This is a genomic window from Cupriavidus sp. L7L (assembly GCF_004353535.1).
In the GTDB taxonomy this organism is placed as follows: domain Bacteria; phylum Pseudomonadota; class Gammaproteobacteria; order Burkholderiales; family Burkholderiaceae; genus Cupriavidus; species Cupriavidus oxalaticus_A.
In genome coordinates, this window is record NZ_SMNY01000022.1 from 113876 (window position 1) to 229218 (window position 115343).

Genomic DNA, 115343 nt, shown 5'->3' on the forward strand with positions numbered 1-115343 from the left:
ATCCCGGGTCGATCAGGGGATGAGGGAAGTGGCCGTCATACGGTCAGGCAGGTCTCGGCCTTCCAGCCGTAGAGCCATTCCAGAGAGTCGTAGAAGCGCTCCGGCGAACGGCTCTTCCACAGGGAATTGCGCACCAGGCGCTCGATGCCGGACGCGTGGCACAGCCGGCCGAACTCGCGGGTCGACAGGACGACGCGCGCGGTACGGGTGATGCGTGCGTCCTGGTACACGGAAAAGGCGCGCGGCAGGTCGCCGTCGCACGCGCGTACCGCGGCCCCGAGCGTGACGGCGTCCTCGACGGCCATGCATGCGCCCTGCGCCAGGTATTGCAGCAGCGGATGCGCGGCGTCGCCGAGCAGCGTGATGCGGCCGTGCGTCCATTGACCGATGGGTTCGCGGTCTGCGGTGGCCCAGCGGCGCCAGGTCGGCGGCAGGGAGAGCAGGCTCAGCGGACGGGCATCGATGCCCTGGAAGTACGAAAGCACCTCCTCCTGGCTGCCCTCGCTGACGCCCCAGGTCTCCTGCTGGCGGCTGTGGAACGTCACCACGAGGTTGTACTGCTCGCCGGCGCGGACCGGGTAATGCACGACGTGGCAGTTCGGCCCGACCCAGAGCACCGGTGCGTTCCATTGCATGTCGCGCGGAAAATGCCCGGCATCGATCACCGCGCGGTACACCACGTGCCCCGATACGCGCGGCGGGTCGCCGACCAGTTGCTGGCGGATGGCGGACTTCACGCCGTCGGCGCCGACCAGGGCACAGCCGTGGTAGCTGTTGCCCTGTTCGTCGAATGCGGTAACGCCGTCCGCCGACTGCCGGACCTCGATGATGCGCGTTGCGGTGACGAACTCGATCCGGTCGGTCTCGCGCACACCCTCGAGCAGCGAATTGTGGACGTCGGCACGGTGCGTGACCGCGTACGGATTGCCAAAGCGCTTGCGGAAGGCTTCGCCGACCGGGATGTCGGCAACGGTCTTCCCGTCGATCGCATCGATCATCAGCATGTGATCGGTGTAGACCGCATGGCTGCGCGTGCGCTCGCCCACGCCAAGCGCGTCAAAGGCGGCGAAGGCATTGGGGCCGAACTGCACGCCCGCGCCGATTTCGCCGATGACGCTGGCCTGCTCCAGCACCTTGACATGGCAGCCCTCGCGCGCCAGCGCGAGCGCCGCCGCAAGCCCGCCGATGCCGCCACCGACGACGAGCACGGGGGATGACTGAGTAGTAATACGCATGACACTCCTTATTTCTGCGGGCGGCATCGGCCACGAAAAGCCGTGACAGGCGCCCCATGCAACGGCTATGAATGAATCAGGTGGCTAGTGGCCGTCCAGTGCGGCGGGCAGCGCGGCGTTCTGCACCGACGCGTCCCCCTGTGCCCTCGGCGCGGCGCGCACCACCCGCAGCACGAGAATCGCGGCAGCGGCAATGGCGGCAGGAACGGCGCTGCACACGAAGATGGCCTTGATGCCGAACCCGCTCGCGAGCAAGGCGCCGACGACGAGCGGCCCGCTAACCTGGCCCATGCGGCCCAGCGCCATGGCCCAGCCCACGCCGGTGGCGCGCATCCCGCTCGGGTAGCTCAGCACGGCCAGGCCCAGCAGCCCTGAACTGCCGGCGCCCAGGAAGATGCCGGACAGCGTGGCCGCGAGCGCCAGCGCGGGCAGCGACCCGGTGGCGTATCCGAGCACGGACACGCTGAGCGCACCGAGCAGGAACAGCGGCGGCAGCGTCAGGTACGGACCGAAGCGGTCCACCAGGCGGCCACCCGCGGCGGTACCAGCCACGCTACCGAGATTGATCAGGGCGACCACGAGCGCGGCATCGTGCTCGCCGACGCCCTCGCCGCGCAGCAGCGCAGGCGTCCACAGCACCAGCACTATCAACAGCACAAAGCACATGAAGAAACCGGTCCAGAGCAGCAGCGTGGCAACGAGCCGCCCTCCCGACAGCAGTTCCCGGAATGGCAGGCCACGCACGCGTTCCTCGGCATCGACATAGGTGACCTGGCGATCGGACGCTGACGGCTGGCCCGCGATGCGCGCGACGATGGCGCGTACCGCCTCCTGGCCGTCCTTGTGGCGCAGCAGGAACGGGAGCGATTCAGGCAGGCCCACGATGACCAGCAGCGCCAGCCCCAGCGGCAGCGCGCCGCCGAGATAGAACAGCGCGGGCCAGCCGTAGTGCGGCACGATGTACGAGCTGGCGAGCGCGCCCACGGCACCACCGAGCGGAAAGCCGGCATAGAGCACGCCGGTCATCATGCCGCGCATGGGCCGCGGCGTGTATTCGGCAGACAGCGCCAGCAGGTTCGGAATCGCGCCGCCAAGGCCGAGGCCGGCGAGGAACCGCACCAGCAGCAGTTCCGGCAGCGTGGACGCATGCGGCGTCAGCAGCGAAAACACCGAGAAGACCACGATCGCCGCCGCCAGCAGCCAGCGGCGGCCAAAGCGGTCCGCCAGCGGGCCCAGCAGGAAGGCGCCAAGCATGGCGCCCAGCAGGCCCGCGGAGAAGACCTGCCCGAACAGTGCGATGGCAATGTCGAGCGAGGAAGACATGGCCTTCGCCGCAAAGCCGATCGCCTGGGTATCGAAACCATCCATCAGCACGATAAGGAAGCAGACGATGAAGATGCGAAGCCGATAGGCACCTAGAGGCCGTGCGTCGATGACCGACGCAATGCTGGTTGGGGGCGTGTACATGGGTCTCCTTGTTTGCGCGGTCTGTTGTTTGATTGAGGCCTGACCCGGTCAGGCCCGATCCGGCCGGCCGTTGCGCCGCGCTGCGGGCAAACCGGATGACGGAAGTCTCGTTCCTCGCCTATCATTCGGCAATCAAATGAACGGAATGACGGTCATGAACGAAATGGATAATTTCGATATGAACCTGCTGCGCGTGTTCGATGCGCTGTGGCGGCATGGTCACCTGGGCCGCGCGGCCGAGGAGATCGGCGTGAGCCAGCCGGCCATGTCGCACGCGTTGCAGCGGATGCGCGACCAGCTCGGCGATCCGCTGTTCCTGAAGGTCCGCACCGGCATGCAGCCGTCGCCGCGCGCCGTAGTGCTGGCACCCGTGGTGCAGGGCGTGTTATCCGAGGTGCGGGAGCATCTGCTGACGGCGCCGCGCTTCGATCCCGCGCAGGCGCGGCGGACCTTCACGCTGGCGCTGTCCGACGTCGGCGAAGCGGCATTCCTGCCGCGCCTGCTGGCCCGGCTCATGAAAGAGGCGCCGCATGTGGACGTGCGCACGGTATCGGCGCGGCACACGGACATCATGGATCAGCTCGAACGCGGCAGGATCGACCTGGCCATCGGCTACTATCCGGACCTCGGCGGCTCGGATGTATTCCAGCAGCGCCTGTTCCGGCACGGGTTCGTGTGCCTGGCGCGCAAGAATCACCCGGTGGCACGCGGACGCATGACCGCGGAACAGTTCCGTGAACTGCCGCATGCGGTGATCCAGAGCGAAAGCCGCAGCCAGGAGCTGGTCGAGTCGTATCTGCGCCAGCATGGCATCGCGCGGCGCGAGATGCTGCGTTCCCCGCATTTCCTCAGCATTCCGCTCGTGGTCGCATCGACCGACCTGGTCGTCACGGTGCCGCTGCCGGTGGGCGAGCTGTTCGCGCGCATCGCCGATGTACAGGTCCTCGAGCCACCGTTCCCGATTCCCGCCTTTGATCTCAGGCAGCATTGGCACCGCTGTCAGCATGACGACCCGGGCAATCGCTGGCTGCGCTCGGTCACCCAGGAACTGTTCGGCGAATCTCCTGGCGAGTAGCGCGCGCGCCCGTGCATCGCATCCATTAAAGGCAACGAGGGCGATCATCGGATCGCCCTCGTTCATGATTGCCAGCGCGTTCGTCGCGAATGCCGATCGACAGACAGTCCTCCAGGAGAATCAGGAACGCGCCGCATGGCAACGTGCCAGCGCCGTGCGCAGCAGGACGACAACCAGCGACCAGCACAGCAACGCCTCGTGGTTGTGGACGGCTTCGCTGGTGCGCGTTGTGGCGGCGGATGTGATGGGTTGCATATTTACTGCAAAAGCCGCGTGGTCCAATGCACGGAAGCTCTTCATCGCTTCAGGAGCGTTTTCGTCCAGCTTCCTCAAACGAGGCAAGATCCTTCATATCGAGCATGGAAAACTCCATCAAGGTTGGGATTGGAGTACGTATGATAGGAAGGGCAAGGTTCCGCCTGGTCTTAATTTGGTTTCAATTCGTCCAATGATGGCATCCGCCCCTTCTGCACATCGTGTGCTCGAACATTTCCTTGCCACACTGGACATCGGTGTCACGCACATCACACGGTGCGACATCCGCGACGGGTGGAGCGTGCGCTTCGAAGCGTGTGAAACAGCCAGCCTCCACTACTGCCTGGACGGCCGCGGCACGCTCGACGCAGGCAATGGCCACCGCGTCGCGTTGCAGCCGCACAGTTTCGTCCTGATGCCTCCCGGCGTCTCCTACCGGCTCGAATGCGTGTCCGAGTCGCCGGCTATGTCAGTGGATCGGGCAAGGCTTGGCTCATGGTCCGCGCGCGAAACGGCGCCGACGCTGAAGGTGGGCGAAGCGGCAGCGGGGATCGAGTTGGCGTGCGGGGAGTTGCGCTTTGCGACGGACACCGCCGATCCCTTCAGGATGCTGCGGCATCCGATCGTGACGCGCTTCGATGGCCCAGCGGGGCTGAGAGACCAGTTCGTCATGCTGCTGGCGGAATCCGCGCAGCCCGGACTGGGATCGAGGGTGCTGATCGAGGCATTGCTCAAGCAATGCCTGGTCATGCTGCTGCGGCGTCAGATGGAAAGCGATAACGCGCAGCTGTCGTGGACGGCGGCCGTTGCCGATCCCCGGCTGCTGCTCGCGCTGGAAAAGCTCTTTGAACAACCCGAAGCACCACTGTCGGTGCAGCGATTGGCCGATCTGGCGGGAATGAGCCGTTCAGCGTTCGCTTCGCACTTCGAACGGGCGTTCGGCCAGACGCCGATGGCCATGCTGCGAACGGTGCGGCTGCACAAGGCCGCGGAATTGCTGGCGACCACGACGCTGCAGATTTCCCAGGTGGCGCACGCCGTGGGTTTCTCCAGTCGCAGCAATTTCTCGCAGGCGTTCCACAAACAGCATGGTGTGGACCCAAGCGGATTCCGGCAGCGAACGGCGCCTCGTCGGCGCGTGGGTGGCGACTGATTCCGGTTGCGGATTCAACCGATCGCGGCGTGCTGTGCAAGTACTGTCGCCGGCTGTGCCAGCGACTACTCTGTACTTACGCACGGACCGGCATCGGCTCTTGCGTCGACGAAACTCCTCCTCCAAAAAGGAAGAACAACAATCATGCGTCCCCCCCTGAGACATGCGTCCGTCGCCGCGTCCGCCCTGGCACTCTGCGTGACGGCTTTTGCACAAGGCGCACCGGACCCCATCCGCCCCCCGGCAATCCTTCCACTCGAATCCGAGCAGGCGCCCAGGCTGGTCCCGTATCCGCCGCTGGCCGAACCGTTGGCCCGCGGTGTCGTCATCGTGCAGTTCCGGACCGAACACTTCCGTGTCATGCCGGTGTTCGGCAAGACCGCCACACAGGTATCGCCGCGCATCGGGCATCTTCATGTGACGGTCGACGACTCGCACATTACCTGGGCCCACACCAACGAGGATCCCGTCATCGTAGTGGGGCTGCCCCCCGGGGCCCACAAGCTTCGGCTCGAACTGGCCGATCCCAGCCACAAGATCCTGGCCACGGAGACCATTGCCTTCACCTTGCCTGACCCGAAGGCGCCGGCGGCGCACAAGCATTGATCTCTGATTGTTGCTTCTGGAAGCCCTAGATCGGGTACTGTGGCGCTTCGCCCTGAATGGTCATCCATTGCCACTGGGTAAATTCCTCCCAGTTGGCCGCTCCGCCGATGCTGGTACCGTTGCCAGACGCGCCGACGCCGCCGACCGGGTTGATGACCTCGTCGTTGACGGTCTGGTCATTGATATGCAGCATGCCGGTGCGCAGGCGCTCTCCCATGCGTAATGCCCGGCCGACATTACTGGAGACGATGCCCATCGACAGCCCATACTCGGTACGGTTGGCCAGCGCAATCGCATCTTCATCCGTGTCGAACGGCACCACCACGGCCACCGGCCCGAATATCTCTTCGCTGAAGGCAGGACTATCCGGTGTCACGTCGCTGAGCACGGTCGGCTCGAAGAACAGGTCGCGATACCCGCCGCCGGTTGCGATGCGGGCACCGGAACGCTGTGCGTCGCTGACGATCCTGGCAACGTTGTCGCGCTGGCTTTCATTGATCAGCGGCCCTAGCGCGACGTCGCCTTCAGCGGGATCCCCGACGGTCAGGCTCGCGGCCTTGGCCGCCAGCTTCCCGACGAACCGGTCGTGGATGGCACGCTGCACCAGCACGCGCCCGGTGGCCATGCAGACCTGGCCCTGGTGCAGGAAGGTGCCCCATGCGGTGTTTGCAACCGCGAGATCGAGATCGGCATCATCGAGGACGATCAGCGAATTCTTGCCGCCCAGCTCCAGCGAGACTTTCTTCAGGTGCCGGCCCGCGGCCTCCCCGACCTTGCGGCCCGCGGCCGTGGAACCAGTGAACTGAATCATCGCCACATTTGGATCGGCCGTCAGCGCCGCACCGGCGGCACCATCGCCCGGCAGCACGTGCAGCGCGCCAGCCGGCAGGCCGGCGAGTTCAAACAGCCGCGCGACCACGAAGCCGCCGGACACCGCCGTGCGCGGATCGGGCTTGAGCACCACCGCGTTACCCAGCGCCAGCGCCGGCGCAACGGCCCGCATCGCCAGGTAGAGCGGGAAATTGAACGGCGAGATGACGCCAACTACGCCAAGCGGCCGCCGGCGTGCCAGCGACAGCCGCCCGGGCACCGAAGGCAATACCTCTCCGGCGGAGCGCGATGGCAGCCCTGCGGCTTCCTGCAGAACCTTGATGGTGATCGTGGTCTCAAACGCCGCCTTCGCTCGCGTGGAGCCGCCTTCGCGCACGATCCAGCCGACGATCTCGTCGAAATGTGTCTCGGCAACTCGCACAGCCCTGCGCAGCACACCTGCGCGTTCTTCATAGTGCAGGCTGGCCCAGCCCGGCTGCGCCTTCGCCGCGGCCTCGGCCGAACTGGCAATCGTCGAGATATCGGCCATGCCAATACGGCCCAGTTCCCGGCCCGTAGCGGGCTCGATCACGCCGGTCGCGAAGCTGCCAGCCTGCCAGCGCCCGGTAAAGAGCTGGCCGGTCCAGATGTTCTTGTCGAGCAAGCCGGGGGAATGCGTGAGGTTCATCAAAGCTCCAGTTCCTGTGGTGTAGGGATCAAGAGCAAGTATAGACATAAACAACGACTAAAACAGTCTCTGTTTAGTCACGCATCGCTGGCAGGTCAGATGTGACGAATTTGAAAAAGCCGGCGAAAAAAGCCCCTCGAGCGATGAGGAGCCTCAAGGCAATGCCGGTGACCTGAACGCGCGGACCTCAGGCGTTCTTGCGTGAACCCCCGCGCGTGGGCGCAGTCCTTTCGCCCCGCCGGTTGGCCGCACGATCCGACAGCCAGTTGACAACCTGCACCCCGTAGCTGGCCGGCGTCTTGTCATTGACGCGCTGAGAAAGGTCGGCCAGGGTATGCCGTTTCAGTTCCGCTCGCATCGCCTTCTCCGCCGCCTGCATGACGGCGTGAATCGAACAAACGCCACGTGTCGCCCAACCCGGTGCGTCATCATTGAAGACGGCACAGCGGCCGCGGATCTCGAGGCAGTCGAACAGCGGCTTCTCGCCGTCGATCGCGACCACGACATCGTGAACGGTAATGTGGTTGGCAGGCCGCGCGAGCCGGAATCCGCCCTTGATGCCCTCCGTGGCGACTACCAGCTTGGCCTTGGCCAGCTTGGTGAACAGCTTGGCCAGGAAGTCGTGTGGAACGCCCTGAAGCTCAGCCAGGTCACGGACACTCGCCTCTTCCACAGCTGCCGGCGACCGCGTCAGGTACAGCAGGCAGTGGATGCTGTATTCAACGCCTGTACTGATTTGGGACATGGAATACTAGGACTTTGTATATCGTAGTTGAAATGCTATACAACTTCTGCGGGAACCGCAAGGCGCGCCGTCAGGATTGTTGCCGCTGGCTCCATCCGCCCCCGAGGCTGCGCACCAGCGACACCGTCGCCGCGGCACGCAAGCCTGCCACCGCATTAGCATCGCGCTGCGACTGCAGCACGGTGCGGTCGGCGTCGATCACGGTCAGGTAGTCAACGGCACCGGCATCGTAGCGGCTGCGCGAAATGCGCTGCGCCTGTTTCGCGCCGGCCAGGGCGCCGTCGAGCGCCGTGGCCTGCTGGCTGAGCCAGCGCACATCGGCCAGGCTGTCCTCCACCTCACGGAACGCCGACAGCACGGTCTGCCGGTAGCGCGCCACGCTCTCCTCGTGCGCGGCGCGGGTGCCAGCCAGGTTTGATCGGTTGCGGCCACCGTCGAGCACGGTCTGCGCCACCGTCGAACCGATCAGCGGGCCCAGCAGCCACGTGCGCGACGACCACTGGAACAGGTTCGACAGGTCCGAAGACTCGAAGCCGAACAGCGCCGTGAGCGAGATGCGCGGGAAAAACGCCGCGCGGGCGATGCCGATGCGCGCATTGGCTGCTGCCATCTGGCGCTCCGCCGCCGCAATATCGGGCCGGCGCTCGAGCAGTTCCGACGGCAGCCCCGCCGGCACGGCCACCGGAGCGGTATCGAACGGCCGGGCGGCGAGTCCGAACTGCGCGGGCGCCACGCCGGTCAGCACGGCCAGCGCGTGTTCCTGGTTGGCTCGGCGGCGTTCGATGCCGGCCAGGTCGGAGCGCGCCGTGCCCAGTTCGCTTTCGGCGCGGGCCGGATCCAGGTCGGTGGTCTCCCCTGCTTCGTAGCGCTTGCGCAGCAGCGACAGCGCGCCCTCACGCAGCCTGATCGTCGCATTGAGCAGCTCGCGGTCACTGTCCAGCGTGCGCAGCGCGAAGTAGGCCTGCGCCACGTCGGCCTGCAGCGCCAGCTGCACCGACCGGTACAGCTCCTCAGCACCCCGCTCGTCGGCGCGCGCGGCGTTCACGCTGCTGGCCACGCGGCCAAACAGGTCAAGCTCATAGCTGGCGAACGCACGGGCCTTGAGCACCGTCCGGGGCGCCACGCGCGCGCCATCGGGCAGCCCCTGCGAGGCGGCCGACGACTGGGAGCGCGTCGGGTCCAGGCCCACGCTCAGTTGCGGGTACCGGTCCGCCTCGGTGGCGCCGGTGAACGCACGCGCCTGCTTCAGGCGCGCCGCCGCCGCGGCCAGCTCCTGGTTGTGAGTGTTGGCCGCGTCGATCAGCCGGTCCAGATCGGCATCGCCAAACAGCTTCCACCGCGCGCCGCGGACGTCGGCCGACATCTCGCTGGCCGCGTTGATGCGCTCGTCGAACTCGCGCCGCGAGATCGCGTTATCGTCGAGCAGGCGTTGCGCGCGCCTTTTCGGTCTGCGCATGCGACGCCCGTACCTGCGCCGCAGCCAGCGCCGCCTCGGCGCGCGCCACTTCGGCCGCATAGGGGCGCGGATCGATCGTGAACAGCGGGTCGCCCTTCGTCACCATCGAGCCATCGCGGAAATGCACCGTTTCGATCGTGCCGGACACACGGGGACGGATCTCCACACGGTCCACGGCCTCGATGCGGCCCGAGAATTCATCCCATTCGGTGATGGTCTGGCCCACCACTGCCGCCACTTCCACAGCCGGTGCCGGCGGCGGCGTGGTGGCCTGCGCTTCCCCGCCGTGCCAGGGACGCAGCACGGAGGCTGCCACACCGGCCCCCAGCATTGCCACGAGGGCAGCGGCGAGCAGCGTTTGTCGAGACTTGCGATTCATCGTTCTTCACTCCATGCATCTTTGAGACTCTTGAGTCGATGCGCCCTTACCTCAATCCAGCCTCAAAACTGGAGGTCGCTGGTGCGCTGGTGGCCATAAAAGCTCCGATCGCCATTTCAGCGTACGGAACATGCAGTTCCCGACTCACCCAGGCAGCGCACCCTTGGCATATCGGCGGCACCCGAATGGACCATAACTACGATTCTATTAGTCGTAGTTATAAAGCACAAGCAGTTTTTGATGGTGCAGCGCTGCCCACCTGCATGTGCAGCAGCGGGATCTTGTCGCTGGGCTGGCCCCTCAGGCAGGCGTAGCCTGACGTGCGGTGCGTGCTTCTGTCAGTAAGCGATGAATCTGTGCGACCACGGCCGCGCCCTCGCCGACCGCCGACGCGACGCGCTTGGTGGAACCCGAACGTACGTCGCCGGTCGCGAACACGCCTTGCACGCTTGTCTGCAGCGGCAGGGCTTGCGACGGCGCATCGGCGACGTCGGGGCCCGTCAGCACGAAGCCCTTGTCATCGAGCGATACCCCGCAGGTCCGCAGCCACCCCGTGTTCGGCTCGGCCCCGATGAACACGAACAGGTGATGGGTCGTCATGCTGCCCTCGGCGCCTCCTGCGCCACGATAATGCACCCGTTCCAGTTGCGTCCTGCCTTCGAGCGCGCTGAGCTCGATGCGCGTATGCAATGTCAGGTTCGGCAGCGACTTGATGCGTTCCACGAGATAGCGCGACATGCTGTCGTCCAGCGTCGTGCCCCGGATGAACATGTGCACATGTTCGGCGTGCAATGAAAGGAAGACCGCCGCCTGTCCCGCCGAATTGCCGCCCCCGATCAGCAGAACGGGCTCGTTCCGGCACAACCTGGCCTCGAGCGGCGTTGCCCAGTAATAGACGCCGCCACCCTCGAAGCGCGCCAGGCCGTCCACCGCCGGACGTCGATACTCGGCGCCCGAGGCGATCACCACGGTGCGCGAGCAGATGCGTTGACCGTCGGCAAGCTCGACGACAAGCGGCTGCTTGTCGCAATACAGAGCCTTGACTTCGCACGGGATACCGATATGGGCGCCGAATTTCTGCGCCTGGACGAAAGCGCGGCTCGCCAGCTCGTGCCCCGTGATGCCGGTCGGGAATCCGAGGTAGTTCTCGATACGCGCGCTCGAGCCCGCCTGCCCACCTGGCGCACGACAGTCGAACACAACCACGGACAAGCCTTCGGATGCTGCATAGACAGCGGTCGCCAGTCCGGCGGGCCCGGCGCCGATGATTGCCACATCGTAGACGTGGCTCGGCTTGAATTCCGGCACCAGTCCCAGGCACGATGCAAGCTGCCCGACATCCGGATTCCGCAAGGTAGTGCCGTTGGGACAGACTACCAGCGGAAAGTCGTCAGGCTGGGGCGTCAGGTGCTCGAGCAGTGCAATGGCATCCACATCGGCTTCGGCGTCGAGGGCCATGTATGGAAAGCCATTGCGCCGCAGGAAATCCTGTAGCGCCAGCAGGCGCGGATTGCCGGCAGCGCCGACGATCACGAGCCCGCGCCCACGCTCGACCGCCAGCGCACGCCGCAGGATCAGCGCGCGCATGATTTTCTCGCCGATATCGGCTTCCCGAATGATCAGTGCGCTGAGGTCATCCGGTCGCAGCAGCAACGCGTCAACATCTTCATCGACGTGCGCATCCACCACAGCCGGCTTGCTCGATAGTTGCGTGATATCCGAAGTAAATTCGCCGTGCTGCGTATAGATGTGGATGATCCGCTTTTCACGCAGGCCTTCGGGAGCAACGATGCGGACCTTCCCCGAGAGGATGACGAATACACCGGGACACGTATTGCCAACCCGGTACAGATATTCCCCACGAGCGTAGTGGCAGACGCTGGCGAAGCGCCGCACCCGTTCGATTTCCGCTTCCGTCAGGACCGGGAACATCTGCTGATAACGAGGGTGTTCCCGCACGCTGGAGTCCTCGGCATCGCCGCTGGCGTACTGCTCCCCGCCCGGCACTTCCCGGGCATGCATGTCGCCTTCCGCATTCGATTCGATGCTCATCGCTAATCCCCCTGCTTGGCACTGCCACGATCACTATAGGTGAGGTGGCTGCAAGCATGGGACGGTTCCGGCGGCTGCCGCCGGGACCTCGGGGGCCGCGCATCGATGAAGAGCAGAGCGCTGTCGTTCACAGCTTGCCATGTACCGTTGGCGACACTGCACAGCCTGTGAGTTCCTGGCGGCCCTGACCGCGGGGCTGGCACAGGAAGCACCTCATGAGGCGGATCGAAAGAAATCTTCAGCGCTTGGTACCGCTACCGGCCCGCAGCACCATAGCGCAACGCGAACTGCCAGCCCAGCTCGGCCAGCGGCACGGCCTTCCGGCCCGTCTCCATGGCATCGGCCGCGGCCGCGTTGCCCTGGCGGGCGCGCTGGCCGATGCCGTGCATGATCGCCGCGAGCCGGAAGAAGTTGTAGGCAAGATAGAAGTCCCAGTGTTCGAGCGCGTGCGTGCCGTTGCTCTCGCCATACCAGCGCAGGTAGGCCTGCTCGTCCGGAATGCCGAGCGCCTGCAGGTCCAGTCCGCCGATGCCGCGCCACAGGTCGGCCGGGATATGCCAGCTCATGCAGTGGTAGGCCAGGTCAGCCAGCGGGTCGCCCAGCGTGGACAGCTCCCAGTCCAGCACGCCCAGCACGCGCGGCTCGGTCGGGTGGAACACCAGGTTGTCCATGCGGTAGTCGCCGTGCACGAGGCAGGTCCGGTCGGCATCGGGAACGTGGTGCGGCAGCCATTCGGCCAGCGCCGCCAGTGCCGGGTTGCCGTCCATGCCGGCATCGCGGCACTGGGCGGACCAGCGTGCGAGCTGGCGCGCCACGTAGCCGCCGGTGCGCCCGTAATCCTGCAGGCCGGCGGCGCGGTAGTCCACCCGGTGCAGCGCGCCGATCACGCGGTTCATCTCGCGGTAGTGGGCGGCGCGCCGCCCGCGTGCCACACCGGGCAGCGACTGGTCGTAGACGACGCGGCCCTGCAGGAAGTCCATCACGTAGAACGCGCTGCCCACGACGGCGAGGTCCTCGCTGTACAGGTGGACCCGCGGCACCGGCACGTCGCTGTCGCGCAGCGCCTGCATGACGCGGAACTCCCGGTCGATGGCATGCGCCGATGACAGCAGCTGTCCCGGCGGCCTGGTGCGCAGCACGTACTGCTGCGCACCGCACGCGATCCGGTAGGTCGGGTTGGACTGGCCGCCCGCCAGGCGCTCCAGCGTCAGCCGGGGCTGCGCGATCAGGCCTTCGCGGTGCAGCAGCGCCGCCAGCGCGGCGTTGTCGAATCCCGTGCCGCCTGCGTCGGGCGGTGCCGCTTGGGCTGCTTGCATCGATTCGTTCTCCGTGTGGCCTTCGTTGTCGGCTTGCCGCGCGGCTCAGGCAGCCTTGACCATGTCCTCGACCACCTTCTTGGCGTCGCCGAACACCATCATGGTCTTGTCCATGTAGAACAGCTCGTTGTCCAGGCCGGCATAGCCGGCCGCCATCGAGCGCTTGTTGACGATGATGGTCTTGGCCTTGTACGCCTCCAGGATCGGCATCCCGGCGATCGGCGACTTGGGATCGGTCTTGGCCGCCGGGTTGACCACGTCGTTGGCGCCCAGCACCAGCACCACGTCGGCCTGGCCGAACTCGCTGTTGATGTCTTCCATCTCGAAGACCTGGTCGTACGGCACCTCGGCCTCGGCCAGCAGCACGTTCATGTGGCCCGGCATGCGGCCGGCCACCGGGTGGATCGCGTACTTCACGGTCACGCCCTTCTCGGTCAGCTCTTCGGTCAGTTCCTTCAGCGCATGCTGCGCGCGCGCCACGGCCAGGCCGTAGCCGGGGACGATGATCACGGTCTCGGCGTTGCCCATCAGGAAGGCGGCATCGTCGGCCGAGCCGGACTTCACGTTGCGCTGGGCCTGCCCGGCCGGACCGCTCGCGGCGGCGGCGTCGCTGCCGAAGCCCCCGAGGATCACATTGAAGAACGAGCGGTTCATCGCGCGGCACATGATGTACGAGAGGATGGCGCCGCTTGAGCCCACCAGCGAGCCGGCGATGATCAGCATCGGGTTGTTCAGCGAGAAGCCGATGCCCGCCGCCGCCCAGCCCGAGTACGAGTTCAGCATCGACACCACCACCGGCATGTCGGCGCCACCGATCGGGATGATGATCAGCACGCCCAGCACGAAGGCGATCGCCAGCATGACCAGGAACGGCTCCCACGCCTGTGTCAGGAAGAAGGCGATGCCGAAGCCGATCATTGCCACCGCCAGCAGCAGGTTGAGCCAGTGCTGGCCGGCGAACACCACCGGCGCGCCCTGGAACAGGCGGAACTTGTAGCGCCCGGCCAGCTTGCCGAAGGCGATCACCGAACCGGAGAAGGTGATGGCGCCGACGAAGCAGCCGATGAACAGCTCGATCCGGTTGCCCAGCGGAATATCGTTCGAACCGACCGGCGCGATGCCGAATGCCGCAGGCTCCGCTACCGCGGCCACCGCGATGAACACCGCCGCGAGACCGATCAGCGAGTGCATCGCCGCGACCAGCTCGGGCATCCTGGTCATTTGAACCTTGCGCGCCACGTAGGCGCCGATGCCGCCGCCGACCACCAGCGCCGCCAGGATCAATGCCAGCCCGCTGCCGGTGTTGCCGGCCTCGCCCGCGCCCGCCAGCACCTCGTTCTTCAGCTTCAGGATCAGCGCCACCGTGGTCAGCGCGGCCACCAGCATGCCCGCCATGCCGAAGGCATTGCCGCGCCGTGCCGTGGTCGGGTGCGACAGCCCCTTCAGCGCCTGGATAAAGCAGACCGATGCGCCCAGGTAGGACAGCGTCACCAGATTCATCGACAGGCCGTTCATCGCGCCACCTCCGCCAGCTTCCCGCCGGCCTGCGCGCTGTCCTGCGGCGGTGCCTTCGGTGCCTTCTTGCGGAACATCTCCAGCATGCGCTGCGTGACCAGGAAGCCGCCGAACACATTGACCGCCGCCAGCGCCACCGCCAGCGTGCCCATGGCCCGGCCGACATTGCCTTCGGTCAGTCCTGCGGCCAGCATCGCGCCGACGATGATGATGGCCGAGATCGCATTGGTCACCGCCATCAGCGGCGTATGCAGCGCGGGCGTGACGGTCCAGACCACGTGGTAGCCCACGTAGATCGCCAGGACAAAGATGATCAGGTTGATCACCGTGTGGCTAACCATTTCCATTGAGGTCTCCTTTGAATCAGCCGGCCAGCGCCGCTTCCTTGCGTCCCGCCACCAGGCAGGCGGCGACGATGTCGTCTTCGAGGTTGAGCGTGAACTGGCCATCCTTGTCGACGACAAGCTTGAGGAAATCCAGCACGTTGCGCGCATAGAGCGCCGAGGCGTCGGCCGCCACCATGCTGGCCAGGTTGGTATGGCCGATGAGGGTGACGCCATGGCGCTCGACCACTTCGTCGGCCACCGTCAGCGGGCAGTTGCCGCCCTGCGCCGCGGCCAGGTCGACCACCACCGAGCCCGGCTTCATCTGCTGCACGGTCGCTTCCTGCAGCAGCACCGGCGCCTTGCGGCCCGGGATCAGCGCGGTGGTGATGACGATGTCGGCCTGGATCGCGCGCTGGTGCACCAGCTCGGCCTGGCGCTTCATCCAGTCCGGCGGCATCGGCCGCGCATAGCCGCCCACGCCCTGCGCGATCTCGCGCTCTTCGTCGGTCAGGAACGGCACGTCGAGGAACTTGCCGCCGAGCGATTCGATCTGCTCCTTGACCGCGGGGCGCACGTCGGACGCTTCGATCACCGCGCCCAGGCGCTTGGCGGTGGCAATCGCCTGCAGGCCGGCGACGCCGGCGCCCAGGATCAGCACGCGTGCGGCCTTGACGGTGCCGGCGGCGGTCATCAGCATCGGCATGAAGCGCTGGTAGTGGTGCGCGGCCACCAGCACGGCCTTGTAGCCGGCGATGTTGGCCTGCGACGACAGCACGTCCATGCTCTGCGCGCGCGTTGTGCGCGGCGCGGCCTCGAGTGCGAACGCGATCACGCTGGCTGCCGCCATGCGCGCGTTGTTCTCGGCATCGAAGGGATTGAGCATGCCCACCAGTACGGCCCCCGGCTTCATCTGTGCCAGTTCCGCGTCGTCGGGCGCGCGCACCTTGAGCACCAGCTGTGCCCCCAGCGCTTCGGCAGCGGTGCCGATGGTGGCGCCGGCCGCTTCATACGCGCCGTCGGGCTGGCTGGCGCGAACGCCGGCGCCGGCCTGCACGATGACCTTGTGGCCCTGCGCCACGTACTTCTTTACGGTCTCCGGCGTCGCGGCAACACGCGCCTCCCCCGCCCGCGACTCAGTCGGGATCCCTATCAGCATCTTCATTCTCCGGATTGGCGCCGCATGGCGGCGCCGGTCTGTGGCGTTGCGGCTCAGCGCGGCACTTCGCCTTCCAGCGTGACGCGGTTCAAGACACGTTCGGCATTGCCGTAGTCGTGCACCGCGTAGTGCATGGTGCAGCGGTTGTCCCACATCAGCACATCGCCCTGCTGCCACATATGGCGGTAGACGTTGTCGGGCGAGACCGAATGCTCGTAGAGGAAGTCGAGCAGTGGCCGGCTCTCCGCCTCGGTCATGCCCTCGATGCACTGCGCGGTATCGGGATGGCCGACGTACAGCGCCTTGCGGCCGGTTTCCGGGTGAGTGCGCACGATCGGATGCACGGCGGTGGGAACCTTGTCGGAGCCGGTCATTTTGGCCAGCCGCGCGCCGGAGAAGCGGCAGCGCAGCCCTTCGATCATGCGCTGCATCGCCGGCGACAGCCGCTCGTAGGACACGTACTGGTTGCACCACATGGTGTCGCCGCCAACCGGGATGGTGACCGCCGACAGGATCGAGATCTTGGGCGGCACCTCGGTGTAGATCGAGTCCGAATGCCAGGCCTCGGTCGACGCGGTCTCCTTGGGAATCTTGGTCACCTGGGCCAGCTCCGGGAACTCTGTCAGGCCCTTGAGCAGCGGGTTGCCCTGCACCGGCTTGCCCCAGCGCCGCGCGAAGGCGACCTGCGCCGCGGGCTGCAGGTGCTGGCCGCGGAATACCAGCACACCGTATTCCAGGAATGCGCGGTGCAGGATGTCGAAGCTGGCATCGTCGAGCGGCTGGTTCAGGTCGACGCCGGTCACGGCGGCACCAACGGAACCGGTCAGCGGCTGGATCTGGATGGTCATCATGTCTCCTCGTCTTTTCTGTGGAATCAGTCTGCAAGCAGCACAATCTTGCCCACGTGCTGCTCTTGCTTCATGTAGGCATGCGCGGCGGCTATATCGGTCATGGCAAAGGTGCGATCGATTGGCAGCCGCACGCGCCCCGCGCGCAGGAACGGCAGCATGTCGCGCGCGCAGGCCTGGATGCATTCCAGCCGCTCCTGTTCGGTGCGGGTGCGGAAGGTCACGCCGATCAGCTGCAGGCGCTTGAGCCAGAGCTGCGTCAGGTCGATCTGCGCGGTTGCGGAACCCAGCCGCGCGATGTTCACCAGCCGGCCCTTGACCGCCAGGCTTTGCATATTGGCTTCGAACAGCGGGCCGCCGACCGTGTCGATGATGATGTCGACACCCTTGTCGCCGGTGGCCGCCATGACCGCCGCGACCTGGTCCTCGCGCGAGGCATCGATGCCCACGTCCACGCCGAACTGGCTGATCTTGTCGAGCTTGGCCGCCGAGCGCGACGACGCGATCACGGGGCGCGCGCCCATCAGCGAGGCGATCTGGATCGCCGCCATCGCCACGCCACCCGAGGCGCCGTTGACCAGCACCGATTCGCCCGCCACCAGCCGGCCGTTGGTGACCAGCGCATCATGCGCGGTGATAAAGACATTGGGAAACGCCGCGGCATCGATCCACGACAGCCCGTCCGGCACCGGCATCAGCGCCAGCGGCTCGGCCACCACGTACTCGGCCTGGCAGCCGCGGCCATGACCCATCACGCGGTCGCCCTTGCGCCAGCCGCTGACGCCCGCGCCAACGTCGGCCACCTCGCCGGCAAACTCGACGCCGGCGGTGATGGTATTGCCCGAGCGCAATTCCTTCGCCTGGTTGATCTCGCCCCGGTTCAGGCCGGCGGCGCGCACCCTGACCAGCACCTGCCCCGCCGCCGCCACCGGCACCGGGATATCCTGCACTTCGACCTTGCCGCCCTCCGGGCCCGGCACTACGCGGACTGCCTTCACTGTTGTCTCCTTTCCCGATTGATCCCTGTGCTGCCCTATGCACTGCCTTATGTGCTACCAAGCGCCGTCGCCCTGATCAGCGACAGCAGTTCCAGTGCGCGCTCGGCGGCTGCTTCACCGCCGGGGTGGTTGCCGCGCACGAACGGCACGCGGCTGTCCTCGATCGCGGCCAGCGCATGCAGCGGCCGTTCCGCCGCCACCGCCAGCCGGCGGAATTCATTGACGGTCAGCAGGTAGCTGTGGAACACGTCCGCCTGCGGGGGCGTGGTGCCGAGCTTGTGCAGCAGCGCGTTGAGCCAGTGCGTGCCGGCCAGCATCGCGCCTTCGATCAGCATCTCGTAGTCGGCGCTGGTGCACTTCTGCAGCGATGCCTCGATGCCGCGCGCCATCGCCATGTGGCGTTCAATATCCATCCCTTGCTCCTTCCAGTCGCGCCGCCAGCAGCGCCAGGCAGCGGCGCAGCGCCGCATCGCAGACTTCGGCAATGGCCGGGGTGGGTTCAAGGCCCTCGCGCAGGCAGGGATCGCGGTAATGCTCGATCTCCTCCATCGCCGCCATCATCGCCGCGATGTCGGCAGGCACCGGTGCCTCGACCTTCGGCCGGCCCACATGGAGCACGTCGCCCAGCGGACCGAACGCCGGCCTGAGGCTGCCATCGGGCTGCGGCACCAGGTAGACGCCTGGCTGCGTGGGAAACCTGTCGTCATCCTGCGTGACGCCCGCGTGGTGCAGCGCCGCGTTCACGGCATGGGTGCCCGCGGTCATGCCTGCCCAGAACCAGAGGCCGAAATCCTGCTGCGGATCGAGCCGCGCACGCAGCGCCTGCAGCCGCCCGATCTTCTCCTGGTGTGACCGAACCTTCATGCCTGTCTTCTCCAGTGGGTTCGCGGTGTCGATAAACCGGCGCCGACACCGCCGCCGTTGTCATGACGATAGACAGCAGAGATGCCGGTGTCAACAAACTTCTATATAGGACTTCCATGGATAGAGTAGTGGTTTCCTCGTAGAACCCGCAATTTTTCTTGACCATACGCCGGCCGGTTCCCTACAGTTGGCCTCAACACCTATACAGGAGTTGATCAAATGCCGCGAGCCATCGTACTGAACCCGGCCGACAACGTGGCCACCCTGCTGGGCACCGGCAATGCCGGCGAGGCCTGCGTGCTGGAAGGCGAGCGCGCCGGCACGCTGGTGCTGCTGCAGGACGTGCCGTTCGGCCACAAGATCTGCATTGCCGACACGGCGGCGGGCGCCACCATCGTGAAATACGGCCAGGTCATCGGCCGCGCCAGCCGCGCGGTGCGCGCCGGCGAACACATGCATGTCCACAACATCGAGTCGGCGCGTGCCCGCGGCGACCTGCACAAGGGGTAAAGCAGATGACAACAACCTTCCTCGGATACCCGCGCGAGAACGGCGCGGTCGGCGTGCGCAACTGGGTCGCGGTGGTTTCCGTGATGGACAACTGCAACCCGGTGACCCGGACCATCGCGCGCACCGTGGGCGGCTGCATCCCGGTGACGACGCTGTTCGTGCGCGGGCAGTTCGGCGCCGACCTGGACTTCGCCTTCGAGTCGCTCGCCGGGCTGGGCCGCAATCCGAATATCGCGGCAGTGCTGCTGGTCGGCCTGGAAGAGTCGTCGACCGAGGAAGTGGCGCGCCGCATCCGCAGCACCGGCAAGCCGGTCGAACGCGTGCACCTGCAGCCCGACGGCACGGTCGCATGCATTGCCGACGGCACGCGCAAGGCCGCGCGGCTGTCGCTGGCGGCGTCGAGGGCGCGGCGCGTGCCGTGCCCGGTGTCGTCCCTGGTGATCGGCGTGGAGTGCGGCGGCTCGGACACGACATCCGGGCTCAGCTGCAATCCCGTGATCGGCCGCATGGCGGACATGGTCGTGGCGGAGGGCGGCACCGTGATCATCTCCGAGACCTCCGAGTTCATCGGCGCCGAGCACCTGTTTGCCGAGCGCGCCACCGATGGCCGCGTGCGCGAGGCCTTCGTCACCGCGGTGCGCAACATGGAACACCTGGCGATCTCGCGCGGCGTGGACATGCGCGAGGACCAGCCCTCGCCCGACAACAAGCGCGGCGGCCTGACCACGGTCGAGGAAAAGGCGCTGGGCGCGATGGCCAAGGCCGGCACCAGCCCCCTGGTGGGCGTGCTGCGCTACGGCGAGGCACCGCAGAAGAAGGGCTTGCATTTCATGGACGCACCGGCCGCGGCAGTGGAAAATCTCACTGCGCTGGCTGCCGGCGGATGCCAGCTGACCTTCTTCGGCACGGGGGTGGGCAATCCGATCGGCAGCATGGTGGCACCGACGGTCAAGGTGTGCGGCAACGTCAATACCCTGCACACCATGGCCGACAACATTGACTTCGACGTCAGCGGCGTCCTGCAGCACGGGGACAAGATCCCTGACCTCGGCGAGCAGCTGTACGGCTATGCGATCGATGTCGCATCCGGCACGCGGCTGACCAGCGAGGTGCTCGATATCCGGGAGACCGCGATCAGTCGATTCGCCCTGAGCCTTTGAACGACCATGACCAAACTTAGCAGCGTCTCCGACGCCATCATCCGCTCCATCGAGTCCGGCGCCCTGCGCGAAGGCGACCGGCTGCCCTCCGAGGGCGAGCTGGCCACCTTCCACGGGGTCAGCGTGGGCACGGTGCAGAAGGCGCTGGCGCGGCTGACGCACTCGGGGCTGATCACGCGCGAGCAGGGCCGCGGCACCTTTGTCTCGGGCACCCGGGTGGCGCCGGCCGACGTGCGCTACCTGCGCTTTCGCGACGAGCAGGGCAACGAGCTGCCGTCCTATGTGCACGCCCGCTCGGTCAAGCGCGTCAAGCGCCAGGGTCCCTGGTCCGAATTCCTCGGCGGCGATGGCTGCGTGCGCATCGAGCGCGTCATCAGCGTGGGCGGGCGCCTGGACCTGTACAGCGAGTTCTGGATGCGCGACGAAGACTTCGCCCAGCTCGGCGGCCTGGACCGCGAGGCGCTGGAGAAGAACCTGCGCGAGCTGATCGGCCAGCGCCTGTCGCTGCCGACGCTGCGCGTGGACCAGTGGATCCGCTTCGGGCCGGCCCCAGCCACGGCGGCGCGCGAGATCGGGCTCGAACCCGACGCGCCGGCCTTCATCATGGAGCTGCGCGGCTACACGCTGCGCGACCAGCCGCTCTACTACCAGTCGGTCTATGCCGCCCCGTTCTCGGAGCGCCTGATGATTGTCAGGGAGAAGTCAACATGACGAGCCGTACCATCCTTCGCACTGCAGACCAGCTCACGCACTGGACCGCGGCCATCTTCGAAGCGTGCGGCGTGGCGTCCGGCCATGCGCACGAGGCCGCCGCCGGGCTAGTGCGCAGCGAGCTGCGCGGCTACAGGACCCATGGCCTGACCCGGGTGCCGTCCTACGTCGAGCGCCTGCGTGCGGGCGACTTCAACCCGCGTCCGCGGATGTCGCATCGCGCCTTCCCGGGCGGGATCGTGCTCGATGCCGATGGCGCCATGGGCCAGGTTGCGGCGCCGCACGCGGTGCGGCTGGGCCTGCAGGCGCTCGAGCACAGCGCCAGCGTGCTGGTCGCGGTGCAGTCGTGCGGCCACCTGGGCGCGCTGGGCCTGCCGGCCCTGCAGGCCGCCGAGACCGGCGCCTTCTGCATGGTCGGCCAGCGCACTCCGCCGATGCTGGGCATGGAAGGCTTTGCCCGCCCGGCGCTGGGCCACAACCCCATCGCTTTCGGCTGCCCGCTGCCGGGCGCGGCGCCGATCGTGTTCGACGTGGCCTGCAGCGTCGCCGCGCGCGGCCATATCCTGCTGGCCGCGCGCGCAGGCAAACCCATCCCGGAAGGCTGGGCGCTCGATGCCGACGGCCAGCCCACCACCGATGCCAGGCGCGCGCTGGAGGGCTCGCTGCTGCCCATGGGCGGGCACAAGGGCATCGGCATCGCCATGATGGTGGAATGCCTGGCCGGCGCCATGGCCGCCACCGCCGACTCGCTGTCGCCGGAGCGCAATACCGTCTCCGGTGCCGGCGCGGTCGGCCGCCAGGGCGGCTTTGTCTGGCTGGTCAAACCCGAGGCCTTCGCCGGCCAGCAGCTCTTTGCCGACTACATGGCGCAATGGACCGGCAACTACCTTGCCGCCGGCGGTGCCGACGCGCGCCTGCCCGGCCATCGCGGCGACCTGCTCGAGCGCGAAGGGCGCCAGCACGGCATTGCCTTGCCCGATGCCTTAGCGCGGGAGCTGGACACGCTCGGCCAGGCGCTGGGCATCCCCCTGCCCGGGTAACCGGTTTTCTTTTCCGTCTTGCCGAAGATCCGGGTGCCATGCGCACACCGGCTGGCCCCCTTCAACCCTGCTTGCCTGAAAAACCGCCACTATGAATGCCCCCATGCCCCCCGATGCGGCCCGCCAGGCCCTGGCCGCTGTGTCGATCGATGACAAGTACGCGCTGGAGTCCGGCCGTGCCTATATGAGCGGCGTACAGGCGCTGGTGCGCCTGCCGCTGCTGCAGCGCCGGCGCGATGCCGCGGCCGGCCACAACACCGCCGGCTTTATCTCCGGCTATCGCGGCTCGCCGCTGGGCACCTATGACCAGGCGCTGTGGCAGGCGCGCGCGCACCTGGCCGCCAGCAACGTGGTGTTCAAGCCCGGCGTCAATGAAGAACTCGGCGTCACGGCGGTGTGGGGCTCGCAGCAACTGGAGTTCGATGCCGCCAGCAGGAAGTTCGATGGCGTCTTCGGCATCTGGTACGGCAAGGGTCCCGGCGTGGACCGCAGCGGCGACGCGCTCAAGCACGCCAACCTGGCCGGCACCGCGCCGCTGGGCGGCGTGATCGCGCTGGCTGGCGACGACCACGTGTCCAAGAGCAGCACGCTGGCGCACCAGAGCGACCACACCTTCATGGCGTGCGGGCTGCCGGTGTTCTTCCCGGCGAACGTGCAGGACATCCTCGACCTGGGCGTGCATGCCTTTGCGATGAGCCGCTTCAGCGGGCTGTGGTCGGGCATGAAGACGGTGCAGGAAGTGGTGGAATCGGGCGCCTCGGTGGTCACCGACGCCGACCGCGTGCGCATCGTGCTGCCGGAGGATTTCACGCAGCCCGCCGGCGGCCTGCATATCCGCTGGCCCGACGACCCGCTCGCGGCCGAGGCGCGCATGATGGAGTTCAAGTGGCCGGCGGCGCTGGCCTACGTGCGCGCCAACCGCCTCAACCGCAATGTGATCGAGGGTCCCGATGACCGGCTGGGCATCATTGCCAGCGGCAAGGCCTACAGCGACACGCGCCAGGCGCTGCTGGACCTGGGGCTGGACGATGCCGCCTGCCGCGCCCTCGGCATCCGCCTGCACAAGGTCAGCGTGGTGTGGCCGCTGGAGCCGGACAGCGTGCGCGACTTCGCGCGCGGCCTGCGCGAGGTGCTGGTGGTCGAGGAAAAACGGCCTGTGATCGAGCAGCAGCTCAAGGACGAGCTCTACCACTACCCGCCCGCGGCGCGCCCCGCCGTGTTCGGCAAGTACCACCACAGCGACGGCAATGGCGGCGAGTGGAGCCACCGCAAGCCCGCCGAAGACTGGCTGCTGCGCGCCAAGGCCGACCTGTCGCCGGCGCTGGTGGCCAAGGCCATCGCGCTGCGGCTGAAGGCACTGGGCGTGCCGGCCGACATGGCCGCGCGCATGGACCAGCGCCTGCAGGAGATCGCCGCCGCCGAACGCGCCACCGCGCAGGGCGACAGCCGCGCCACCGACCGCCTGCCCTGGTTCTGCCCCGGCTGTCCGCACAACACCAGCACGCGCGTGCCGGAGGGCTCGGTGGCGACCGCCGGCATCGGCTGCCACGGCATGGTGGTGTGGATGGACCGGTCCACCACCTCGTGGTCGCAGATGGGCGGCGAAGGCGTGCACTGGATGGGCCAGGCGCCCTTCAGCAAGCGCGCGCACATGTTCGCCAACCTGGGCGATGGCACCTACAACCACTCTGGCCTGCTGGCGGTGCGCCAGTCGATCCACGCCGGTGTGAACCTGACCTACAAGATCCTGTTCAACAGCGCGGTGGCCATGACCGGCGGCCAGCCGGTCGACGGCCAGCTCGACGTGCCGGCAATGACGCGCGAACTGGCCGCCGAGGGCGCGCGCCAGATCGTGGTGGTGACGGACGAGCCGGGCAAGTACAAGGGTGTCGGCAACCTCGCGGCGGGCGTCACCGTGCGCCACCGCGACGAGCTGGACACCGTGCAGCGCGAGCTGCGCGAGGTCGCCGGCGTGACCGTGATCATCTACGACCAGGCCTGCGCCACCAAGAAGCGCCGCGAGCGCAAGCGCGGCACCATGGCCGATCCGGCCCGGCGCGTGGTCATCAACGAGCTGGTGTGCGAAGGCTGCGGCGACTGCTCGGTGCAGAGCAACTGCCTGGCCGTGCAGCCGGTGGAAACCGATTTCGGGCGCAAGCGCAAGGTCAACCAGGACACCTGCAACAAGGACTTCTCCTGCACCAAGGGCTTCTGCCCGAGCTTTGTCACGGTCGAAGGCGGCCAGCTGAAGAAGACCGCGAAGCCGGCCGGCGGCAAGGCCACGCCGCCGGCGATCCCGATGCCCGCGCTGCCGGATGCCGGCAAGCCGCAGCGCATCGTGGTGGCCGGCATCGGCGGCACCGGCATCGTCACCATCGGCGGCGTGCTCGGCATGGCTGCGCACCTGGAAGGCAAGGGCGTGATCACGCAGGACGCGACCGGCATGGCGCAGATGGGCGGCGCCACCTGGAGCCATATCCAGATCGCCGCCAGCCCCGACGCGCTGCACGCCAGCCGCGTCGACCTGGGCATGGCCGACCTGGTGATCGCCTGCGACACCGTGGTCGCGGCTGGCAAGGCGTCGCTGGCGGCGATGTCGGCACGGACCTATGTGGTGCTGAACAGCCACCTGACCCCCACCGCGGCATTCGTGCGCAACCCCGACTGGGATCCGCAGGCCGGCGAGGCGGTGGCGCGTATCGCGCGCGCCGTCGGCGAAGGGCAACTGGCCAGCTTCGACGCCGAGCAGGTCGCGAAGCAGCTGCTGGGCCAGTCGATCTTCGCCAACCTGCTGCTGCTCGGCTATGCCTGGCAGCAGGGCAAGGTGCCGCTGTCGCACGCGGCGCTGATGCGGGCCATCGAGCTCAACGGCGTGCAGGTGGAAAGCAACAAGGCGGCGTTCGAATGGGGGCGCCTGGGCGCGCACGATATGCCTGCTCTGCAGTCGTACCTGCCGTCGCAGCCGGACGGCTCGCAGGTGATCCAGTTCGTGCGCAAGGTGCCGCTGGCGGAACTGGCGGGCAAGTACGCCGGGTTCCTGGCCGGCTACCAGAACCGGGCCTATGCGGCGCAATACGAGTCGTTCATCAGCCGCGTCAGCGCAGCGGAATCGGTCGTCGGCGGCACCCGCCTCAGCGAAGCCGTGGCCCGCTCGCTGTTCAAGCTGATGGCCTATAAAGACGAATATGAGGTGGCGCGCCTGCACACCGGCGCCGCCTTCCGCGAGCAGATCGCGTCGATGTTCGAAGGCAAGGTCCGCCTGGTGCACCACCTCGCGCCGCCACTGCTGGCGCGCAGGAACCAGGACGGCGAGCCGGTCAAGGGGGCTTACGGCCCATGGATGCGCAACGCCTTCGGCGTGCTGGCCCGCCTCAGGGGCCTGCGCGGCACGCCGTTCGATCCCTTCGGCTACACGCAGGAACGCAGGCAGGAACGCGCGCTAATTGGCGAGTACCGCCGCAGCATCGAAGCCTTGCTGCCGGCACTTTCCGCGCACAACCTCGAACTGGCACTGGAGATCGCGCGGCTGCCGCAGGAGATCCGCGGCTACGGCCACGTCAAGGCGCGCAATCTGGCCGCCACCCGCATCCGCTGGGAGCGGTTGATGGCGCAGTGGCACGCGGGCGGCACGCAGGTTCCGGCGCGGACCAGCGCGGCGGCATAGGCAAGCTCAAACAGCATCCACCACAGACTGAAGACAACGAACGGGTCCCGGCCGCCGCTGCTGCCGCGGGTCCCGCCACAGAGACAGCGAGGAGACAGAGATGATGAAGACCGTACTGAACCGCTTTGGCCGCGCCCTGGGTTCGATCGCGCTTGCCACCTCATTTGCCGCCCCATTTGCCGCCTGCGCCACCGGTGCGCTGGCGCAGGGCGGATATCCCAACCGCCCGATCCGCATCATCGTGCCCTGGCCCGCGGGCGGCGGTGTCGACGCCGTCACGCGCACGGTGGCCGAGAAGATGAGCGCCAGCCTGGGCCAGCAGGTGATCGTCGACAACCGCCCCGGCGCCACCGGCAATATCGGCGCCGGCATGGGCGCGAAGGCGGCACCCGACGGCTACACGCTGCTGGTCGCCAGCGCGCCGATGGCGATCAATGCCAGCCTGCACAAGAACCTGCCGTTCGACCTGGGCAAGGACTTCGCGCCGCTGGGCCTGATGGCGAGCTCGCCCTACATGCTGGTGGTCAACCCGTCGGTGGCCGGTTCCGTCAAGGAACTGGTGGCGCGCGCCAGGGCCGAGCCCGGCAAGCTGAGCTATGCTTCGGTCGGGCCGGGCACGCAGCAGAACGTGGTCAGCGAAGTGTTCAAGGAAAACGCCCAGATCAACGTCGTGCACGCTCCCTACAAGGGTGGCCCGCAGGCGCTGACCGACATGGTGGGCGGGCATATCCACATGATGTTCCACGGCGTGCCGGCGGTGATGCCATTCGTCAAGGGCGGCCAGCTCAAGGCCATTGCCGTGGCAAGCAAGCAGCGCCTGCCGCTGTTCCCTGACGTGCCGACCATGGCGGAGTCCGGCTTCCCCGGCATCGAGGCCAGCGAATGGTATGGCCTGGTGGCACCTGCCGGCACGCCCAAGGAAATCGTCGCGCTGCTCGGCAAGGAAATCGACAAGGCGCTGAACGCCCCCGGCGTGCGCCAGCAACTGGCCAGCAAGGGCTATGACCCGGCCGCGCCGGGCTCGCCGGACCAGTTCGCGTCCTTCATGGCGGCCGAGCAGAAAAAGTGGGCGCTGGCGATCAAGCAGACCGGGTTCCGCCTGGAGTAAGCGGCCACCGTCGCCCGCTCGCATTCCCCATCCTGCCTGCCTCCGCAATCGGTACGACGCTTCCGGCGCCGTACCGACTGGGGCTTTCCCGAGGGTTTCGCTGTCGCTATTTCGCTGTGCGGAATTGTCAGCCGGTTTCCTTGACGATGCCGCGAAGCCTGTGCAAAAGTCGGTGAAAACGAACGATCGTGCGGGAATAATCCCGACACCTCGTCACCGGGCTTTCGCTGCCGCCGACGGCACAGCGGTGCCCGGCAAGCCGGGCGGCCACGTTGCCGCATCGCACAGGAGACAGCCCATGCAGTATCCGCACCCCGCGTCCGCGCATCCGCCCCGTGACCGTCACGGCGCGATCCCCGCCACGCCGGCCGGCACACGCCAGCCAGGCGCCGGCGCCCGCTGTCAGGCCCGCACTCCGCGCACCTGATCCCCATACGCCCCGAATTCTTGCGCGGCAGCGCCCGGCGCTGCCGCGAGGGATCACGCGCGGCGTCTTGCCAGCGCGTGCCTGGATTTCCGATTCGCGAACCGCATGAGGTAACCCCGTGGCATTGTTCCTTCAACAGATACTCAACGGCCTGACGCTGGGCGGCGTCTACAGCCTGGTGGCGCTTGGCCTGACGCTGGTCTACGGCATCCTGCACGTGCCCAATTTCGCGCACGGCGCGTTCTACATGGCCGGCGCCTATGTGTCGTACTACCTGATGACGGCGCTGGGCATGAACTACTGGCTGGCGATGGTCGGCGCCGCGCTGGTGGTGGCGGTGCTGTCGATGCTGGCCGACCGGCTGGTGTTCCATCCGCTGCGCAACTCGCCCGAGCTGCACGACATGATCGCGGCCATCGGCATCCTTCTGTTCCTGGAGGCCGGCGCGCAGGCGCTGTGGGGCGCGGACTTCCATCGCATGCCGACGCCGTACGGCCAGATCGTCGACGTCTTCGGCCTGACCGCGCCGCTGCAGCGCCTGCTGATCATCGGCGCCGCGTTTGCGCTGATGGTGCTGCTGCACCTGTTCCTCACGCGCACCATGACCGGCGCCACCATCATGGCGATGGCGCAGAACCGCGACGGCGCCGCGCTGGTCGGCATCGATGCGACGCGCGTCACGCTGCTGGTCTTCGCCATCTCCGGCGCGCTGGCCGCGATCGCCGCCACGCTGTACGCGCCGATCAACCTGGTCTACCCGAGCATGGGCAACCTGGTGATCACCAAGGCCTTCGTCATCATCATCCTGGGCGGCATGGGCAGCATTCCCGGCGCCATTGTCGGCGGGCTGATCATCGGCATGGCCGAGAGCTTCGGCGGCTTCTACGTTTCCACCGACTACAAGGACATCATCGCTTTCGTGCTGCTGGTGGTGATCCTGTCGATCCGGCCGCAGGGCCTGTTTGCCGGCAAGGCAGCCTGAGGAGTACGACATGAAAGCACTGCAAGGAAAGACCGGCTGGATGCTGCTGCTGGCTCTCGCCATCGCGTTCCCGCTGGTCACGCCCAACAGCTACTACCTGACCGTGATGACGCTGGCCTTCATCTACGCCATCGCCACGCTCGGGCTCAACCTGATCACCGGCTACACCGGCCAGCTCAACCTGGCGCACGGCGGCTTCATGGCCATCGGCGCCTACACGCTGGGCATCCTGACCGTCGATCACCAGGTGCCGTTCTGGCTCGCCTTCGTGCTGGCCGGCGTGGTCTGCATGGTGCTGGGCTACGTGGTCGGCGTGGTGTCGCTGCGGCTGAAGGGCCATTACTTCTCGATCTTCACCATGTGCATCGGCTACATCATCTACCTGGTGATCGAGAAATGGGAAAGCCTGACGCACGGCACCGTGGGGCTGATCGGCATCCCGGTGCCGGCGGCGATCGGACCGCTCGCGTTCGACAGCGTGCAGGCGCAGTACTACCTGGTGCTGTTCTTCCTGGCCGTGGGTACGTTCCTGATGCACCGGATCGTCACTTCGCTGCTGGGCCGCAGCTTCATGGCCGTGCGCAACAGCGATGCGCTGGCCGAAGCCCTGGGCATCAACCTGATGCGCACCAAGGTGCTGTCGTTCGTGCTGTCGGTGGGCTACGCCGGTTTTGCCGGCGCGCTGTACGCCGGCCAGGTGCGCTTCCTGGGTCCGGACATCGCCCGCACCGACCTGACCTTCGACATGGTGATGTCGATGCTGGTGGGCGGCATCGGCACCCTGTTCGGGCCGCTGCTGGGCGCGGTATTGGTGCCGTGGATCACGCAGTCGCTGCAGTTCATGCAGGACTACCGCATGCTGGTGTTCGGCCCGGTGCTGATCCTGCTGATTATCTTCGTGCCGGACGGCATCGTGGGTTCCTGGCTGAAGAAGCAGGCGCGCAATGCCGCCGCCGCACGCCGCGGCAAGCAGGCACAGCCCGCTGCCGCCGGCAACATCGCATCTGTCCCGACCACCCGCGCCGGAGCCGACCATGCTTGAGATCCGCAACCTGACCAAGAAATTCGGCGGCCTGACCGCGGTGCACGATGTCTCGGTGACCTTCGAGCAGGGCCACATCAATGCCATCATCGGCCCCAACGGCGCCGGCAAGACCACCTTCTTCAACCTGGTCGCGGGCACGCACGCGCCCTCCTCCGGGCAGATCCTGTTCAAGGGGCAGGACGTGGCCGGCCTGCGCGCCGACCAGATCGCGCGCCTCGGCGTGGCGCGCACCTTCCAGGCGACCGCGCTGTTCGACCGCGCCACGGTGCTGGATAACCTGATCGTCGGCCACCGGCTGCGCACGCGCGCCGGGCTGGGCGACGTGCTGTTCAACACGCGCCGGCTGCGCGAGGAAGAGCGCCTGTGCCGCGACAAGGCCGAAGCCGCGCTCGATTTTGTCGGCCTGTCGCACCTCGCGCATGAAGTCGCCGCCGATATCACGCAGGAAGCGCGCAAGCGCGTGGCGTTTGCGCTGGCGCTGGCGACCGACCCGGAGCTGCTGCTGCTCGACGAGCCGGCGGGCGGCGTCAATCCGGAAGAAACCGTCGGCCTGGCCGAGCTGATCCGCAAGATGGTGCGCCATGGCAAGACCGTCTGCCTGATCGAACACAAGATGGACATGATCATGCGGCTGGCCGACAAGATCATGGTGCTGAACTACGGCGAGAAGATCGCCGAAGGCACGCCCGCGCAGATCCAGCAGGATCCGCATGTCATCGAGGCCTACCTGGGAGCCGACCATGTTGCAGCTTGAACGCGTCTCGCTGTCGTACGGCAGCTTCCGTGCGCTGGACAACATCACGCTGCACGCCGGCGCCGGCGAGCTGGTGGTGCTGCTGGGCGCCAACGGTGCCGGCAAGAGTTCGATCTTCCTGGCGATGAGCGCGATCCACCGCATCAGCGGCGGCAGCATGCGCTTCGACGGACGCGAGCTGTCGGGCATGAAGCCGTCGCAGATCGTGCAGGCGGGGCTGGTGCATTGCCCGGAAGGACGCAAGCTCTTTCCCGCGATGAGCGTGGAAAAGAACCTGGTGCTGGGTGCGTATGTGCATCGGCGCGACGGCGCGGGGATTCGCAAGACGCTGGAGGAAGTCTATGAACTCTTCCCCATCCTGCGGCAGAAGAAGGACGATCCCGCGGGGTCGCTGTCCGGCGGGCAGCAGCAGATGGTGGCGCTGGGCCGCGCGCTGATGAGCCGGCCGCGCGCACTGCTGCTGGACGAGCCGTCGCTCGGGCTGGCGCCGCTGGTGGTCAAGCAGATGTTCGAGATCATCCAGCGCATCAACCGGGCGGGCACCACGGTGCTGCTGGCGGAGCAGAACGCCTATGCGGCGCTGGGAATTGCGCATCGCGCGTATGTGATCGAGAGCGGGAAGATCGTGATGGAGGGGGACAGGGATACGTTGCTGAGGGATGAGGGGATTCGGAAGGCGTATATCGGCGGGTAGGTTTTGCTCCCTCTCCCGCTTGCGGGAGAGGGTTGGGGAGAGGGCCGGCGTGTCAGACGAAGTGCATGCGTTGGCATAACCACGGCCTGTCCTCTCCCCCTGCCCCTCTCCCGCAAGCGGGACGCAAGCGGGAGAGGGGAGAAAACAAGCGGTCGGCCAGAGATGGCAGATCGAATAGATGCAGTACTTTCAGGAGACATCACCATGCAAAGCAACATCATCCGCCGTATCTTCCCGCTGGCCGCCACCGCCGTGGCCGCCATGACCGCCATAATGGCTTCGGGCGCCGCGCTGGCGCAGGAAGTCGTCAAGATCGGCTATACCGGCCCGCTGTCCGGCGGCGCCGCGCTGTATGGCAAGAACGTGCTGTCGGGCGTGCAGATGGCGGTGGATGAAATCAACACCGCCGGGCTGGAGGTCAAGGGCAAGAAGGTCAAGCTGGAAGTGGTGGCGCTGGACGACAAGTACTCGCCCGCTGAAGCCGCCATCAACGGCCGCCGGCTGGTGCAGCAGCACAAGACCGCGGCAATCTTCGTGCCGCACTCGGGCGGCATCTTTGCGCTGCAGGCCTTCAACGAGCAGGAGAAATTCCTGGTGATGGCCTATTCCAGCGTGCCGCGCATCACCGATGCCGGCAACAAGCTGACCATCCGCATCCCCCCGGCCTATACCGGCTATATCGAGCCGTTCATCAAGGCGCAGATGAAGCGCTATGGCAAGAACGTGGCGCTGACGCCGGCGGATCACGACTATGCCAAGGCCTGGGTGCAGGCCTTCGTGCCGGCCTGGGAATCGGCCGGCGGCAAGGTGGTGGCCAACAACCCGATGTCGTACACCAAGGCCACCGACTTCTACAGCGGCGTGTCGCGCGCCATCAGCGAGAAGCCGGACGTGATGTTCGTCGGCGGACCGTCCGAGCCGACCGCGCTTGTGGTCAAGCAGGCGCGCGAACTGGGTTTCAAGGGCGGCTTTATCGTGATGGACCAGGCCAAGATGGACGAGATGGCCAAGGTCACCAACGGGCTGTCGATGCTGGAAGGCTCGATCGGCGTGCTGCCGCTGGTCAACGACAACCGCCCGGCGGCGCAGGCGTTCAATGCCAAGTACAAGAAGCTGCATGACGGCCGCGATGCGACCACCGAGATGTCGCTGAACTACACCATGGTCTATGCGCTGGCCGGCGCCATGAAGCTGGCGGGCACCACCAGCGATGCCGCGGCGATCCGCGCAAAGATGCCGGACGCGGTGAAGGGACTGGCCAGGGAGGTCAATCCCAACGAAGTCGACGGCATCGACGCCAAGGGCGGCTCGATGGCCGATACCGTGGTGGGCTGGGTACAGAACGGCAAGATCTCGCAGGTGCGGCTGTCGGAGCTGGCCAAGTAAGGTGGCCAGATGAGCTGGCCAAATGCGCTGGCCAAATGAGTTGGCCATCCACGCCGAAAAGCCCTGCAGGCCACGCGCCTGTGGGGCTTTTTTCTGTTGGCGGCAACCGACAGGATCCGACGCGTCTCAGCCGGAGGTCGGCGCGCCGCTACGAGCGAACGCCGAACAGGCCGTGCCAGAACGAATCGAAGGCGCCGGGATGGCGCCTGTGGCGCTCCGGGGCATCGTGCCCTGACGCCGCCGCTGCCTCGGGTTCCGGCGCCTGCGCGGCAGCCGCGCTTGCCTGCCGCGATGCCTGCAAGGCCGAAACGCTGTCGGCGATGCGGGCCGCCAGCTCCGCCTCGCAATCGCGGCCGAGCAGCACGCCAAACAGGACATCGCGGTTGTGCCCGTCATCGGCAAAGCGCATGGCGATGGTGACCATCTTCTCGTACTGTTCCTGCGCCGCGCGCTGGGCCTCGCGCTGCGCGGCGCGTTCCTGCTCTTCGTGTGCTTCCTGCTCCGCCTGCCAGCGGCGCATCTCGCGCTCGAACACTTCGTCGTAGATCTGGCGCTGTTCGGCGTCGGACAGGATCGCGTAGGCGTCGCGGATTTCCTGGAAGGCCGCGTGCGCCTCGGCCTCGCGGCCGAGGTTGCGGTCCGGGTGCCATTTCATTGCGGCGCGCCGGTACGCCAGCTTGATCTCGTCAAGGGTGGCGTCGGCTTGCACGCCTAGTGTCGCGTAGAGGGTCGTCATGGGGCGATGGGGGCGCTGCTGGGCTGGCGTTCATGCTAGCACGGCGCGCCGGCCCATCGGGGGCATCGCCGCTACTGGGGCCGGTCACCGTCGCGGTTACGTGCCTCCATCTGCCCACGGTCGTGCTGGGCGCGCTGCTGCTGTTGCTGTTGCTGTTGCTGGCGCTGCTGCTCCATCTGCTGGCGCTGGCGGTCCTGCATTTGCCGCTGCTGTTCCTGCTGGTGGCGCTGCTGCTCCTGCATGGCCCGCTGCTGCTCCTGCGCCTGCCGCTGCTGCGCCTGCGCGGCGCGTTGCTGCTGCTCAGCCTGCTGGCGCTGCATGGCCTGCTGACGTTGCTGCTCCTGCATCTGCCGCTGTTGTTCCTGCGCCTGCCGGTGCTGTTCCTGCATCTGGCGCTGCTGTTCCATCTGCTGACGCTGGGCGGCCTGTGCCTGCCGCTGCTGGGCTTCCTGCGCCTGGCGCTGCTGGGCCTCCTGCATCTGACGTTGCTGCTCGAAGCGCTGGCGCTGCATCTCCTGCCCCTGCCGCTGCTGGTCGGCCATCTGGCGCTGGCGCTCCACCTGCTGGCGCTGCTGCTCGGCGGCCTGGCGCTGCTGTTCCATCTGCTGGCGCTGGGCGTCATGCGCCTGGCGTTGCTGCTCCATCTGCTGGCGCTGCGCGTCCTGGGCCTGACGTTGCTGCTCCATCTGCTGGCGCTGGCGGCCTTCCTGCATCTGGCGCTGCTGGGCGTCCTGGGCCTGGCGCTGCTGCGCCTCCTGCATCTGGCGTTGCTGCTCGAAGCGCTGGCGCTGCATTTCCTGCGACTGACGCGCCGGATCGGGGCGATCCTGCCCGTCCGCCCACTGCCGTTGCTGCCCGCGCTGCTGCTCCTGCTGGCGCCGCTCCATCGCTTCCTGCTGCTGCCGCTGCAGTTCGCGCGCCTGCTGCTGTTCGCGCTGCATGGCCTGCGCCTGGCGTTGCGCATCAGGCTGGCCGGCAAAGCCGCGCCCGTCGTCGGGACGCGCGCTCTGCCCACGGCCATTGCCGCGCCAGCCGTCCGGCCCCTGGGCCGGGTCCGGGCGGCCGGCGCGCGGCTGCTGCTCGCGCGCGGCCAGGGCGGCCTGGCTCATGCGCACGTCCGGCATGGGCTGCGCCTCGCGTCCCGGGCGCCCGGGGCGTCCCGGCCGTGGCTCGGGGCTGCCGCGCCATGCCGGGCCCGCCCCGGGGACGACACCGCCCTCGCGGGCGAAGCGTCGGGCCAGGTCATCGGTGGCCGGCCGTCCCGGCGGGTGCGCCGCGATCGCCTGGCGCTCGAAGACCGGGCGCGCCTGCGGCGGCAGCTGCCGCACCGGCGCGGCGCCGACCAGGCTGTTCTTGACCGGCGCCACCGGCGGGCCGCCGCGTGCCTCGCCGGCCGGCAGGTTGCGCCATTCGGCGCGGTGCATGCCGCGCACCGGGCGACCCTCGACGAAATTGCGCGCCGGCATGCCGGTGATGGCGCCAGGCACGTTGCGGTTGGCATACGGCACGGGCCGCCCGCGGTCGCCCATCACAATGTTGTTGACGGTGACGCGGTTGATGCGCGCGACATAGCTGGGACTGGCGCGGTACGCCGGCCGGTAGGCATCGCGCGGACCGAGCGGGTACCACGCCACGCCGGGGCCCCCGCCCACTTGCACGCTGCTCCAGCCGTGCCCGCCGCCGCCACCGCCGACAAAGGCCACCACGGCCGGCGAGTAGCACGGCCGCACCCGCGGGCCCGGCACCCAGCCCCAGCGCGTGCCCACGAAGGCCCAGCGCCCGTAGTGCGACGGGGCGAAGCCCCATGGGGCATCGTCGATCCAGGTCCAGCCCCACGGCGCGATCCATGCCCAGTGGCCGACGCTGTAGGGTGCCCAGCCGGCGCTGACGACGCGCGGGAACCAGACCGCGCCGTAGGCGGGTTCTTCCTGCCAGTCGCCGTAGTCGTCCAGCGCCGCGTAGCCCGGCATTTCGCGCGGCAGGTAGCGCGCCGACAGCGACGCGTCTTCGCGGGCGTCGCGGGCCGCGGTCCAGCGGTCGAAGCTGTCCTCGGCAATCGGGCCGCCGCCGGCATCGACCAGGTCGGTGCCGGCAAAGCGCATGCGATCGCCGCGCTGCAGCTCGATCGAGCGGCTATCGCCGTAGACCACGGCGCTGCCATGCCGCATCGTCACCGTGGTGGTGCTGCCGTCCGGCGCCACGTCGAGCCGGTAGTCGCCCGGCTCGCGCGGAACGAAGGCCAGGTTGGGGGTATCGATCTCGACGGTCTGGTCCTGCGGCAGCGCACGCACGCGCACCTGCATCGTGCCCTGCGTCAGCTTGACCTGGGTGGTGTCGTCGTCCAGGTTCAGGATGCTGGCCGCGGTCGCGCCGCCCATGCGCATGGCAACGTTGCCGGCGTGCAGCTCGGCGCGGCCGCCGGCGTCCATCCACAGCCGGTCGCCGGTAGTGACCGGGCGGTTGAGGCCGGTGGCGGCCCACTGGTCCGAGCCGGCCGGCGCGAAGCTCAGGTTGCCGTCGACCGCGGTAAGCGTGGCGATGCGGGCGGACGGGTCGGCCTGCGCAACCGGGGCGTCGACGATGGGCGCGTCCAGGTAGGACTGGCCGGGTGGCGGCACCTGGGCCAGTGCAGCAGCCGCCACCGCAAGGGCCGAGGCGGCGGCGAGCGCAGTCAGGGCAAGCCGGGTGCGCGGGCCGGCGAGCGGGCGGGAACCACCAGATTGGACGGATTCGGACATGATTTCAGGTCGGGACGAGACGCTCCGGGATGCGGCGCGGGCAGCCGGTCGGAACCGATCGGCGAAGCCAATGGCAACGCGCCATCCTATTGGCACCATACATTGCCGGGAAGCCTGGCAACATGGCCCATGCGGCGGACTTTGTAAGCGCGTATTTCACCATGTGGCATGGTGGCCCGCCGGGAAACGAGGCGCGAGGCAGGCGGCGGGCGGGAAGGCGGGCGGCGGGCGATGCGCGGCGGCACACCGGGCGTCAAAGGTAGAAACAACTATTGCCGGTTTTGCCGGTATTGCCGGAGCCGGCGCGCGCCGGCCGGCCGGCGGCGGTTTCAGCGGCCTTGCTGCTCGCGCAGCAGTTCGGTCAGCCGGTCGGCCGGCATCGGCCGCCCATACAGGTAGCCTTGCGCCTCGTAGCAGTCGTGGGCCAGCAGGAAGTCGCGCTGCTCCGGGGTCTCGACGCCCTCTGCAACCACGCCGATGCGCAGGCTCTTGCCCACGTTGATCACCGAACGCACGATCGCGGCGTCGACCGGATCCTGGGTGACATTGCGGATAAAGGACTGGTCGATCTTGAGCCGGTCGACCGGGAACGACTTGAGGAAGCTCAGCGACGCATAGCCGGTGCCGAAATCATCGCAGGTCAGCGTCACGCCGTCGCGGCGCAGCGCCTGCAGCTGGTCCGAGACCTCGTCGCCCTGCTGCAGCGCGATGGTCTCGGTGATCTCGATCTCCAGGCAATCCGGCGCCAGCTCCAGCGCGCGCAACACGTGGCGCACCTCGGTCAGAAGGCGGCTTTCGGACAGCTGCGCCGCAAACAGGTTGATGGCGACGCGCGGCGGCTGCGAAAACGCCAGCGACCACGCGCGCGCCTGCGCGCACGTGGTCTGCAGCAGCCACATGCCGACGTCGCTGGCAATGCTGCTGGCAGCCAGCGCGTCGATGAACAGTGCCGGCACGATCAGCCCGCGGGTCGGATGCCGCCAGCGCATCAGCGCCTCGGCGCCGCGGATTCGGCCGTCGCGCAGGTCGACCTGGGGCTGGTACAGCAGCTCGAACTGGCGCTGCGCGTAGGCTTCGTGCAGGGCCTGGACCAGCGACAGGCGCGCGGTCACGTCCGAGCGCATCTGCGGCTTGAAGAAGCGGATGGTGCGGCCGCCGTCGTGCTTGGCACGGGCCAGCGCCAGGCTGGCGGCGGCGAGTACGTCTGAACCCAGCTCGCCGGCAGCGGGAATCACGCACGCGCCGATGCTGGCCAGCACATGGTGGCGGCGCCCGGCGTGCTCATGCGGGGAAGACAGCATTGACAGGATCGCCGCGCCGACATGCCGGACCAGCGTGGGATCGGAAATGGAAGGCAGCAGCACGCCGAACTCGTCGCTGCCGACGCGGCCGATGGCGGCATCGCGCGGCGAAGCATCGCGCAGGCGCCGGGCCACCCGCTGCAGGATGACGTCGCCCTCGGCATGCCCGTGCATATCATTGAAGGCACGGAAATCATCGATGCCGATCAGCAGCAATGCGCAGCGGGGCACCGCCTCAGCCTGCAGGCGCGCCTCCAGCCGCTTCAGAAACCCCTGGCGATTGTCAACGCCGGTCAGCGGATCGAGATCCGAGCCTGGCGAGGCGCCAGCCGCCTTCGCCCCGGACTTGGCCACCATCCCTGCCCCATCTGTAATTGTCGACATTGTTACCCGCAAGCAATTTAGCAAGTGTGACGAAAACTTGGAAAAAATCAAGAAGTTCCCGCCGGCTGCCGTAACCCCAATGCGGCGGCGCAACGCTGGCGAGCCCGTCGCGCGGTTGCGCGTTGAATCGGCTTGCGGCATACAGTACCCTACCGCGCACCAGGGCCGTGCCGGCAGCCGCGCAGCCGGAAAGCGGCCCTGGACGCGGCGATGCGGGCAACGGCCGCCCCCGGTAACATTGCGCTCCGTCGCCCTGCTCCTCCCTGAACAAGAACATTACCGGGACCTTCACCGTGAACGCTTGGACCATCCGTACCCGCATCCTGGCCAGCTTTTCCATGATCCTGCTGGTCATGGCCCTGATGGGCGTGGTCGCCTATATGCGGATGAACGCGATCGAGCGCGAGACCGCGCTGATGCTGCATGACGCCCTGCCGGGGCTGAACTACAGCACCGGTATCCGCGGCGTCTGGGGCGAGCGCTACGTGCTTGCCTGGCAGACCATCAATGCCTCGAACGACGCCGAGCGCCGCGGTTTCCAGGAACAGGGCAAGGACGCGGCCGCGCGCCTGGACAAGCTGGAGCAGCAGTACGAGGGCACGATCACGCGCAGCGAGGACCGCGTCGCGTTCCAGGCCTACCGCGACCTGCGCGCCCAGTATGAACAGGCCGCGCAGGTGCTGGCCCAGGCCGGCGACTGGAACGGCGCGGCCGCGGTCGCGGCGCTGCGCGGCCCCGCGCATGATCGCTGGATCGCCGCGCGCAAGGCGGCCCAGCACCTGGTCGACGACAACAGCGCGGTCAATGCACGCGCCGCGCGCGGCATCGACGATGCCGTCAACACCGCCAAGATCAGCATCGAGGCCGCGTTGATCGTCGCGCTGGTGGTGGCCGTGGTGTGCGGCTACCTGCTGCTGCGCGCGATCACCGTGCCGATGCAGTCGATCGTCGGCCTGCTCGCCGGCATCCGCGGCGGCGACCTGCGCCAGCGCATGGCGCTGCGCCGCAAGGATGAGTTCCACGAGGTCGAGGAAGGCTTCAACCAGATGACCGGCGAGCTGACCTCGCTGGTGGGCCAGGCGCAGCGCACCGCGATCCAGGTCACCACCTCGGTCAACGAGATCGCCGCCACCGCGCGCCAGCAGCAGGCCACCGCCACCGAGACCGCCGCCACCACCACGCAGATCGGCGCCACCTCGCGCGAGATCTCGGCCACCGCGCGCGACCTGGTGCGCACCATCCATGAGGTGTCCAGCGCCGCCGAGCAGGCGGCCGGGCTGGCCGGCACCGGGCAGGTGGGCCTGTCGCGCATGGAAGGCACCATGCAGCACGTGATGGAAGCCGCCGGCTCGGTCAACGGCAAGCTCGCCACGTTGAACGAGAAGGCCGGCAATATCAACCAGGTGGTGACCACCATTGCCAAGGTGGCCGACCAGACCAACCTGCTGTCGCTCAATGCCGCGATCGAAGCCGAGAAGGCCGGCGAGTACGGCCGCGGCTTCTCGGTGGTGGCCACCGAGATCCGCCGCCTGGCCGACCAGACTGCGGTGGCCACCTACGATATCGAGCAGATGGTGCGCGAGATCCAGTCGGCCGTTGCCGCGGGCGTGATGGGCATGGACAAGTTCTCGGAAGAAGTGCGCCGCGGCATGTCGGAGGTGACGCAGGTGGGCGACCAGCTGTCTCAGATCATCGCCCAGGTGCAATCGCTGGCGCCGCGCGTGGTCATGGTCAGCGAGGGCATGCAGGCGCAGGCCGGCGGCGCCGAGCAGATCAACCAGGCGCTGATGCAACTGTCGGAAGCCGCCCAGCAGACGGTCGAATCGCTGCGCCAGTCGGGCCAGGCCATCGACGAACTGACGCTGGTCGCCAACGACCTGCGCAGCGGCGTCTCGCGCTTCAAGGTCTAGGCGGCCCCTTACTGGACCTTATCGGCCCGAATCGGCCTGTATTGGCCCGTATTGGCCCGCCCAGCCTTCCGCCTCGCAACCATGAAGCTCTTCCTGCTGTTCCGTCTTGGCGCCGACCACTACGCCCTGGATGCGGCCGAGGTCGCCGAGGTGCTGCCGCTGACGCGCCTGAAGCAGGTGCCCGGCGCACCCGCCTGGGTGGCCGGCATGATGGAGCGCCGCGGCCAGCCGGTGCCGGTGATCGACCTGCCGGCGCTGGCGACCGGCGTGCCGGCGGCGCTGCGCACCAGCACGCGCACGGTGCTGGTCCACTACCGCCATCGCGGCACCGCCGCGCCTCGGCTGCTCGGCCTGCGGCTTGAGTCCGCCACGCAGATGCTGCGCTGCCCGGCCGAATCCTTTGTCGATAGCGGCATAGCGGGCGCCAGCCCGCGCTACCTGGGGCCGGTGCGCCATGACGCGCGCGGCCTGGTGCAGTGGGTGCGCATCGACGCCCTGCTGCCAGACGAAATCCATGCGATGCTGTTCGCCGACACGTCCGGAGACCCCGCATGAGCACTGCCACACACATCGAGGCCCTGCTCAAGGCCCGCATCGGCCTGGACGCCGATGCCATCGGCAGCGGCGCGGTGGAACGCGCGGTGCGCGAGCGCAGCCACGCAGTGCAGGCAGCGGATACGCAGGCGTACTGGAACCTGCTGCACGGCACCGCCGGCGAGTTCCAGGCGCTGATCGAGGCGGTGGTGGTGCCCGAGACCTGGTTCTTCCGGCATCGCGAGGCACTACTGGCGCTGGGCCGCTTTGCCGCCGAGCGCGCCTTTGCCGACGGCACGCGCGCGCTGCGCGTGCTGAGCCTGCCCTGCTCCACCGGCGAAGAGCCCTATTCGATCGCCATGGCCCTGCTCGATGCCGGCGTGCCGGCGGCGCGCTTTTGCATCGACGCCGTCGACATCAGCGCCCGGGCGCTGGCGCGCGCGCGCCAGGGCGAGTACGGCGCCAACGCCTTCCGCAGTGGCCCGCTCGACTTCCGCGACCGCTATTTCACCGCCGGCCCCGCCGGCTACGCGCTGGACCCGCGTGTGCGTGCGCAGGTGCGGCTGCTGCAGGGCAACCTGGTCGATCCCGACCTGCTCGCCGGCGAGCCGCCCTATGACTTCGTCTTCTGCCGCAACCTGCTGATCTATTTCGCTGCGCCCGACCAGCGGCGCGCGGTGCAGACGCTGGCGCGGCTGACGATGGCCGACGGCCTGCTTTTCGTCGGCCCGGCCGAGGCCAGCCTGCTGAGCGCGCAGGGGATGGTGCCGGTCGGCCTGCCGCTGACCTTTGCCTTCCGCAAACCCTCGCCGCGCGCCACACCGGCCGCCATCGCGCACCCGCCGCAGGGGGCAAGGATGGCTGCGCCGCCGCGCCTGCCGCGCTCGCCGGTGCCGGCCAGGCCCGTCGTGCGGCCAGCGCCCGCGCCCGGCACGCCTGCTGCTACCGTCATGCCCGGCCATGCGCACGCCAGCGAACTGGCCCGTATCGCCGGCATGGCCGACCGTGGCGAACTCGAGGCCGCTGGCGCCGCCTGCCAGGCACTGCTCGACCGCATCGGCACCGATGCGGGCGCCGCCGGCGCCTGGTGCATGCAGGGCGTGCTGCACGACGCCGCCGGCCGCACCGCGCAGGCGCACGCCGCCTACCGCAAGGCGCTGTACCTGGACCCGGCGCACCAGGAGAGCCTGTACCACCTGGCCGCGCTGCTCGACACCGAAGGCGACCACGACGGCGCCATGCGCCTGCGCCAGCGCGCGCAACGCCACACCCGCAAGCACCATGGCTGAACCGCAAGGCATTTTCCGCGGAACCTGCGCGGCCACCGTCGCAGTGGACGATTGCTGGCGCCGCATCGGCGTGCGCGGCGACGGCTCCTGCCCGGCGCTGGCCGAGCACGCGCACTGCCGCAACTGCCCGACCTACGCGCAAGCCGCGGCCATGCTGCTGGATGCGCAGCAGCTCGACCTGCCAGACCTGCTCGACCAGAACGCCGATGCGCTGCCCGATGCGGCAGCCATGGGCGGAGAAGCGGACGACCCGTACGCCGGGCACGGCACCGCGCTGTCGTGCCTGGTATTCCGCATCGGCGAAGAATGGCTGGCGCTGCCGACCGCGGCACTGGGCGAAGTCACCGCGCCGTGTCCGGTGCATTCGCTGCCGCACCGACGCGATGCCGCGGTGCTGGGCCTGGCGGCCGTGCGCGGCAACCTGCTGGTGTGCCTGTCGCTGGCACGGCTGTTCGGCACTGGCGAGGCCGGCGATGCCGGCGAGGCAGCGGGCAGCCGCTTCCTGATCCTCGGCCAGGGCCGCGCCGCGCTCGCGCTGCCGGTGGCCGAGGTTTTCGGCGTGGTGCGCGTATCCGGACCCGCGCTGCAGCCGCTGCCGGCCACGCTGGGCCGCGCGTCGGCGCGCTACACGCAGGCGCTATTCCTGGACCATGGCCGCAGCGTCGGCCTGCTCGACGCGGCCCTGCTGCGCCAGGCACTGGCACGGAGCCTGGCATGAACCCCGAACAGTTGCGCGACGCCTCGCTGCTCGAGCTGTTCGCGCTCGAGGCCGAATCGCAGGCCGAAATCCTCAACGCCGGGCTGCTGGCGCTGGAGCGCAACCCGGCCGCCGCCGAGCACCTGGAGGCGTGCATGCGCGCGGCGCATTCGCTCAAGGGCGCGGCGCGCATCGTCGGGCTCGACGCCGGCGTGCGCATGGCGCACGCCATGGAAGACTGCCTGGTCGCCGCGCAGGGCGGCATGCCGCTGACGGCCGCGCATATCGACGCGCTGCTGCAGGGCACCGACCTGCTGCTGCGCATCGGCCATCCGCCCGGCGGCGATCCGGGCTGGGCCGACGGCGCCGGCCGCGCCGGGATCGATGCGGTGGTGCAGCGGCTGGGCACGCTGGATGGCGGCCTGGCCCTGCCGCCCGTTGCAGCCCCGCAAGCCGCGCCGTGGACAGTGCCGGCAGACGATGGGCCCGCCATACCACCAGCGCCAGCCGCACCCATCCCGCAGCCGCAGGCAACGGGGCCACAGCCAGTCGCCCCCGGCGAGCCGCAGGAGCGCATGCTGCGCGTCAACGCCGATGCCCTCGACCAGCTGCTGGCACTCTCCGGCGAGGCCATGGTCGAGTCGCACTGGCTGCGGCCATTCGGCCAGGCGCTGCAGAAGGCCAGGCGCCAGCAGGCGCGCGCGCTGCGCGCAGCCGATGCGCTGCAGGACGCGCTGCAGGACACCCTCGCGGACAACGCCGGCGCGCGCGTGGCGCTGGCCGGATTGCGCCAGCTGCTCGAAGACGGGCATGGCGAGCTGTCGCGGCGGGCCGATGAATTCGACCAGTACGACCACCGCGCCACGCGCCTTGCGCGCCGGCTCTACGACAGCGCGCTGGGCTCGCGCATGCGCCCCCTCGCGGATGGGCTGACCGGCTACGCGCGCATGGTCCGGGACCTGGGCCGTGCGCTCGGCAAGTCCGTGCACCTGGAGCTGGTCGGCGCGGGCACGCAGGTCGACCGCGACATCCTGGAAGCGCTCGACGCCCCGCTCGCCCACTTGCTGCGCAACGCGGTGGACCACGGCATCGAGCCGCCCGCGGTGCGCCAGGCCCAGGGCAAGCCCGCCGAAGGCCGGGTCACGCTGCAGGCCCGCCACAACGCCGGCCGGCTGGTGATCGAGATCTTCGACGACGGCGCCGGCGTCCACCTGGACGCATTGCGGCGCGCGATCGTGCGGCGCAACCTTGCTTCGGAAGAGACCGCGGTGCGGCTGTCGCAGGCGGAGCTGCTCGATTTCCTGCTGCTGCCCGGCTTCAGCATGCGCGACACGGTGTCGGAAGTGTCCGGCCGCGGCGTGGGCCTGGATGCGGTGCAGGAGATGGTGCGGCGCGTGCGCGGCAGCCTGCGCCTGACGCAGCAGCCCGGGCAGGGCCTGCACTTCCACCTCGAGCTGCCGCTGACGCTGTCGGTGGTGCGCACGCTGCTGGTGGAGGTCGCGGGCGAGGCCTATGCCTTCCCGCTCGGGCATGTGCTGCGCGCCGCCGCGGTCGGACGCGCGCAGATCGAGCAGACCGAAGGCCACCAGCATTTCCGCCACGAGGGCCGTGCCATCGGCCTGGTCAGCGCGGCGCAGGTAATGCAGCGGCCGGAGAGCATTGCGCACGAGCGCGACGACGTGCAGGTGATCATCGTCGGCGAGGGCGAGCGCACCTACGGCATTGCGGTCGACCGCATGCTGGGCGAACGGCTGCTGGTGGTGCAGCCCCTGCCCGCCGCGCTGGGCAAGGTGAAGGACATCGCCGCCGGCAGCCTGACCGACGACGGCACGCCGGTACTGATCCTCGACGTGGAAGACCTGCTGCGCTCGGTCGAGAAGCTGGTCTCCGAAGGCCGCATCGAAGGCGTGCGCCACGCTGCCGAAGCCAGCGTGCAAGCGCGCGCGCGGCGCGTGCTGGTGGTCGACGACTCGCTCACCGTGCGCGAGCTGCAGCGCAAGCTGCTGGCCGGGCGCGGCTACGATGTCGCGGTGGCGGTCGACGGCATGGACGGCTGGAACGTGCTGCGCGCCGAGCCTTTCGACCTGGTCATCACCGATATCGACATGCCGCGCATGGACGGCATCGAGCTGGTGAGCAGGATCCGCCATGACGCCGCGCTGCGCCAGCTGCCGGTGATGGTGGTGTCGTACAAGGACCGCGAGCAGGACCGCCAGCGCGGCCTGGAAGCGGGCGCGGACTATTATCTGGCAAAGGGCAGTTTCCACGACGCCGCGCTGCTCGACGCGGTGCAGGACCTGATCGGCGAGGCACGCTCATGAAAATCGGCATCGTCAACGACTCCCCGCTCGCCGTCGCCGCGCTGCGCCGGGCCATCGCGCTGGACCCCGCCTTCGAGCTCGCCTGGGTCGCCGTCGACGGCGAACAAGCCGTGCAGATGGCCGCGGCCCGCACCCCGGACCTGATCCTGATGGACCTGCTGATGCCGGTGATGGACGGCGTCGAAGCCACGCGCCGGATCATGGCGGCCACGCCCTGCGCGATCGTGGTGGTCACCATGGATCTCGGCCGCAATGCCGAGCAGGTGTTCGAGGCGATGGGCCACGGCGCCATCGACGCGGTCGATACGCCCACGCTGACGGAAGCCGATGCACAGCTCGCCGCCGGCCCGCTGCTGCGCAAGATGCGCAATATCGGCCGGCTGCTGGCTGGCCGCGTGGCCCCGCAGCACAAGCTGCAAGCCGCGCCGCGCGCCGTCGCCGCGCCCCGCCTGGTGGCGATCGGCGCCTCCGCCGGCGGCCCGGCCGCGCTGGCGGCGCTGCTGGGCGCGCTGCCGGCCGACTTCGGCGCGGCGGTGGTGGCCGTGCAGCACGTCGACGAGGCCTTCGCCGCCGGCATGGCCGAATGGCTCGACGGACAATGCGCGCTGCCGGTGCGCATCGCCCGCGCCGGCGACACGCCGCAGGCCGGCACGGTGCTGCTGGCCGGCACCAACGACCACCTGCGCCTGGCAAGCCCGACGCGCATGGTCTATACCGAACAACCGTGCGACTACCTGTACCGGCCCTCCATCGATGTTTTCTTTGAAAGCGTGGTCGAGCACTGGCGCGGCGACATGGTCGGCGTGCTGCTGACCGGCATGGGCCGCGACGGCGCGCTCGGCCTGAAGGCGATGCATGATCGCGGCTTCCTGACGATCGCACAGGACCGCGCCACCAGCGCCGTGTACGGCATGCCCAAGGCGGCGGCGGCGCTTGGCGCGGCGGCCGAAATCCTGCCGCTGGGCCGCATCGCGCCACGGCTGGTGCAGGCGTGCGGCCGCACCGGCCTGGCCGCGCCACTGCCGTGAGCGCCGCCATACTGCCAGAACACGTCCCGGGCCCGGCCCGGGAGCGCAACACCCCAGGATTACAGCATGAACTCCCAACACCCTGCCCTCGCCTCTAACGCATCGGACTACCAGGTCATGGTGCTGCTGGTGGACGACCAGGCCATGGTCGGCGAAGCGGTGCGCCGTGCGCTGTCCACCGAGCCCGACATCGATTTCCACTATTGCTCGCAGCCCGGCGAAGCCGTTGCCGTGGCGCAGCGCACCCGGCCCACGGTGATCCTGCAGGACCTGGTCATGCCGGGCGTCGACGGCCTGACGCTGGTTCGCCATTACCGCGAGAACGCCGCCACGCACGATATCCCCATCATCGTGCTGTCGACCAAGGAAGAGGCCTCGATGAAGAGCGCGGCTTTCGCCGCCGGCGCCAATGACTACCTGGTCAAGCTGCCCGACAGCATCGAGCTGGTCGCGCGCATCCGCTACCACTCGCGCTCGTACCTGAACCTGCTGCAGCGCGACGAAGCCTACCGTGCGCTGCGGCAAAGCCAGCAGCAACTGCTCGAGACCAACCTGGAACTGCAGCGGCTGACCAACTCGGACGGCCTCACCGGGCTGTCCAACCGCCGCTACTTCGACGAATACCTCGGCGCGGAATGGCGCCGAGCGCAGCGCGAGCAGACGCAGCTGGCGCTGCTGATGATCGATGTCGACGCCTTCAAGGCCTACAACGATACCTATGGCCACGTCGCCGGCGACGACGTGCTGCGGCGCGTGGCCGCGGTGATCAGGGACAACTGCACGCGGGCATCGGACCTGCCCGCGCGTTTCGGCGGCGAAGAGTTCGCGATGGTGCTGCCGGGCACCTCGCCCGGCGGCGTGCGGCTGCTGGCCGAGAAAGTACGGCGCGCGGTGCAGGACCTTGCCATCGCCCACAGCGGCTCGCCCACCAGCGATTGCGTGACCGTCAGCATCGGCGGCGCGCTGCTGGTGCCGCAGGCCGGTGAGCCGTCGAGCCGGCTGGTGGAGGTCGCCGATGCGGGGCTGTACCAGGCCAAGCGCAACGGGCGCAACCAGGTCATGATGTCACTGCCTTAGCGATGAGCCCGATCGCGCCAAAACCCTTGCCTTAATGACGGGGTCAATGGCGTCGACACGCCGGTTGCAACAACCGGTTACACAGTAGTTGCCGCAGGCCCGCACAAGTCGGCGCTTCGGGCCGGCCGCCGCCAACCTATAGCCGGCACGCTTTGCCGTATTTCGGACGCATTGTGGCCACCGCGTCTTGTGGGATTCCTCCGACAGGGAATTCGGAAGCGCGCGCCTGTCTCGCACCACACTTCATACCTATCGTTGCATCACGGCAGTTGCATCCCGGCACGCGCGTACGCCGCGCCTGCAGTCCATGCAGAAAGCCAACTGGCCAGCTACCGGCGCACCCGCCGCGCGGCATGGGCCAGCTCGTCTCGAGTCCAACGGTAAGAGGTGACCCATGTTCCGATCCAAGTCCAGTCTTATATTCGGCCTTGCGCTGGCCGCAACGGCAATCCTGTCCGCCTGCGGCGGCGGCGATGACGGTATCGACGATCGCATCGGCCTGAGCAAGCCGAGCGTCCGCGCAATCCATGCGGTCACCGGCGGCCCCAACGTCGACATCCTGCAGAACGGCGCGCTGACCAGCTTCACCAACAAGCCGTACAAGTTTGTCTCGACCTACTTCAACGTCGAAACCGGCAACCAGCTGATCTCGTTCAACACTGCCGGCACGCAGACCGAACTCGGCCGCACCACCATCGTGGCAGCCACCGGCCACAAGTACACCGTGGTCGCACTGCCAGGCGCGACCGGCGCCGAGGTGCTGCAGATCGACGATCCGTTCGAAAAGGGCCTGTTCTCGCACAAGGCGCGCGTGCGCACGCTGAACGCTTCGTTCAATGCGCAGAACGTCGATTTCTACCTGACCATGCCGGCGGTCGACCTCAATTCGGTCGGCCCGAACTTCAGCAACGTGGGCTACAAGCAAGCATCGCCGGCCTCCGGGTCCGATTCGGTCGACATGGACGGCGGCACCTATCGGCTGCGTATTACCACGGCGGGCACCAAGACCGTGATCTTTGATTCTGGCACGCTGACGCTGGCCAACAACGCCGACTGGCTGATCACCACCATTCCGACTGACGGCGTCGGCGCGTCCGTGCCGAACAAGATCAAGGTGCTGGTGGCACGCGGCGATGACGAGTCGCAGGCCGGCCTGGAGCTGGTATCGCAATAACGCAGCAAGCATGATCCTGCCCGAGCCAGGCGCGCGGGCAGGCGCCGCAGGCCGGTCCACTGGACCGGCCTGTGCTTATTGCGGGCGACATTCAGCCGCCAAAACCTGTACGCTATCGGCGTGGGACGCGCGTGGCGCGCATGTCCGCCGTGGCATGCGCCGTGCCATGATGACGCGCTGCTCCCTCCACACAGCTTTGGGAGATTGCGGACATGGCTATCCAGCTCAATCACACCATCGTGTTTTCCCATGACAAGAAGGTATCGGCCGACTTCCTCTGCGAGATACTGGGTCGTCCGGCGGCAGTGCCGTTCGGGCCATTTCTTGCCGTCCGGCTCGACAACAGCGTCACGCTGGACTTTATGGACGCCGAAGGCGATGTTGCCCTGCAGCACTACGCCTTCCTGCTGAGCGACGCCGAGTTCGACCAGAGCTTTGCCCGCATCCGCGCGCGCAACCTGATGTACTGGGCCGACCCGTACCGCCGCCGGCCGGAACAGGTCAGTACCGACGATGGCGGCCGCCGGATCTATTTCGAGGACCCGAGCAAGCATTTCCTGGAGATCTTCACCAGGGAATGACGCTCAGGGCTGCTCGCCCTCGTCCGGCGCCAGCTCCGCCTTCAGCACCGCAAGGTGCGAGATGTACTGCTCCAGTTCGGCACGCCCGCGCTCCGTGATGCAGTACACGCGGCCGCAGCCTTCGACCAGCTCGGCGGTAATGGCACGCGCCATCATCAGGCTGCGCAGCACCGGCCGCAGCGAGCGGATGTTCTTGTCGATGCCGCGTTCGCGCAGGCGTTCGACCAGGCTCAGCACCGTCGAAGGACTCGACTGCACGAGCTTGAGGACGTAGATACGTGAGAAAAACCGGTCAAGGGTTGGCGGTTTCATGGGCGCTGTCGGCGCACCCGACGGTGCGGGAATCCTGATCATCATGCGCAGCCCATGACTGCTGCCGCAGTCGGGCACTCTCTTGTCGTGATGGCGGGCCGTGCGGCCCAGCCAAAGAAAAACGGGGTGCACAGAGGCACCCCGGAACGCTTGCGTTGTGATGCGCCGCCTGGGGTGAACCGTTCCGACGGCGCATTCCCGGGGCAGCACGCGCGGCGCTATTCTTCCTGGAACGCTTCTTCGCGCTTGGCCTTGATCGACGGCAGGGCCACCACCGCCACCAGCGCGGCAGCCGCGATCAGCAGGCCGACCGACAGCGGGCGCGTCACGAACACCGTGAAGTCACCACGCGACAGCAGCAGCGAGCGGCGGAAGTTCTCTTCCATCATCGGCCCCAGCACGAAGCCCAGCAGCAGCGGCGCCGGCTCGCACTTGAGCTTCAGGAACAGGTAGCCGATGATGCCGAAGCCCGCAGCCATGAACACGTCGAAGGTCTGGTTGTTGACCGAGTAGACGCCGATGCAGCAGAACGTCAGGATCGCCGGGTACAGGAAGCGGTACGGCACGGTCAGCAGCTTGACCCAGATACCGATCATCGGCAGGTTCAGGATGATCAGCATCAGGTTGCCGATCCACATCGAGGCGATCAGGCCCCAGAACAGCGCCGGGTTGCTGGTCATCACCTGCGGGCCGGGCTGGATATTGTGGATGGTCATCGCGCCCACCATTAGCGCCATCACCGCGTTGGGCGGAATGCCCAGCGTCAGCAGCGGGATGAACGAAGTCTGCGCCGCTGCATTGTTGGCCGATTCCGGACCCGCCACGCCTTCGATCGCACCTTTGCCGAACTCGTGCGCAAACCTGGAGGTCTTCTTCTCGAGCGAGTAGGCCGCGAACGATGCCAGTGCCGCACCGCCGCCAGGCAGGATGCCCAGCGCCGAACCCAGCGCCGTGCCGCGCAGCACTGCGGGGATCATGCGCTTGAAGTCGTCCCTGGTCGGGAACAGGTTTGTGACCTTGTTGGTGAAGGTCTCGCGGGCTTCCTTCTGCTCCAGGTTGGCGATGATTTCCGCGAAGCCGAACATGCCCATGGCCAGTGCCACGAAGTCGATGCCGTCGGTCAGCTCCGGCACGTCGAACGAGAAGCGCGCGGCGCCCGAGTTCACGTCGGTTCCGATCAGGCCCAGCAGCAGGCCCAGCACGATCATCGAGATCGCCTTGGGCAGCGAGCCGGAAGCCAGCACCACGGCGCCGATGAGGCCCAGCACCATTAGCGAGAAGTATTCGGCGGGACCGAACTTGAACGCGATTTCCGACAGCGGCGTGGCAAACGCGGCCAGGATCAGCGTGGCCACACAGCCGGCGAAGAACGAACCCAGGCCGGCGGTGGCCAGCGCCACGCCCGCCCGTCCCCGCCTTGCCATCTGGTAGCCGTCGATGGTTGTCACCACCGACGACGATTCGCCCGGCAGGTTCACCAGGATGGCGGTGGTCGAGCCGCCGTACTGGGCGCCGTAGTAGATGCCGGCCAGCATGATCAGCGCGGCCACCGGCGGCAGCGTGTAGGTGATCGGCAGCAGCATGGCGATGGTAGCCAGCGGCCCCAGGCCAGGCAGCACGCCGATCAGCGTGCCCAGCACGCAGCCGAGGAAGGCGTAGGCCAGGTTCTGCAGCGACAGGGCCGTGGAGAAGCCCAGCGCAAGATGGTCAAACAATTCCATGGTTTGCGACTCCTTAGCTGCCCAGGAAAGCCGGCCACACCGGCATCTGCAGGTTGATGCCGTACACGAACGCACCCAGGCTGATCAGCACCAGCACTACGCCGTTGAGCAACGCGCCCTTCCAGCTGAATTCATGGCTCGCCATCGACGACACCAGCACCAGCACGAACACGGACAGCACCATGCCGAGCGGCTTGAGCAGCAGGCCGAACAGCACTACCGAACCCAGGATCCACAGCAGGGTCTTCAGGTCCCAGCGGGCAAGGTGGTCTTCCTCGCCCCTGGACGAGAGCGAGCCGAGCAGCACTACCGCGCCCAGCACGGCGAGCACCAGGCCCAGCAGGAAGGGGAAATATCCGGGTCCCATCTTTGCGGCCGTTCCCATGGAATAGCCGCGTGCGACCCAGGAAAAGCCCAGACCGACCAGGATAAACATCAGGCCGGAGGCAAAGTCCTTTTGGCTGCGTATGCGCAAAACGATTCTCCTCAAAGTTCATGAAATGCAAGGCCGGGACGTGCGCTGGCTCTGCGCAACGCGGCATGCCGTGGGCATGGTTTCCGACGGATGGATCGAACCTTAAAGAGGTGATCTTTCAGGTGCCTTTCATTTGTCTTTGTTTACGGGTATTTACCGATATACCCTTTAAATAAGGGGTTTTTTGACAGAATGGGCTGCTTCAATACATCATGATGTGATGCATCTGCTCGCAATGCCGTTCGTATTGGAAGTGGTGGTCGGCGCAGGCTGGATGAGGGTTGCTATTGGCCTGGCGAATAAGACGGCGCGCGCTTGCGTCAGGGCAAGGCGCGGCCGTTAAGACGCGCTGGTGTGTGCCGGCGCGTGTGCCGGGAGGGAGTGCCAGCGGTTGCAGGATGACAGGCTGATCTTTCGAATGGCTTTCAGCAAGCATCGGCGGGTGGCGCGGTATGGCAAAGTCGCCGGCGTAATCACGCTCCGCCGCGCCAGCGATCAGCTTCCCGCCGAAGCCGGCAATCACGCCCCCTCACAATCACACCTCCTCAACTAGGCAATCTGCATTGCCCCTGCCGCCATCGCTTGCTTCAGGCTTCGCCTGGCGGGATGGTCTCGCCACAAGCGTCGACGGCAGCGCTGGCCCGAAACGCCCCCCCGGGCGCCTGTACGCCGGGAAGTAGCCGTCCAGTTCGTCCAGCGTGGATTCGTCGCCGCCGGACAGCGCCACATAGCGCTCAGGATCCACAACCACGCGCTGCGTCCGGTACACATGCGTGTCAGGCGAAAAACCTAGCTTGAATTCCTGCAGAGAATCGTTCGCCGAACCCAATCCGCCGCCCAGGTGCAGGCAGCTCATGCGGTTAAGCCGGCCCCATTCGCGCGCGGCATGGATCACCGTCTTTGACGGCTGGCGATGACGGTATTCCCAATCCCAGCCTGCGAGGTGGTATTGCATGATGCCCGACTCGCGTGACACGGTGAACAATGCCCCGCCGATGACGCAGTCGTCCTCTTCGGCCACGAACAGCAACAGGTCGCTGCCGAGGGATCGCACCAGGGTCCGGTAGTATTGCGCGTCGAAGAAGTAATACGCTGACGCATTTAACCGCGTCATGGTTTCGTTGTAGAGCCGGATAAACCGCGGCAGCGTGGCGAAGTCAGTATCTAGCCGTGCGGTGACGCCAGCGCGGCGGGCGCGGTTAATGCCGCGCTTGTGGCGCGCCTGGGTTTCCTGCCACAGCCGCTCCGGGCTCTTCGTGAGGTCGATCGAGACGGTGGCCCCTTGCTCGACCACCAACCCGAAGCGGCTCTGCCAGTCCGCATTCAGCAATGGGTGCATGCGGATAAACCACGACACGCAGCCTTCACGGCGCAGCAACGCCAGCGCGGCGCCAAGCGCCTCGTCGGCGAACCCGGCCGGTGCGCCGTGGCTCACCACCGGTCCTCCGTAACCGTAGGCCGAGGTGGCGTCCCAACTGACATTGGTAAGCGGCCGGCACACGAGCGGAACCAGCAAGTCGCGGGATCCGTCGGTGACATGGACGGCAGCCGCACTGCCGCGCTCACTGCGCTCTGCTGCTACGTACCAGCCTGGCGTGTGATGGCAGTCATGGCGGCAGCGTGCCAGCGTTTCCCGCCACGCTGGCATGCCTGGTTGAAGCAGGATCGATTGCATTGATGATTCCATATCAGAGAACCCGTGCCAGCGCGCTCAGCGCCGGGGCATTGGTCTCGCTGGCATCAGCTTACGGACTGAGGCGCCGCGATGCGCTTTCGATGGGTGAATGACTGGAATGACCGGAAAGTAGTGCCGTTCGCGTGGGCGAGGCCACCAGCCCGGCGGCACCCGCATCGAGGGCACAATTCACGCTGGCGCGAGAACTAGGCCACGATCATTGTTGCCAGGACGCCGAACGCGATCGCGCACACCGCTCACGGTGAGGGATCAGCCGCGTGGAGGACGCGGCAGGCGTGGCAGGTCGGGACCGGGCCGTGGCCCGTCGGTGTAATGCGGCCGGCTGGAACTACCCGCACAGGCCGCGGGATATAGCGGGGAGGGCGATAACAGCTGCTCGAAAGGATCGGGGCCGGGCTGCTCCGACGGCTCGGCGGCTTCCGAAGATGGTATGGGGTGGCCGGCGTCGCCGCGCTCTGCGAACTCGGCCTCGGCGGCCCTGGCCGTGGCGTCCTCCGACACGGTGTGCGCGACCGCATCCTCCCAGCCTTGGAGAGGCAGGAAGGCCAGCATCATGACCAGCAGAAGAAGCCGGATGGCGCGCACGTGAAGACGGTTTAGGGGGTTTAGGTATAGGTCCGACAAATTCTACAGGGCGCGGCACCGGGGGGGTCACGTCTATGTGGTCAACCACACATAGACCGGCGATATCGCGATGACATGGCGTACACGCCCCTGAGGCGTGTGCGGACGACAACGACGCGCAGCCCTGGCTTTGACTGGGACCTGGGCGTGATCGCACTGTCGGCGGTGATCGCCGTCGTGGTGTCGGTAGTGGCGCTGTGGCTGGCCACCACGGTGAAGACGGGCGGCAAGCAGCTGGCCGCGGCGGTGGTGATGGGCGTGGCGGTCTGCGGCATGCACTACACCGGCATGTCCGCCGGCACCATGGTCTGCACCAGCCCGACCTATGCGGCGCCATCGAGGGCGACAGCATCGGCTATGCCGTGTTCAGCCTGACGCTGATCACGCTGCTGGTGATCCTGGTGGTGGAAGCCACCCGCACCGGCGCCACCCCGGCCGCCCGGCCGCGCGACCTGGCCTGAGCGCCCACGGGCGCAGTCCGCTCCGGCCCATAGCTCCCTCGCGCCGGCGGGGGACGGGTGCCGCACTTTCCTCCCTGCCTGCGCCCGCCCCCCCCCCCGGCGCAGCGTGCACTGCATGATCGCCGCAGTCGCGGTAAGCTTGCGTTTTCACTGACGGCCGCGGCCGCGGGGTTGCCCGCCGCCGCGGCCTTGCCCTTCGCCCATCGAACGCCACCAAGGAGAACACGCATGTACCAGGATCTCGCCCTCTATATCGACGGTGAATTCATCAAGGGAGGCGACAGGCGCGAGCAGGACGTCATCAATCCGGCCACCGAGGAAGTGCTGGGCAAGCTGCCGCACGCGACCCGCGCCGACCTGGACCGCGCGCTCGCCGCCGCGCAGCGCGCGTTCGAGAGCTGGAAGAAGTCCTCGCCGCTGGAGCGCGGCAAGATCCTGCGCCGCGTGGGCGAGCTGGCCCGCGAGCGCGCCAGGGAGATCGGCCGCAATATCACGCTGGACCAGGGCAAGCCGCTGGCCGAAGCCATCGGCGAAATCATGGTCTGCGCCGAGCATGCCGACTGGCACGCCGAGGAATGCCGCCGCATCTACGGCCGCGTGATTCCGCCGCGCCAGCCCAATGTGCGGCAGATCGTGGTGCGCGAGCCGATCGGGGTCTGCGCCGCATTCACGCCGTGGAACTTTCCGTTCAACCAGGCGATCCGCAAGATCGTGGCCGCGGTCGGTGCGGGCTGCACGCTGATCCTGAAGGGCCCGGAGGACTCGCCCAGCGCGGTGGTGGCGCTGGCGCAGCTGTTCCATGACGCCGGTCTGCCGCCGGGGGTGCTGAACATCGTCTGGGGCGTGCCCAGCGAAGTGTCGACCTACCTGATCGAATCGCCGATCGTGCGCAAGATCTCGTTCACCGGCTCGGTGCCGGTGGGCAAGCAGCTGGCCGCGCTGGCCGGCGCCCACATGAAGCGCGTGACCATGGAGCTGGGCGGGCATTCGCCGGTGCTGGTGTTCGACGACGCCGACATCGAGCCCGCCGCCGAGATGCTGGCGCGCTTCAAGCTGCGCAATGCCGGCCAGGTGTGCGTGTCGCCGACGCGCTTCTATGTCCAGGAGAAGGCCTACGACAAGTTCCTGGCGCGCTTTACCGAGGTGATCGGCTCGATCAAGGTGGGCAACGGCCTGGACGACGGCACCCAGATGGGCCCGCTGGCGCATGAGCGCCGCGTGCTGTCGATGGAGCAGTTCCTGGACGATGCCAGCCAGCGCGGCGGCAAGGTGGTGGCCGGTGGCTCGCGCATCAGCGCCCTCGGCAACGACAAGGGCTATTTCTTCGCGCCGACCGTGGTGACCGACCTGCCCGACGATTCGCGCCTGATGACCGACGAGCCGTTCGGCCCGGTGGCGCCGGTCACGCGCTTCAAGGACACCGCCGAGGTGCTGCGCCGCGCCAACAGCCTGCCCTTTGGCCTGGCCTCGTATGTGTTTACCAACTCGCTGAAGACCGCAACGGAAGTTTCCAACGGGCTGGAAGCGGGCATGGTCAACATCAACCACTTCGGCATGGCGCTGGCCGAGACGCCGTTCGGCGGCATCAAGGACTCGGGCATCGGCAGCGAGGGCGGCCTGGAGACGTTCGACGGCTACCTTGTGACCAAGTTCATCACCCAGGTCTGAAGCCGAACGACGGCAACAGCCATTGAGGCGGCCTGCCGCCGGCTCCCTCCCGGAGCCGGCGGCGCCCTCCCCGTCAGCGGAAGAAGATGCCGCGCGTCAGGAACGTATAGTTCGCTTCTTCCGCCATCAGCCAGACCAGCACCAGCAGGCACAGCGGCGGGACCAGGATGGCGCAGATCAGCGCCATGCGTTCCCATGCCATGTGCATGAACACCGCCACGATCAGCCCCGCCTTCAGCGCCATGAACACCAGGATCAGCGTCCAGCGCAGGTAGCCGGTGACGTGGAAATAGTCGACCAGGTAGGACAGCGTCGACAGCACGAACAGCAACAACCAGATCTTCAGGTACAGCCCGATGGGATGCTGCTGGCCGCTATGCGCGCCGGCATGCCCGGACTCGTGCGCGGCCGGCTGCGCGGGCGTCGTGGAGCCTGCGGGGGATGCGGGAGTCGATGCCATGGCCGCCCTCACCAGAGATAGAACAACGCAAAGATGAATACCCAGACCAGGTCAACGAAGTGCCAGTACAACCCGGCGATCTCGACGATCTGGTAGTTGCCGGTGGCTTCGTAGCGCCCGCGCAGCACGCGCGTGGCCACCACCAGCAGGTAGATCACGCCGCACGACACGTGCAGGCCGTGGAAGCCGGTGATCATGAAAAACGTCGAGCCGAACTGCGCCGCGCCCATCGGGTTGCTCCACGGCCGCACGCCCTCGTCGACGATCAGCTTGGTCCATTCAAACGCCTGCATGCCGACGAAGAGCATGCCGAACAGCGCCGTCACCAGCATCAGCAGCGCGCATTCCCGGCGCGCGCGCCGGTAGGCAAAGTTGACGGCCATCGCCATGGTGCCGCTGCTGGTGATCAGCACGAAAGTCATGATAGCGATCAGCAGCAGCGGGATATCGGCGCCGCCCACGTGCAGCGCGAATACCTCGCTGGGATTCGGCCATGGCACCGTGGTCGCCATCCGCACCGACATATAGCCGGTCAGGAAGCAGCTGAAGACAAAGGTGTCGGACAGCAGGAAGATCCACATCATGGTCTTGCCCCACGACACCTTGAAGGCCTGCTGGTCCGACGACCAGTCGGCCAGCAGGCCGCGCACCCCGCCAAGTGGCGGAGCCGCGGGCGGCGTGGCCGACGGTGAAGACAGTTGCGTTGACATGCCGCTCTCCTCCTCTTGCGCGTGCGTGCCCGTCCTAGGCCGTGCCGCAGAGATAGCGCACCAGCTCGGGCGTGAGCCAGCCCAGCGCCGCCAGCAGCACCACCCATACCGCCAGCAGGAAATGCCAGTAGCGCGAGCACAGCCGCATGCGCAGCACGGCAACTTCGCCGCTGCCGCGCGCGGCAACCGCGAAGCCCCAGCCCACGAGCCCGCCCAGCACGTGCAGGCCGTGCATGGCGGTCAGCAGGTAGAAGAAGCTGCCCGCCGGATTGCCGGCCGGCATGACCTGCATCGCGCCCAGCGCCTGCCAGGCCCACAGCTGCGAAACCACGAAGGCGGCCGCGCCCAGGCCGCCGAGGCGCAGCGCCAGCCGCGCCACGCCCATGCTGCCGCGGCGCGCCGCGCGCGACGCCACCTCCATCGCCGCGCTGCCGGCGGCGAGCAGGGCGGTGGACAGCCACACCTGCCACGGCAGCGCGATGCGGTGCCAGTCCGGGCTGTCCATGCGCAGCGCATAAGCGGTCAGGAACAGCCCAAACAGCGACGTGACCACCCCCATGAACACCCACAGGCCGGTGCTTGCCGGCGAGCGGCGCCGCGGGTGGCGGTGCGCGGCATTCTCGCCGGAGGGGTTGCCGCCGAAGTCGTCGCGGCTGACCTTGTAGACGGCGTCGGCGTTCATGCTACGGCTCCGCGGCTGGCGTGGGGTTCAGGCTCCGATCCACCCGCTTCGGGCGGCGCATTCTGCGCGATGAAGTCCTCGGGCGCGCCCGGCACGCTGTAGGCATAGGCCCAGCGGTACACCACCGGCAGGTGCGGGCCCCAGTTGCCGTGCACCGGCGGCGTCTGCGGCGTCTGCCACTCCAGCGAGGCCGCGCGCCAGGGATTGCCATCAGTCTTGTCCCCATGGCGCAGGCTCCACACCAGGTTGTAGACAAAGAGCAACTGCGCCGTCGCGACCACGAAGGCCGCCACCGAGATGTACATGTTCATCACGTGCGCGGATTCGGGGATGAAGGCGTAGTTCTCCCAAGCGTAGTAGCGCCGCGGCATGCCCAGCACGCCGAGATAGTGCATCGGGAAGAAGATGGCGTAGGTGCCGATGAAGGTGATCCAGAAATGCACGCGGCCCATGGTGTCGTTGAGCATGCGCCCCGTCACCTTGGGATACCAGTGGTAGATGCCGCCGAACACCACCAGGATCGGCGACACGCCCATCACCATGTGGAAGTGCGCCACCACGAAATACGTGTTCGACAGCGGGATATCCACGCTGACATTGCCCAGGAACAGCCCGGTCAGCCCGCCGATGACAAAGGTGCTGATGAACGCGATCGCAAACAGCATCGGCACCGAGAAATGGATGTCGCCGCGCCATAGCGTGATGACCCAGTTGTACACCTTGATTGCCGTTGGCACCGCGATGATCAGCGTGGTGGTGGCGAAGAAGAAGCCGAAGTACGGGTTCATGCCGCTGACGAACATATGGTGCGCCCACACCACCACCGACAGCACGCCGATCGCCAGGATCGCCCACACCATGGTGCGATAGCCGAAGATGCTCTTGCGCGCATGGACGCTGACCAGGTCGGAGACGATGCCGAACGCCGGCAGCGCGACGATATACACCTCGGGGTGGCCGAAGAACCAGAACAGGTGCTGGAACAGCAGCGGGCTGCCGCCCTTGTAGGTGAGCTGCTGGCCCATCGACACCATCGCGGGCATGAAGAAGCTGGTGCCCAGGGTCTTGTCCAGCAGCATCATCACCGCGGACACGAACAGCGCCGGAAACGCCAGCAGCGCCAGGATGGTGGCCATGAAGATGCCCCACACCGACAGCGGCATGCGCAGCAGCGTCATGCCCTCGGTGCGTGCCTGCAGCACGGTGGTGACGTAGTTCAGGCCGCCCATCGTCGCCGCGACGATAAAGATCGCCAGCGACACCAGCATCAGGATGATGCCCCAGTCATGCCCCGGCGTGCCGGGCAGGATGGCCTGTGGCGGATACAGCGTCCAGCCGGCGCCGGTGGGCCCGCCCGGCACGAAGAAGCTGGCCAGCAGCACGATCACCGACAGCAGGTAGACCCAGAAGCTGAGCATGTTGAGGAAGGGGAACACCATGTCGCGCGCCCCCACCATCAGCGGGATCAGGTAGTTGCCGAAGCCACCCAGGAACAGCGCGGTCAGCAGGTAGATCACCATGATCATGCCGTGCATGGTGACGAACTGGTAATAGCGGTTGACGTCGATAAACTCGAAACGCCCCGGAAAACCCAGCTGCATCCGCATCAGGTTGGACAACGCCACGCCCACCAGACCCACCACGATCGCCACGATGGTGTACTGCACGGCGATCACCTTGTGGTCCTGGCTCCAGACGTAGCGGGTCCAGAAGCTCTGCGGCGCGTGATGGGCTGCATCGTCGGCGTAAGCCATGCGGGTCTCCTCACTTGCGTGGCGGCGCGGGCGCCGCGCCGGGCGGCACGGCCACCGCGGTCGAGGTCGTATAGGTGCCCGAGGCAGCGCCAGGGGCTGGCGCGGGCGCGGCCGTGCCGGCTGCCGCGGTCGTGGCGGCGCTGGTGGCGGCAGCGGGCGCGCCCGGCGCCGCGACCTCCGGTGCGGGGGCGCCGGTTCCCGCCGACTTGATATACGCAATCAGCGCAGCGGTCTCGTCCTCGCTCATCGGCAGCTGCGGCATCACCGGACCGAAGCCCTTCACCAGGCGCGCGTGCGGGTCGGTGATCTCCTTGTGCAGGAAGGCGTCGTCGACCGCGGCGCTGCTGCCGTCGGCAAAGGTCTCGGTCTTGCCGTAGAGGCCCTTCCACGTCGGGCCCACGCCGGGATTGCCGTCGATGCTGTGGCATGCGACGCAGCCCTTGCTTTGCGCCAGCGCGCGGCCCTTTTCCACCACGCCGGCGTCGCTGGCGGCGCCCGGCGCTGCGGCGGCCATGGCGGCCGGCGGTGCCGCCGCCTTCGCCAGCGCCATGGCAAAGGTCTGCTGCTTCGCCAGCCAGGCGTCGTACGCGGCGGGTTCGTCCACCACCACGATGCCGCGCATGTTGTAGTGCCCCACGCCGCACAGCTGCGCGCACAGGATTTCAAAGCGTCCCGTTTGCGTCGGCGTGAACCAGAACGACGTCACCATGCCCGGCACCATGTTCATGCGCGCGCGGAACTGCGGCACATAGAAATCATGCAGCACGTCCTTGGAGCGCAGCAGCACTTTCACCGGCTTGTTCAGCGGCAGGTGTACCTCGGGCCCCACGATGACGATGTTGTCCTGCCCGCGCGGGTCGTCCGGGTCAAGGCCCAGCGGATTGGAACCGGTAATGAAGCGCGGGTCGGAAGCACCCAGCTCGCCGCTCTTGCCCGGAAAGCGGAACCCCCACGACCATTGCTGGCCCACCACCTCCAGCACCATCGCCTCGCGCGGCGGGCGCACGTAGTCGGCGTAGACGAACAGGCCCGGCGCCAGCAACGCCACCACGCCCAGGGTGGTGCCGCCGATCAGCCACCACTCGAGCTTGCGGTTTTCCGGCTCGTAGGCGGCGCGGTGGCCAGTGCCGCCGTTGGGATGCGGCGCATTGTGCCGGTAGCGCCAGACGATGTAGCCGACGAACAGGTTGATGACGACGAAGAATATCCCGGTGATGACGAGGGTAATGGTCAGCGTGTCGTCCATCTGCTTCCAGTTGGACGCCAGCGGGGTCGCCCACCACGGGCTCAGAAAATGGAAGAGCACCGAAGCGACGACGATGACGACGAGTGCAATGGCCAACGCCATAACCACCCTCCTCCTCGCGCGCGGCGAGGGATGCGGAAGTCACGCAAGGTTAGATAAGACTAGTGCATGCCGTCAGGTCACTGCAAGGCGACATGGCGGGCAAATGCGTGCCTCCATGCACAAGCGGTCCGCCCAGAAAAAGCGGCGGCAGGAACCCTTCGGCTCCATGCCACCGCCATGGTCGCGCGCGGCCCCGTGTAATGGCCAAAGCGCGCAGGAAACGTGCATGCGTCTTGCCGTGCCGTTCGGGCACGATCCCCGGGTTGAAAAATGTCTCGGTTCGGCCGCTGAGCACCGCGGCTCATTGCGTCATCTCAGTGCGACACGTCCTTGCTTTCCAGCTTCCAGTAGCACGCCGCGGCCGTCACGCCGAAGATCAGGTGGCCGATGAACGTATGCCAGCCACGCACCTCGACAAACCACGGGAACGCGCGCGTCATCACATAGAAATTGAAGAAGTAGACGACCAGCCCGAACATGGCGCCGGCCAGCATCGCCATGCCGAGGCTCGAGTCCAGCGTGAACGGCGCGATGATCGCCGCCAGGATCATGCCAAGCACCGCGCCCAGCACGAAGTGGATCGCCAGTGCCGCGGCCGCCGTGCCGACGGTGAACAGCGACGTCTGCAGCTCGTCCGGGCCCATCACGATCGCCGCGATCATGCGCGTGGCCACCCACGGATTGACGCCCGACACCATCGACGACCAGAACAGTTCCAGCACCAGCAGCAGCGCGCCCGCGGCCAGCCCCGACACCGCTGCCGCGGTCCAGTCCGGCTGGCGCCGCACGTAATGGTGCGATCGCATGTGAAGTTCCATAGCCACCTCCGTCTCTCTCTCTCTTGAGTTGAGTCGGCGGGACCTTCGACATGGATGGGATCGGGGCCCGCGTCTCTGATCAGCATAGGACACGCGCTTCCCATCAGGCTGCCGGCATGGCGAAAAACACTTCCGCTTCGTGCGTGGCGCAACGCCATCGGCGCAGGAGTGCCGGTAACGATACCTGCGAACGCCCGGCTGCTGTGCACACTACGGGACAATCCCGATGCGCGCTGCCTTGCGCGCGGCACACACTGCCTATACTGGAATCACAAAAGAGAGAGACAGGAGACCGCCATGCACTTCACCGCGCATGATCTTGTATTCCTGATTCCGATGGCGCTGGTGGGCGTGATCGCCATGGGTTCGATCCCGGTGACCGCCAAGTACCTGCGTATCAGTTGCCGGACCATGGGAGCGCTGATCGGCGCGCTGGTCGCGGTGCTGGTGCTGGAAGCGCTGCCGATGCTGATCTGATACCGGCCCGGGAGGCCGGGCCGGCAGGTTTTGCACGATCCGCACGAATCGCGAAGAGGAGGGCCGCCATGTCGATCGCCCTGCTTGCCGCCATCATGGCGGCCCTGCTGCTTGTTACCGTGCTGGTGGCCCTGTGGCGCAGCGTTCACCCGTATCGGATGCGCTACCGGCGTTATGCCGCGCAACGTCACCACACCGGCCTGTGCCGGCCGCCTTTGCGGCGGCATGGCTAGTCAATGCATGACGGCGCTGCAAAGCGCCGTTTGCATTACAGCTCGATCATCGCGAACTCGCCCTTGCCGACGTCGCATTCGGGGCAACGCCAGTCGTCGGGGATGTCATCCCAGCGCGTGCCGGGGGCGATGCCGTCTTCGGGCCAGCCCTGTTCTTCGTCGTAGACCCAGCCGCAGATCACGCACACCCAGGTCTTGTAGGCAACGGCCGCTTCAAGTTGATCCTGCAAAACATTCTCCAGATTCGGTCATGACACATTGTCCGGGCCGAATCATACCGTTTTTTGCCGGCGGCCACGGCTACTGCCGGATCGAGAAATCGACCCGGTTCGGCGCGCCCTTGTCCTTGATGCCCTCGGCCGTGAGCTTGGGCGCGGTCAGGAACAGCCGGCTCTCCGGCACCTTGCCTTCGCGCTCCAGCGACTGCTTGACCACCAGCGCCCGCTGCTCGGCAAGGCGCTTCAGGTCGGCCTCGGAGACAGTGGCATTGGCCATCAGCAGCTTCTCCATTTCCTCGGGCGGCAGCGACTTGGCAAAGCCGACGAAATTGCGCGGCTTCTTCATCGAGGCGCGCTTGTAGACCTCTTCCAGGTACTTCGGGTATTCCTGCTTCGACACCTTGATCTCGGCGCCCTGCACGCCCGACTCGTCGTCGCCGGCCTCGGTGCCTGCCTGCGCGCTGTTGCGCAGGTCGCGCCGCTTCTGCTCGGCCACGCGCGCATCCAGCCACGCGCGGCGCGCGCCGGCTTCGTCGGTGGCCGGGTCGATGCGGCCGCTGATTTCCAGCCGCAGCGAAGGCCGGTCATTGAGCGCCTGGCCCAGCTTGCCGATCTTCTCCTTCGCCGCCGGCGTCAGCGTCGACGTGCCGGGCGCGAACTCGACGTAGCCGAGCTCCTCGCTGCTGCCGCCGAAGGCAGAGGCTATCAAGGAGAACGGCGAAGTGATCGCCTTGGTCAGCAGGTTGACGATCACGCGCACGATCACGCCGCCGATGCTGAATTCCGGATCCGACAGCGAGCCGGAGACGGGCAGGTTCACGTCGATCACGCCATTGCGGTCCTTCAGCAGCGACACCGCCAGCAGCACCGGCAGCTTGGTCGCGTCCGGGCTGTCGACACGCTCGCCGAAGGTAAGCTGGTCGAGGAACAGGTGGTTGCTCGCATCCAGCTTGCCGTTCTCGATCTTGTAGGCGACATCGACGGTCAGCTTGCCCTTGGTGATCGGGTAGCCGGCGTACTTGGCCGCGTACGGCGTCAGCCGCGTCAGCTCGACCCCCGATGCCTTGGCGGCGATGTCCAGGAACAACTGTTCGCCCAGCGGGTTGATCTTGCCGCTGATGGTGACCGGCGCATCGTCGTCGATGCGGCCGTCGAGCACCAGGTCGGCAGGCGCGGGATCGCCCGACGACACCTTGGACACCGAGCCCTTCATGCCAGTCAGGTTGGCCGTGTAGTTCGGCTTGACAAAGAAATCCGAGAAATTGATGTTGCCCTGGTTCACCGACACGCCGCCGATGCGGATCTGCGGCTTGGGGCCGCCCGGCTTCTGCTCGACCTGCGCGGTGCGCGTGTCACCGGCCTGCACCGGCGGCGTCGCCGGCGCCGAGGCCGGGTTGGCCTGCGTCAGGCTGGTGGACGGCGCCGCCTCGCCCTTGGCCGCGCCGCCGGCCAGCACGTCCTGCAGATTCAGGCGGCCGTTGGCGTTCAGGATCACGCGCGCATAGAAATCGGACAGCGCGATATTGCCCAGGCTGACGCGCATCGGGCCCTTGCTCTCATCCATCGCGAAGTCGATGCCCGAGAGCGCGAGCGAGCGCCAGCGCAGGAAATCCTCGCCGCTGACACGGTCGACCGTGCGCACGTTGCCGGCCAGCACGTTGCCGGCAAACTGCGCGGCGATCGGCTTGCCGGTGGGCGCATCGACATTGAGCTTGCCCTTGACGGTCAGCGTGCCGCTACGCAGCGCCGCGTTGAGGCGGTCGGCCAGGTACGGCTGCAGCGGCCCGATTTCGACCTGGCGCAGGTCCAGCTGCAGGCGGCTCGCCGGCATGGCAGGCAAGACGGTACCGTCGATGCCGATCACGCCGCGCTTGCCGGATTCGGCATGCAGCTTCACGGGCACCGCCGCCGGCGTCAGCGGCCAGGCAATGGCACCGGTGTTGAGCGCGATATTGCGGAACTGGTGGATCACCGGACGGCCGCGGTTGGCTTCGGCCGGCTGGTAGTCGGCCACACGCGCGCTGCCGCCGTCGACGGCGATCTTGCCGATCCTGGCTTGCCAGACACCTGCGGCGGCACTGCCGTTCCTGCCATTGGCGCCACTAGCGCCATTCGTGGCATTCGCGGCAGGGGCCGGTGCCTTGCGCGGCGTGGCGCGAGCCTGCTGGGCGGATTCGCTGGCCCACAGCCGCGCCATTTCGAGCAGTTGGCCGCTATGGTCGCGCGTGGCCGCGATCTGCGGCTGCGCCAGCGTCACCTGGCTGGTCGCGAAGGTCTGGCGCGCGAGGTCAAACTGGATATCGTCGAGCACCAGCTTCTCGGCGCGCAGCAGCGGCAGGTTGGCGCCTGCACGGTCGGCCTCGGCGCGTTCGCGCGCACGACGGCTGACGCGCTGGGGGGCCTGCTTCGCGGCTTCATTCGCGGTGTTGGCGGTGTTGGCGGTGTTGGCGGTGGCGGTAGGCGCGGCCGGCATCACCACCGGATCGCGTGTGGCGACATAGAGCGGCGCCAGTTCCACCCGGGACTTTTCCAGCACGAACTGGAACTGCGGCGCCGCCCACGACATGCGGTAGTGCAGCTCGGCATCGACCGCGGTCTCGCCGAACTGGCTGCGCAGCTCGCGCGGCCACCACGCCGCAAAGCCCTGCGGCCGCAGCCCCTTGGTCTCGAGCGTGCCGGCCAGCGTGCCGTCGCGCAGCAGCAGGTCACCGGCATGGTGCAGGGTCTGGCCGTCGGCCACGGTCAGGGTGGCATCGATATGCGCCGGCTTGTCGCCTTCGGTGCCGGCAAAGCCCTTGACCTCGGCGTCGAGCGGGCCCAGCGCCAACTTGCCCGGGCCCGAGGGCGCCAGCGCATCCTCAAACCCGAGGTTGGCCTGCTTTACCACGATGCGGTCGACCGCATAGCGCCAGGGCTGGTCCTTGGCCGCGGGGCCGGCCGGCGCGGCTTGCGCGGCAGAAGCCGAAGGAGCAGGAGCAGCGGAAGCAGCCGCGGCGGGCGCGGACGCCGCCGCAGCCGGAGCCGGAGCGGGGGCCGGCGCCACGCCGTCGGTCGACTTGCTTACCGCCTGCGGCAGGAACGCCGTCGCCAGGTTCAGCGTGCCGTCGGCGCGGCGTACCGCCTGCACCCCCAGCCCTTCGATTTCCACGCTACGCAGCTGGGCCCGGTGCGCCAGCGGCTCGAGCCGGGCAATGTCCAGCGCCAGCCGGCCGCTTTTCACCAGCGGCTGGCCCGCGCGCGTGCGGATATCCGCATCGCGCAGCGCGGCCGTGCCCATCAGCAGCATTTCCTGCGTGTCCTTCTGCTGGCGGAACGCCACCGTCAGGCGCGTATCAAGCTTGCCGGACTTGACCTCGGCATCGCGCAGCGGCGGCGCGAAGGCCATGAGGCGCGTCACGTCGAGCCCGTCGAGATTGACATTGAGCCGGGTCTGGCGCGAATCGGCGAAGGGCAGCACCTCGCCATCGAGCGCCAGCGGCGTGCCGTTGACCCGCGCGCTCAGCGTCGGCCGCGTCACGATCTCGACGTCATGCGGCAGGTTGGACAGGAACGGCAGCGTCAGCGTCAGGTGGTCGACGCGCAGGCTGGTGTCGAGCAGCCTGTCGTCATAGCTGAAGCTGCTGCCGGTCACGGCAATATTGTTGACCGAGAAGCGCGCCGGCTTGGCATCGGCCGGCTTGGGCGGCAGTGCTGCGAATTTTTCCTGGACATCGGCAAAGGTCATGCGCCCGTCGGCGCCGCGCGCGACGCGCACGGCAAGGCGGTCGACGTGCAGATTGTCCACCACCGGTGCCAGATGCCACAGCGATGCCACCGAAGTATTGGCCTCGGCCTCGCCCAGCGTCACCGCAGGCGTCTTGCCGTCGCGCTCGTAGATCGTCAGGTCAGACAGCGTGGCGGCCAGTTCGAACGGCCGCACATGCGCCTTGCCCAGCGTGACCTTGCGCCCGAGTGCTTCAGTCGCGTTCTTTTCGATCAGGTATTTGAGCAGCGGCGGTCCGCCGATATAGCCCGCCAGCCCGAACACCGCGAGCGCGGCAACCACGCCGCCGGCAACGCGGGTCGCCAGCCGGCCGCGCGGCGTGGCGGCCACTGCCTGAATGGATCGCTTGAATTCCATGTCGTCCCAGAAAATCTGACCCCGCACTCCCGCGTTACACGCTGCTTTGTGCCCCGGATTTCACTTTTTTGTCGCCATTATGGCAACGGATTCGGACAAAGCAAAGACATGGGAATTGCTCAGTCACCGCCAAAAATGCCGATCTGGCATCTTTATGGCCTTTGCGAAGTGGTTGGTCGCAAACCTGGGACTTACCCGCCACACCGCGCCTGCCACTCCCGCGCTGTATCCGACGCGCTCGGGGAATGCCCCCGCGGTGACGACTTGTGTACGGTTCGATTGTCGACTGAGAGCTCGCGCGCGATTTCTTTCATCGTGCCGCCCTGGGCGCGCAGCGCCATCACCCACTCGCAACAGGCGCCCGTTCGGACCCGGTCGGGACGAAATAGCGTTGCCTTGTGGAAGGCGCTTTCGCCGATATGCAGGCTGGTGTCCGAAGGCGCCGGCCGCTGCGCCACCTGCCATAGCGGCACACTGCTTACCGACGCCAATGCGCGCCTGCATCCGCCGAGCGACTCGATGGTCGAACCGGAATCGCGTCAGGATTTCCTCGGTCACGATGGCGATCAACGGCTCGATCCACGAACTCTGCGAGACAGGGCCTCTCTAGCCAGCCAACTCGGCAACCGCCCGATTGAACGCGCCTGGGTTGGCAATATTCATGCCGTGAGAGGCTCCGGCAATTGTCTGACGCTTAGCTTGCACGATCCATTCTTGAAGCTTCTCGACCGTGCCACGGAACATGCGCGGACTCTTTTGCCCATCGATCAGCAACGTTCGACACCGGATTTCGCCGGCCGCTTCGCGTGTGTAGGCGGGCAACGGGTCACGCAGCTGCTTCGGCAGTGTGAGCGCATTATCGAGCGCCATCCTGCGGAAGCCCTGGGAACTCTTGCTCCAAAAACCAGGCATGGTTACCGAGTCTACGAACAGATTCAGACCGGCATCGAATTCGCCTTGCTCAACCAGTGCTGCAGCCTTCTCTCTCAACGCATGGGTGGCCAGCGGCAATTTGCCGGCCCCTGCTTGCGGCGTTGCCTGAAGTGGGCCGCCTGGATCAGCGAGCGTGAGCGTGTTCACCAAGTGAGGGTATTCACACGCTAGATGAAACGCAATGCAACCGCCACGCGAGTGGCCGACCAGATGGACCGGCCCCAGACCGAGCGCATCGATGAACTCCGCAATCTCCGCGACGTGCGCCTCCCAACTGAAGTCGCCGCGTCCGTTCGCACTGGTTTGTGGCCAATAGTGGCCCAGGCTCGGAGCGAGGCAGTGGAAGGCCTTCGACAGAGAAGCGAGCTGCGGCTCCCAATAGCGGTAGTCGCACAGCGACCCGTGCACGAATACCATTGGCTCGCCGCTCCCAGCTTCCACATAGGGAACGGAGGTGCCGGAGGCGGTGGAAACAAAAGAAGGTTGTGGCCAGGCACCGGCAAGAGCCAGCGCAGTCAGGGGCGCTCGTGCATTCATGTTTAACTCCTTGCCCAGACTTTGCGGCACCGCACTCAAAAAGAAAATCGAATAATATTGATGAAATCTCTCAGATTTTCTGATAGCTCCACATTCGCGGGGCTCCCTTGCGGCCTTGTCGAGTCCGAAGGCCTTGCCGGACGAACCGGGCACCGTGCGGAACGCGGACATCGTCCGACGCGATAGGCTGGATCAGCGCGGACGCGAGTGTGATCGTGTCGCCCTGTCCGGCCGACTGCATGATGCCGCCGTGGGAATTCAAGGTCGACGGCATTGTCCGCAAGTACACGCCAGCGGCTCGTATGACCTTCAACGATGCCGACCTTGTACTGCAGGCGCTGCTGCGGGGATGGTGCATTGCGCAGATGGCCGGCTACCAGATCTGCGATCACATTGCGAGCAAAGACCTGCTGGTTGCGACGACCGCGGGCATTACATCTGCGAGCTGAGCCGGCAACACCTGCCCACGCGCAATCGCGTCTTCATCGATTTCATGGTCGAGCACATACGTGCGCTCGATCTAAATTGCCTGACCGAGTTCAACGCCGGAGCATTGATGCGATGGCGGAAGAGGCGTCAGCGTAGTTCTCCAGTTCAGGTGCCGCGTCTGCGCATTGGTAGTCCAGCATCGACCACGGCGATGTCGTCGCTCTGTGCGTGCCGGGCATGGTGACGGCGCTGTTCGTCAAGGACCGTTCGCGCGGCTGAAGCGCGGTGCCCTGAGACGCAGAGAAATGGAGGGCAGTTGCCGTCCCTTTTTTCATGCGCGCGTGGTCACGGCTCAACGCCGGTGCTGGCGCAGGAAATCCCACATCATCGCGCTGGCGTCGGGGCCGATGTCGCTGTGGAAGCCGTAGCTGGCGTCGCCACCGCTCCAGGCGTGGTCCAGCCCTTCCACCTCCACCAGCGCGACCAGGTCGCGGCTCCAGCGGCCGAAGCGGTACTCGCGGCAGCGGCCGGGTTCTTCGCCCGGCGCCGCGTCGGGCCCTGCGTCCGGAATCGCGGCAAGCCGGTCTTCCAGCTCGTTGTAGGCGAGAAACTGGCGCGCCAGCAGCCTGCCGTTGACCGGGTGCACCGCATCGTCGGCGAGGCCGTGGATCACCAGCGCCGGCATCTCGGGCCCGCCTGGCGTGACGCCAGCGGCGTCGAGCAGCCATGCCGGCTCGGCCGTGGCACCGTGCCGCATGGCGTGCAGGCCGGCGCGCGGCGTGTCGGCAGCGCCGATCACGACACCGGAATGCATCGCCACCGCGGCCACCTTGCCGGGGTAACGCAGCGCCACCACCGCGGCCATGGCCGCACCGGCGGACATGCCGGCGAGGTAGATCTCGCGCTCGCGCACATCGTGGCGCGCGGCCAGCGCATCGAGCAGTGCCGCCAGGGCCTGCGCCTCGCGCCCGCCCTCGGCGGCGCTCAGGTCGAACCACTGCCAGCAGCGCTGGACCTGCCGCCGCAGCGGCTGTTGCGGGTAAGCGACGATAAAGCCCTCCTGTTCTGCCAGCGCGTTCATGCGCGTGCCGGCACTGAGGGCATCGGGCGTCTGCCGGCACCCATGCAGCAGCACCACCACCGGCAACGGGCCGCGATGGCGCTTGGACGGGATATAGAGGTGATAGGACAGCTGCGGCACCAGTTCGCCGGGCAGCGCCGCCAGGCGCAGCCGGTGTGCCTGCCAGGTGCCGGGCAGTTCGTCCGGCGCGATGGGTGACGTGGCGGGCGACCTCGCGGGTGACCACGCGGGCGGCGTGGCGGGCGTCGTCAGGGGGGCAACAGCCGAGCGGCGTGGGCGGGCTGGCGCGTCCTGCGGACGTGACGGTGTCAGCGGGTTCAGCGAATCGAGGCGTCGCAGCCAGGACTTCACCTGAGTTTCAGTTCGGGCCTGCACCCGGCTCAGGCGCCGGAGTTGTGCGTGCCAGTCAGCGGCTAGGCTCTTGGTCATGAGGACTCCTGCTCATATGACGGAATCTCCCCCGGGGTGCCTTTGTTGTGCGTTGCAGCATACCACACCCCGGATGGACCTCCCGTGAGGCGGATGTGGCACGCGGATTGCCCTGGCGCCACGCCCGGGCCTCCCCCGCCATCGCGAAAATATTGAACACTGGAATCGAAAGAATGAAGATCGCAGCAAGTTGGCTGGCGATGCCGGCGTTTTATACTGACTTGTCGCTTGCCCTTGCGTCAAAATACCCATGCCGGATCACGGCGCCCCCGCCTGTTCGCTTTGCCTTTTCCATCCCGTCTGTGGCGCAGCCGCGACGGCCGCCGCCACCGCGCCCGCCGGCACGCGCCTGCGGCCCGAGCGCCTGAGCCTGCGCGCCGGCGACTATGTCGTCCGCCAGGGACGCCCGGCATTGACGGTCTATCCGCTGCGCACGGGCAGCGCCAAGCAGGTCTACGAATCGCCGCTGGGCTGGCGCCAGGTCACCGGCTTTTCCTTGCCGGGCGATGTGCTGGGACTGGAACCGCATGAAGCGCCACAGCACGGTGCCGCGGCGATCGCGCTGCAGGACTCCGAGGTGTGCGCGGTGCCGGTCGAATCGCTGCGCGAGTTGATGGCTGCGCCGGCCTTCCGCATCGCCGCACTGGCGGTCATGCGCCGCAACGCCGAGCGCGAGCGCGTGCTGCTGGTTGCCGTGGGATCGATGAAAGCCCCGCAGCGCCTGGCCATGCTGCTGCTGGACCTTGCCGGCGAGCAGGCACGCCGCCATGGCCGGCAGGACGGCACGCTGACGCTGGCGATGTCGCGCGCCGATATCGCCAGTCTGCTGGGCCTGACGCTGGAAACGGTATCGCGGCTGCTGTCGCGCTTTGCATCGGTTGGTCTGATCGCGGTGCGCCAGCGGCGGCTGCGCATCATCGACTCCGCCGGGCTTGCCTCGATCTATGCCGACCTTGACGGCGGCGCACAGCGGCCTGCGCGCGAAGCTGATCCGGGCGCGGAATTCGCGCCCGCGATGGCGATGTGCCGGGGCCCGGCGTCCTAGCCGTCGGCGACGGCTTGCAGCCCCGGGGGTTGCGCACTCAGCGACGTTGCTGCGTGCACTCCTGCCGATACGCCTCTTCCAGCCGCTTGCGATCCGGCTGCCGCTCCAGTGTCGGATAGGTGCGGCCGTCTGCCGTGGTCACCGACGACTTGCCTTCGGACCACCGGGGCCCCTTCGGCAGCGCATCGATCTGGTCCAGCAGGCCCTGGCAGTGCTGGCGCTGCGATGCGGACAAGGTGCCACCGGGGCCTTCGACCACGGCGGTGGCTTCGTCCAGCATCCGCGGCGGCGGTGGCGCCACCATCGGCGTACCTCCGGCGGCGGCTGCGGATGCGGCAGGACTCGCTGCCCACGACGTGGCGTGCAGGGAAATTGCCACGATGGCAGCCGTCAGCAGGCCGCACTTGCAAACAAACCTCTTCAAAACCAGTACTCCAGGGGCCTGCGCAGGGCATGGCGACAGCCATGGTGCGCGGCATTGCGTTGCGGAAAAACCAGCCGTGCCTTCAGCGATCCTTGCCGTTGCCCTGGCGGCGGCCGGTACGGTTGCGCAGCAGCTCGAGCTTGAGCAGTGCGTCCGCAAGCATACTCTTAAGCCGCGCATTCTCCTCTTGCAGTTCGCGCAGCTTGCGCCCGTCGCGGGCATCGTTCTGGCTCTGGTCCCCGTAGCGCGCGCGCCATCCATAGAACGAGGCATCGCTGAAGCCATAGCGCGCGCACAGCTCGCGCACCGGCACGCCGCTGGCCGCTTCGGCCAGGTAGCTGCGGATCTGTTCTTCCGAATACCGTCTGTTCACGAATCTCTCCGCTCCACAACGGCGCCGGCGCTGGCGCAGGCAATGCCGGCCGCGCCGCCAACCGTGCCGACTCTGGCCGTACGTTAGCCCACGGCCGCGCCAAAAGGCAATTCAGTGTCTTCGCAAACCGAGTTAAGAAAATTATCTGGATGGACGCCGCGCGCAGCGCCGCCCAAATGGCTGCCGCAAGCCACCTGCCAGCAGGCGCGCGGGCGTTTCCGGCACCTCGTCGTTCAGAAAATCCGCAAGCCTCGCCGTAGCCGCACAGGCCGTGCCGCCGTGCCGGCAACGCTGCCGACACGGCTATATTTTGCTAAGCCAATTTGGAGTCCACTTTGTTTCAGCACCGTGGCAATGGCCTGGCAAGCCGTGTCGGCCCGCACGTCGTCTTGAGCCGCCAGCGGCTGTCCCGCCGGTATAGCGAACCGGATAAGGGCGATAAAAGCAGGATTAGAAGCCTGTCATCAAATCAAGTTTCTAGGACTTTTGCAGACCATGTATTAAGATTCCTCGGCACAACTAAATTTCGCACGCTTTCGCAATGCGCCACGCGGCGCTCGCAGGAAGCGGCCCGGCAGCCCGCAGCCACCGTGAAGAGAACCGGTGTGCGGTCCCTACACTGCCGGCAAATATCAGGCCTGAAGGATCGAGGAGTCACTGCGCCAATTTGTCGACGCAAGTCGGAAATGTGGAGTCGTGCATGGCCATCCAAAGAGTCCTGTCCGGACGGCGCGGACCGATCCGGTCTGCCGCGCCGAGTGTGACGGGCGCCATTTTCCAAGCTGGCTTTGCAGTATGGGCGTCAGATTGCCGCCCCGTCGGATAAGCACGTTTCATGCTTTGCCGCGCGCTCCATTGCGCGCGGTGCTGTACGCATCGGACAGACAAGAATCAAAAAAAGAATCATGCATTGGGAGAAGTCAGAATGCGTCACGTCAGCACCAAGCTATTACATGTCTTCGTCCTGGTGATGGAGTATCGCGACCTCAACGCGGTCGCCGCGTGTACCCAGGGACGCGTGCCCACCGTCGCTTATAGCCTGACGCGCTTGCGCGAAATCACGGGCGATCCGCTGTTCGTCAAGCGCAATGGCATGCTCGAACCGACGCCCCACGCCTTGCGCCTGGAGCAGACCGCGCGCCAGATCCTGGCCAAGTGGAACCAGCTGGTGCGCCCGGGCGAAGCGGGCATAAGCCAGCGCCGCGCGGACGGCAGGCGGATTTCCATCGGCTTCTCGTCTTCGATCGGCGACCCGGTCATTACGGAAATCCTGACCACGCTGTGCGAGCAGTTCCCGCAGGACAGCTTCATCACGCGTCCCGTGATCGCCGATGCCGTGCTGGCCAGCCATCTCGATAGCGGCGAACTGGATTGCGCGTTTGTCGTAGACGGCGGCCACGACCCCGAGCGCGTGCAACAACAGAACATCATGGCCACGCCGCGCCGCCTCGTCAGTGCCGCCCGCGAAGGCAGCCACGACGAAGGTGAAACGGACTGGATCCTGCTGCAGGAAGATTGCGAAGCCGGCAGCCCGCTGCGCGCCTTCCTGAGCCGGCAGGCCGGCACGCCCGGGCATCGCGAGACCGTGGTGCCTTCCTGGCACACGCAGATCACGCTGCTGCATGCCGCGGGAGGCATCTGCCCGGTGCTGGACTTCAACGTGCCGCTGGTCACGCGCGAGCGCAAGACACGGCTGCTGGCACCGCCGAGCAGTTTTCCCGAATGGGCCGCCCTGCATTTCTGGGCGCCGGAGCGCAGCCACGACAAGGCGGTGCTGCGCGACATCATGGAAGTCGGCAGCGCGGTGCTGCGCGATCCGCTCAAGGCCATCGACGGCCGCCGCAGCGGGCGGCCCGCGATGGCACAGGCCGAGGCGCTCGCCTGACTCGCGCAATGGCGCCTGCGCGCTAGTCGCCGATCCGTCAACGCATTCGATGCGCCGCGAGGCGCTGGCCCCTGCCGGGGCCAGCGCTTTTTTTTTGCTGCGACACGGTGGCGACAGCGCTTTGCGAATTCTCCTACTTTCGCGCCGGGGCATAGCCAGTATCCTGCCCATGCATCGCAGCGCGCCGGCCGTCTCCCGTTTGGCCCGTCCTGCGGCGATGCATGCAGTTGTCTGGCGTCACTTGTCTGGCGCCGCCATTTCGCCGCACGTCGGCCGACGTGCGGCGTTTTCTTGAGCGCGGCGCGGCATGACGGCCGGCACGAATCTGGACCGAGGAGACCCGATGGCATTGAGGATCCTGCTTGCCGATGACCATCCGGTGGTCAGCGCGGCCGTTGCCGACCGCCTGCACACCCAGACCGGATGGGAAATCTGCGGCACAGTGACCAGCGCAACGGCACTGCTGAACAGCGTCGCGACCCTGCGGCCCGATGTCGTCGTCACCGACTATCACATGCCCTCGCAGCAGGAAGGCAGCGGGGACGGTTTGCGCATGTTGGGCGCACTGCGCCGGCGCCATCCGTCGCTGGCCGTGACCGTTCTGACCATGATCACCAACCCTCTGGTGCTGCGCTCCATCCTCGATACGCAGGTGCATGGCCTGCTGCTGAAAGACGCCCCGCTGTCGGAGCTGGTCACCATGATCAGCCGCGTCCAGCGCGGCTTCCGCTACATCGGCAAGTCGGCCATGGAGATCCTGTCACAGGCCGATCCCGGCAACCCGGCGGCAAGCCATGGCGGCGCCGAGCGGCTGTCGGCGCGTGAAATGGAAGTGCTGCGGATGTACCTGGCCGGGCGCTCCGTCAGCGAGATTGCGGTCCTGCTATGCCGCAGCGTCAAGACCATCAGCCGCCAGAAGAACTGTGCCATGCACAAGCTCGGTGTCACCAACGACCGCGAGCTGTTCGAATTCGCCGCCCTCAACGGCATGCTGCTTTCCGGCTGCTGAATGGCGGGCGCCGGCACAGGCCCGGCACTCAGGCCACGGCGTCAGGCTGCTCCAGCCGCGCCAGCGCATGCGCAATGCCGGTCTCCAGCTGCGCCAGCCCGCGCGACAGGTCTTGCATGGTCGAGGCCGAAACCTCGGTCAGCACATCCTCCAGGAAGGCGGAGCGCAGCGGCATCAGGCGCGCCACCAGTTGCTGCCCCGCGTGCGACAGCGTGACATGGGTCACGCGGTTGTCGCGCTCCGATGTGGTCCGCTCGACCCAGCCAAGCTCCTGCATGGCCTTGAGCTGGCGCGTCAGCGCGCCCGGATCCATGCCGACGCGGTCGGCCAGTGCCCGCTGCGCAATGGCATCCTCCTGCAGGTGCAGTACATGCAGGATCCGCCAGCGCGCCAGCGGCAGGCCGATGCACTGCTCGAATGCGGCCGCATACGCGCGGTAGGTGCGTCCGAACTGCTGCAGTACGGCTACGCTTTGTCGCTCCAGTTCCATCCGTTCTCCTCAGGGGTACACAAGCGCCATCACAGGCGCCGCATCCGGGCAGGCGCTCACTCCGCCGCCATCGCAGGCCCCGCGGTGCGCACCAGTCTGACCGGCGGCACCCGGTGCGCGCACCAGACGCCCACCGCAGCGGCAATCCCGGCGGCCAGCAGGCCCAGGTGGATCGCGCTGACCAGCGACATGCGCGCCTGCTCCAGCAGCAAGGCGCCATTGTGCCCGGCCTGGCCCAGCTCGCCGAGCAGCGCCAGTTGCGAGGCCTTGTCGATCAGCACCTGCGGGTCTCCCATGCGCGCTGCCCACTGGCTGGCGCCGGCGGCAGCCATGGCGTGGTCGACGCCGCCGGTATAGCTGCGCGTGACCAGCGTGCCGACGATCGCCGTACCGACCATGCCGCCCACCATGCGCAGCGATTGCAGCATCGCCGTGGCAATGCCAAGGTGCTCGCGCCCGGCGGTCTGCTGCGCGAACACCGTCAGGTTGGGCATGATGAAGCCCAGCCCGAGTCCGCCCACCAGCATGATAGCGAGCAGCATCCCGTGCGGCATGGCGCGCGTGGCCTGCGACAGGGCCAGCGTGGCCAGCGCCAGCATGCCAAACCCGGCATAGAGCATCGCGTTGGGCCGGCGGATGCGGGTGATGACGCGGCCGTTGACGATGCTGCCGACCGTGATGCAGACCACCAGCGGCGTAATCAGCAAGCCCGCTTCCTTCGGCGACAGGCCAAAGCCGCCCTGGAACAGCAACGGCGCATACAGCAGCAGCGCGAACATCGTGAAGCCGGCGAACACCGACAGCTGGAACAGCGGCGCCAGTCCGGGATTGCGGAACATCTCCACCGGCAGGATCGGGTTGGCGCAGCGCCGCTCCCAGTGCCACAGCGCCACCATCGCGAGGGCCGACAGCACCAGCAAGCCACCGGTATAGGCATCGAAGCCGCGCCCGGGCAGCAGTTCGACGCTCATCTGCATGGCGCCCAGGCCAAGGGCGATCAGCAAGGCCCCGACCCAGTCCACGCGCACCGGCCCGCTGTGCGCCTGCTGGCGCAGGTGCGGCAGGTAGCGCCAGGCAAACCACAGGCCCAGCACGCCGACCGGCAGGTTGACATAGAACACCGCGCGCCAGCCGTACCACTCGGTCAGCACGCCGCCCAGCGACGGTCCGATGGCATTGGCGATACCGAATGCCGCACTCAGCATCACCTGCCAGCGCAGCCGCACATGCGAGTCGGGAAACAGGTCGGCAATGCAGGCGAAAGCCGTGCCCACCAGCATGCCGCCGCCGATGCCCTGCAGCGCTCGCGCCAGCACCAGGAACGGCATGCTGCTCGCGAGCCCGCACAATGCCGACGCGACGGTGAACACCACGATCGACGCCAGCACGAAGGGCTTGCGTCCGTAATAGTCGCCCAGCCGGCCGAAGATCGGCACGGTGATGACGGACGTCAGCAGGTACGCCGTCGCCACCCAGGCGTAGTACTCGAAGCCTTGCAGTTCCGCCACGACGGTCGGCAGCGCGGTGCCGACCACGGTCTGGTCCAGCGCCACCAGCATCACCACGAAGGACACGCCCAGCATGGCCAGCAAAGACTTGCGGAATGGCAGGACCTGGCCGGTGGCCTCACCGCTTTGTGGCTGGGGCGTCATGTGATTGCTCGATCAATCGTTGCGATGTCAATGATTATAGGACACACATCGGAGTCCGCCAGCCCTCAATACGATTATTCCGCGCCGAGATACCAGTGGCGGAACATCTCCCGTGCCGGCGCCAGGTAACTGCCGATAGGCTCCTGCCGGCCATTGGCATACCAGTGGCAGTAACAGCCATGGAATACCGCCAGCAGCGCGCGCGCCATTGCCGGTGGCAGCGGGCGCTCCGGCGTGCCAAGGGCCTCCACCAGAACCCGCACATGGCCGTTCCACCCTTCACGGATATGCTCGCGCACGCTTTGCGGCGCATTGCCTGAAAACAACAGCGCCAGCACGATCCCCTTGGTTTCCGGGTTGCGCGTGAAGTAATCGGCTACCCGCTCGAACAACTCATCCACCCGCTGCGACACGGTCAGGCCTTGCAGGTCGGCCGGGTCGAACTGCACCTCGATTTCCTGGAACAGGCTGATCGCGGCTTCCGCCAGCAGCATTTCCTTGCTGCCGAAATGCCACAGCAAGCTGCTTTTTGCCACGCCAGCGTGTGTGGAGACCTGGTCCAGCGTGACTTCGCCATAGCCGTGCTCGGCGATCAATCCCTTGGTCAGGTCAATGACGCGCTGGCGCGTTTCCAGGCCGCGGCGGTATTTGGTCGCGCCGGTTCCGCGTGCCGGCGGTGCTTTCGGTGCGGTGTCGTGGGGGCGGTCGGTGCCTGGGGCACCTTCTTCTGATGAATGCATGGCTGCGTCGGCACTGGGCCGGGGAAATGTTGAGCGCCGGCCATTTTCCCTCTCGGGATTTGCCCTAGAGGCGGCATGCTGTCCTTGACAGGCTACCACCGCCTTCACCAAACTTGAAATTGTACCGACTGTTCAGAATAAATTTAGGGGATTATGATTATGGTGAATGCAGCACAACCAACACGCCTGGAGGCGCTGCTGGCAATGCAGCAGTCAGCCTTCATGGCGTCGCCCTTCCCCTCGCTGGCGCAACGCAGAAGCGCACTGCAGCGGCTGCGCCGGGCGATTCGCGGCCATGCCAACCGGCTCGCCGCCGCCGCGGCGCGCGACTTCAGCGCGCGCGCCGACGCCGAGACTCTGATGGTCGACGTACTACCGTCGGTGCTGCATATCAACCACCTGCTGCGCGGCCTGCGGCGCTGGATGAAGCCGTCGCGCCGGCACACCGAGCTGCTGTTCCTCGGCAACGGCGCGCGCGTGATGGTCCAGCCCAAGGGCGTGGTCGGCATCGTGGTGCCGTGGAATTTCCCGGTCTACCTCGCGCTGGGCCCGCTGGCGACCGCGCTGGCCGCCGGCAACCGCTGCATGGTGAAGACCTCCGAATACGCGCCGCACACCTCGGCCGCGCTGCGCGCGCTGCTGGCCGAAGCCTTCGATGAAGACGAGGTGGCCGTGGTCGAGGGCGATGCCGCGGTGGCACGCGCCTTCACCAGCCTGCCGTTCGACCATATCGTCTTCACCGGCTCGCCCGAGGTGGGCCGCCACGTCATGCGAGCCGCCGCCGACAACCTGACCCCCGTGACGCTGGAACTGGGCGGCAAGTCGCCGGCAATCGTTTCCCGCAGCGCGGCGCTGGCGACGGCGGCCACGCGCATCGCCCATGGCAAGACCCTGAACGGCGGCCAGATCTGCGTCGCGCCCGACTACGCGCTGGTGCCGGAAGAGCTTGCCGGCGCTTTCGCCGAAGCAGTGCTCGCCGCCGCGGCCCGCATGCATCCACAGGGCAGCGACGACTACACCGCCGTCATCCACGACGACGCGCTGGCCCGCCAGCGGGCGCTGCTCGACGATGCCCGCGCGCACGGCGCGCGGATCCTCGCCGCGGCGATGCCGGCGGACGGACGGCGCCTGCCCCTGCACGTGGTGCTTGGGGTCACGCCGCAGATGCGCCTGGCGCGAGAGGAAATCTTCGGGCCGATCCTGCCGGTCATGACCTACCGCACCTTCGACGAGGCCATCGTCTGCGTGCAGCGCGGCACGCGGCCACTGGCGCTGTACTACTTCGGCCATGACAAGGCCGAGACCGGTCCGCTGCTGGAGCGCACCCACGCCGGCGGCGTCACGCTCAACGACTGGGGCTGGCATGTGGTCAACCACGACCTGCCCTTCGGCGGCACCGGCACCTCCGGCATGGGCAACTACCACGGCGCCGAAGGCTTCCGCGAGCTGTCGCACGCCAAGGCGGTGTTCAGCGAGCGCCGCTGGTTCCCGATCGCGCTGTTCCACCCGCCATACGGCGGCCGGATCCAGCGGCTCGCTCTGCGCCTGTTTCTCGGCAAGCCGCATTCGTCCGCCGTGGATGCTCCCCTGCCTTCCGGCACGAAGGCGGTTCCGCCGGCCACGCCCCGCTGAGCCACACGCCCGCCGGCCATCATCGATACGCCGGCGACGGCTGCCTGCTTCCCCGACAACGACCCTACCAAGCAACACTGGAGACTCTATGTTTCGCAAGTCCGCCGCTTCCGCGATCTCCATCGCGTGCGCCCTGCTACTGCCGTTGCCCGCCGTCGCCGGCGAAGCGCCGGTAGCTCCGGGCGATGCCACCGCGGCCACGCGCCAGGCCAACGCCGAGGTGCTGAAGCACCTGCCCTTCGCCAACCGGCAGGATTTCGAGGACGCGCGCCGCGGCTTTATCGGCACTATCGAGCGCGGCGAGATCCGCGACGCCAGCGGCCGCGTCGTCTGGAACCTGGACGCCTACGCCTTCCTGAAGGACGACGCCGCGCCGGCCTCGGTCAATCCGAGCCTGTGGCGCCAGGCGCAGCTCAACCTGCACCATGGCCTGTACCGCGTGACCGAGCGCATCTACCAGGTGCGCGGCTTCGACCTGTCCAACATGACCGTGGTGGAAGGCGACGCCGGCCTCATCATCATCGACCCGCTGCTCACCGCCGAAACCGCGCGCGCCGCGCTCGACCTGTACTACAAGCACCGCCCGAAGAAGCCGGTCGTCGCGGTGATCTATACCCACAGCCACGCCGACCACTTCGGCGGCGTCAAGGGCGTGGTCAGCGAAGACGACGTCAAGGCCGGCCGCGTCAGGATTATTGCCCCTGAAGGCTTCATGGAAGAAGCCGTCAGCGAGAACATCTACGCCGGCAACGCCATGAGCCGGCGCGCGCAGTACATGTATGGGCCGCTGCTGCCTAAGGGGCCGCGCGGGCAGGTCGACGCGGGGCTGGGCAAGACGGTGTCGCTCGGCACCGTCACGCTGATCCCGCCCACCGACCTGGTCGGCAAGACCGGCGAGACCCGCACCATCGACGGCGTGCAGATCGAATTCCAGATGGCTCCCGGCACCGAGGCGCCGGCCGAGATGCTGATGTACTTCCCGCAGTGGAAGGCCCTGTGCGCTGCAGAGGACGCCACCCACACGCTGCATAACCTCTACACCATCCGCGGCGCGCAGGTGCGCGACGCCAACCAGTGGTGGCGCGCGCTGGACGAGACCGCAGACCGCTACGGGCATCGCACCGAAGTGGTCTTTGCCCAGCATCACTGGCCGATGTGGGGCCAGCAGAACATCCTCGCGTACCTGGGCAAGCAGCGCGACGGCTACAAGTACATCCATGACCAGTCGCTGCGGCTGGCCAACCAGGGCTACACCATGACCGAGATCGCGGAAATGGTGAAGCTGCCGCCGTCGCTGGCCAGCCAGTGGGACCTGCGCGACTACTACGGCACCGTGAACCACAATGCCAAGGCCATATACCAGCGCTATCTCGGCTGGTATAGCGGCAATCCGGCCGACCTGCACCCGCTGCCGCCCGAGCAGTCCGCGCAGCGCTACGTGCGATTCATGGGCGGCGCCGACAAGGCGCTGGAGCAGGCGCGCGCCTCGTACGCGCAAGGCGACTACCGCTGGGTGGCCGAGGTGGTCAAGCACGTGGTCTTCGCCGATCCGAAGAACCAGGCGGCACGCAAGCTGCTGGCCGACGCGCTCGAGCAGATGGGCTACCAGGCCGAATCCGCAGCCTGGCGCAGCGCCTACCTGGTGGGCGCCTACGAGCTGCGCAACGGCGTGCCGAAGACGCAGTCCACGCAGACCGCCAGCCCCGACATGGTCCGCGCGATGACCGACACCATGTTCCTGGACTTCCTCGCCGTGCGCCTGAACAGCGAACGCGCGGCCGGCAAGCTGGTGAAGATCAACTGGGTCCAGCCCGACACCGGCAAGCGATACGCCCTGTCCGTCGACAACTCGGTCTTCATGTATCGCGCGGAACGCCAGCACGCCGACGCACAGGTCACGCTGACCACGCCGCGCGCAGTGCTGGTCGGCGCGCTGCTTGGCCAGACCACGCTGCAGGCGGCAACGGCTGCCGGGCAAGCAAAGCTTGACGGCGATCCCGCCGCGCTGCAGACGCTGTTCGGCATGCTCGACAAGTTCGACCCGCAATTCGAGATCGTGGCGCCGTGATACCCGCCGACGGCGCGCGACTTTCTCCGCTTTCAAACCCTGCTTGACCAAGGCACCATGACCACGAAACCCTGGCTCGCCAGCTATGGCGACATCCCCGCCGAGATCGATGCGGACACGCCCCGCTCGCTGACCGCACTGCTGGATACCGCGCTGCGCCAGCATGCCGACCGGCCCGCCTTCACCTGCCTCGGGCAGACCGTCAGCTACGCCGGTCTCGACGCGCAGTCGCGCGACTTCGCCGCCTATCTGCAGTCCGAACTCGGCGTGCGCAAGGGGGACCGCATCGGCGTGATGCTGCCCAACCTCATCGCCTTCCCGATCGCGCTGATCGCGATCGCGCGCATCGGTGCGGTGCAGGTCAACATCAACCCGATGTACACGGCGCGCGAGCTCGAGCATCAGCTCAACGACGCGGGGGTCGAGATCCTGGTGGCCTACAGCGGCATCAGTGCCACCGTCGCAGAAGTGATGGCGCGGACCCCGCTCAGGACCATCGTCACCGCCGGACCCGGCGACGGCACCGGGGCGGCGTTGCCGTCGCCGCCGGTCGATCCCCGGCTGGCGCAGGCAATCGCCTTCGACGCAGCCGTCGCCCAGGGTCGTGCGCTGCCGCTGCAGGCCGTGGAAATCGAAGGCAACGACCTGATCTTCCTGCAATACACCGGCGGCACCACCGGCGTGTCAAAGGGCGCGGCGCTGTCGCACCGCAACCTCGTCGCCAACGTAGCGCAGTTCAAGGCGATGGTGACGGACAACCTGGTCGACGGCAAGGAAGTGGTCGTGACCGCGATCCCGCTGTATCACATCTTCGCGCTGATGGTGAACTTCATCACCTTCTTCACGGTCGGCGCGCGCAACTGGCTGGTGCCGAACCCGCGCGACATGGATGCCTTCATCGACGTGCTCAAGGCCTCGCGCTGCACCGTGCTGACCGGGGTCAACACGCTTTACGCCGGCCTGGTTGCGCACCCGCGTATCGGCGAGGTCGACTTCTCGTCGCTGCGCCTGGCCGCGGGCGGCGGCGCGGCCATCGTGCCGGCCACCTCGCAGCGGTGGAAGGCGCTGACGGGTGTCTTCATCCGCGAGGGCTATGGCCTGTCAGAGACCAGCCCGATCGTCAGCTTCAATCCACCGACGGCCGAAGCCTTCAACGGCACCACCGGCCTGCCGCTGCCGTCCACCGATATCCGGCTGCTGGGCGACGACGACCGTGACGTGCCGCCCGGGGCGGCGGGCGAAGTCTGCGTCAAGGGGCCGCAGGTCATGCGCGGCTACTGGAACAAGCCAGGCGCCAACGCCGATGCGTTCACCGCCGATGGCTACTTCCGTACCGGCGACATCGGCATGCTGACCGAACAAGGCTACCTGAAGATCGTCGACCGCAAGAAGGACATGGTGATCGTCTCCGGATTCAACGTGTTCCCCAACGAGATCGAGGCCGTGGTCAGCGACTGTCCCGGCGTGATCGAATGCGCGTGCGTGGGTATCAGCGACGGCCACTCCGGCGAAGCACTGAAAGTCTACGTGGTGAAGGCCGCCGGCGCGACGCTGGATGCAGCGGCATTGCAGGCGCATTGCCGCGGGCAACTGACCGGATACAAGGTGCCGAAATCCTTCGAATTCGTCGAGGCACTGCCGAAGTCGACGGTAGGCAAGGTGTTGCGACGGGAGCTGCGGCCCCGGGCGTGAAGCCAGTTTGCAAGCAACGCCAACCGCGCAGGTACCAGAAGCCTTTCACCGCCGGCTCGCCTCGGGGAAAGGACGGCCCGCCCGACCTCGGGCGTGCCGTCCATGACCACGCGCTGTCGACGGGATCGAGCCAGGCTAGACGTTCAGGCACATCGCCGGCAGATCGCCATACAACGCCATCAACGCACTGGCAACGCCGTTGGTCCAGCCGAACCCGTCCTGCAGCGGATACTCGCCGCCTCCGCCACCCCTGGCACGCTCGCCGGTGGCCTCGATCCGGTATTTCTCCACCAGCTTGCATTCCCGGGCATAGACACCGGCGATCGTGGCGAGCCAGCGCTGCGCGATGTCGCGCGCCAGGCCTTCATGGCCGTAGCGCGTCAGTCCGCGCACCGCGAGCCATTGCAATGGCGCCCAGCCGTTGGGATGGTCCCACTGCTGGCCGGAGGTGAGTTCGGTGGTGGCCAGTCCTCCTGAATCCATCAGGCGTGCGGCCACAGCACTGGCAACGCCGCCGGCTTCTTCCGTCCGTGCAAGGCCGAGGTATAGCGGCATCATCGTCGCCGCTGTCAGGCATGGCCGCTGCGATCCGCAGCACCAGTCGTAGTCGACGAAGATGCCGGCTGCGTCGTCCCACATGTATTGGCGGATGGCGGCTTCGCGCCGGCGCGCGGCGGCAAGGAAGCGGTCGGCATCGGCATCGCCGGCCTGGTCGCACAATTCGGCCAGGCGCGTTTCTAGGTGCCACAACAACGCGTTGAGGTCGACCGGCAGGACCGCTGTAGTGCGAATAGTGGCGAGATCGGCGGGTTGCCCCGCAAGCGGCAGCTCGAGCCAGCGGGAGCTGAAATCCCAGCCCGATTCGGCGGCGGCGCGCAGGTCGCGAAACACCAGGTGGTGCGGCCGGCCGCTGCGCTCGGCGGTCTGCACGTCTTCCAGGAAAGCTTCCTCGCGCGGGCAAGGCCGGTCGTCCCAGTAGCGGTTAAGCACGGCGCCGTCGGGCAGGCACAGCGCGCGCCGGTGCGCGCAGCCCGGACGCAGGGCCTGGGCGCCGTCCATCCAGAAGTCGTACTCGCGCCGAAGCTGCGGCACGAAGTCGCGCGCGCTGGCGACCTGTTCGCGCTCGAGCAGGTCGACCATCAGCGCGAATACGGGCGGCTGCGAGCGGCTCAGATAATAGTTGCGCGTACCGTTTGGCACCAGCCCGTAGGTGTCGATCAGGTAGGCGAAATTGCGCGCCATTTCCAGCAGCAGGTCGCCGCGCCCGCTTGCCGACAGCCCCACCATGGTGAAATAGGAATCCCAGTAGTACAGCTCGCCGAAGCGCCCGCCAGGCACCACGTAGCGATGCGGCAGCGGCAGCAGCGACGACAGCGGCGGATGCGCGCCCGGCTCGCGCGTCAGCACCGGCCACAGGCCGTCGATATGTTCGCGCAGCGTATTGGCGGGATCGGAGACATAGTGGCTGTCCGGCACGATCGCGCGGGTGAAGTGGGCCTGCACGAAGTCGGCCAGGCAGAAGCCAGGCTCGACGCGTGTCTGGCGATAGCGCGCGACGATCCACTCGGGGTCGCAGCCGGGAATGCAATCAGGAAAGGTCTTGCTGTCGGCGAACAGGCCGCTGTGCTGGACATCGACGAACAGTTCGCCGTAGCGCACCGCCGGCGACAGCGTGTCGGCCTGCGGACAGCTCGCCAGGGCATGTGGCTGCGGGCATTCGCGATGCGCGGCCAGCGGCGGATGAGCCACCGCGTGGACCTTGGCCGGCGCGGCGACGGCGCCGGAGACCGCCCCGGCGCCATCGGGCGTGGCCGGGTCAGTGCGCGGCACCGTGTAGGCGCCCGCGCTTGCGGCGCGGCGGTCGTCATTGTTGTGCATAGGTCCAGTGCAGGCTGCCGGTCACTGACGTATTCATGACGGCCGAAGCCTTGGCGCCTTCTCGCGTTGATGCCGGCATCCTGTACGCCGCCGGCGCATGATGGCAGGAGCGGCCAGGCGCAGCGAAGTTCGCCCGTCAAGGTGTGGATTCAGTGTAGTGCGGCGAGGTCGGCAACTGCGTCTTCCGGTGCCTGCACGACATGGCACGGCAGACAGATCCGCGCCGCGAGGCCATGCGGTGCAGCATTGTGCGCGGTGACGGCACCGCCATGCGCGGCGATCGCCGCCTGCGCGATGCTCAACCCCAGTCCCGCGCCAGCCGGATGCCCGGCGCCGCTGCGTACGCGGAAAAAGGGCTCGAACAGGCTCGGCAGTGCATCGTCAGGCACGCCGCGGCAGCCGTTGAACCACTCCACCGCGGCGGTCAGCGCCATGCCGATGCCGACGATGGCAGCCACGCCCAGCCAGAACGTCAGAAAATTGCGCCAGAACAGCGGCAGCGGGAACAGCGCACGCACGCGGCGCCACGGAGTCATGGCGACTGCACCAGCATGTAGCCGCGGCCGCGCAGGTTGCGGATCAGCAGCGGCGGGGCCGTGCCGTCGGTCGCCAGCTTGCGCCTCAGTGCGCTGATATGGGTGTCGATGCTGCGGTCGAAGCGCTCGGGCGCGCGGCCCAGCGCAAACTGGCCAATCTCTGCGCGCTCGACCACGCGGCCCGCGGAGCGCAGCAGGATTTCGAGCACGCGCTGCTCTGCTCCGGTCAGCATCGCCTGGATGTTGCCGTGCATGGCAACGCCCGTAGCCAGATTCAGACGCAGCGTGCCGGCCTGCAGCCAGGTGTCCTGCTCCGGCTGCGCAGCCTCCACGCCCGTGCGGAAACGGCGCAGCACGGCGTGGATGCGCGCCTTCAGCTCGCGCGGGCTGAACGGCTTGCTTAGGTAGTCGTCGGCGCCGAGCTCCAGGCCCAGCACGCGGTCGGTTTCATCGCCATGCGCGGTGAACATGATCACCGGCCGCTGCGAGCGGCTGCGGTGCTGCCTGAGCAGGTCCAGCCCGTTGCCGTCCGGCAGCATCAGGTCGAGCAGCGCCACGTCATGGTCGTTGCGCGCGAGCAGGACTTCGCCCTGCTCGCGGGTGTGCGCCAGCGTGACCGTGCAGTGATCGGGTTCGAGGTATTCGCGCAGCATCTGCGCAAGCTCGATGTCGTCGTCGATCAGCAGCACGCGCGCGGCGCCCATGTTGAAGCACATCTGCATCCAGCCTTCCCGGTGACGGCGTTTGATGCTGCCGCGCGCCCGGGTTCCGTCAAGAAACGTCAAGAAAACAAAACCTATCCAAAGTGACTGGTAAGCACTTTATATCGCGAATTCTAATATGAGAATGATTGTTATTCACATTGTACGGGGAAAATAATGAAGGACAGGCAAGCCATGGGGCACACCGTGGCGGCAAACACGGCGGCAGGTACGTCGGCAGGTTCGACGGCAATGAGCGCAGGATCGTGGGGCCGGATCGTGGCGGCGCTTTGCGCGGCTTCCGGCATGACGGGAATGACAGGAGCCTGGGCGCAGTCAGGCCAGCCGGACGCCGAAGTGAAGAACCTGCCCACGGTGGTGGTCACCGCCGCCGGCAGCGCGCAGGACATCCGCGACGCACCCGCGTCGATCAGCGTGGTCACGCGCAATGAGCTTGAAAACAAGGCCTATCGCGACCTCAACGACGCGCTCGTGGAAGTGCCCGGCGTCATCATCAGCGGCGGCGGCGACACCACCGACATCAGCCTGCGCGGCATGGGTCCCAAGTACACCCAGATCCTGATCGACGGCAAGCGCCAGAGCTCGCGCGAGACGCGCACCAACTCCGACTCGTCCGGGGTTGAAAGCAGCTGGACGCCACCGCTGTCGGCGATCGAACGCGTCGAGGTGGTGCGCGGGCCGATGTCGTCGCTGTATGGCTCGGATGCCATGGGCGGCGTGGTCAACATCATCACGCGCAAGGTACCCAGGACATGGACCGGCGAACTGCGCGGCGACGCCACGCTGCAGCAGAACAGCGACTCCGGCGACATCTACCAGGGCAATTTCTACCTCGCCGGCCCGCTCAAGAACGACCTGCTCGGCCTGCAACTGTACGGCCAGAGCTACCATCGCCAGGAAGACGATATTGACAACGGCTTTCGCGGCCGCCGCGCCGAGAGCCTGACCGCCAAGCTGGCGCTCACGCCCACGCGCGACCACGACATCGTGCTGGAAGCCACCACCATGCGCCAGCTGCGCAACGAGACCGTCGGCAAGACCGTGCCGCCGCTCGCGCCCGGCGCCAGCTGTCCGCGCACCGGCTGCCCGACCTCGTCCGAGGCCGACTACCGCAGCGAGAAGTTCGCGCTGTCGCATACCGGCCGCTGGGGCTTCGGCGTCTCCAACAGCTATATCCAGCAGGAGGAGTTCGACAACCGCAGCCGCCAGATGAAGATCAGGAACCTGGACCTGCGCACCAGCTGGGCCATGCCGCTGGGCAACCACATGCTGTCGGTCGGCGCCGAGTACCTGAGCCAGCGCCTGCACGACCAGACCGGCAACCAGATCGCCAACGGCCCGGAAAAGGTTGACCGCTACCAGTGGGCGCTTTTCGCCGAGGACGAATGGCGCCTGTCGCAAAGCTTCGCGCTGACCGGCGGCGCGCGCATGGACTATGACGAGAACTTCGGCCAGCACTACAGCCCGCGCCTGTACGGCGTGTGGCAGCCGGCCGAGCGCTGGACCGTCAAGGGCGGCGTTTCCACCGGCTTCCGCGCGCCGGACCTGCGCCAGACCGTGGCCGGCTGGGGCCAGACCAGCCGCGGCGGCAATATGTATGGCAATCCGGACCTGAAGCCCGAGACCATGCTGTCGCAGGAACTCGGCCTGCTGTATGACCAGGGCAATGGCCTGCAGGCCGGCGTGACACTGTTCAACAATGACTTCAAGGACAAGATCACGCGCGTCGCCTGCCCGAACACGCAGTGCACCGATGGCGCGAACCGGTTCGGCGCCAACCCGACCACGTACATGAACGTGGACAGCGCCTACTCGCGCGGCGTGGAAGCCAGCCTGCGCTGGCCGATCGCGCGCACCCTGTCGCTGACCGGCAGCTACACGTACACCAAGTCGGAACAGAAGAGCGGACAGTACGCCGGCCAGCCGCTGAACCAGCTGCCGATGCACCTGTTCGTCGCCACGCTGAACTGGCGCCCGACCGGGAAGCTCAACGGCTGGGCGCGCGTCAACTATCGCGGCAAGGAAAGCCAGCCGATCACCGGGCCGTCGTCCAGCACCGTGGTGGCGCCGTCGTACACGTTCGTCGACCTTGGGGCGACTTACGCGGTGACCAAGCACGTGTCGGTGTTCGCCGGCATCTACAACCTTTTCGACAAGCAGGTGAACTACACCGATTACGGCTATGTCGAGGATGGCCGGCGCTACTGGATGAGCGTATCGGTCAAGTTCTGATCTTTCGGCTTGTCAACGGCCCGGTGGTCCTGTTGCAGGATCCCGGGCGTTGCTGTGCATTCAACCAGGGACTCTGATGGTCAGGCAAGTGGCTGAGGCGTTTGGGAAGAAGCCTTAGCAGCTACGGCGCGCCACAGGGCTCTGTCATACACGTATTCGCGTTCGTGCGTGACCCGGATGGAAGGCCATTGCCTGAGGGGCGCCACGTTATCTACAGACTGACTCCGCGCCCTTGGCTGTTCCAATAGCCTGCAAGCACCTTCCCGAGGCCGGCTCCCAACGCCGGTCCTCCAACTGCCCTCACACCTCCTTCTCCCCATGCCTGACCGGCAACGCCGGCGCCGCCTCCTGCCTCCCCAGCTGCATGAAGATCCACGCCGACGCACAAGTGATCAGCCCCATGCAGACAAAGGTGGCATGAAACGCCGGCAACACCGCGGCCGTGTCCCCGCCAAACCGATTCTGGAACGTCGCCAGCAACGCGCCCGCCGACGTCACCGCCAGGCTCATCGACAGCATCTGCACCATCGACAGCATGCTGTTGCCGCTGCTGGCGCCGGCGCCGCTCAGGTCCTTGAGCGTCACGGTATTCATCGCCGTGAACTGGATCGAATTGACCATGCCGAACACGGCCAGCAAGGGGATCAGCAGCCATAGCGGCAGTTGCGGCGTGATCAGCGCGAAGGCGGCCATCACCAGGCCGACCACGAAAGTATTGGAGACCAGCACGCGGCGATAGCCGTGGCGCTGGATCAGCCGCGTGGCGAGCCGCTTGGAGGCCATGCCGGCGGCGGTGACGGGCAGCATCATCAGGCCGGCGTCGAAAGGGGAATAGCCCAGGCTGACCTGAAGCGTCAGGGGGATCAGGAACGGCATCGAGCCATTGCCGATGCGGGCGAACAGGTTGCCCAGCAGGCCGACGCTGAAGCTGTGGATGCGGAACAGGCGCAGCGGGAACAGCGGCTGCTTGCGGCGGTTGGCATGCAGGCCGTAGGCGGTCAGCGCGGCCATGCTGGCGATCAGCAGCAACAGCACGGTGGCGTGCTGGAAGCCGAGGCCGGCCAGGCCGTCGAGGGAAAATGACAGCGCCAGCATGGCGATGGCCAGCAGCAGGTAGCCAGCGATGTCGAAGCGGCCGATGCCGGACAGCTTTGCGTTCGGCATATACCGGATCGTGGCGATGGCGCCGAGCAGGCCGACGGGCACGTTGATCAGGAAGATCCAGTGCCACGACAGCGCCTGCGTCAGCCAGCCGCCCAGCGTGGGGCCGATCAGCGGACCGATCATGCCCGGGATGGCAACGAAGCTCAGCGCCTGCAGGTACTGTTCGCGCGGGAAGGTGCGCAGCACCGAGAGCCGTCCGACCGGCAGCAGCATGGCGCCCCCCACGCCCTGTACCACGCGTGCGCCGACCAGGAAGTTGAGCGTGGGCGCGTACGCGCACAGCAGCGAGCCGGCCACGAACAGGCAGATCGCGGTCTGGAAGATGGTGCGCGTGCCGAAGCGGTCGGCGAGCCAGCCCGAGGCCGGGATGATCACCGCCATGGTCAGCGAGTAGGCGATCACCACGGACTGCATCCGCAGCGGGCTCTCGCCGAGGCTGCGCGCCATCGACGGCAAGGCGGTGTTGACGATGGTCGAGTCCAGCGTCTGCATGAAGAAGCCGACCGCCACGACCCACAGCATGATGCGGCGGGTACGGTCGTCCGGCGACGGCACGACGGGAAGGTCTGGCATGGGCGCGGTCATTACGCAAACTCCGGTCTGGCGCGCGCTGCCGCCGGCAATGACTGGTTGGGCATGCAGGCGGACGCAGCCAAAGCCAACACCTTAAAGGGCAATGGCGCAACAGGCAATCAACAGGCAATCAACAGGCAGTCAACGAAACCGGGGCACGACCGCCCGACGCGTGCCGAGCCTACAAGGCCGCGCGCAGCCCGATGAAGAAGCGCCGGCCCGGTGCCGGCTCGAAGTAACGCCCGTTGGCCTCATTGACGATCACCGAGCCGATATAGCGCCGGTCGGTCACGTTGTCGATGCGGCCGAACAGGTAGGCGCGAGTCGGGCCGATGCGGAACTCATAGCCCGCGCGCAGGTTGAAGACCGCGTAGCCGGGCGCGGCCTGCGTGTTGAGATCGTCGGCATAGACGCGGCTGTCGACGCGCATCTCGGCGCCGAGCGTGAGCGGCGCCAGCGGCCGCCAGGCCACCTCTGCGCTGAGGCTGTGGCGCGCGGTGCCGGGCAGCCGGTTGCCCGCGGCCACGGTCTGGCCCTGCGCGTTGACGAAGGCATCGCCGAAATAGGCATCGAGCCAGGTATAGGCCAGCCCGGCCTCGACGCGGCTGCCGCCGCCCTGCCCCGGCGTGCCGACCTGCCCCGGCGTGCCGACCTGCCCCAGGAAGCCGCCGCGCCAGCCCAGCTCGAAGCCGCGCCGGCGCACGCCGTTGACGTTCTGGTAGATGGTGCGGCCCGCGTTGTTCGATTGCGGCACCACTTCGTCGTGGCTGTCGGCATCGAACAGCGCGGCCTCCAGCCGCTGCCCGTCAGCCTGCCACTTGATGCCGATCTCGCCCTGGCGGCTGGTCGAGGCGCGCAGGCCAAGGTTGCTGCCGACCCCGCCGGGGCCATAGGCGATCTCGGTCAGCGTCGGCGTCTCGAAACCGCGCCCGAGGTTGGCGTAGACGTTCAGGGTATCGAGCGCATGCCACACCAGTCCCAGCACCGGGCTGACGTTGCTGTAGGTGGCGGTGCCGCTGTCGTCAGGGCTGGCCGCGGTGATGAACTGGTCGTCGATGCCGAGCCGCACGCGGCTGGCACGCACGCCGCCGACCACCTGCCAGGCGGGGTGGAAGGTCCAGTCGACCTGCGCGAAGGCGCCCAGGTCGGTCGCGGTATTGGTCTCGTCGCGCCGCAGCGCGCCCTGGCTGCCATCCTGGTTGACATAGCCGTTGCGGCCGTCGCGCATGCCGTTGGCTTCCACCCCGGCAGTCCACAGCAGCGGCAGGCCGTTGGCGGTAGTGCGCCGGCTCCAGGACAGCGCACCGCCGCCAAAGATGCGATCCAGGTCGACGATGCCGCCGGACGACGTCGGCGCGGCGCCGCTGAAGCCGAGCCGCTGGTACAGGTTGCGGGTGCCGCCGTAGAGACGCCCGGAGAGGCTGTCGAGGTCGGTCAGCTGGTGCTCCGCCACCACGCCCGCCTGCGCCTGCTCGACGTTCTTGCCGGTGTCAAACTGGGTCGCCGCCGGCACCGCCTGGCGCGGGTTGGCATCGGCCTGCGCGCGCGTCAGCCCGAGCGGATCCTGCGCCAGCGGCTGGTTGAAGTAGTTGAACTGGCCGGTCACGCGCGTGCCGCTGGCCGGCTGCGCCACCACGCGTGCATTGAGCTGGTAGCGGCGCGCCGCCGAATGGTCGCGGTAGCCGTCGGTCTGGTAGGTCCAGGCATCGAGCGAGCCGCCCAGGCGCTCGTTGCCGCCGGCCAGCGCCACCCCGGCCTGCCACTGTCCGTCCGAGCCGAAGCCGGTCGACGCGCGCGCGGTAAAGCCGTCCTTGGGCGGGTCGGGCGTAAACACCTGCACCACGCCGCCCGAGGCATTGCCGTACATCTGCGCAAACGGGCCGCGCAGCACCTCGACCCGGCCGGCGTTGGGCAGGTCGGCGGTGGAGGCCTGGCCCTGCCCGTCCGGCATGGTCGCGGGGATGCCGTCGACATAGAGCCGAACGCCGCGCACGCCGAATGTGGAACGCGTGCCGAAGCCGCGCACCGCCAGTTGCAGGTCCTGCGAATAGTTCTGCCGGTCGCGCACGGCCACGCCCGGCACACCCGCCAGCACTTCGGACAGATTGACCAGCGGCGTGGCGCTGCGCAGCGGATCGACCGGCACGCTGTCTACCGCGGCGGGCGCGTCGAAGCGGCGCTGCTCGCTGCGGGTGGCGGTGACCACGATGTCGGAGAGGGTTTCGCCGGTGGCGGCGGCCACCGCGCTGTCCGGCGGATCTGCGGCGCGCACGCCGGCGCATGTGAGCAGCAAGGCTGCCAGCGCCAATGCCCTGGGCACCAGCACGCGGAGGCAGGGACGGCGCTGATGCAAGACCGACGAAGGCTGCGTGCCGCCTGGTCTCATGATGGTCGGGGGCGTGGGCCACAAGTGGTGGTGCCGCAACTTTATCGCGTCCCGGGGCGCTTTTCCATGGCCGCCGCTGCGGGGAAAACCCGGGATAGCGCTGCGTGGACGATCGTCCAGCGCGGCACGATCGAAACTTCAAAATATTTCAATAATTTGTTTAATGAATGGCCTCACGCAGGGGTAACCGCGTGCCTAAACTCTCTTCACCGGCCGACACAACGCGCGATACTAAAAGGCAGACACGCCACAGCGCAGCGCAGCAAACGGTCATTCAGATTTTTAAAATCAAGGGACTAGACACCATGCATACCCAACCTACCCGCGTCGCCATCGTCTACCACAGCGGCTACGGCCACACCGCCAAGCAGGCCCAGGCCGTCGCCCGCGGCGCCGGCAGCGTGGCGGGTGCCGAAAGCCTGCTGATTCCGGTGGAAGACATCGACCAGCACTGGGACACGCTGGAGCAGGTCGACGCCATCATCTTCGGTGCGCCGACCTACATGGGCAGCGCCTCGGCGCAGTTCAAGGGCTTCATGGACGCCACCTCGCGCAACGTCTTCGCCAAGGGCGGCAAGTGGGCCAACAAGGTGGCGGCCGGCTTCACCAACGCCGCCTCGCGTTCGGGCGACAAGCTGGCAACGCTGCAGCAGATCGCCATTTTCGCGGCACAGCACGGCATGCACTGGGTCAACCTGGGCCTGCCCCCGGGCCACAACAACTCCAAGTCGACCGAGGACTCGCTGAACCGCCATGGCTTCTTCCTCGGCGCCGCCGCGCAGTCCAACGCCGATGAAAGCGCCGACGTGGTGCCGCCGCTGGCGGACCTGCGCACCGCCGAGCACCTCGGTGCGCGCGTCGCTGAAGTGGCGCAACAACTGGTGGCAGGCCGGCGCGCGCTGGCGGAACTGAAGCAGGCCGCCTGACCCCTCACCACGCCTCGCGCGTGAACTGCCTGCCGGCCCTTCGGGGCCGGTTTGCGTTTTGGGAGACGTGCGTTGCACCGCAGCGGGAATGCCCCGCCCGGAAATATGGCTTTGCGCGCGCGCAAGCGCTGCCCCAGCCAGCCAGGCGCCGGTTATGTCGGTTGACAGCCGTCAACCTAGACGCAGAACACATGACTCCGGCAGCTCATGACCACTATATGTAGTGCTAACCTGCGCGTCACACACTACATAAAGGGGTAAACATGCGCGACGCACAGCAAGCCGGCACGCTGCCGCCGGCCCAGCCCGGCGGCCAGGTCGACGTGGCCAGCGCCATGGAGGAATACCTGGCCCAGCGCGACTGGCGCGTGCGCGCCAACGCCAACCAGGGCTACAGCCTGGGCGGGCTGATCCTCAACGTCGCCGGCAAGGTCACGGCCAACTACTGGCTGTCGCATATCTTCAGCCCGGAATCCGGGCAGGCGCACCGCGACGGCGACCTGCATATCCATGACCTCGACATGCTGTCCGGCTACTGCGCCGGCTGGTCGCTGCGCCAGTTGCTGGCGGAAGGCTTCAACGGCGTGCCGGGCAAGGTCGAGGCCAACCCGCCCAGGCATATGTCGGCCGCCGTCGGCCAGATCGTCAACTTCCTCGGCACGCTGCAGAACGAGTGGGCCGGCGCGCAGGCATTTTCCAGCTTCGATACCTACATGGCGCCGTTCGTGCGGCACGACCGCATGGACTACCGCGCGGTACGCCAGGCGATGCAGGAGCTTGTATTCAACCTGAACGTGCCAAGCCGCTGGGGCACGCAGACGCCGTTCACCAACCTCACCTTCGACTGGACCTGCCCGCAGGACCTGGCCGGCCAGGTGCCGTATATCGCCGGCGAGGAAATGCCGTTCACCTACGGCGACCTGCAGCCGGAGATGGACATGATCAACCGCGCCTACATCGAGGTGATGATGCAGGGCGATGCGCGCGGGCGCGCCTTCACTTTCCCGATCCCCACCTACAACATCACGCCGGACTTCGACTGGGACCATGCCAATGCCGAGCCGCTGTTCGAGATGACGGCGCGCTACGGGCTGCCCTACTTCCAGAATTTCATCAATTCCGACCTGGAGCCGCATATGGTCCGCTCCATGTGCTGCCGCCTGCAGCTGGACCTGCGCGAACTGCTCAAGCGCGGCAACGGCCTGTTCGGCTCGGCCGAGCAGACCGGCTCGGTCGGCGTGGTCACCGTCAACTGCGCGCGCCTGGGCTACCTGCACGCGGGCGACGAGGCCGGGCTGACGGCAGCACTGGACCGCCTGCTGGCGCTGGGCCGAGACGTGCTCGAAGACAAGCGCCGCGTGGTGCAGCACTACATCGACGCGGGGCTGTATCCCTATACGCGCCGCTACCTCGGCACGCTGCGCAACCACTTCAGCACGCTCGGCGTCAACGGCATCAACGAGATGATCCGGAATTTCTCCGGCGACGCCGACGACATCACGACGCCGGGCGGGCATGCCATGGCATTGCGGCTGCTCGATCATGTGCGCGCGCGCATCGGCGAGTTCCAGGAGGCGACCGGCCACCTTTACAACCTGGAGGCAACGCCGGCCGAAGGCACCACCTACCGCTTTGCGCGTGAAGACCGCAAGCGCTGGCCCGACATCCTGCAGGCCGGCACCGCCGAGCAGCCCTACTACACCAATTCCAGCCAGTTGCCGGCCGGCTATACCGACGATCCGTTCACCGCGCTGTCGATGCAGGAGGCGCTGCAAGGCAAGTACACCGGCGGCACCGTGCTGCACCTGTACATGAACGAAGCCCTGTCCAGCGCACAGGCCTGCAAGGCGCTGGTCCGGCGCGCGCTGTCGCGCTTCCGCGTGCCGTACCTCACCGTCACGCCCACGTTCTCGATCTGCCCGAAGCACGGCTACCTGAGCGGGCGCCACGAGTTCTGTCCCCGGTGCGATGCCGAGTTGCTGGCACGCACCCCAGCCGCGGCGAGCGCGCCGCAAACCCAACCTGAAGAGGAGCTCTCATGAATACCGAATCGCGCCAGCCAGCCACGCCGGCCCTCGATCCCGCCCTGCGTACCCGCTGCGAGGTCTGGACCCGGGTGATGGGCTATCACCGGCCCGTGACGTCCTTCAACACCGGCAAGCAGGGGGAGTTCAATGAGCGGCGTTTCTTCACCGAAAGCGCCTGTCGCTGACAGCCCCTGCCTCACGGCCATACCGGTGCCCGCGCCGGCGGCCACCGCGTCATTGCGGGGCGGGCCGGCGCTCGCCGGCCTGGTGCCATTCTCCAGCGTGGACTGGCCCGGCCAGCTGGCGGCGGTGCTGTTTATCGCCGGCTGCCCGTGGCGCTGCGGCTATTGCCACAACGCCCACCTGCAGCGGCGCCATGCGGCCTATGCCTGGCCTGCAGTGCTGGACTGGCTGAAGACCCGCGCCGGGCTGCTCGACGGCGTAGTGTTTTCCGGCGGCGAGCCGCTCAGCGAAGCGCGCCTGCCGGAGCTGGCCGCGGCGGTGCGCGCGCTCGGTTTCAAGGTGGGGCTACATACCGCCGGCATCTACCCGCGCCGTCTCGCCGCGCTGTTGCCGCTGCTGGACTGGGTCGGGCTGGATATCAAGGCGGACGCCGCCGGCCACGATGCGCTGGTTGGACGGCCCGGCGGCCTGGCGCGCGTGCAGGCCAGCCTGGCGCTGCTGATCGGCGCCGGCGTCCCGTTCGAATGCCGGACAACGTGGGATCCCGCCTGCCTCAGCGAGCCGCGCTTGCTGGCGCTGGCACGCTCGCTGGCCGCGCATGGCGTGCGCCACTATGCCGTGCAGGCCTGCCGGACGGGCACGGCGGCGGTGCCTGGCGCATCGTTGAGCGCGCCGGGGCGCGCGGCGCTGGCGTCGTCGTTTGAGACGTTCTGCTACCGCGAAGGGTGAGCCGTGCTGCCTGGCGGTGCCTTTGGCCCCCGTCCGCAAAAAATTCCCTAAAGTCCCGCCTTCCGCCGTCGATAACAGTAGGTTGAGGCGTCAAGCGTGCGTGCCGGCGAACCGGCACCGGCGAGGCGCCATGACAGCCGACTTGGACAGCGGGGGAACGGAGGAGACATGCAGAACCTGGGGATACGGATGAAGCTCGGCGCGGCGTTCGGCGCCATGTGGGCACTGGCGGCGGTCGGCATCGCGATCGCACTGCCGCGCATGCAGGGCGCCGCCGACGGCAACGCGCGCAACCTGCTGGTGGCGCTTGGCGTGGCCGGATTGGGCGTGGCGGTGGCGGCCACCTGGGCCCTGGCGCGCAGCATCGAGGCGCCGCTGGCCGAAGCGGTCTACATCGCCGAGACAGTGGCCGCCGGCGACCTGAGCCAGGACTTCGAGACCGAGCGCGGCGGCGAATTCGGCCGGCTGCTGGGCGGGCTGGGCGAGATGGAAGACATGCTCACCGACCTGGTGACGCGCATCAAGGCCGCCACCGACTCCATCGGCGCGGCCTCGCACCAGATCGCCGCCGGCAATACCGACCTGTCGCAGCGCACCGAGGAACAGGCCGCCTCGCTGCAGCAGACCGCGGCCAGCATGGGCGAGCTGACGGCGATGGTGCGCCAGAACACCGAACGCGCACGCGCGGCCAACGGCCTCGCGGAAGCCGCATCCGGCATCGCCGAGCGCGGCGGCGAGGTGGTCGGCAACGTGGTCCAGACCATGTCGGCGATCAGCGCCAGTTCGCGCAAGGTCACCGACATCATCGAAGTGATCGAAGGCATTGCCTTCCAGACCAACATCCTCGCGCTGAACGCCGCGGTAGAAGCCGCGCGCGCCGGCGAGCAGGGCCGCGGCTTCGCCGTGGTGGCGGGCGAGGTGCGCACGCTGGCGCAACGCAGCGCCGCGGCGGCCAAGGAGATCAAGCAGCTGATCGACGCCTCGGTGCAGCAGGTGGACAGCGGCTCGGCGCTGGTCGGGCAGGCGGGCGAGACCATGCATGAGATCGTGCAGTCAGTCAGCCGCGTCACGGCGCTGCTGGGCGAGATCACCGTGGCGTCGGAACAGCAGAGCGCGGGGATCGCGCAGGTGAATGAAGCGGTGGCGCAGATGGACAGCGTGACGCAGCAGAACGCCGCACTGGTGGAGCAGGCGGCCAGTGCTTCGAGTGCGCTGGCGGGGCAGGCTACGGAGTTGCAGCAGGTGGTGGGGGAGTTCAAGCTGGAGGCTTGAGCGGGGCTGCGACAACGCATCCCTACCGATGGTTTGCTCCCCTCTCCCACTTCGCGGGAGAGGGGAGCCTTCGCCAGCGGTGGAGGCTTGCGTATTAGCGCGCCGGCGCACCACCGCACTTGATGGCGAGGCAGCGCTCGCGCGCCCACGCCCTACACTGCAGCAACTACCCCCGCCGGCAGCACAGCCCGCACCGCCGCGGCAAAGCGCTCCACGATGTTGTCGATATCCTGCCCGGTGCAGATAAACGGCGGCGCAAACAACACGTGGTCGCCACGCACGCCGTCCACCGTGCCACCCATCGGATAGACCAGCAACCCGTTCCGCATCGCCGCCGACTTCAGGCGCGCATGCGTCTTCAGCGCGGGATCGAGCGTCGCCTTGCTGTCGCGGTCCGCGACAAACTCCACGCCGACAAACAGCCCGCGCCCGCGCACGTCGCCCAGGTTGGGATGCTCGCCCAGCGCTTCGCGCAGCCGCGCACGCAGTTGTTCGCCGCGGGCCAGCACATTGGCCAGCAGCCTGTCTTCGGCAATCGTGCGCTGCACCGCCAGCGCCGCCGCACAGGCGGTGGCATGGCCGATGTAGGTATGGCCGTGCTGGAAGAAGCCGCTGCCGCCGACGATGGCGTCATAGATGCGGCGCGTCGACAGCATCGCCCCGATCGGCTGGTAGCCGGCCCCGAGGCCCTTGGCAATGGTGACGATATCCGGCACCACGCCATCCTCTTCGCACGCGAACAGGTAGCCGGTGCGGCCCATGCCGGACATCACTTCGTCCAGGATCAGCAGCACGCCGTACTTGTCGCACACGGCGCGGATGCGCTTCAGGTAGTCGCCCACCGGCGGCACCGCGCCGGCGGTGGCGCCGACCACCGTCTCGGCGACGAAAGCGGCGACGGTGTCCGGCCCCAGTTCCAGGATCTTCGCTTCGAGCTCGTCGGCGAGCCGCTGTGCGTACTGCGCGTCGGTCTCGCCAGCCTGCTGGTCGCGATAGGCGTAGCACGGCGAGACGTGATGCGCCGGCACCAGCAGCGGCAGGAACGGCTCGCGCCGCCAGGCATTGCCGCCGATCGCCAGCGCGCCGAGCGTGTTGCCGTGGTAGCTCTGACGGCGCGCGATGAAATGGCGGCGGCCCGGCTGGCCCACCTCGACGAAATACTGGCGCGCCAGCTTCAGCGCCGATTCCACGGCTTCGGAGCCGCCCGAGACGAAATACACATGGTCGAGATCTCCGGGCGCGGCTTGCGCCAGCGTTTCGGCCAGCGTTTCCGACACCTCGGTGGTGAAGAACGAGGTATGCGCGTAGGCAATGGTGTCGAGCTGCGACTTGATCGCCTCGATCACACGCGGGTGCGCGTGCCCGAGGCACGATACGGCGGCGCCGCCGGAGGCATCGAGGTAGCGCTTGCCTTCGCTGTCGATCAGTTCGATCCCCTGCCCGGCAACGGCGACGGGCAGTTTCTGACGCGGATTGCGATGGAATACGTGGGTCATGATGGCGTGGTGGTGGCAATGGGCCGGACGCTACGGCTGCGCGGCACGGGCGACACGCATCGTGGCGCGGTGCGAAACAGTATAAGGACTTGGCGGGGATTTGCGCAACATTTGTTGCATTTACGATTGCCCATGCAGTCAAGACGTTTTCACCGAAAAGTACGCCGGCACCACCCGAAAGCCACCCGGTGCGAAACGATTGTTTCACCACAGCGCGTAGCGTCGCACCTGACGGATGCCCCTCAACGCCTGCTCTTCGCCGCTTTCGGCCCCTCCGTGCCACCCTCCCCCTCTGCCAACGCCTCCACCAACGCGGCCTTGACGCGCTTCTGCTCGGTCACGTCCTGCGACGCGCCCACCATGGTCAGCGCATTGCCGTGCTCGTCCAGCGTGACCTCGCCTTCCTCGTGGATGTCGCGGAGGCTGCCGTCGGGCAGCGTGATGCGGTAGTCCACGCGGTACGGCGCCTTGTCGACGGTGGCCGCGCGGATGGCGGCCTGCACGCGCGGGCGATCCTCCTCGACGATCGAGGCCAGGTAGCGGTCCATCGTCACCTTGAACGCCTGCGGCGCCCACCCGAAGATGCGATAGGCCTCGTCGGTCCAGGCGCAGTCGTCGGTCTGGATGTTCCAGTACCAGCCGCCCAGGTGCGCGATCTCCTGCGCCTTGGCCAGCAGCGCCTCGTTCTGGCGCAGCGCGGCCTCGGCGCGGCGGCGTTCGGTGATGTCCAGGCTGACGCCGATCATCTTCACCGGGCGCTGGTCGAAATCGCGCACCAGCGTGGCCCGCGACGAGATCCAGCGCGTGGTGCCCTCGTGCACCACGCGGAATTCCCACTCGTGCATTTCCTGCGCGCCCAGCGTGCGCGCCAGCACTTCCTTGAGCCGCGCCACGTCGGCCGGATGCACGCAGGCCCAGAAGTCATCCATGTTGCGGATATGCCGGCCGAACAGCGTGACGTCGTTGGATGAGTACGTCAGGCCGTCGGTCAGCACGTTCCATTCCCACGTGACGATGCCCGAGACCTCCTGCGCGAACTTCATACGCGCCTCGCTTTCCATGATCTCGGCCAGGTGCTTCTGGCGCAGTTCCTTGATGTGCGGATCGGACGCGCTGCTTGCCTCCAGGTCGGCGATGGCCTGCTCGCCATATCGCAGCCACAGCCAGTTCACGCCCAGGAAGCGCGCCAGCGCCAGCAGGCGCTCGTATTCGATCTCGCCGCCGCGGGTCCACTTGTGTACCGCCGATGGCGAGACCGACAGGGCCTCGGCCACCTGCTTGAGCATGATCCTTTTGCCCTCCAGCACGCCTTTCAGGCGGGTGGCAAAAGTGTCTTCGGTCATGGCATCCCCTCTACTTTTTTTCAACCGATGGTGAATTGAGTAACTCGAACCTTACACCATCGGGGTAAATCGCGTGACTTGATAGCTTGGATCAATTGTGTATGTGCTATCGATCGCTTTTACCATATTGCGCCGCTCCCGCTCTCGTCACTAGACTTCATTCCACATCACTGATGGTGATTTAATTTACTTTCAGTGAATCGACAAGTCACCGCACAGACCGAGACAAACGAGGAGACACCCCCATGCAAGAGACCACCGCCGCCGCCTGCAGCACCACCCCGCTGGCCTACACGCTGCCGGCCCACTACTACACCTCGCCGGAGATCTTCGAGCACGAAAAGAAGACGATCTTCGCGCGCAGCTGGGTCTGCGTGATGCACAAGAGCCAGGTCGCCGAGAACAACCAGTACGCCACCGCCAAGGTGGCGGGCGAGAACGTGTTCGTGGTGCGCGGCCGCGACGGCGTGCTGCGCGCGTTCTACAACGTGTGCCCGCACCGCGCGCACGAGCTGTTCGCCGATGGCGCCGGCAAGGCAAAGAACGTGATCACCTGCCCGTACCACGCGTGGTCGTTCGGCCTGGACGGCAAGCTGATCCATGTGCGCAACGCCGAAAACGTGCCGGGCTTCTGCAAGGACAACGCCGGGCTGACGCCGGTGCGCGTGGAAGAGTTCTGCGGCCTGATTTTCGTCAACCTGGACACGGATGCGAAGCCGCTGTCGGAACTGGCCGCCGGCCTGAACGACGAGATCCGCGCGCGCTGCCCTGACGTCGACAAGCTGGTACCGGCGCACAAGCTCACCTACGAAATGAAGGCCAACTGGAAGGTGGTGGTCGACAACTACCTGGAGTGCCTGCACTGCCAGACCGCGCACCCGGCGCTGGTCGAGTCGATCAGGATGGAGACCTACAAGCACGAAGTGCGCGGCCTCTACACCAGCCAGGTCGGACAGACCCGCTCCGGAAGCGACGCCTTCACGTATGACAGCGATGCGCCCAATACCGACTTCGCCGCGTACTGGCTGTGGCCCAACGTCACGCTGAACGTGCTGCCGGGCGACGGCAACTATGGCGTGTTCTACATGTTCCCGGTGGATGCCGACACCACCATCCAGCACTTCGAGTTCTACTTCCGCGACAGCACGCCCACGGCCGAGCAGGAACAGCTGATCGAGTACTACAAGAACGTGCTCAAGCCGGAAGACCTCAGCATCGTCGAATCGGTGCAGCGCGGCCTGAAGTCGCGCGGCTACCGCAACGGGCAAGGTCCGCTGCTGGTCACCGACGACAAGACCTCCGCCATCGGCGAGCACGGCGTGCAGCACTTCCAGCAGATGGTGCTCGACGCGCTGGCCGCCTGAACCAACAAGATAACGAGGAACCGCAGCAATGATCCAGACCCAGCTCTATATCGACGGCCAGTGGCAGTCGCCCGTCGACCACGGCACGCGCGCCATCGTGAGCCCGGCCGACGAATCCGTGATCGCCCAGGCCGCCGAAGCCACCCGCGCCGACGCGCGCCTGGCCATCGCAGCTGCGCGCAAGGCCTTCGACGGCCCGTGGCGCCAGACGACGATCCGTGACCGCGCCAGACTGCTGAACAAGATCGCCGGATTGATCGACCGCGATGCCGAGAAGCTCGCCCACCTGGAGTCGCTCAACACCGGCAAGACGCTGGCCGAGAGCCGCACCGACATGGGCGATATCGCCGCCACCTTCCGCTACTTTGCCGGGCTGGTGGCGTCGGAATCGGGCGCCGTCAACGAAGCGCCGCACCACGTCATCAGCCGCACGCTGCGCGAGCCGGTCGGCGTGTGCGGCCTGATCACGCCGTGGAACTACCCGCTGCTGCAGGCCGCATGGAAGATCGCGCCGGCGCTGGGCGCGGGCAACACCGTGGTGATCAAGCCCAGCAACCTGACGCCGCTGACCACGCACCACTTCACGCAGCTGGTGGCCGAGCTGGACCTGCCGCCAGGCGTGTTCAACCTGGTGACCGGCGGCGCCGAAGTCGGGGCCGAACTGGCCGAGAGCCTGGATGTGGACCTGGTGTCCTTCACCGGCGGCGCCTTTGCCGGCGAGAGCATCATGAAGGCCGCCACCGGCAACTTCAAGCGCATCGGTCTGGAGCTGGGCGGCAAGAACCCCAACATCGTCTTTGCCGATGCCGACCTGGATGCCGCGGTGGACTACGCGCTCAACGCCGCGTTCTTCCACGCCGGCCAGGTCTGCTCCGCCGGCTCGCGCCTGATGGTCGAGGACAGCATCTATGATGCATTCATCAGCCGGCTGGCCGAACGCCTGCCGCGCATCGTGATCGGCAACGGCTTTCATGGCGAAACGCAAATGGGCCCGGTGCAGTCGGCGCAACAGCACGAGAAGATCCTTGGCATGGTGCAGGCCGGCATTGCGGAAGGCGCGCGCCTGGTCCACGGCGGCAAGCGGCCGGCCGGCGACGTGTACAAGAAGGGCTACTGGCTGGAGCCGACGCTGCTGGCCGACGTGACGGCAGACATGAAGATTGCGAAGGAGGAGATTTTTGGGCCGGTGATCACGGCCGAGCGTTTCCGCTCCGAAGAAGAGGCGCTGCGTGCCGCCAACGACACGCCGTACGGCCTGGCCGCCGCGGTCTGGACCCGCGACCTGGACAAGGCCAACCGCATGTCGCGCGCGCTGCGCTTCGGCACGGTGTGGGTCAACGACTACCACCCGTACTTCCCGGAAGCGCCGTGGGGCGGCTACAAGGCGAGCGGCATCGGCCGCGAGCTGGCCCGCATCGGCCTGGACGAGTACACCGAGCTCAAGCACAGCTATATCAACCTGGCCCCCAAGGCGATGGGCTGGTTCGGCGCCTGAGCGCAGCTGACTTCGCAATCGCGTGCGCGGCGGTACCGTCCCCGGGCTGCCACGCACGGCGTCAAGCACACAAGGAGATTGCACCATGCAGGCAATCCAAGAGTACGACTACATCATCGTCGGCGCAGGTTCCGCGGGCTGCGTGCTGGCGGCGCGGCTGACCGAGGACGCCGGTGTCTCGGTGCTGCTGCTGGAAGCCGGCGGCCCAGACTGGCGCCTGGACTGGCGCACGCAGATGCCTGCGGCGCTGGCGTATCCGCTGCAGGGCACCACCTATAACTGGGCCTATGTGACCGAGCCCGAGCCGCACATGAACAACCGCCGCATGACGCAGGGCCGCGGCAAGGGACTGGGCGGGTCGTCGCTGATCAACGGCATGGTCTATATCCGCGGCAACGCGATGGACTATGACGGCTGGGCGGAGAACCGGTCGCTGGAGGACTGGAGCTACGCCGACTGCCTGCCCTACTTCCGCAAGGCCGAGACCTACGACAAGGGCGCCAACGACTACCACGGCGGCAACGGCCCGCTGCATGTGACCACCCCGAAGGCGAACATCAGCCCGCTGTTCGACGCCTTTATCAAGGCCGGCGAGCAGGCTGGCTATGGCAAGACCGACGACCTGAACGGCTACAGGCAGGAAGGCTTCGGTCCGATGGACCGCACCACCACCGCGCGCGGCCGCCGCTGCAGCACGTCGCTGGCCTACCTCGACCAGGCGAAGGACCGGCCCAACCTGACCGTGCACACCCGTGCGCTCGCGGACCGCGTCCTGTTCTCCGGGCAGCGCGCCATCGGCGTGTCATACATCCAGGGCGATCACGTGCGTGAAGCGCGCGCGCGCCGCGAAGTGATCGTCAGCAATGGCGCGGTGGCCTCGCCGCAACTGCTGCTGCGCTCCGGCGTGGGCAATGCCGATGAGCTGCGCGCGTTCGGCATCGATCCCGTCGCGGACCTGAAAGGCGTCGGCGAAAACCTGCAGGACCACCTGGAGATGTACCTGCAGTACGAATGCATTAAGCCCGTGTCGCTGTACCCCGCGCTGAAGTGGTGGAACAAGCCGGCCATCGGCATCGAGTGGTACCTGCGCGGCACGGGCATCGCGTCGTCGAACCACTTCGAAGCGGGCGGCTTTATCCGCAGCAGCGACGAGTTTGCGTGGCCCAACCTGCAGTACCACTTCATCCCGCTGGCGATGAACTACGACGGCAGCAACCCGGTGCAGTCGCACGGCTTCCAGTGCCATGTGGGCTCGATGCGCTCGCCCAGCACCGGCTTTGTCAAGCTGGCCAGCCGCGACCCGCGCGTCAAGCCGCGCCTGCTGTTCAACTACATGGCGCATGACGTGGACTGGCGCGAGTTCCGCGCCGCGGTGCGCCTGACGCGCGAGATCATCGGCCAGCAGGCGATGGACCAGTTCCGCGGCCGCGAGATCAAGCCCGGCATGATGATACAGAGCGATGCCGAGATCGATGCCTTCGTACGCGAGCATGCCGAGACCGCCCTGCACCCGTCGTGCACATGCAAGATGGGCGACGCGTCCGACCCGATGGCCGTGGTCGACAACCAGGGCCGCGTGCATGGCCTGTCTGGCCTGCGCGTGGTCGATGCCTCGATCATGCCGAGGATCGTCACCGGCAACCTGAACGCGCCCACGATCATGATGGCCGAGAAGCTGGCCGACGTGATCCGCGGTCGCGCCCCGCTGCAGCGCTCGACGGCGCCTTACTACAAGGCGGCGCCGGCGCGCAGGCAGGCGAGCGCGGAGCGAGCGCAGCCACCCACCGCGCGCGTCCCCGTGCCGATGCCTGCCTGACCCGAGCGGCGCGACTCGCGGGCCTACCGCCCGAACCCTGACTGCGGCACATGTGCTGCCGGGACCAAGGTCCCGGCGGGCAGCGTGCGCCCGGCCGGACGCGTCGCGCCTCCCACACCACCAAAAGCCGGCGACCCATCAACAAACCCAGACCGGCTGCAAGGAGGAGACAACTTCCATGCTGCGCAAATGCTTTCCCGCAAGACGGGCCCTGCAAGGCGCCCTGCCCCTGTTGCTGTGCCAGGCGCTGCCGGCGCTGGCTCAAGCCGACGGCGACACCACGCTGGCGGTCGCGCCGGTGCCGCAGGTCACCGCGACCGTGCCGCCGGCAGAAGCCGCTGCGGTAGCGTCACCGTGGAGCGCCAACATGACGCTGACCTCGCAGTACGTCTCGCGCGGCTTCCGCCAGACCTGGGGCAAGCCTGCCGTACAGGGCGGCATCGACTACGCCCATCCGAGCGGCTTTTCCGCGGGCACCTGGATGTCGAGCATCAGCGACAAGTTCATCGAGGGCGGCACGGTCGAATGGGACTTGTATGCCGGCTACACCGGCACAGTCGGCGACTTCGTCTACGCCGGACAGGTTTACTACTACCTGTATCCGGGCGCGAAACTGCAGTACGCACAGACCAGATACAACTATGGCGAGGCAGTCGCCTCGCTGACCTACAAGTGGTTCAACGTCAAGTACTGGCTGACCTATACGCCCGACTACTTCGGCTATAACAGCGCCTCGCTGTTGACCGGCAACAACCTGCACAGCCGCGGCTCGGGCTACCTCGACATCAACGGCACCTTCGACCTCGGCCACGGCGTTTCGCTACTGCTGCACTACGGCCAGGAGCGCGTGCGCAATTTTGCCGCCTACAGCTTCCGCGACGTGCGCGTCGCGGTTTCCAAGGCGTTCGAAGGCGGCTGGACCCTGACGGGCGCCTACACCCGCGGCTGGGGCCGCACCGACGTCTACGACAACTACACCACCGGCGCGCTGGATTCCTCCGGCAACCCGGCGGTGTCCAACCCGCTGAAAAGCACGTTCCTGGTCTCGCTGACCAAGACGTTCTGACGGCATTCACCAACCGCTGTACCACTGCCTTACGAAGCACACCACCATGGCCTCCCTGGGTCTTACCGATGCGACCGGACTTGTCGGCGTAGCCGCCTACGTCGCCGCGCACTTTGCCGTGCAGGTCCTGCACAAATCCCCGACCGGCCGGCTGGCGGTCGTCCTCAACGTGATCGGGCCGAGCTGCATCCTGATCTCGCTGACCGGCGCCTTCAACCTGGCCTCGTTCCTGACCCAGTGCTTCTGGCTGGGGCTGACGCTGTTGGGATGGTGGCGCAACCGGCGGACCGGGCGCGCGGTGGTTGAAACGTTGGGTGGCCCGCGTCCGGGGCAGCCCGTGCAGCAGTAACCCACGGCGCGGCCGGTGCCGATTGCAACGCGATACAAAACTTCCGTTGCCATGGCACAGCGCCGTTCCTATACTCATTCGAAACACCATTAGTGCCGTAATTTACTTTTGGTGAATTGATAAGACACCGGAAGTCGCGAGACCTGCATTCGGGGATCGCGGCAACCCCGGGATGACAACAGGAGACAAGGATGAGAAACGCCCCCAAAATTCCCGCCACAGATTCCCGACCGTCGTAACGACCGGCAGGCAGTACCCAAGTACCTACCCACCGCAGACGGCAGACCGTGACGGAGCTAGCGCTCCAGACAAACGGCACCGGGAAGCAAGGAGACATTTCGTGTATTCGCAAAAAGACGTGCTGTCGATCGGCGCGCAGGCGCCGCTCGCCCCTGCGCAGCAACAGACCCAGCCAACCCAATCCCATGAACTGCAGCGCACCCTGACCTGGAAGGACGCCTTCTGGGTCACCAGCGGCGTGCCCGCCGGCGTGCTCTTCACCATCGGCGGCGTGTCCGCCACCATCGGCAACCCGGCGTGGGTGATCTGGATCCTGGCCATCCTGATCGGCTTTGCGCAGTGCTTCGTCTACGCCGAGATCTCGGGCCTGTATCCGCACAAGTCGGGCGGCGCCTCGGTGTACGGCGCGCTCGGCTGGGTGCGCTACAGCAAGTTCGTCGCGCCGGTCTCGGTGTGGTGCAACTGGGTGGCGTGGTCGCCGATGCTGGCGCTGGGCACCAGCCTGGCCGCCGGCTACATGCTGAGCGCGCTGTTCCCGCCCGATTCGGTCATCAACACGTGGCAGCTGACGCTGGTCGACCTGGGCTTCGTCAGCAAAGGCCTGACGCTGCGGGTGAACTCCACCTTCCTGCTGGCGACGGCATTCCTGCTGATCACCTTCAAGCTGCAGCACAGCGGCGCCTCGGCCGCGGCTACCACGCAGCGCATCCTGGGCATCGCTTCGCTGACGCCGCTGGTGGTGATCGCGCTGGTGCCGCTGTTCACCGGCGACATGCCCTCGACCAACTTCCTGCCGCTGCTGCCGCTGACGCATGACGCCACCGGCGCCGCGGTGCTGGGCGGCTGGAACGCGGCCGGCATCAGCACGGCGATGGGCGCGATGTTCCTGGCCTGCTGGTCGACCTTCGGCTTCGAGACCGCGGTCTGCTACACCCGCGAGTTCAAGGACCCGCAGAAGGACACCTTCAAGGCGATCTTCTGGTCCGGCGTGCTGTGCCTGTTCATGTTCATCGCGGTGCCGATCGCCTTCCAGGGCTCGCTCGGGCTGCAGGGCATGCTGGCGCCCGACATTGTCGACGGCTCCGGCGTGGGCGCGGCAATGGCCAAGTTCGTCGGCGGCGGCGCGGTGGTGTTCAACGTGATCGTGGTGATGCTGGTGCTGGCGATCCTGCTGATCGTGATGACCTCGATGATGGGTTCGTCGCGCACGCTGTACCAGGCCTCGCTCGACGGCTGGCTGCCGCGCTACCTTTCGCACGTCAACGAGCACGGCTCCCCGACGCGCGCGATGTGGACGGACCTGCTGTTCAACCTGTTCCTGCTGCTGATGTCGAACTACATGGCGGTGCTGTCGATCAGCAATGTCTGCTACATGATCTTCGTGTTCCTGAACCTGCAGGCCGGCTGGATCCACCGCATGGACCGCGCGGACTGGGCCCGCCCGTACAAGTGCAAGAACTGGCTGCTGGCACTGGGCGCGTTCTGCGGCTTCTTCGACCTGGCTTTTGTCGGCGCCGGCGCCAACTTCCAGGGCGAGAACACGCTGCGCAATGGCCTGATCGCCGCGCTGCTGATCGTGCCGGTCTTCGTCTACCGCCACTATGTCCAGGACAAGGGCCAGTTCCCCGAGTCGATGCGCCGCGACATGGAACTGCCGCATGCGCGTGCCGGCAAGCTGCCCTACGTGGCGCTGATCGCCGGCGCGGCGGTGGTGTGGATCGCCGCGCGGCTGACCGTGATCTCCTGATCTGGCGAGGCAGGCGGCGCCTGGCTCGCCTGCCCTCTCTCTTCCCGACATTCCCTGCATTCCGAGGTATTGCCATGACTGACACGCTCCGCGTACGCGTCGGCCGCGTCGAGCCGCTGGCCGCCGGCATCAAGCGCTTCACCCTGCAACCCTGCGACGGCGGCGCGCTGCCCGCTTTCTCCAGCGGCAGCCACGTCGTGGTCCATATGGACAGCGGCCGGCTGCGCAACGCTTACTCGCTGACCAGCGCGCTGGACAACCCGGCCCACTACCAGATCGCAGTGCGGCTGGAAGAAGCCTCGCGCGGCGGCTCGCGCTACATGCATGAGCAGGTGCAAGAGGGTGATGAACTGCACATCGGCGCGCCGGGCAACCTGTTCGGCCTGGACCACGGCGCCGGCCGCCACCTGCTGATCGCCGGCGGCATCGGCATCACGCCGTTCATGACGCATATCCAGGCGCTGCGGGCGCGCCACGCCGCGTTCGAGCTGCACTACTGCTTCCGCAACGCGCAGTCCGCGGCGTTCCTCGACGTACTGCCGGCCACGCTGCAGCCGGGCCAGTTGCACCTGTACGAGAGCGATACCGGCACCATGCTCGACATCGCCGCGCTGCTCGCCGCGCAGCCCGCCGATACCCATGTCTATGTGTGCGGCCCCGGCCCGCTGAACGATGCCGTGGTCAACGCCGCGCGCGCCGCCGGCTGGGATGCCGGCCGTATCCACTTCGAGCAGTTCCGCAACGAGGTCGACACCACCGGCGGCGCCTTCGAGGCCGTGCTGCAAAAGAGCGGGCTGACGCTTCAGGTGGGCGCAGAGGAATCGCTGCTGCGCGCGATCGAGAAAGCCGGCGTCCAGGTGGATTGCATGTGCCGCGAGGGTATCTGCGGCTCGTGCGAAACCGCGATCCTGGAGGGCGAAGCGGACCATCGTGACCAGTACCTGTCCGATGCGGAGAAGACGGCGCAGAAAACGATGATGCTGTGCGTGTCGCGGTGCAAGGGGCAGCGGCTGGTACTGGATCTCTGATCGCCATTCGCAACTTTTTGGTTGCTTTTCACTCCCCGGTCTCCTAACATGCAACCATACCGTTGCATATCAACCCCCGAAACAGGAGACCGGACATGCCCTCAGAAACCGACCGCATCGAGCGCAGCATCCTGATAGAAGCCCCCGTGGCGCGCGTGTGGCACGCGCTGGCCGATGCCGATACCTTCGGCAGCTGGTTCGGCGTCAAGTTCGACGGCGCCACCTTCACGCCCGGCCGGCGCGCCATCGGCAGCATCACCCACCCCGGCTACGAGTACCTGAGATTCGATGTGCAGGTGGAACGCATCGAGCCCGAAAGGCTGCTGTCCTGGCGCTGGCACCCCGCTCCGGTGGAACGCGGGCGCGACTATTCCGGCGAACCCAGCACGCTGGTGGAATTCACCCTGCGCGAAGTCGACGGCGGCACCATGCTGACGGTGGTCGAGTCTGGCTTCGACCAGATCCCGCCCGAACGACGCATGGAAGCGTTCCGCCTCAACAGCGGCGGCTGGGACGCACAGATGAACAATGTCCGCAAGCATGTCACCGGCGCCTGAAGCGCTGGATCTGAAACAGTCGGCCGCGGTCTTTGCCGCGCTGGGCGACGAGACCCGGCTGCGGCTGGTGGCGGCGCTGTGCGCGGGCGGCGCGATGTCGATCGCGCAGCTGACCGCCGGCAGCGCGATGACGCGGCAGGCGGTGACCAAGCACCTGGAAGTCTTGTCACAGGCGGGGCTGGTACGCGACAGCAAGGCCGGGCGCGAGCGGCTGTGGATGTTCGAGCCCGGGCAGGTCGAGGCGGCGCGGCGCTCGCTGGAGGCGATTGGAAGGCAGTGGGAGTTTGCGCTGGGCAAGCTGAAGCTGGCGGTAGAGACGACTCACTAGCCAAACCGACGTCCCGCACGTCACCTGTTTGCTCCCCTACCCCGCAAGCGGGAGAGGGCGCACACAGTTTGTAGACGACACCGCAACATGTAATCCCCCGCGCACCCCGCTATACTGGGAAGCCCCCCGCCTCACCACCACGGCAACGCAGGCCGCGCCCGCGCCAGGCCTGCCGGAGGAAGCGCGCAATTGGCTGACCACGACCTGTCCAGGCTGAAAATCGACCGCAGCGCCACCGCCGCGACCGGCGCCCGCGTCCGCCCCCGGCGCAGATGGCTGCGCTATGCGGTCATCGCGCTGATCCTGCTGGCCGTGCTCGGCATCGCTGTCAGGCTCGCCGGCCCGAAGTCGGTGCAGACCACAACGGTTACCTCGGCCTACCCCACGCAGAATTTCACGCTGCTCAACGCCACCGGCTATGTCGTGCCGCAGCGCAAGGCGGCGGTCGCATCCAAGGCGCAGGGCCGGCTCGAATGGCTGGGCGTGCTGGAAGGCTCGCGCGTGAAGAAGGACGAGGTCATCGCGCGGCTGGAAAGCAAGGACGTGTCCGCGTCCTTCGCCCAGGCGCAGGCGCAGGTCAAGGTGGCACAGGCCAACCTGGCCCTGCAGCAGGCGGAGCTGAAGGACGCAGAAGTCAACCTGCGCCGCTCGCAGATCCTGATCGGGCCGAACGCGATCTCGCGCACCCAGTACGACGCCGATGTTGCGCGCTACAACAAGGCCAGGGCCTCGGTCAGCAGCTCGCAGGCGTCGATCGCGTCGGCGCAGGCCAATGCGCGCGCGGCCGAGGTGGCAGTGGAACAGACCGTGGTGCGCGCGCCGTTCGACGGCGTGGTACTGGTCAAGCATGCCAACGTCGGCGACAACATCACGCCGTTCTCGGCCGCCGCCGACACCAAGGGCGCGATCGTGACCATTGCCGACATGGAGACGCTGGAGGTCGAGGCCGACGTCGCCGAATCCAATATCGCCAGGATCCGCGCCGGCCAGCCGTGCGAATTGCTGCTCGATGCGTTGCCGGGCGTGCGCCTGGCCGGGCAGGTGTCGCGCATCGTGCCGACGGTGGACCGCTCCAAGGCCACGGTGCTGGTCAAGGTGCGCTTTGTCGACCGCGACGCGCGCGTGCTGCCGGACATGAGCGCCAAGATCGCCTTTTTGTCGCGCGCGGCCACGGCGCGCGACCGCCAGCCGATGGTGGCGGTGCAGCCCGCCGCGGTGGTCATGCGCGATGGCCGGCAGGTGGTCTACGTGGTGCGGGACGGCAAGGCGCACGAGACCCAGGTCAAGACCGGCGACAAGCTCGGCGAGCTGGTCGCGGTACAGGGCGTCAAGACCGGCGACGTGCTGGTGCTGTCCCCCGGCGACAAACTCGGCGACGGCGACCGCGTCACGCCGGCCAAGCCTTGAAGCAACCACATGAGGGTGAGCGCATGAGCACCGCGCCGCTGGTCCGCATCAGCCACGTCGCCAAGTCCTACCGGCGCGGCATGCAGACCGTGCCCGTGCTGACCGATATCTCGCTCGATATCGGCGAGGGCGACTTCGTCGCGCTGATGGGCCCGTCCGGCTCCGGCAAGAGCACGCTGCTGAACCTGATCGCCGGCATCGACCGCCCCGACAGCGGCACGCTGCAGGTGGGCGGGCTCGATATCACGCAGCTGCCCGAGGCCGCGCTGGCGGACTGGCGCGCGGCCAACGTCGGCTTTATCTTCCAGTTCTACAACCTGATGCCGGTGCTGACCGCGTTCGAGAACGTGGAGCTGCCGCTGATGCTGACCAGCCTGCCGCGCGCGGAACGGCGCGCGCGCGTGGAGCTGGTGCTGGACATGGTCAACCTGGCCGACCGCATGAGCCACTACCCGTCCGAGCTGTCGGGCGGGCAGCAGCAGCGCGTGGCGATCGCGCGGGCGCTGATCACCGACCCGTCGCTGATCGTCGCCGACGAGCCCACCGGCGACCTCGACCGCACCTCTGCCGCGGAAATCCTGGCGATGATGCAGCGCCTGAACGCGGAACTCGGCAAGACCATCATCATGGTCACGCACGATGCCCATGCCGCGGCCGCGGCGGGCTCGCTGGTGCACCTCGATAAGGGCGAGCTGATCCGCGGCGAGGTGGCCTGATCCGTCATGTACGCGCTCAAGCTGATCACTCGCAACGCACTGCGGCACAAGCTGCGCACCGCGCTGACCGTGCTGGGGCTGGTGATCGCGGTGCTGGCGTTCGGGCTGCTGCAGACCGTGATCGATGCGTGGTACGCCGGCGCGTCGGCCGCGTCCAGCGCGCGGCTGGTGACGCGCAATGCGATCTCGCTGGTGTTCCCGCTGCCGCTCAGCTACGAGGGCCGCATCCGCGGCGTCGACGGCGTGACCGCGGTGGCGCGCTCCAACTGGTTCGGCGGCGTCTATCGCGACCGCAAGAATTTCTTCGCGCAGTTCGCAGTGTCGGACAACTATCTCGATCTCTACCCGGAATTCATCGTTCCCGAACAGCAGCGTGCCGAATACCAGCGCGACCGCAAAGGGGCGCTGGTCGGCCGCCAGCTGGCCGACCAGTTCGGCTTCAGGATCGGCGACGTGATCCCGATCAAGGGCACCATCTACCCCGGCACCTGGGAGTTCGTGGTGCGCGGCATCATGGACGGCCGCGACGAAAGCATCATCACGAAGCAGATGGTGTTCCACTGGGAATACCTGAACGAGACCATCCGCAAGAAGTCGCCGCGGCAGGCCGACCAGGTCGGGGTCTATGTGCTGGGCGTCGACAATCCCGACAACACCGCGGCGATCTCGCGCAATGTCGATGCCGTGTTCCGCAACTCGCTGGCCGAGACGCTGACCGAGACCGAGCAGGCGTTCCAGCTCGGCTTCGTCGCCATGTCGAACCAGATCATCGCGGCGATCCGCGTGGTCTCCTACGTGGTGATCGTGATCATCATGGCGGTGATGGCCAATGCGATGGCGATGAGTGCGCGCGAGCGCACCGCGGAATACGCCACGCTCAAGGCGCTGGGCTTCGGACCAGGATTCCTGGCGCTGCTGGTGTTCGGCGAGTCGCTGGCGATCTGCGTGGCGGGCGGCGCGCTCGGCATGCTGGCTACGCCGCCGATGGCGGCGGCGTTCAAGCAGGCGGTGGGCGGCGTATTCCCGGTGTTTACAGTGTCGCAGGAAACGATGCGCGCGCAGGCCGCGTGCGCGCTGGCGGTCGGCATCGCCGCCGGCATCGTGCCCGCGGTACAGGCCGCGCGGGTGCGCATCGTCGAAGGCCTGCGGGCAATCGGCTGACGCGTTCGACCATGGCGATCCCGCTCACCTATATCGCGCGCAACCTGTGGGCCCGGCGGCTGACCACCGCGCTGACCGCGGGCGGGCTGGCTTTGGTGGTCTTTGTCTTCGCCACCATGCTGATGCTGGATGCCGGCCTGAAGAAGACGCTGGTCACCACCGGCGAGCGCGACAACGTGGTATTGATCCGCAAAGGCGCCGAGACCGAAATCCAGAGCGCCGTCGAGCGCGGCCAGGCCGGCATCATGGAAATGCACCCGGCGGTGGCCATGACCGGCGCCGGCCAGCCGATGGCCTCGCGCGAGGCCGTGGTGCTGATCTCGCTGACCAAGTCCAGCACCGGGCAGCCCTCCAACGTGGTGATCCGCGGCATCTCGCCGCTGGGCATGGACCTGCGTCCGCAGGTCAGGCTCGTGGCGGGGCGCATGTTCCGTCCGGGCTCGGCTGAAATCATTGTCGGCAGCAGCATTGCCGACGGCTTTGCCGGCGTGCAGATCGGCGAACACCTGCGCTTCGCCCAGCGCGAGTGGACTGTGGTGGGCCACTTCGACGCCGGCGGCAGCGGTTTCGACTCGGAGATCTGGGGCGATGTCGACCAGCTGATGCAGTCGTTCCGGCGCAATGCGTATTCGTCGATGGTGGTGCGGCTGGCCAACCCCACGCTGTTCGAGCGCTTTCGCGCCGATATCGACGTGGATCCACGCCTTGCCGACGAGGCCAAGCGCGAGCAGGTCTTCTATAGCGACCAGTCCAGAGCGCTGTCCAAATTCATCAATATCCTGGGCTTTACGCTGTCCACGATTTTTTCGATTGCGGCAATGATCGGCGCCATGATCACCATGTACGCGTCGGTGGCCAACCGCGTGGCCGAGATCGGCACGCTGCGCGCGCTGGGATTCAAGCGTGCCAACGTGCTGGTGGCTTTCCTGATCGAGGCGGCATTGCTCGGACTGGTGGGTGGCGTGGCCGGGCTGGCGTTTGCGGCGCTGATGCAATTCGCGTCGTTCTCGACGACCAATTTCCAGACGTTTGCCGATCTGTCGTTCCGCTTCATCCTGACGCCTGGCATTGCGCTGCAGACGCTCGGGTTCGCGATGGCAATGGGGCTGGTGGGCGGCTTCCTGCCGGCGGTGCGGGCGGCGAGGATGAATATCGTGGATGCGCTGCGGGCGCGTTGAGCGGCTCGCTCGCTGCCGGCTCCCCTCTCCCAATGAGGGAAAGGGAGAACACCTTGCTTAGCCCGGCTCGGGCGGCTTGGGTGCACCAACACCGTTGGCTTCGCTACAGGTCTCCAAGAGCCCCGATCCTTTCCTTGCCTTCTCCCCACTGTCCGTCTACAACCCGTAGTGATGCATGCTACTCGCCAGGCCTCGCTGGCGGCCAGTGCGCACCGGCACGGCCAGCGGCGCCCCACCGCAGGACTTACCGCCAGGACGCCCCCGATGAATCTCGACCTGCTGGCTTCATTGCTGACTGCCGTGGTGGTGCTGCTGATCGGCACCCTGGTCAACCGCAGCGTCGGCATCCTGTCGCGCTACAACATCCCCGACCCCGTCACCGGCGGGCTGTTGTTCGCCATCGTCGCGTCGGTGGCAGCGGCGGCGGCGAATTTCCGCGTGGTCATCGATCCCGGCATGAAGCCGGTGCTGCTGCTGATGTTCTTCGGCGGCGTCGGCCTTGGCGCCGACCTGCGCATGCTCAAGCGGGGCGGCAGGGCGCTGGTGATCTTCCTGATCATCCTGCTGCCCTATATCGTGGTGCAGAACGCCGTCGGCGTGGCCATGGCCAGGACGCTCGACCTGCACCCGATCTTCGGGCTGGTGAGCGGCTCCATCACGCTGGTGGGCGGCCATGGCACCGGGGCCGCCTATGCCGAGCGCTTCGCCGAGGTCAACAACCTGCAGGCGGTGATGGACCTGTCGATGACGGTGGCGACCATCGGCCTGGTCGTCGGCGGCATCATCGGCGGTCCCGTGGCGCAGTACCTGATCTCGCGCTACAAGCTGCGCTCGACCGCGCGCGAGGTCGGCGACACCGAGGAGGAAGCCGCCGCCGCGTCGCCGATCACCACGGTCGGCGCGCTCGCCGCGCTGGCCGGCATGCTGGCCGCCGTGATCGGCGGGCGCTGGATCGCGGCGCAGATGCCGGCGGGCCCGATCACCATCCCCGGCTTCCTGTGGTGCATGATGCTCGGCATCGCGATCCGCAACC

The 115343-nt window shown here is 67.4% G+C and carries 96 protein-coding genes and 3 pseudogenes (1 of these 99 cut by a window edge); 54 read left to right on the forward strand and 45 right to left on the reverse strand.

Translation table 11 applies throughout. From position 1 onward, the window contains the following. Positions 1 to 35: 35 nt before the first annotated feature. On the reverse strand, positions 36 to 1235 hold the full coding sequence (locus E1J61_RS20015) for a 3-hydroxybenzoate 6-monooxygenase (RefSeq protein ID WP_133095764.1): 1200 nt from the start codon (positions 1233 to 1235) through the stop codon (positions 36 to 38). A gap of 84 nt (positions 1236 to 1319) precedes the next feature. Beyond that, the gene (locus E1J61_RS20020) at positions 1320 to 2702 is read right to left on the reverse strand and encodes an MFS transporter (RefSeq protein WP_133095765.1); all 1383 of its coding nucleotides are present in this window, start codon (positions 2700 to 2702) and stop codon (positions 1320 to 1322) included. Between the two features lie 154 nt (positions 2703 to 2856). On the opposite strand from E1J61_RS20020, the gene E1J61_RS20025 reads away from it, so the two are divergent. The 3 genes from E1J61_RS20025 (at position 2857) to E1J61_RS20040 (ending at position 5791) form a co-directional block, all read left to right on the forward strand. Further along, positions 2857 to 3777, forward strand: coding sequence for a LysR family transcriptional regulator (locus E1J61_RS20025; RefSeq protein ID WP_240745829.1), 921 nt, complete (start codon positions 2857 to 2859; stop codon positions 3775 to 3777). Between the two features lie 64 nt (positions 3778 to 3841). After that, positions 3842 to 5185, forward strand: coding sequence for an AraC family transcriptional regulator (locus E1J61_RS20035; protein WP_243736929.1), 1344 nt, complete (start codon positions 3842 to 3844; stop codon positions 5183 to 5185). Between the two features lie 144 nt (positions 5186 to 5329). Then, the gene (locus E1J61_RS20040) at positions 5330 to 5791 is read left to right on the forward strand and encodes a DUF6130 family protein (protein WP_133095767.1); all 462 of its coding nucleotides are present in this window, start codon (positions 5330 to 5332) and stop codon (positions 5789 to 5791) included. 25 nt (positions 5792 to 5816) lie between these two features. Here E1J61_RS20040 and E1J61_RS20045 read toward each other — a convergent pair whose 3' ends face one another. The 13 genes from E1J61_RS20045 to E1J61_RS20100 form a co-directional block, all read right to left on the reverse strand. Next, positions 5817 to 7289 carry a benzaldehyde dehydrogenase gene (locus E1J61_RS20045; protein ID WP_133095768.1) on the reverse strand — a complete coding sequence of 491 codons (1473 nt, stop codon included), beginning with the start codon at positions 7287 to 7289 and terminating at the stop codon, positions 5817 to 5819. Positions 7290 to 7476: 187 nt separating this feature from the next. Continuing rightward, on the reverse strand, positions 7477 to 8034 hold the full coding sequence (locus E1J61_RS20050) for an Rrf2 family transcriptional regulator (protein ID WP_133095769.1): 558 nt from the start codon (positions 8032 to 8034) through the stop codon (positions 7477 to 7479). A 70-nt stretch (positions 8035 to 8104) separates the two neighbouring features. Next, complete coding sequence (locus tag E1J61_RS20055) at positions 8105 to 9490, reverse strand: efflux transporter outer membrane subunit (RefSeq protein ID WP_243736930.1); 1386 nt, start codon at positions 9488 to 9490, stop codon at positions 8105 to 8107. Then, positions 9447 to 9869, reverse strand: coding sequence for a biotin/lipoyl-binding protein (locus E1J61_RS37850; protein WP_243736931.1), 423 nt, complete (start codon positions 9867 to 9869; stop codon positions 9447 to 9449). The genes E1J61_RS20055 and E1J61_RS37850 overlap by 44 nt, the downstream gene beginning before the upstream one ends. Positions 9870 to 10169: 300 nt before the next feature. Next, complete coding sequence (locus tag E1J61_RS20060) at positions 10170 to 11921, reverse strand: FAD-dependent oxidoreductase (RefSeq protein WP_133095770.1); 1752 nt, start codon at positions 11919 to 11921, stop codon at positions 10170 to 10172. A 254-nt stretch (positions 11922 to 12175) separates the two neighbouring features. Beyond that, positions 12176 to 13237, reverse strand: coding sequence for a phosphotransferase (locus tag E1J61_RS20065; RefSeq protein WP_133095771.1), 1062 nt, complete (start codon positions 13235 to 13237; stop codon positions 12176 to 12178). Between the two features lie 45 nt (positions 13238 to 13282). Next, positions 13283 to 14752 carry an NAD(P)(+) transhydrogenase (Re/Si-specific) subunit beta gene (locus tag E1J61_RS20070; RefSeq protein WP_133095772.1) on the reverse strand — a complete coding sequence of 490 codons (1470 nt, stop codon included), beginning with the start codon at positions 14750 to 14752 and terminating at the stop codon, positions 13283 to 13285. Beyond that, positions 14749 to 15099, reverse strand: coding sequence for an NAD(P) transhydrogenase subunit alpha (locus E1J61_RS20075; protein ID WP_133095773.1), 351 nt, complete (start codon positions 15097 to 15099; stop codon positions 14749 to 14751). The genes E1J61_RS20070 and E1J61_RS20075 overlap by 4 nt, the downstream gene beginning before the upstream one ends. Positions 15100 to 15115: 16 nt before the next feature. After that, positions 15116 to 16234, reverse strand: a complete 1119-nt coding sequence (locus E1J61_RS20080) for a Re/Si-specific NAD(P)(+) transhydrogenase subunit alpha (protein ID WP_133095774.1) — start codon at positions 16232 to 16234, stop codon at positions 15116 to 15118. A 53-nt stretch (positions 16235 to 16287) separates the two neighbouring features. Continuing rightward, positions 16288 to 17082: a TauD/TfdA family dioxygenase gene (locus E1J61_RS20085; RefSeq protein WP_133096031.1), complete on the reverse strand. Its 795-nt coding sequence runs from the start codon at positions 17080 to 17082 to the stop codon at positions 16288 to 16290. 26 nt (positions 17083 to 17108) lie between these two features. After that, positions 17109 to 18080, reverse strand: coding sequence for a zinc-binding dehydrogenase (locus tag E1J61_RS20090; protein ID WP_133095775.1), 972 nt, complete (start codon positions 18078 to 18080; stop codon positions 17109 to 17111). 47 nt (positions 18081 to 18127) lie between these two features. Then, positions 18128 to 18493, reverse strand: a complete 366-nt coding sequence (locus tag E1J61_RS20095) for a hypothetical protein (protein WP_133095776.1) — start codon at positions 18491 to 18493, stop codon at positions 18128 to 18130. Next, positions 18483 to 18944 carry a hypothetical protein gene (locus E1J61_RS20100; protein WP_133095777.1) on the reverse strand — a complete coding sequence of 154 codons (462 nt, stop codon included), beginning with the start codon at positions 18942 to 18944 and terminating at the stop codon, positions 18483 to 18485. The genes E1J61_RS20095 and E1J61_RS20100 overlap by 11 nt, the downstream gene beginning before the upstream one ends. A 219-nt stretch (positions 18945 to 19163) precedes the next feature. Between E1J61_RS20100 and E1J61_RS20105 the strand changes: the two genes are divergently transcribed. The 11 genes from E1J61_RS20105 (at position 19164) to E1J61_RS20155 (ending at position 32425) form a co-directional block, all read left to right on the forward strand. Continuing rightward, positions 19164 to 19454, forward strand: a complete 291-nt coding sequence (locus tag E1J61_RS20105) for a UxaA family hydrolase (RefSeq protein WP_133095778.1) — start codon at positions 19164 to 19166, stop codon at positions 19452 to 19454. A 5-nt stretch (positions 19455 to 19459) separates the two neighbouring features. Continuing rightward, positions 19460 to 20614 carry a UxaA family hydrolase gene (locus E1J61_RS20110; protein WP_133095779.1) on the forward strand — a complete coding sequence of 385 codons (1155 nt, stop codon included), beginning with the start codon at positions 19460 to 19462 and terminating at the stop codon, positions 20612 to 20614. A 6-nt stretch (positions 20615 to 20620) separates the two neighbouring features. Continuing rightward, positions 20621 to 21325, forward strand: a complete 705-nt coding sequence (locus E1J61_RS20115) for a GntR family transcriptional regulator (protein ID WP_133095780.1) — start codon at positions 20621 to 20623, stop codon at positions 21323 to 21325. Then, on the forward strand, positions 21322 to 22365 hold the full coding sequence (locus E1J61_RS20120) for an Ldh family oxidoreductase (RefSeq protein WP_133095781.1): 1044 nt from the start codon (positions 21322 to 21324) through the stop codon (positions 22363 to 22365). Before E1J61_RS20115 ends, E1J61_RS20120 begins: the two co-directional genes overlap by 4 nt. Before the next feature lie 91 nt (positions 22366 to 22456). Then, positions 22457 to 26029: an indolepyruvate ferredoxin oxidoreductase family protein gene (locus E1J61_RS20125; protein WP_133095782.1), complete on the forward strand. Its 3573-nt coding sequence runs from the start codon at positions 22457 to 22459 to the stop codon at positions 26027 to 26029. A gap of 103 nt (positions 26030 to 26132) precedes the next feature. Further along, on the forward strand, positions 26133 to 27137 hold the full coding sequence (locus E1J61_RS20130; RefSeq protein WP_133096032.1) for a tripartite tricarboxylate transporter substrate binding protein: 1005 nt from the start codon (positions 26133 to 26135) through the stop codon (positions 27135 to 27137). Positions 27138 to 27682: 545 nt separating this feature from the next. Beyond that, a complete protein-coding gene (locus tag E1J61_RS20135) occupies positions 27683 to 28546 on the forward strand; it encodes a branched-chain amino acid ABC transporter permease (RefSeq protein ID WP_133095783.1) in 864 nt (287 codons plus the stop codon). 10 nt (positions 28547 to 28556) lie between these two features. After that, positions 28557 to 29588 carry a branched-chain amino acid ABC transporter permease gene (locus E1J61_RS20140; protein WP_133095784.1) on the forward strand — a complete coding sequence of 344 codons (1032 nt, stop codon included), beginning with the start codon at positions 28557 to 28559 and terminating at the stop codon, positions 29586 to 29588. After that, positions 29581 to 30345, forward strand: coding sequence for an ABC transporter ATP-binding protein (locus tag E1J61_RS20145; protein WP_133095785.1), 765 nt, complete (start codon positions 29581 to 29583; stop codon positions 30343 to 30345). Before E1J61_RS20140 ends, E1J61_RS20145 begins: the two co-directional genes overlap by 8 nt. After that, positions 30332 to 31039 (forward strand): ABC transporter ATP-binding protein, encoded by a 708-nt coding sequence (locus E1J61_RS20150; RefSeq protein ID WP_133095786.1) that lies wholly within the window; start codon positions 30332 to 30334, stop codon positions 31037 to 31039. Before E1J61_RS20145 ends, E1J61_RS20150 begins: the two co-directional genes overlap by 14 nt. A 204-nt stretch (positions 31040 to 31243) precedes the next feature. Further along, positions 31244 to 32425 carry an ABC transporter substrate-binding protein gene (locus E1J61_RS20155; RefSeq protein WP_133095787.1) on the forward strand — a complete coding sequence of 394 codons (1182 nt, stop codon included), beginning with the start codon at positions 31244 to 31246 and terminating at the stop codon, positions 32423 to 32425. A 148-nt stretch (positions 32426 to 32573) separates the two neighbouring features. On the opposite strand, the gene E1J61_RS20160 is transcribed toward E1J61_RS20155, so the two are convergent. The 3 genes from E1J61_RS20160 to E1J61_RS20170 form a co-directional block, all read right to left on the reverse strand. Then, positions 32574 to 33161: a J domain-containing protein gene (locus E1J61_RS20160; protein WP_133095788.1), complete on the reverse strand. Its 588-nt coding sequence runs from the start codon at positions 33159 to 33161 to the stop codon at positions 32574 to 32576. A gap of 71 nt (positions 33162 to 33232) precedes the next feature. Continuing rightward, a complete protein-coding gene (locus E1J61_RS20165) occupies positions 33233 to 35899 on the reverse strand; it encodes a DUF6600 domain-containing protein (protein ID WP_133095789.1) in 2667 nt (888 codons plus the stop codon). A gap of 329 nt (positions 35900 to 36228) precedes the next feature. Continuing rightward, on the reverse strand, positions 36229 to 37557 hold the full coding sequence (locus E1J61_RS20170) for a bifunctional diguanylate cyclase/phosphodiesterase (protein ID WP_133095790.1): 1329 nt from the start codon (positions 37555 to 37557) through the stop codon (positions 36229 to 36231). A gap of 320 nt (positions 37558 to 37877) precedes the next feature. Here E1J61_RS20170 and E1J61_RS20175 point away from each other — a divergent pair, with 320 nt between their 5' ends. The 9 genes from E1J61_RS20175 to E1J61_RS20215 all read left to right on the forward strand — a co-directional run bounded on the left by E1J61_RS20175 (position 37878) and on the right by E1J61_RS20215 (position 48195). Then, on the forward strand, positions 37878 to 39494 hold the full coding sequence (locus E1J61_RS20175) for a methyl-accepting chemotaxis protein (RefSeq protein WP_133095791.1): 1617 nt from the start codon (positions 37878 to 37880) through the stop codon (positions 39492 to 39494). Positions 39495 to 39575: 81 nt separating this feature from the next. Further along, entirely contained in the window at positions 39576 to 40049 is a 474-nt protein-coding gene (locus tag E1J61_RS20180) for a chemotaxis protein CheW (protein ID WP_133095792.1), read from the forward strand. Next, positions 40046 to 41317, forward strand: coding sequence for a protein-glutamate O-methyltransferase CheR (locus tag E1J61_RS20185; protein WP_133095793.1), 1272 nt, complete (start codon positions 40046 to 40048; stop codon positions 41315 to 41317). The genes E1J61_RS20180 and E1J61_RS20185 overlap by 4 nt, the downstream gene beginning before the upstream one ends. Next, the gene (locus E1J61_RS20190) at positions 41310 to 42035 is read left to right on the forward strand and encodes a chemotaxis protein CheW (RefSeq protein ID WP_133095794.1); all 726 of its coding nucleotides are present in this window, start codon (positions 41310 to 41312) and stop codon (positions 42033 to 42035) included. The genes E1J61_RS20185 and E1J61_RS20190 overlap by 8 nt, the downstream gene beginning before the upstream one ends. Further along, on the forward strand, positions 42032 to 44335 hold the full coding sequence (locus E1J61_RS20195) for a hybrid sensor histidine kinase/response regulator (protein WP_133095795.1): 2304 nt from the start codon (positions 42032 to 42034) through the stop codon (positions 44333 to 44335). The genes E1J61_RS20190 and E1J61_RS20195 overlap by 4 nt, the downstream gene beginning before the upstream one ends. Continuing rightward, a complete protein-coding gene (locus tag E1J61_RS20200; RefSeq protein WP_133095796.1) occupies positions 44332 to 45363 on the forward strand; it encodes a chemotaxis response regulator protein-glutamate methylesterase in 1032 nt (343 codons plus the stop codon). Before E1J61_RS20195 ends, E1J61_RS20200 begins: the two co-directional genes overlap by 4 nt. Positions 45364 to 45429: 66 nt before the next feature. Further along, positions 45430 to 46440, forward strand: coding sequence for a PleD family two-component system response regulator (locus E1J61_RS20205; protein WP_133095797.1), 1011 nt, complete (start codon positions 45430 to 45432; stop codon positions 46438 to 46440). Between the two features lie 394 nt (positions 46441 to 46834). Further along, positions 46835 to 47614, forward strand: coding sequence for a DUF4397 domain-containing protein (locus E1J61_RS20210; protein ID WP_133095798.1), 780 nt, complete (start codon positions 46835 to 46837; stop codon positions 47612 to 47614). Positions 47615 to 47826: 212 nt separating this feature from the next. Next, positions 47827 to 48195 carry a VOC family protein gene (locus E1J61_RS20215; protein WP_133095799.1) on the forward strand — a complete coding sequence of 123 codons (369 nt, stop codon included), beginning with the start codon at positions 47827 to 47829 and terminating at the stop codon, positions 48193 to 48195. A gap of 3 nt (positions 48196 to 48198) precedes the next feature. On the opposite strand, the gene E1J61_RS20220 is transcribed toward E1J61_RS20215, so the two are convergent. The 5 genes from E1J61_RS20220 to E1J61_RS20240 form a co-directional block, all read right to left on the reverse strand. Beyond that, entirely contained in the window at positions 48199 to 48507 is a 309-nt protein-coding gene (locus tag E1J61_RS20220; RefSeq protein ID WP_133095800.1) for a helix-turn-helix transcriptional regulator, read from the reverse strand. Between the two features lie 218 nt (positions 48508 to 48725). Further along, positions 48726 to 50228, reverse strand: a complete 1503-nt coding sequence (locus E1J61_RS20225) for a tripartite tricarboxylate transporter permease (protein ID WP_133095801.1) — start codon at positions 50226 to 50228, stop codon at positions 48726 to 48728. A gap of 13 nt (positions 50229 to 50241) precedes the next feature. Further along, positions 50242 to 50703, reverse strand: coding sequence for a tripartite tricarboxylate transporter TctB family protein (locus E1J61_RS20230; protein ID WP_133095802.1), 462 nt, complete (start codon positions 50701 to 50703; stop codon positions 50242 to 50244). A gap of 202 nt (positions 50704 to 50905) precedes the next feature. Next, the gene (locus E1J61_RS20235; RefSeq protein ID WP_133095803.1) at positions 50906 to 51226 is read right to left on the reverse strand and encodes a hypothetical protein; all 321 of its coding nucleotides are present in this window, start codon (positions 51224 to 51226) and stop codon (positions 50906 to 50908) included. 12 nt (positions 51227 to 51238) lie between these two features. Then, positions 51239 to 52378 (reverse strand): GNAT family N-acetyltransferase, encoded by a 1140-nt coding sequence (locus E1J61_RS20240; RefSeq protein ID WP_133095804.1) that lies wholly within the window; start codon positions 52376 to 52378, stop codon positions 51239 to 51241. A gap of 774 nt (positions 52379 to 53152) precedes the next feature. Here E1J61_RS20240 and E1J61_RS20250 point away from each other — a divergent pair. Then, positions 53153 to 53484, forward strand: a pseudogene (locus E1J61_RS20250) (MHYT domain-containing protein); the annotation flags it as partial. A 228-nt stretch (positions 53485 to 53712) separates the two neighbouring features. Then, on the forward strand, positions 53713 to 55152 hold the full coding sequence (locus E1J61_RS20255) for an NAD-dependent succinate-semialdehyde dehydrogenase (RefSeq protein WP_133095805.1): 1440 nt from the start codon (positions 53713 to 53715) through the stop codon (positions 55150 to 55152). Positions 55153 to 55225: 73 nt separating this feature from the next. On the opposite strand, the gene E1J61_RS20260 is transcribed toward E1J61_RS20255, so the two are convergent. The 6 genes from E1J61_RS20260 to E1J61_RS20285 all read right to left on the reverse strand — a co-directional run bounded on the left by E1J61_RS20260 (position 55226) and on the right by E1J61_RS20285 (position 60924). Continuing rightward, entirely contained in the window at positions 55226 to 55612 is a 387-nt protein-coding gene (locus E1J61_RS20260; protein ID WP_133095806.1) for a cytochrome C oxidase subunit IV family protein, read from the reverse strand. Between the two features lie 8 nt (positions 55613 to 55620). Beyond that, positions 55621 to 56322 carry a heme-copper oxidase subunit III family protein gene (locus E1J61_RS20265; RefSeq protein ID WP_133095807.1) on the reverse strand — a complete coding sequence of 234 codons (702 nt, stop codon included), beginning with the start codon at positions 56320 to 56322 and terminating at the stop codon, positions 55621 to 55623. A gap of 34 nt (positions 56323 to 56356) precedes the next feature. Next, complete coding sequence (locus E1J61_RS20270; RefSeq protein WP_133095808.1) at positions 56357 to 57004, reverse strand: bb3-type cytochrome oxidase subunit III; 648 nt, start codon at positions 57002 to 57004, stop codon at positions 56357 to 56359. Beyond that, positions 57001 to 58758 carry a cytochrome c oxidase subunit I gene (gene ctaD, locus E1J61_RS20275; RefSeq protein WP_133095809.1) on the reverse strand — a complete coding sequence of 586 codons (1758 nt, stop codon included), beginning with the start codon at positions 58756 to 58758 and terminating at the stop codon, positions 57001 to 57003. Before ctaD ends, E1J61_RS20270 begins: the two co-directional genes overlap by 4 nt. 10 nt (positions 58759 to 58768) lie before the next feature. Beyond that, positions 58769 to 60106: a cytochrome c oxidase subunit II gene (locus E1J61_RS20280; RefSeq protein ID WP_133095810.1), complete on the reverse strand. Its 1338-nt coding sequence runs from the start codon at positions 60104 to 60106 to the stop codon at positions 58769 to 58771. Positions 60107 to 60420: 314 nt separating this feature from the next. Next, positions 60421 to 60924 carry a hypothetical protein gene (locus E1J61_RS20285; RefSeq protein WP_133095811.1) on the reverse strand — a complete coding sequence of 168 codons (504 nt, stop codon included), beginning with the start codon at positions 60922 to 60924 and terminating at the stop codon, positions 60421 to 60423. Between the two features lie 297 nt (positions 60925 to 61221). On the opposite strand from E1J61_RS20285, the gene E1J61_RS20290 reads away from it, so the two are divergent. Both E1J61_RS20290 and E1J61_RS37440 read left to right on the forward strand, forming a co-directional pair. Continuing rightward, on the forward strand, positions 61222 to 61401 hold the full coding sequence (locus E1J61_RS20290) for a hypothetical protein (protein ID WP_029047537.1): 180 nt from the start codon (positions 61222 to 61224) through the stop codon (positions 61399 to 61401). 68 nt (positions 61402 to 61469) lie between these two features. Beyond that, complete coding sequence (locus E1J61_RS37440) at positions 61470 to 61634, forward strand: hypothetical protein (RefSeq protein ID WP_165971506.1); 165 nt, start codon at positions 61470 to 61472, stop codon at positions 61632 to 61634. A 35-nt stretch (positions 61635 to 61669) separates the two neighbouring features. Here the strand turns inward: E1J61_RS37440 and E1J61_RS20295 are convergent, their stop codons facing one another. The 3 genes from E1J61_RS20295 to E1J61_RS20305 form a co-directional block, all read right to left on the reverse strand. Then, the gene (locus tag E1J61_RS20295) at positions 61670 to 61864 is read right to left on the reverse strand and encodes a rubredoxin (protein WP_133095812.1); all 195 of its coding nucleotides are present in this window, start codon (positions 61862 to 61864) and stop codon (positions 61670 to 61672) included. Positions 61865 to 61934: 70 nt separating this feature from the next. Next, the gene (locus E1J61_RS20300) at positions 61935 to 65972 is read right to left on the reverse strand and encodes a DUF748 domain-containing protein (protein WP_165971507.1); all 4038 of its coding nucleotides are present in this window, start codon (positions 65970 to 65972) and stop codon (positions 61935 to 61937) included. Positions 65973 to 66578: 606 nt separating this feature from the next. Beyond that, entirely contained in the window at positions 66579 to 67442 is an 864-nt protein-coding gene (locus tag E1J61_RS20305) for an alpha/beta fold hydrolase (protein ID WP_133096034.1), read from the reverse strand. Between the two features lie 251 nt (positions 67443 to 67693). Between E1J61_RS20305 and E1J61_RS20310 the strand changes: the two are divergent. Continuing rightward, positions 67694 to 67986: pseudogene (locus tag E1J61_RS20310) on the forward strand (LysR family transcriptional regulator); the annotation flags it as partial. A gap of 237 nt (positions 67987 to 68223) precedes the next feature. Here E1J61_RS20310 and E1J61_RS20315 read toward each other — a convergent pair. Then, the gene (locus E1J61_RS20315) at positions 68224 to 69381 is read right to left on the reverse strand and encodes a PHB depolymerase family esterase (protein WP_133095814.1); all 1158 of its coding nucleotides are present in this window, start codon (positions 69379 to 69381) and stop codon (positions 68224 to 68226) included. Between the two features lie 250 nt (positions 69382 to 69631). Here E1J61_RS20315 and E1J61_RS20320 point away from each other — a divergent pair, with 250 nt between their 5' ends. After that, the gene (locus E1J61_RS20320) at positions 69632 to 70426 is read left to right on the forward strand and encodes a Crp/Fnr family transcriptional regulator (RefSeq protein WP_133095815.1); all 795 of its coding nucleotides are present in this window, start codon (positions 69632 to 69634) and stop codon (positions 70424 to 70426) included. Between the two features lie 37 nt (positions 70427 to 70463). Here E1J61_RS20320 and E1J61_RS20325 read toward each other — a convergent pair whose 3' ends face one another. Continuing rightward, on the reverse strand, positions 70464 to 70850 hold the full coding sequence (locus tag E1J61_RS20325) for a hypothetical protein (protein WP_371704568.1): 387 nt from the start codon (positions 70848 to 70850) through the stop codon (positions 70464 to 70466). An 82-nt stretch (positions 70851 to 70932) separates the two neighbouring features. Continuing rightward, on the reverse strand, positions 70933 to 71223 hold the full coding sequence (locus E1J61_RS20330; RefSeq protein ID WP_158577668.1) for a transposase: 291 nt from the start codon (positions 71221 to 71223) through the stop codon (positions 70933 to 70935). A gap of 925 nt (positions 71224 to 72148) precedes the next feature. Between E1J61_RS20330 and E1J61_RS20335 the strand changes: the two genes are divergently transcribed. Further along, positions 72149 to 73108, forward strand: a complete 960-nt coding sequence (locus tag E1J61_RS20335) for a LysR family transcriptional regulator (protein ID WP_133095817.1) — start codon at positions 72149 to 72151, stop codon at positions 73106 to 73108. Between the two features lie 343 nt (positions 73109 to 73451). Beyond that, positions 73452 to 74117, forward strand: a complete 666-nt coding sequence (locus tag E1J61_RS20340) for a response regulator (protein ID WP_133095818.1) — start codon at positions 73452 to 73454, stop codon at positions 74115 to 74117. A gap of 28 nt (positions 74118 to 74145) precedes the next feature. Here the strand turns inward: E1J61_RS20340 and E1J61_RS20345 are convergent, their stop codons facing one another. The 3 genes from E1J61_RS20345 to E1J61_RS20355 all read right to left on the reverse strand — a co-directional run bounded on the left by E1J61_RS20345 (position 74146) and on the right by E1J61_RS20355 (position 76999). After that, complete coding sequence (locus E1J61_RS20345) at positions 74146 to 74607, reverse strand: MarR family winged helix-turn-helix transcriptional regulator (RefSeq protein ID WP_133095819.1); 462 nt, start codon at positions 74605 to 74607, stop codon at positions 74146 to 74148. A 56-nt stretch (positions 74608 to 74663) separates the two neighbouring features. After that, positions 74664 to 76259 carry an MFS transporter gene (locus E1J61_RS20350; protein WP_133095820.1) on the reverse strand — a complete coding sequence of 532 codons (1596 nt, stop codon included), beginning with the start codon at positions 76257 to 76259 and terminating at the stop codon, positions 74664 to 74666. Between the two features lie 74 nt (positions 76260 to 76333). Further along, the gene (locus tag E1J61_RS20355; protein WP_133095821.1) at positions 76334 to 76999 is read right to left on the reverse strand and encodes a TetR/AcrR family transcriptional regulator; all 666 of its coding nucleotides are present in this window, start codon (positions 76997 to 76999) and stop codon (positions 76334 to 76336) included. 159 nt (positions 77000 to 77158) lie between these two features. Here E1J61_RS20355 and E1J61_RS20360 point away from each other — a divergent pair, with 159 nt between their 5' ends. From E1J61_RS20360 to E1J61_RS20370, 3 genes are all read left to right on the forward strand, one after another. Further along, a complete protein-coding gene (locus tag E1J61_RS20360) occupies positions 77159 to 78631 on the forward strand; it encodes a coniferyl aldehyde dehydrogenase (RefSeq protein WP_207951234.1) in 1473 nt (490 codons plus the stop codon). 88 nt (positions 78632 to 78719) lie between these two features. After that, a complete protein-coding gene (locus E1J61_RS20365) occupies positions 78720 to 80699 on the forward strand; it encodes an alkyl/aryl-sulfatase (RefSeq protein ID WP_133095823.1) in 1980 nt (659 codons plus the stop codon). Positions 80700 to 80756: 57 nt separating this feature from the next. Beyond that, the gene (locus E1J61_RS20370; RefSeq protein WP_133095824.1) at positions 80757 to 82391 is read left to right on the forward strand and encodes an AMP-binding protein; all 1635 of its coding nucleotides are present in this window, start codon (positions 80757 to 80759) and stop codon (positions 82389 to 82391) included. A gap of 135 nt (positions 82392 to 82526) precedes the next feature. On the opposite strand, the gene treF is transcribed toward E1J61_RS20370, so the two are convergent. The 3 genes from treF to E1J61_RS20385 form a co-directional block, all read right to left on the reverse strand. Beyond that, positions 82527 to 84269, reverse strand: coding sequence for an alpha,alpha-trehalase TreF (gene treF / locus E1J61_RS20375; protein WP_133095825.1), 1743 nt, complete (start codon positions 84267 to 84269; stop codon positions 82527 to 82529). Positions 84270 to 84418: 149 nt separating this feature from the next. Continuing rightward, positions 84419 to 84805 carry an ATP-binding protein gene (locus E1J61_RS38750; protein ID WP_165971508.1) on the reverse strand — a complete coding sequence of 129 codons (387 nt, stop codon included), beginning with the start codon at positions 84803 to 84805 and terminating at the stop codon, positions 84419 to 84421. Then, positions 84802 to 85527 carry a response regulator transcription factor gene (locus E1J61_RS20385; protein WP_133095826.1) on the reverse strand — a complete coding sequence of 242 codons (726 nt, stop codon included), beginning with the start codon at positions 85525 to 85527 and terminating at the stop codon, positions 84802 to 84804. Before E1J61_RS20385 ends, E1J61_RS38750 begins: the two co-directional genes overlap by 4 nt. 231 nt (positions 85528 to 85758) lie before the next feature. Between E1J61_RS20385 and E1J61_RS20390 the strand changes: the two genes are divergently transcribed. Then, positions 85759 to 87759, forward strand: coding sequence for a ligand-gated channel protein (locus E1J61_RS20390; protein WP_133095827.1), 2001 nt, complete (start codon positions 85759 to 85761; stop codon positions 87757 to 87759). 300 nt (positions 87760 to 88059) lie between these two features. On the opposite strand, the gene mdtD is transcribed toward E1J61_RS20390, so the two are convergent. Both mdtD and E1J61_RS20400 read right to left on the reverse strand, forming a co-directional pair. Continuing rightward, positions 88060 to 89496 (reverse strand): multidrug transporter subunit MdtD, encoded by a 1437-nt coding sequence (gene mdtD, locus E1J61_RS20395; protein WP_133095828.1) that lies wholly within the window; start codon positions 89494 to 89496, stop codon positions 88060 to 88062. 181 nt (positions 89497 to 89677) lie between these two features. After that, the gene (locus E1J61_RS20400; RefSeq protein WP_133095829.1) at positions 89678 to 91882 is read right to left on the reverse strand and encodes a TonB-dependent receptor; all 2205 of its coding nucleotides are present in this window, start codon (positions 91880 to 91882) and stop codon (positions 89678 to 89680) included. A gap of 305 nt (positions 91883 to 92187) precedes the next feature. On the opposite strand from E1J61_RS20400, the gene E1J61_RS20405 reads away from it, so the two are divergent. The 5 genes and pseudogenes from E1J61_RS20405 (at position 92188) to E1J61_RS20425 (ending at position 97019) form a co-directional block, all read left to right on the forward strand. Further along, on the forward strand, positions 92188 to 92808 hold the full coding sequence (locus E1J61_RS20405; RefSeq protein WP_133095830.1) for a flavodoxin family protein: 621 nt from the start codon (positions 92188 to 92190) through the stop codon (positions 92806 to 92808). 317 nt (positions 92809 to 93125) lie between these two features. After that, positions 93126 to 94850 (forward strand): annotated as a pseudogene (locus E1J61_RS20410) (ribonucleoside triphosphate reductase); the annotation flags it as partial. Next, positions 94847 to 95020, forward strand: a complete 174-nt coding sequence (nrdD, locus tag E1J61_RS38655; RefSeq protein WP_116319437.1) for an anaerobic ribonucleoside-triphosphate reductase — start codon at positions 94847 to 94849, stop codon at positions 95018 to 95020. The pseudogene E1J61_RS20410 and the gene nrdD, both read left to right, overlap by 4 nt. After that, positions 94983 to 95747 (forward strand): anaerobic ribonucleoside-triphosphate reductase activating protein, encoded by a 765-nt coding sequence (locus E1J61_RS20420; RefSeq protein WP_133095831.1) that lies wholly within the window; start codon positions 94983 to 94985, stop codon positions 95745 to 95747. The genes nrdD and E1J61_RS20420 overlap by 38 nt, the downstream gene beginning before the upstream one ends. 168 nt (positions 95748 to 95915) lie before the next feature. Further along, positions 95916 to 97019 (forward strand): methyl-accepting chemotaxis protein, encoded by a 1104-nt coding sequence (locus E1J61_RS20425; RefSeq protein ID WP_133095832.1) that lies wholly within the window; start codon positions 95916 to 95918, stop codon positions 97017 to 97019. A 152-nt stretch (positions 97020 to 97171) separates the two neighbouring features. Here the strand turns inward: E1J61_RS20425 and E1J61_RS20430 are convergent, their stop codons facing one another. Together E1J61_RS20430 and E1J61_RS20435 are read right to left on the reverse strand one after the other, a co-directional pair. Then, on the reverse strand, positions 97172 to 98515 hold the full coding sequence (locus E1J61_RS20430) for an aspartate aminotransferase family protein (protein WP_133095833.1): 1344 nt from the start codon (positions 98513 to 98515) through the stop codon (positions 97172 to 97174). A gap of 242 nt (positions 98516 to 98757) precedes the next feature. Beyond that, positions 98758 to 99858: a helix-turn-helix transcriptional regulator gene (locus tag E1J61_RS20435; RefSeq protein ID WP_240745835.1), complete on the reverse strand. Its 1101-nt coding sequence runs from the start codon at positions 99856 to 99858 to the stop codon at positions 98758 to 98760. 245 nt (positions 99859 to 100103) lie between these two features. Between E1J61_RS20435 and E1J61_RS20440 the strand changes: the two genes are divergently transcribed. The 14 genes from E1J61_RS20440 to gltS all read left to right on the forward strand — a co-directional run. Then, positions 100104 to 101222, forward strand: coding sequence for an SRPBCC family protein (locus tag E1J61_RS20440; protein WP_133095834.1), 1119 nt, complete (start codon positions 100104 to 100106; stop codon positions 101220 to 101222). A gap of 28 nt (positions 101223 to 101250) precedes the next feature. Then, the gene (locus E1J61_RS20445) at positions 101251 to 102717 is read left to right on the forward strand and encodes an aldehyde dehydrogenase family protein (protein ID WP_133095835.1); all 1467 of its coding nucleotides are present in this window, start codon (positions 101251 to 101253) and stop codon (positions 102715 to 102717) included. An 85-nt stretch (positions 102718 to 102802) separates the two neighbouring features. After that, the gene (gene betA, locus E1J61_RS20450; protein ID WP_133095836.1) at positions 102803 to 104533 is read left to right on the forward strand and encodes a choline dehydrogenase; all 1731 of its coding nucleotides are present in this window, start codon (positions 102803 to 102805) and stop codon (positions 104531 to 104533) included. Between the two features lie 178 nt (positions 104534 to 104711). Further along, positions 104712 to 105599, forward strand: coding sequence for a TorF family putative porin (locus E1J61_RS20455; RefSeq protein WP_133095837.1), 888 nt, complete (start codon positions 104712 to 104714; stop codon positions 105597 to 105599). A 46-nt stretch (positions 105600 to 105645) separates the two neighbouring features. Further along, positions 105646 to 105948 carry a hypothetical protein gene (locus tag E1J61_RS20460; protein ID WP_133095838.1) on the forward strand — a complete coding sequence of 101 codons (303 nt, stop codon included), beginning with the start codon at positions 105646 to 105648 and terminating at the stop codon, positions 105946 to 105948. 367 nt (positions 105949 to 106315) lie between these two features. Beyond that, entirely contained in the window at positions 106316 to 107935 is a 1620-nt protein-coding gene (locus tag E1J61_RS20465; RefSeq protein ID WP_371704656.1) for an APC family permease, read from the forward strand. Positions 107936 to 108009: 74 nt separating this feature from the next. Further along, positions 108010 to 108963, forward strand: a complete 954-nt coding sequence (locus tag E1J61_RS20470; RefSeq protein WP_133095840.1) for a PDR/VanB family oxidoreductase — start codon at positions 108010 to 108012, stop codon at positions 108961 to 108963. A 95-nt stretch (positions 108964 to 109058) separates the two neighbouring features. Continuing rightward, positions 109059 to 109520, forward strand: a complete 462-nt coding sequence (locus E1J61_RS20475; protein ID WP_133095841.1) for an SRPBCC family protein — start codon at positions 109059 to 109061, stop codon at positions 109518 to 109520. After that, positions 109504 to 109848, forward strand: coding sequence for a helix-turn-helix transcriptional regulator (locus E1J61_RS20480; RefSeq protein ID WP_243736934.1), 345 nt, complete (start codon positions 109504 to 109506; stop codon positions 109846 to 109848). The genes E1J61_RS20475 and E1J61_RS20480 overlap by 17 nt, the downstream gene beginning before the upstream one ends. Before the next feature lie 189 nt (positions 109849 to 110037). Continuing rightward, positions 110038 to 111255, forward strand: coding sequence for an efflux RND transporter periplasmic adaptor subunit (locus E1J61_RS20485; protein WP_133095843.1), 1218 nt, complete (start codon positions 110038 to 110040; stop codon positions 111253 to 111255). A gap of 23 nt (positions 111256 to 111278) precedes the next feature. Beyond that, complete coding sequence (locus tag E1J61_RS20490) at positions 111279 to 111971, forward strand: ABC transporter ATP-binding protein (RefSeq protein ID WP_133095844.1); 693 nt, start codon at positions 111279 to 111281, stop codon at positions 111969 to 111971. A gap of 6 nt (positions 111972 to 111977) precedes the next feature. After that, the gene (locus E1J61_RS20495) at positions 111978 to 113132 is read left to right on the forward strand and encodes an ABC transporter permease (protein ID WP_133095845.1); all 1155 of its coding nucleotides are present in this window, start codon (positions 111978 to 111980) and stop codon (positions 113130 to 113132) included. Between the two features lie 11 nt (positions 113133 to 113143). Beyond that, on the forward strand, positions 113144 to 114310 hold the full coding sequence (locus tag E1J61_RS20500; RefSeq protein ID WP_133095846.1) for an ABC transporter permease: 1167 nt from the start codon (positions 113144 to 113146) through the stop codon (positions 114308 to 114310). A 264-nt stretch (positions 114311 to 114574) separates the two neighbouring features. Beyond that, positions 114575 to 115343, forward strand: the 5' portion of a protein-coding gene (gene gltS, locus E1J61_RS20505) for a sodium/glutamate symporter (RefSeq protein ID WP_133095847.1). It continues 422 nt past the right edge of the window; only the first 769 of its 1191 coding nucleotides appear in the window; its start codon is at positions 114575 to 114577; its stop codon lies off the right edge, out of view.

Excerpts from the sequence above, each read along its gene's own strand:
- E1J61_RS20480 (WP_243736934.1), top strand. The coding sequence starts at position 109,504 with ATGTCACCGGCGCCTGAAGCGCTGGATCTGAAACAGTCGGCCGCGGTC.
- E1J61_RS20365 (WP_133095823.1), top strand. The coding sequence starts at position 78,720 with ATGTTTCGCAAGTCCGCCGCTTCCGCGATCTCCATCGCGTGCGCCCTG.
- E1J61_RS20385 (WP_133095826.1), bottom strand. The coding sequence starts at position 85,527 with ATGCAGATGTGCTTCAACATGGGCGCCGCGCGCGTGCTGCTGATCGAC.
- E1J61_RS20115 (WP_133095780.1), top strand. The coding sequence starts at position 20,621 with ATGACCAAACTTAGCAGCGTCTCCGACGCCATCATCCGCTCCATCGAG.
- E1J61_RS20300 (WP_165971507.1), bottom strand. The coding sequence starts at position 65,972 with ATGGAATTCAAGCGATCCATTCAGGCAGTGGCCGCCACGCCGCGCGGC.
- E1J61_RS20160 (WP_133095788.1), bottom strand. The coding sequence starts at position 33,161 with ATGACGACCCTCTACGCGACACTAGGCGTGCAAGCCGACGCCACCCTT.
- E1J61_RS20015 (WP_133095764.1), bottom strand. The coding sequence starts at position 1,235 with ATGCGTATTACTACTCAGTCATCCCCCGTGCTCGTCGTCGGTGGCGGC.
- ctaD (WP_133095809.1), bottom strand. The coding sequence starts at position 58,758 with ATGGCTTACGCCGACGATGCAGCCCATCACGCGCCGCAGAGCTTCTGG.
- E1J61_RS20145 (WP_133095785.1), top strand. The coding sequence starts at position 29,581 with ATGCTTGAGATCCGCAACCTGACCAAGAAATTCGGCGGCCTGACCGCG.
- E1J61_RS20130 (WP_133096032.1), top strand. The coding sequence starts at position 26,133 with ATGAAGACCGTACTGAACCGCTTTGGCCGCGCCCTGGGTTCGATCGCG.
- E1J61_RS20495 (WP_133095845.1), top strand. The coding sequence starts at position 111,978 with ATGTACGCGCTCAAGCTGATCACTCGCAACGCACTGCGGCACAAGCTG.
- E1J61_RS20065 (WP_133095771.1), bottom strand. The coding sequence starts at position 13,237 with ATGCAAGCAGCCCAAGCGGCACCGCCCGACGCAGGCGGCACGGGATTC.
- E1J61_RS20445 (WP_133095835.1), top strand. The coding sequence starts at position 101,251 with ATGATCCAGACCCAGCTCTATATCGACGGCCAGTGGCAGTCGCCCGTC.
- E1J61_RS20355 (WP_133095821.1), bottom strand. The coding sequence starts at position 76,999 with ATGCATTCATCAGAAGAAGGTGCCCCAGGCACCGACCGCCCCCACGAC.
- E1J61_RS20155 (WP_133095787.1), top strand. The coding sequence starts at position 31,244 with ATGCAAAGCAACATCATCCGCCGTATCTTCCCGCTGGCCGCCACCGCC.
- E1J61_RS20285 (WP_133095811.1), bottom strand. The coding sequence starts at position 60,924 with ATGGAACTTCACATGCGATCGCACCATTACGTGCGGCGCCAGCCGGAC.
- E1J61_RS20025 (WP_240745829.1), top strand. The coding sequence starts at position 2,857 with ATGAACGAAATGGATAATTTCGATATGAACCTGCTGCGCGTGTTCGAT.
- E1J61_RS20165 (WP_133095789.1), bottom strand. The coding sequence starts at position 35,899 with ATGTCCGAATCCGTCCAATCTGGTGGTTCCCGCCCGCTCGCCGGCCCG.
- E1J61_RS20185 (WP_133095793.1), top strand. The coding sequence starts at position 40,046 with ATGAGCACTGCCACACACATCGAGGCCCTGCTCAAGGCCCGCATCGGC.
- E1J61_RS20045 (WP_133095768.1), bottom strand. The coding sequence starts at position 7,289 with ATGAACCTCACGCATTCCCCCGGCTTGCTCGACAAGAACATCTGGACC.
- E1J61_RS20120 (WP_133095781.1), top strand. The coding sequence starts at position 21,322 with ATGACGAGCCGTACCATCCTTCGCACTGCAGACCAGCTCACGCACTGG.
- E1J61_RS20140 (WP_133095784.1), top strand. The coding sequence starts at position 28,557 with ATGAAAGCACTGCAAGGAAAGACCGGCTGGATGCTGCTGCTGGCTCTC.
- betA (WP_133095836.1), top strand. The coding sequence starts at position 102,803 with ATGCAGGCAATCCAAGAGTACGACTACATCATCGTCGGCGCAGGTTCC.
- E1J61_RS20440 (WP_133095834.1), top strand. The coding sequence starts at position 100,104 with ATGCAAGAGACCACCGCCGCCGCCTGCAGCACCACCCCGCTGGCCTAC.
- E1J61_RS37440 (WP_165971506.1), top strand. The coding sequence starts at position 61,470 with ATGTCGATCGCCCTGCTTGCCGCCATCATGGCGGCCCTGCTGCTTGTT.
- E1J61_RS20190 (WP_133095794.1), top strand. The coding sequence starts at position 41,310 with ATGGCTGAACCGCAAGGCATTTTCCGCGGAACCTGCGCGGCCACCGTC.
- E1J61_RS20100 (WP_133095777.1), bottom strand. The coding sequence starts at position 18,944 with ATGAAGGTTCGGTCACACCAGGAGAAGATCGGGCGGCTGCAGGCGCTG.
- treF (WP_133095825.1), bottom strand. The coding sequence starts at position 84,269 with ATGCACAACAATGACGACCGCCGCGCCGCAAGCGCGGGCGCCTACACG.
- E1J61_RS20390 (WP_133095827.1), top strand. The coding sequence starts at position 85,759 with ATGAGCGCAGGATCGTGGGGCCGGATCGTGGCGGCGCTTTGCGCGGCT.
- E1J61_RS20400 (WP_133095829.1), bottom strand. The coding sequence starts at position 91,882 with ATGAGACCAGGCGGCACGCAGCCTTCGTCGGTCTTGCATCAGCGCCGT.
- E1J61_RS20035 (WP_243736929.1), top strand. The coding sequence starts at position 3,842 with ATGATTGCCAGCGCGTTCGTCGCGAATGCCGATCGACAGACAGTCCTC.
- E1J61_RS20240 (WP_133095804.1), bottom strand. The coding sequence starts at position 52,378 with ATGCAATCGATCCTGCTTCAACCAGGCATGCCAGCGTGGCGGGAAACG.
- E1J61_RS20095 (WP_133095776.1), bottom strand. The coding sequence starts at position 18,493 with ATGGATATTGAACGCCACATGGCGATGGCGCGCGGCATCGAGGCATCG.
- E1J61_RS20255 (WP_133095805.1), top strand. The coding sequence starts at position 53,713 with ATGTACCAGGATCTCGCCCTCTATATCGACGGTGAATTCATCAAGGGA.
- E1J61_RS20290 (WP_029047537.1), top strand. The coding sequence starts at position 61,222 with ATGCACTTCACCGCGCATGATCTTGTATTCCTGATTCCGATGGCGCTG.
- E1J61_RS20150 (WP_133095786.1), top strand. The coding sequence starts at position 30,332 with ATGTTGCAGCTTGAACGCGTCTCGCTGTCGTACGGCAGCTTCCGTGCG.
- E1J61_RS20210 (WP_133095798.1), top strand. The coding sequence starts at position 46,835 with ATGTTCCGATCCAAGTCCAGTCTTATATTCGGCCTTGCGCTGGCCGCA.
- E1J61_RS38750 (WP_165971508.1), bottom strand. The coding sequence starts at position 84,805 with ATGACTCCGTGGCGCCGCGTGCGTGCGCTGTTCCCGCTGCCGCTGTTC.
- E1J61_RS20360 (WP_207951234.1), top strand. The coding sequence starts at position 77,159 with ATGGTGAATGCAGCACAACCAACACGCCTGGAGGCGCTGCTGGCAATG.
- E1J61_RS20125 (WP_133095782.1), top strand. The coding sequence starts at position 22,457 with ATGAATGCCCCCATGCCCCCCGATGCGGCCCGCCAGGCCCTGGCCGCT.
- E1J61_RS20430 (WP_133095833.1), bottom strand. The coding sequence starts at position 98,515 with ATGACCCACGTATTCCATCGCAATCCGCGTCAGAAACTGCCCGTCGCC.
- E1J61_RS20350 (WP_133095820.1), bottom strand. The coding sequence starts at position 76,259 with ATGACGCCCCAGCCACAAAGCGGTGAGGCCACCGGCCAGGTCCTGCCA.
- E1J61_RS20215 (WP_133095799.1), top strand. The coding sequence starts at position 47,827 with ATGGCTATCCAGCTCAATCACACCATCGTGTTTTCCCATGACAAGAAG.
- E1J61_RS20270 (WP_133095808.1), bottom strand. The coding sequence starts at position 57,004 with ATGAACGCCGACGCCGTCTACAAGGTCAGCCGCGACGACTTCGGCGGC.
- E1J61_RS20085 (WP_133096031.1), bottom strand. The coding sequence starts at position 17,082 with ATGACCATCCAGATCCAGCCGCTGACCGGTTCCGTTGGTGCCGCCGTG.
- E1J61_RS20420 (WP_133095831.1), top strand. The coding sequence starts at position 94,983 with ATGAGCGGCGTTTCTTCACCGAAAGCGCCTGTCGCTGACAGCCCCTGC.
- E1J61_RS20170 (WP_133095790.1), bottom strand. The coding sequence starts at position 37,557 with ATGGTGGCCAAGTCCGGGGCGAAGGCGGCTGGCGCCTCGCCAGGCTCG.
- E1J61_RS20500 (WP_133095846.1), top strand. The coding sequence starts at position 113,144 with ATGGCGATCCCGCTCACCTATATCGCGCGCAACCTGTGGGCCCGGCGG.
- E1J61_RS20335 (WP_133095817.1), top strand. The coding sequence starts at position 72,149 with ATGCGTCACGTCAGCACCAAGCTATTACATGTCTTCGTCCTGGTGATG.
- E1J61_RS20110 (WP_133095779.1), top strand. The coding sequence starts at position 19,460 with ATGACAACAACCTTCCTCGGATACCCGCGCGAGAACGGCGCGGTCGGC.
- E1J61_RS20315 (WP_133095814.1), bottom strand. The coding sequence starts at position 69,381 with ATGACCAAGAGCCTAGCCGCTGACTGGCACGCACAACTCCGGCGCCTG.
- E1J61_RS20320 (WP_133095815.1), top strand. The coding sequence starts at position 69,632 with ATGCCGGATCACGGCGCCCCCGCCTGTTCGCTTTGCCTTTTCCATCCC.
- E1J61_RS20070 (WP_133095772.1), bottom strand. The coding sequence starts at position 14,752 with ATGAACGGCCTGTCGATGAATCTGGTGACGCTGTCCTACCTGGGCGCA.
- E1J61_RS20435 (WP_240745835.1), bottom strand. The coding sequence starts at position 99,858 with ATGACCGAAGACACTTTTGCCACCCGCCTGAAAGGCGTGCTGGAGGGC.
- E1J61_RS20180 (WP_133095792.1), top strand. The coding sequence starts at position 39,576 with ATGAAGCTCTTCCTGCTGTTCCGTCTTGGCGCCGACCACTACGCCCTG.
- E1J61_RS20080 (WP_133095774.1), bottom strand. The coding sequence starts at position 16,234 with ATGCTGATAGGGATCCCGACTGAGTCGCGGGCGGGGGAGGCGCGTGTT.
- E1J61_RS20055 (WP_243736930.1), bottom strand. The coding sequence starts at position 9,490 with ATGCGCAGACCGAAAAGGCGCGCGCAACGCCTGCTCGACGATAACGCG.
- E1J61_RS20195 (WP_133095795.1), top strand. The coding sequence starts at position 42,032 with ATGAACCCCGAACAGTTGCGCGACGCCTCGCTGCTCGAGCTGTTCGCG.
- E1J61_RS20455 (WP_133095837.1), top strand. The coding sequence starts at position 104,712 with ATGCTGCGCAAATGCTTTCCCGCAAGACGGGCCCTGCAAGGCGCCCTG.
- E1J61_RS20425 (WP_133095832.1), top strand. The coding sequence starts at position 95,916 with ATGCAGAACCTGGGGATACGGATGAAGCTCGGCGCGGCGTTCGGCGCC.
- E1J61_RS20220 (WP_133095800.1), bottom strand. The coding sequence starts at position 48,507 with ATGAAACCGCCAACCCTTGACCGGTTTTTCTCACGTATCTACGTCCTC.
- E1J61_RS20345 (WP_133095819.1), bottom strand. The coding sequence starts at position 74,607 with ATGGAACTGGAGCGACAAAGCGTAGCCGTACTGCAGCAGTTCGGACGC.
- nrdD (WP_116319437.1), top strand. The coding sequence starts at position 94,847 with ATGAATACCGAATCGCGCCAGCCAGCCACGCCGGCCCTCGATCCCGCC.
- E1J61_RS20305 (WP_133096034.1), bottom strand. The coding sequence starts at position 67,442 with ATGAATGCACGAGCGCCCCTGACTGCGCTGGCTCTTGCCGGTGCCTGG.
- E1J61_RS20460 (WP_133095838.1), top strand. The coding sequence starts at position 105,646 with ATGGCCTCCCTGGGTCTTACCGATGCGACCGGACTTGTCGGCGTAGCC.
- E1J61_RS20280 (WP_133095810.1), bottom strand. The coding sequence starts at position 60,106 with ATGGCGTTGGCCATTGCACTCGTCGTCATCGTCGTCGCTTCGGTGCTC.
- E1J61_RS20475 (WP_133095841.1), top strand. The coding sequence starts at position 109,059 with ATGCCCTCAGAAACCGACCGCATCGAGCGCAGCATCCTGATAGAAGCC.
- E1J61_RS20405 (WP_133095830.1), top strand. The coding sequence starts at position 92,188 with ATGCATACCCAACCTACCCGCGTCGCCATCGTCTACCACAGCGGCTAC.
- E1J61_RS20020 (WP_133095765.1), bottom strand. The coding sequence starts at position 2,702 with ATGTACACGCCCCCAACCAGCATTGCGTCGGTCATCGACGCACGGCCT.
- E1J61_RS20105 (WP_133095778.1), top strand. The coding sequence starts at position 19,164 with ATGCCGCGAGCCATCGTACTGAACCCGGCCGACAACGTGGCCACCCTG.
- E1J61_RS20050 (WP_133095769.1), bottom strand. The coding sequence starts at position 8,034 with ATGTCCCAAATCAGTACAGGCGTTGAATACAGCATCCACTGCCTGCTG.
- E1J61_RS20470 (WP_133095840.1), top strand. The coding sequence starts at position 108,010 with ATGACTGACACGCTCCGCGTACGCGTCGGCCGCGTCGAGCCGCTGGCC.
- E1J61_RS20370 (WP_133095824.1), top strand. The coding sequence starts at position 80,757 with ATGACCACGAAACCCTGGCTCGCCAGCTATGGCGACATCCCCGCCGAG.
- mdtD (WP_133095828.1), bottom strand. The coding sequence starts at position 89,496 with ATGCCAGACCTTCCCGTCGTGCCGTCGCCGGACGACCGTACCCGCCGC.
- E1J61_RS20225 (WP_133095801.1), bottom strand. The coding sequence starts at position 50,228 with ATGGAATTGTTTGACCATCTTGCGCTGGGCTTCTCCACGGCCCTGTCG.
- E1J61_RS20340 (WP_133095818.1), top strand. The coding sequence starts at position 73,452 with ATGGCATTGAGGATCCTGCTTGCCGATGACCATCCGGTGGTCAGCGCG.
- E1J61_RS20040 (WP_133095767.1), top strand. The coding sequence starts at position 5,330 with ATGCGTCCCCCCCTGAGACATGCGTCCGTCGCCGCGTCCGCCCTGGCA.
- E1J61_RS20200 (WP_133095796.1), top strand. The coding sequence starts at position 44,332 with ATGAAAATCGGCATCGTCAACGACTCCCCGCTCGCCGTCGCCGCGCTG.
- E1J61_RS20205 (WP_133095797.1), top strand. The coding sequence starts at position 45,430 with ATGAACTCCCAACACCCTGCCCTCGCCTCTAACGCATCGGACTACCAG.
- E1J61_RS37850 (WP_243736931.1), bottom strand. The coding sequence starts at position 9,869 with ATGAATCGCAAGTCTCGACAAACGCTGCTCGCCGCTGCCCTCGTGGCA.
- E1J61_RS20260 (WP_133095806.1), bottom strand. The coding sequence starts at position 55,612 with ATGGCATCGACTCCCGCATCCCCCGCAGGCTCCACGACGCCCGCGCAG.
- E1J61_RS20060 (WP_133095770.1), bottom strand. The coding sequence starts at position 11,921 with ATGAGCATCGAATCGAATGCGGAAGGCGACATGCATGCCCGGGAAGTG.
- E1J61_RS20075 (WP_133095773.1), bottom strand. The coding sequence starts at position 15,099 with ATGGAAATGGTTAGCCACACGGTGATCAACCTGATCATCTTTGTCCTG.
- E1J61_RS20265 (WP_133095807.1), bottom strand. The coding sequence starts at position 56,322 with ATGTCAACGCAACTGTCTTCACCGTCGGCCACGCCGCCCGCGGCTCCG.
- E1J61_RS20490 (WP_133095844.1), top strand. The coding sequence starts at position 111,279 with ATGAGCACCGCGCCGCTGGTCCGCATCAGCCACGTCGCCAAGTCCTAC.